We start from the raw sequence: 111,674 nt of genomic DNA on the forward strand, positions 1-111,674 counted from the left end.
TCACTTGGCTTAAAAGTGCATCTTGTTTTTTCCGCAGTGAAATTAAATAGGCCACCAGTAAAAAACTAAAGCCAACCACCAGAATTAAAAGTAGCCAAACCGTGATTTGGGCCCAAACTCCACTTAATTGACTCGCAAAAAAGGGCATTGCTAAAGCAACTAAGGTACCATAAGCGCTGCCAACGGCAACAACTGACCAGTCATGCTTAGTTAAATCGTTATATTGTCGATTAATGCTTTCATCATTCGTTGGTGCAGAGACGGGCAAACGTTTCACGCTGTACAAAAGACCTGCAGAAATCAGCCCTCCAACAACCAAAGAAATCGATAAAATTACAGCATTATCGTTTTGACTTTTCAACATGATTAAAGCCAAGACAACAGACAAAATAAAGGCAGGGATTAAATATTTAAAACCAAGCATTTTTCGATTTTTAGTCTGAGTTAGCTTAGTATCAACCAAAATAGGAGTTACTGGTAATTGCCACCCTTTTTTTGCTTTCAGTTGCGCCACTTGACGAATATAAAAAATCTCGGTCCCATAAAAAGCCCCCATGGGAATAAGCAGTAACAGCCAAAATAAAGTCATTAAAAAAGATTCATACTGTGTCAAAAACATCGTAAAATTCAATAGACTAAAAATCCCTGCAATCTGCCATAAACGCAACCGATACTTTTTGGTTAAAGCCTTGACTTCTGGTTTTTCCAAGACTTCTTTTGGCAATGTATTTTCCAAAATAACATTTTTGTGGGGTTTAGCTGCGAGTCCCAATGAAAAAGCCATAATGACATTCACAAAAATAAGTACCCCAATTAAAATCACAACAAGCATTTTTCATTCCTTCTTTCTATTAAGCAGATAAAGCTAGTCTTTTTTTTCCTCTAGTTCTGGAAAATTCGACCAGATATCAGCAACAAACGTTTGTAATTCCACTTCTTTTAGTTGGTGAATTTTGGCTTCTGCTAATAGCTGTGCCAATCGTTTTTTTAAGTCTGTTTTGTCTGCCTCTTGGTAAGCTTGCGGCAAAGTCACAACGGAGCCTTTTCTGCGGTCGGTAATTAAATAGCCCGCTTCTTTTAATTGATTGTACGATTTTGAAATCGTCATCGTATTAACGCCTAATTCGTCTGCCAATTGTCGTACCGTTGGCAAACTTTCACCGATTGCAAGTTCGCCAGTTGCGATCCCCATAATTATTTGCTCGCTTAATTGCTGGTAAATTGGAATTTCAGAACGTGTGTTAATCTCTAATAACATGCCCTCACCCCTTTGTATTATAAATTATAATACAAACGATACAAATTCGCAATAATAAAAGCGCACCTTAGTAACAATCACTAAGATACGCTTTTTGAAGAGTATTAAAAGGCTTGATTGACATTTTCAAGCATGATTTTAACAGACTCTAAACCTGAACCTGCCAGATACCAAACGCTTGGATCTAAACTAATGACCTTTTGATTTTTGCCAGCATCTGTTTGTTTCACTAATTCATTAGCGGCAACGTTATTTTGACTATCATCCCCACCAATTGCCTTCGTGCGATCTACGACAAAGATAATTGCAGGATTTTTTTCCAATACATATTCATAAGAAACATTTTGTCCATGGGTTGAAGCTTTGATTTTATCATCAGCTTCTTTAAAGCCAAAGGTATCATGGACAATGCCAAAACGAGAACCTTTACCATAAGCTGAGATACTGCCTTCATTTGCTAATAATACCAACGCCTTTCCACTAGTAGAGGCTTTTTTATGTGTGGCATCAATTTTTTCTTGTAACAAAGCAATTTCTTTTTTCGCTTTTGCTTCTTTATCGAAGATTTTAGCAATGGCGTTTACTTGTTTTTGAATCGAGCCCCACGTATCGTTATTATCCGTTGAAAAGAAAATCGTGGGCGCAATTTTTTCTAAATCTTTTTGAAAATCTTGTTGCCGCCCTGAAATAATAATTAAGTCGGGCTTTAATGCGTTAATTTTCTCCAGGTCTGGTTCTTTAATCCCACCAGCAGATTCAACTTTTTTATAGTCTTGTAAGAAATCAGGCAAGCTATCTGTTGCAGCACCCACTACTTTATCGCCAACACCTAAAACATTCATCGTATCTAAAGCACTATTGTCAAAGACGACTACTTTTTTTGGCGCTTTGGGCACGGTTATTTTGCCATTAGCATCTTGAATTGTCACTTCACTCTTATCTTTTGCAGCCGTTGACTCTTTTGTATCGGCACTACTATTATTACTACATCCTGCTAATACCAATATCACCGTTGCTATCACCATTAAAACTGTTTTTTTCATCATATCCTCCCAAAAAAAGTTATTGATAAGCGGTTAACCGCTAATATCTGTTGCGTCAAAATACATGCAGACTCGTTTTCCCATCAACTCACAAACCCGTACTTCCATTTCATAAAGCTCACCTAAAACTTCAGAAGTAATGACTTCTGCGGCTGTCCCTATCTTGAATAACGCACCATCTTTCAAGGCGACGATGGTATCGGCAAAAGCGGCAGCAAAATTAATATCGTGAATAACTAAGAAAATCGTTTTATTTGTTTCTTTTACTAATTTTTTTAAAAGGCGCATCATCTGATTAGCATGGTTCATATCTAAATTGTTTAATGGCTCATCTAATAAAATATATTCTGTATCTTGTGCTAAAATCATGGCGATATAGGCTCTTTGTAATTGCCCGCCAGATAAATTTTGCAACTCAGCTGCCGCGAGATCTGTCAAAGACATGGCAGCAATGGCCGCAGATACAATTTTTTTATCTGCTTCATTTAAACGACCACGACTATACGGAAAGCGACCAAACGCGACTAATTCGGCTACTGTTAAGCGTGCTTGAAGTTGATTATTCTGCTTTAAAATGGCCAGTCGTTTGGCTAATTCTTTGGAATGCCATGTTCTGATTTCACCATTATCAATAAAAAGTTCTCCGCTAAATTCACCTTGCAGGCGGCTCATAATACTTAACAAGGTACTTTTGCCGGCACCATTGGGACCAATAAAGGCAACGAGCTCACCTTTAGGAAGTTGGAGTTCGATTTTATCTAGGACAATTTTTTGTTGATACACTTTACTTACTTCTTTAACTTCAATCATGCCTTTTTCCTTTCCAAAATAATTTTAATGATAAAAAATAATCCCCCAATAAATTGGATTAAAATGCTGATTGTCGTTTTTAAGCCAAATACTTGTTCTAATAAAAATTGGCCGCCAACTAAAAAGATTACCGCAATTAAACTGGCTCCTACAAAAAGCTGGCGATGGTTTTCCTTAGGGAAGACTTCATAGCTAATGGTTGCAATCACAAAACCTAAAAAGATTGTGGGACCTACTAAAGCCGTAGCAATTCCAGTAGCGGCAGCAATCAAAAATAGCAATAACTTTTGTAAAAAAGCAACCGAAATCCCTAAATTGACAGCTAGATCGACTCCTAAGTGCAAGGCATCTAACTCAGGGGTAAAATACCAGAAAAAACCAACAATGATCAGCAATAATCCTGCGCTGATAACTAAATGATGGCTTGAAACATTACTAAAACTAGCAAAAAGCCGTCCTTGCAATAAATCATATTCATTTGGATCCATTAAAACCTGCAAAAAAGTACTAATACTTGAAAATAAACTTGAGGCAACCATCCCCACTAGTAAGAGAGTAAATAAGTCTTTTCCTGATTTTCCTAGAAAAAAAATAATAAAAACAACACTGAGTCCTGCCATTAAGATAATGTTCAATAAAAACAATCCCGTTGACTTTTCTGCCAAGAGATTCACACCACCTAGTAGAAAAAACAAGCCTGTTTGCACCAGTACATATAACTGATCAATTCCCAAGATACCAGGGGTTAAAAACTTATTTTGCGTCAATGTTTGAAAAGTAATCGTGCTAACTGTGGTTAAAATCGCAACTAAGATGAAGGCTAAAAGCTTCTTTCCTCGCAATTCCAAGGCAAAAGACCAATTTCCATATGTCCCATAACTTAGATATAGTCCTACTAAAAGGCAGGCTAAAAGCGTTAGCAATAGAACTTTTATCCCATAAATTTTCATGCAAATTTGCGCCTCCTTATAATTAACGTTAGAAAAATAATGCCACCAATCACCCCGACGACAACACTAACCGGCAACTCGTAGGGGGCAATTAGCACGCGGGCCAATAAATCGCAAATTAATAAGAAGTTTGCACCGAAAATGGCAGTAAAAGCCAAGGAGTGATTCAAATGATCTCCGAAATACCACGTCACAAGATTTGGCACGACTATCCCTAAAAAAGGGATACTGCCGACCATGATTAAAACAACACTCGAGCCTAATGCGACTAAGCCCAAGACACAAAACTGCATTAATTTAACATTCACGCCTAAATTTTGCGCCAAATCATCACCTAAACTTAACACCATAATTTGTTGTAACAACAAAAAAATAATGATAAACACCGGGATCGTTAAATAAATCAAACGATAATCTTCTTTCATAATTGTCGCAAAATTTCCTTGTAACCAAGAAGACATATTTTGCACCAACTGAAATTGATAGCCAAAAAAATTGGCAAGTGCACCAATCACATTACCAAACATCATGCCTATTAATGGAACGATTAATGGGTTATTTTTTGGCAATAGCCGGGTCAAAAATAGGAAAGCTAAAACACCAATGTAGCTAAAAATAAAAGCAACAAAGGAACGTTGCCAGATACTACTGTTGGGCATAAATAACATGACTAGTAAGATTCCAAAACGAGCTGAGTCCATCATGCCAATCGAACTCGTAGAAACAAAACGATTTTGTAATACCTTTTGTATCACAAGACCACAAACACTTAGCATACTTCCCGCTAAAACAATACTGACAGTCCGAGGTAAACGCGTTTCTTCTAAAAGAAGCCATTGGCTCTTTGTTCCAGCTATCAAACCAGTAAGGTGCATTTCTCCCACACCAATAAAAATTGAAAACAGACATAAAATGACAAGTAAAAAGATTCCTATTTTTTTCACATGCACAATCCTAACCATCTAATTGATAATGATTCTCACTCGCAATTAACTATACGCAATTATCTTCAAAATGACAATAGAAAATTGATGTTTTTTTATCGTTTTTTTCAACCTTTTATTTTTCTCTTTCAAATCTTTTACGTTGGTACCGATAAAAAACATGCTATACTTACGCCAGAACATATTTTATTGAAGGTGAAAATTATGCAGCGTCAACAAGTACTGATGGGTCAACTGATGGATTTAACGAATGAATTAGTTTGGCTCAATCGACCAGAAATGCAAAGTGCCTTAGAAGGGTATAAACTAAACGAAATTGAGTTGCTTGAAAAAATCGGATTACTCACTCATCCCAACGTAACCAAGTTAGCCAATGCTACTTATATGACCCGCGGTGCCATTAGTAAACTAACTAAAAAACTAATGGAAAAAGAGTTAATCACCAGTTATCAATTACCTGAAAATAAAAAAGAAATCTATTTTCGTTTAACAACTCAAGGAGAACACATTAACCAAACCCACCAAATGCTACATCAGCGCTTTGCCAATCGTGATAAAGAAGTTTTTACGAATATGACCGATGAAGAATTTGACACTGTTTTTCGTTTTATCGGCCGCTACCGTGAACACTTGAAAAAATTGCCAAAATCCCGCTAATCCCCTAGCCTTACTCTAATCAATAATTTGTAAAAGCCACACACGTGAAAGTAAATCATGCGTGTGGCTTTTTTGTTGACAAAGAAACATAAAAGTTTTACACTCGTTTTTGTTAACAAAGAAACAAAATTACATTGGAGGAAATTTCGATGAACCACTCTTATTCAAATAAACATGCATTAATTTTTGGTTTTATTTCAGTCTTTTTAACCGGACTAGGCCTAACGATTGTAAATCCAGTCTTACCATTTTTAGTCGCACCTTATGTTAAGGTTAGTCAACAAGCAAGCGTTGTAACATGTTTAGCCGCAGCTTATGCAACCGCGCTGTTTTTAGCAGCGCCGATTTTAGGTGCATTAAGTGATCACTTTGGTAGACGCCCGATTTTGATTATCAGTTTAATTGGGGCTACCATTGGTTATAGTATTTTTGGTGTCGGTGGCTCGTTATGGCTATTGTTCTTAGGACGCATCATTGACGGCATTACCGGCGGTGAAATCGCAGCGATTTTCGCTTACTTTGCCGATATTACGCCCTTTGAAAAACGAACACAATATTTTGGCTGGATTAGCGCCATTGTAGGTATTGGTACCGCACTAGGACCAGTTATCGGCGGCTTGTTAGCTAATTTTGGTAACAGCACCCCATTTTTTGTTGGGGCCGCAATTAGCTTATTGAATGCAGCTTATGGTTTCTTTTTTATGCCTGAAAGCTTGTCACAAGAAAGAAGAAGTCAAAACATTTCTTTTCAAAAATTGAATCCTTTAAAGCAATTGCTTACCATTTTAAAGTTACCCATCATTAATCGCCTTTTATTTACCGCCTTTTTACTTTGGTTACCTAATGGCGGCTTGCAGGCAATTTTTTCACAATTTTCAATCGATACTTTTGCTTGGAAGCCGACAATTATCGGTCTGATGTTCTCGCTGATCGGTATTTTAGATATTCTATCTCAAACCTTTATTATGCCTTTACTTTTGAAACATTTTTCCGATCGAAAAATTATCTCCTTGGGTATGATAGCATAAATTTTCGGCTATCTCTTTATTGGTAGCGCCTATCTTACCCATCAAGCAATCATTTTTGTTTTAGGGATGATAATTTTTAGTTTAGGCGATGCTATCTTTGGCCCTGCATTTAACGGCCTGCTGTCAAAATCTGCTGATGAAAATACCCAAGGACAAGTGCAAGGTGGTGCCCAAAGCATCCAAGCTTTGGCACGGATTATCGGCCCTATTGTTGCCGGGCAACTTTATCGCTTCAATCACTTTAGCCCTGCTGTTTTAGGCGTTGTCTTTATCTCTTGTGCGCTAATCTTTCTACGACAAATAAAAATACCGCTTCCTGTTAAATAAGAATTAGAAACACCTATAAGAAAAGCTGAGTATGAAGCCAGACAGAAATCAACTTCTTTAAAATGACTATTCGTGTAGAATTTTATACTTTTGCATAGAGACAAAAAAAGACCACAGACAAAACTGTCTGTGGTCTTAAACTAAGCAATGATTATTTGTTTTTCAAGTTGTAGAATGCGTTAACGCCTTTGTATTCAGCAACTTCGCCTAATTGGTTGTATTTAGCAATCCGGTCGGCTATACCTGATAATTTTTTCCACCATAAGGTTAAAAAGGTTAACGTTCTCAAAAACACAGAAAAATTTTATGTTAGAATTGAACAGAAAACTAACCTAAAAGATCTGTGTCCACTAAATCATCCTAACACCACTATTTAGTGTAATCGTCTGCGTCAGTAGACCATGATAATGTTTTATTTTCTTCTAGAGCATGAATTCGCGAGATTAAGCTAGAATGAATTTTTTGAAATGCGTCACTACCTAAGACTATTCTTAACGGAGGCGTATCGGTTTGTGTTAACGATACAATCTTGGTCGCCATTTTTTGGGGATCCCCTGCAATTGTTTTAAGATAAGAATCAATTTCTGTTTGACTTGCTCCAGTTAAGCCATTTTGCATGATATCCGTAATTTTTCCTGTTGGAGTATTATCATAGGCAGATAAACGATCGCCAAAAGCACCATTTCCACCAACAAAGTTAGTTCTTATACCGCCGGGATCCACAATTGTTACACGAATGTTGAAGGGAGCAACTTCTTGTGACAAAGCCTCAAAAGCTGCTTCAACAGCCCATTTTGAGGCACTATACATTCCCATTGCAGGTGTAGAATAATGGCCAGCCATACTTGATATTTGTATGATTTGTCCACCACCCTGTTTTCTAAAATGAGGAAGAAAAGCTTTTGCGGTTCTCAAAGAGCCAAAAAGATTGATTTCAAAAACGTCTTTCATTTGCCGCTCAGAAATTTCTTCGATAGCACCATACAAACCATATGCAGCATTGTTTAGTAAAACATCGATCTTTCCAAGATCATTAAATGCCGCGTTTACAGTACGCTTTACATCATCTTCATCGGATAAGTCTAATGAACTTTGCCAAAGCTGATCACCATATTGTTTTTTCAAGTCGTCAAAAGCACCCTCTTTTCTGGAAGTAACCGCAACCCTGTCACCATTTTCAAGTAATTGTTTAATTACAGCTGTTGCAAGCCCACCTGTAGCTCCAGTTATAAACCAAGTTTTCATAATAGAAATCACTCCAATATCAAATTGACGTTTCAATTGTAACGCCTTGTGATTTGTAGTATAGTTTTTGCTATTGAAATAAGCAATTCTTATACACAGCGATGTTACAGAACAGGAGGCTTTGTTATGTCCAATTCATATAATGAAGAGCAAAAGAAACTTACGAGAGATTCTATTTCTCAGGCTCTCATATTGCTCGCCAAAAATAAAGAGTACAACAAGATATCAGTTAGCGAGGTAGCGAATAAAGCTGGTGTTTCTAGAATGGCATTTTACAGAAATTATGATAGCTTAGAAGATGTTGTAAAATGTCAGATTAGGGAAATTAATAACACATATAGAAATAGTCTTACTGAAGAGGACGTTGATAATTTTAATTTGACACGAGTATATTTTGAAACTTTGCGGCAAGAACAGGATTTCTTTATCACAATATTTAAATCAACTTCGGCAATACTCATTCTATCTGAATTAGTTGAATTTCTAGAATCATTCTCTGAAAAATTGGTATGCAATATAGAATGTTCGCCAAAATACCGATCGTATAATATCAAGTTCCTTGCTGGTGGCTTATTTAATGTTATCAGAAGTTGGTGTAATGGCGGTATGATTGAGAGTGCTGACGAAATGGCTTTGCTGATTTGTGAACGTATTTCAAGTCATATTGTCGGTGTTAGTAGTTGATGGGATTTGTCATAACACTAACGATTTTCTTTTATTCAACTACAGCCTAACACGCATAGGGTTTTACTTGCGCAAATTTTCTTCAACGAAATGGCAAATAGCTTTTCCAGTCAACTAATGTTGAGATTAATCGTGCTTGCTTAATAGCCTTTTTTATATTTTTTAACTCATCTAGTTAAATACGCAGGTATGACTTAACTTGGCACCTTTTGTACTTAGCAACACGTGAAAACTGGCAGTACGCAAAAATTGGTATACTTAATATCCCCAAATAGCAAAAAAGCCTATGAGAAAATTCTCACAGGCTTTAAATTGCTTCAATTCACTAATTAATTAGCGATGATTATTTGTTTTTCAAGTTGTAGAATGCGTTAACGCCTTTGTATTCAGCAACTTCGCCTAATTGGTCTTCGATACGTAATAATTGGTTGTATTTAGCAATCCGGTCAGACGAACTTTTCTTTTATTTAAAGAAAATCATACCACATAAAGCTTTGTATATCAACATTCTTAAAAATAGATTGTTATGTACTACTAACTAGAATACATTTTGTAGTTAGCAATATTAAACTTTGATATGTTATTATTAAAATCACTAAATGGAGGTGCTTTTATGTTTGAAGAGCTTTTAACATTAGCTATTTTATCTGAGGTTGGTTTAATTGATTCATCATGTTATTTAGAAAAGTTAGATAGTTACTTTCTTAATGCTCCTGAAACCCCAATTCTATTAGACTTAGAATTTCTTTACAAAGATATAAACGGTGCTATTTACAAACTTTTTCCATTAACCCTAACTAATCAAATTGATTATCATCACTTTGGGAAAATACTTTTTCAAGAGATAGAAAAAATTTATCTAAATAATAATTTTACAATTAATGATTTTGGTCAAAAAATGTATTTAATTTGGAATTTATTCATACCTCATCCTTTAAGTGAAGAAGAACCCTTCTGGACTTTAAGTTATGCTGATGATTGCTTATCCTACGGCGATGAAAAACAAACAAGGGAACTTTATGAAAAAGCTTTTCAATATTATAGTTAATTTATTTGAGTCATGCTCCAAACTAATAATTTCCCTGTCAGTTCTACCAGCTTAGGATGATTTTCTAAAAACGATGTAAATTTGCTTAAGGCTCCACTTTTTTCTTTTTCAGTAGATTTGACTATTTCTACAATTTCAACCGCTTCTGCTTTCTCACTTTCAGAAAGTTTACTTAAATATTGCTCTATCTCATTCAACGTATTCCCATAATTATTATTCTGGATATTATTTGTACCTATTTGTGCTCCTGAAAAATCACCGCCATTAAAATTAAATACGGTACCTTTTGTTTCACTATTACTTTGTTCAAAATCATTTTCCATAATCTCAAACCCTTTCTTAGTAACTCTCATTCCATCTATTATAAAAAATGGTTCATCTGATGCATATTGTATTGACAATCCTTTTACTAGTTCCATAGAAATTGCTTCATTTGCTAAATCAAAATAATCTTTTTTCCTTACTCTATCGTTTGGAATTTCCAACTCATCATCATTATCTTCTACTCTTTCTAAAAAAATTTGCATCTGTTCATGGCTATTTTTAGCCGTCATTCTGATTGGCTTTTCTTCTTCTAGTAATTGTTTCAAAAATACTTCCCCTTTATTTGTCAAAAAAACACTAGCTCCATACACCATAGCACCTGACATATACTCTTCAACTTTAGCTCCATGAATATAACCTTGATTAATCAAATAGTTATAAAAATTACTTTCGACGGTGTTTAGTTCCATCTCTAAAGAATTTGGTGAATTATCTCTTATTAATATCAAAATATCTTTATACTCTGAATTGTTAGACAAAATAGTTTCCTCACTCTCTAAAAAATATAATTGTTTAATTTATTAAAAATTACTTTAATATAAGCGATTCACGATACTCCTCTGCATCCACATTTGCTCTAAAATCAATCGTTAGCTCTCCATATTCAGCTAATTTTTCCTCTATCTTAGAAATTGGTACCTTAAAAAACTCTTTACGATTATTCACTTTATTTATTCTATATGAATTAAAATACTGATGTAATTCTGTTTCTAGCTTATACGCATCATAACTAAATATCAGAGCATGAACATCAAATTTAAATGGAACTGATGCACTGCTTAACTCACTTATTCTTTCTAGTGGGTCAATTCTTCTAGTTACTCCAATTTTCACCACATCATCACCGAACGCTCCAATATTACTAATTATGTATACATAACCAGCTGATGCGTGTGCGGTTCTATAGTCTAACTCTTCCTTTTCTTCTTCTCTTTCTTTTACTTTCACACCTAAATCAATAATTTGTTGTTCAATTGAATCTCTTTCTTCATCAGAACTTGACTCACTTATCTTTTTCTTTAATTCATCAATTAAGTTTTGATAATGTTTAATATCCTTATCAATTACTTTCTTTTTACTTTGAATTTCTTTTTGTAATGCTTTTTCCTCTCTCTCACGTTCACGCTGTTCTTTTAATTCCTCTTTCTCATCTTGCTTCTTTCTTTCATATTCATAAGCTAAATATAATTCATTAAGCTTTAAATTTAAAAACTCATTAGTGATAGACAATTTAATTGATTTATTAAGCTTATTTAATTGCTCAAAAGATGTCTTGATTCTTTTTTCAATCGATTGAATATTATTATACTTAACCTTATTAATTGATGCTTCACACTCATTATTAAATGACCTTAAAATTTGCTTTATATTATCATTGGTCATTTTTCTTCCTTTTGCCTTACTTCCATCTACTGCCCAATTGTCAAAGTAATTAACTGCACTTTTATCTTTAATCATTTGCTTTTGAGTCGAGCGAATGCTAGTTAGTTTTTCTTTGTATCCTAGAGATGTCGCAAAATCATACTTAGGTACATATAACCCATATGACTCCATTAATAAATCGTCTTCTATTACAATTAATTTTGATTGCAATGTGTGAATATCACTTTGTTTCTGAATAAATTTTGTTTCTATTTCGCTATATTTAGATTGTTTTTTTACTATTTCACTCTCGAGTAGTTCTAAATTCTTTTGTTGTTTTAAAATCTCTTCATTTAATTCTAATGCTGTCATCTGTTCTACTGATAGTTTCTTATCCTTTAATTTAGATAAATCATTGTTTAATACTTCTATTTCCTTTTTATACTCGTTTACCTTCAAAAAGTCCAACAACCCCATACAAGCACCTCTCCAATTGTTTTTTCTTTCTATAAAATCAGAATTTTATTTATTTTAAATAAAAATTATCAATTAATATTTCGATTTCTAATTTTTAACGTACTATCCTTAAGTATTATTCCTTGTGTATATTCTTTTAGTATTAACTCAATTCTTTCCACATCATTTGATGTATTCAATGGACTGCTTAAAACTTCAAGGCTTGTTAATATTTCAGGGTTATAAGGAAAATCAATATAATTCTCAATAAAAGGAATATTCTTCATGTCTTCATTCATTAACTCAATTTGTTCTTCTAGAGTTAAATCTGATGATAGATATTTTCCTTGAGCATGATTTCTATAATATTCTTTTGGTAATCCCAGTATTCGAAATCTCCATTCTGACTGTCCTAACCACACAGTTCTTTTAAATTTCCCCAAAAAAGCAGTATCTATCGTGGTTTCTATTGCTTTTTTATTACAATTATCACAATCTCTATTGTGTTTTTTAAATACTGACATATTTATCAATGTTTCATCATCAGTATAAGTAACTGGAAATAAATCAGGTTCCCTCTTTATACTTCCAGTTACTGTTGGAGACATTTGTATATCATATTTTTCTTCCATCTCTTCAACAATATCTAAAGTTGTATTTCTGAAAATGGTGTCTGGAAGAGCAATTCTGACACCTGATTTATCTCCATTAGAATCTTCTGTATAAGTTCTCCACATTGTTACGTCTTCTTCATCTTTATTAGTCCAACATGAAACAAAACAAATTCTGCCTAGTTCATCAAAATCTTCAGTCATTGCCTCTTCAATATCATCAACTGCAACTAAACTTGAAAAACGAATGGTTTTATATTTTAATATACACTCTAATGTATCAATACTACAATAATGATATAACTTTTTCATTTCACAACCCACTTTCATTAATTTAAAACTTTCCATTTAAAAGATAATTTATCATCATCTTTCCCATGTGATTTAGACTCAATTCTTGTAAATTGAACGAGTAAACACTTACTAAATTGATTAATAATTACTGCTAATTCTCCTTTGCAAAAGTCTACTACTCTACTAGAAAAATCTATATCTTGTATTTTAATTTGTTTAATGTTTATTATCTCTTCAAAAGCTAAACTATTGCTATATCTTCCTATTTTAATTTCCCCAAAATCACTGTATATTCTTGCAGTAGAATTACTTGCTGATTGAAATTTAAGTTTAAACATACTTAAACCTTTACCTATAGTAAATTCTCCATTATTAAAGGATGGATTAATAGTTCTAAAACTTTCTAATTCAGAATCAAAATACTCTTTTTTTCGACTTTCATTCATCAAATCAACTTGTTCATTTAATTCAAAATTGCTAGGATATTTTATTAATCTATTCAACATTAATTCTTCTCTTTTTTTTTGTGACAACCCTCTGTTAGTAGTTCCTATTCGAATAAATGAAGTTCCAGAAGGAAAATAACAATCCTCTTTTACAGAATAGGGTAATTTGTCATTTGATTTTAAAATTTTAATAAAACCAAATAATTTTTCTTCAAATTCAATAGTACCTGTCCCGATTATTGGTCTTGGTGTAATATTATCAAAAATATTTTGATATTCATTATCATCTCTAAATTCGATTAATCCTCTCCTATACATTGAGCCATCAACAATTCCAAAAATAATAAACTTATCTTCACCTATAGCCTCTTCTGTATTTAACAGAGCAATTACATCTTTCACCAATTCCTTTTTACCATCATCACTATTTTTGTAATCAATTAATTTATAATCTAATTTTGAGCTTTCATTTCTTTTATTCTTAATAATATCTACGACAACTTCTTCAGTTTCAAAATTTTTCAAAACACTATCCTCATTCCCATTCTCAAATTTATAGCTCATCTCTAATCCTATAAATCGTATTCCTAGCGACATCAAGTTCTTTAGAAATCTGAGTTATAGGTACATCTTTCTCCAACATCTCAACAATCTTCTCATACGTTACACGTTTTTGTTTATCAGTTGAATCAGCACTATAAGCCAAAGGACGACCTTTATATTTACCTTTTTCTTTCGCTAACTCAATGCCCTGTCTTTGCCTTTCACGTATCTGTTTACGCTCATTTTCAGCTGTATACTTAAACAATTCAATGATTAGATTATTTAGTAGCCTTCTCAAGTTATCGTCCTGTATACCATTCAGAGACGGCAGATTAAGGATTTCAAGTGTTGCGCCTTTATCTTGTATCTGGTTCATAATATTAGTTATCTCTTTATTATTGCGCCCTAGTCTATCTAATTCGCTTACAACGATTATATCATTTTCTCTAATAAAATTTAATAACTCTTGTAATTTTGGGCGATTATTATCTTTACCACTTAATTTATCTGAAAATATCTTTTTTACTTCTGCCTTCTCTAACAACTCAAATTGTCTTTCTAAGTTTTGTTCTCTTGATGAAACTCTTGCATATCCAATTCTTGTCATGGTAATCCTCCTATTATGATTTATATATAATGAACATGTATATTGAACACCTTAAAATCATTATATATCAATGACTACTCATTGTATAGTTTAGGTGTACTCAAAAAGAACATTTACAAATAAAAAAATACCTATGAAATCAATAAAATATCTCTTTCATAGGATTCTTTAATTTATATTCATTTGAGTAAATATGTTGAATTACTTAATTTGCAGTTTATGCTTTTCCATCAATCTAGTACGGTATTCCCTAACTGTAATTAAAAGTCCTTGTACATTTTTTCTTTCGTCACTAAAAAGTACAGCTTCCAATTTATAAGATAGTTTTATTAAATCAACTAGTTCTTTCTTTAGTTTTCTTTGGTTTGCAATACCATACATACTACCACCAACTAACACAGCTGGGAATGCTACTAATGATGCAATACTCACTATGCCCCCAACAGCTCCTCCCAATCCAAACGTTGCCAATGTAGTCATGATACTTGCTCCGCTCATACCTGAAAATGCCGTAAAAACTGCCCCTACTCCTAAGGCAGAAGTTCCAACAGCGCCCATAATTCCAGATAATTCAGGTGGAAATCCCTGAGAGAAGTTTAATTCTTTAGTATTTTCTGCTAGAAAAGAACACTCAAATACCAATAACTTAAATTCATCATTTTTTCTTTTTCTATACATCTTTACTCCTCCTCCAATAAAGTACTTGTCTTACTATTAAGATAGCATTTTGCCTTTTTTAAAAGCAAATTTTTGTAGCTTTTCAGCTAAATGTAACATAATATCTTATTATTATTACTATGCTCTTAATGAGAGCTTTACTCGAATTAAGAACATGATACAACTCAACTGATTATCAAAGCAATTAACAACCTTTGCTAAAATGCAATCATTCAATTAATATTCATAACAATTCACTTTCAAATACTTACATTCCATTTACGTCTAAAATAATACTTTTTTATCAATATAACTTCATAGAAAGAATCTTACCTGAGCTCAATATTGACCACTAATGTTTATAGAAAAAGTAACATTATAACTCAAAGTATCATAATTCAACTATGTTTTATAGCTGATACTTTACGTATATTATTCCTAATTATAAAGGTAGGCTCAGTCGTATATTGCTTAGAAATACTTCTTTGTTTAAGTATAATTTTTATTTTTCAGCTAAACGTTACATAATATCTTATTATTATTACTATGCTCTTTATGAGAGTCTTACTCGAATTAAAGACATAGAAAAGTTCATCAAACTATTGCTAAAGATACCAATAAACAATACATAGTGAGCCAATTTAACATTTCCAAAATTTTCTGAATAACCCAATTTGGATATTTGAAAATTAAAAAATATTGTTCTATTTTATATGATGAATTAGTTCACTTCTTTGCGACTGCTCTTCTTTTTATCATTGTCACAGCTTTCCTAAATATAATTTTTATGCTTAACGATTAATTTTCCGTTAAACGTAACATAATATCTTATTATTATTAATCATTAGTTGTAGTTTCTTTTATCTTTTACTACAACTAATGATAACAATATCTAGAGTTACAGGAATCACAATACCAGTAGATAGATACAACTGAAATTTAGCACTACTGCTTTTTCATTTTATACAGTTTTGCTAATCCTAAATCATAAAATTGACTTTTAGTTAATATTTCTTTCGCTTCTTTAATAGTAAGTAACTCAACAATATAATCTTTTAAATCATATTTACCTATTTCATTCAAATCTAGCACAATAAATTCATCTCCATCCTCTTGAGCAATACTAACTCTATATTTATTTGCCTTTTTTTTATATGTACCTTCAGATTTTTCATTTCTACTAACCACTTCTAGAAAACCCATTTCTTCTAAATTTAATAAGTACTGAAGTAATCTCCCTCTACTTCCAGTATTTCCCATTTTTGTCATTGTACTATATGGCATATAAAATACTCCATTTTGACTTGCATATCTTTTGGATTGAATTAATGTACTTAATGCTAGCTTTTTTAAGTGTAAACTTTTTCCATTTGTACTAATATTTAATACTTCTTTTAACTCATCTTTATAAATTTTTATTTCTTTTGATGTTTGACCCCATATATAGTTTTTGTTATACGTATTTTTTACAATTCTTTTTAACTCTTTTAGAGCATAATCTTGTGTTGTAGATTTATCTATCATATCTCTGTAATATTTAAATGTATTTTCTAATACATCGGTCAATATCTTCAATGTATCCTCAATATCATGTCCCTGTTCTTTTAAAAATATTGAAGCCTTAAAACAAAAGTTATGACGACTGTTAGGATATAATAAATGCTTATCCTTTAAAACTAATAAAATAGCTTTTGTTTCACTTTCAATATCGATTTTGTAGTTAATGTTATTAATAATCTTCTTAGATTCAATTTTTTCATCTTCATTCAAAAATTGAACTTGATTTATCTTTTTAGAGTCTGGTAATATCTCGATTTCAAAATAATCTTTACTCATTGGTTCAATTGATAAAAAGTATTTTTCAGAATCTGTTTTTTTTCTCAATGTTTGGTTGTCTACAAAATGACAATATTTGTTAGTTTGCTTATGAATAGATAGAGGTAACTTCAATCCTACTGTATGTAAAGGTCTAAGTTCAATTTCAACCTCCTCTGACAATTTACCTAAGTTATTAAGAACATCATAATAAAAATGTTCCATTTTATTTGATTCAATAAACTCATCAAGAAAAATTTCTACATGGTACCCTTTTTTTCCACTAAAGCTTACATGTATATCATCTAAAGAAATATTGTAATCATGATTCAACAATACTACCAAGGCTTTAGTTGTATGTCTTGATAATTCCAATTCAGGAGAATCAACATCAAAACAGATAAATTTACAAAAAACTTGTCCAGCAAAAATCCCAATCGTTTGTTTTTGTCTAACATGAGCCAAAATTTGATAATCGTGCAGAGCCCATGTTGGTCTATAGTATTTAGCTGTGGACTCTCCTTTGTTATAGTACATTTTTATATAACTTTTTCGATAACCTATATATAGATTTTTTATTTGTTCAAGTAATTGTTCCTCACGCTTAGTGATTTTTTCTTTATTTTTTCCCATTATACTCAGTTCCCCTTTTCAAAATATCTGAAAAGAGAACTACATAATGTTAAGTTTTATGTTTTTATTTCATGTTTTTTCATAGTTCTTCTTTTTTATTATTATTCATTACAAAATCTAAATATCAAACGTATTAAATTACCTTCTTCACCCTCAATACACTTCCCCCTTTCTAAACAATAAAAAAGCAACACAAAATAAGCGCTCGATAAAATGTTTGATGTCCTCGAGCTAAAACTTACGTTTGTGTTGCTTTAATGTTTTAGTTTGTTTTGATTAAATGTTATGTTTTCGGATGCGCATTTTAACACACCTCTTTCAGTTATACAAGTATTATATCACATTTTACTGAAAATTTCAATGTGGGGGTAGTACAAGTTGTTCTTTCACTTTATTATTTATACGTTTATCAAAACTTTATTCTAGAAAAGGTAAAACAAAAAACACTCCAAAGCTTACTTTGAAGTGTTAAAAGGACGGTTCTTATAAAATTGATATTTATTTGTCATATAAGAACGTGTATACACGATACTAATTCACTTAAGGTACTTTATACCGTTTATACTCGTATTTTGTATTTCTTGTATAGTTGAGAGACTAAAGGTATATACCTTTAGTCAGTTTCTTCGTTTTCTAAAACCAATTCAATTCTTCCAAACAAATTCAATATCTCTTTATACTTATTTTTGAAAAATTCACTACCTCTATCTATACCTTTTGAATTACTAAATACTGATATATCATAATAAGGATTTTCCATATCATTCATTTTAAATCTTAAACTAATTTCTTTAACAACATTTGTAGAATTTGATTTAGCTGTGCTCCCACCAATTATTGCTCCTACACCACCAGTTAAAGCTCCCCCAACTAGTGACCTTCCAATCATACTTGAATTTGAAACTTTATTCGTTACTTGATTATCTTCGATAATTTGAACATCAATTACATTATTTAAATCAATCAACTGTACTTTAGAATGATATGTGCCATCTGTAAAAATTGTAGTGCCTGTTTCTATACCAGCTTGAAATACAATTCTTTTATTAATATCTATGCCTATTTTCATGTTATTACTTTCAATAAAATACGATTCAGCATCAATATTTAATTCATCTAGTTTTTTATCTGTTTTTACTTGTTCTTCATTTCCCTGTTTTCCTTTCTCATAAAGTACCCAAATCAATAAAGACACTAATCCTATAAGTAACCAAACATACATTTTTGTTTCTCCATCCATATAACTTTCCTCTTTTCTGTATTTTAAATTAGTTGAGAGCTAAATGTGGTACTAGCATTCCCACAAATCAAACCTCTCTTTTTTGGTAATAAGGTACACCCCTAATAAATCAAACTAACTCCTTTCACTACTTAATTTCACTATTACTAACACTGTATTAGACTGTGTCTAAAACGAACGAATTAGATAATAATGAAATATATAGAAAAAGAACCTTACAAAATAACCAAAAGGTTGATTTCATAAGATTCTTAGTGAGTCAGTTTTGTATAATTTAATTCCTGTCAAAAACGTTCGTTTCTGATTATCATTATACGATACTTACTAAAAGTTTATCAACCTTTGTTATTTTTTTGTTGATGTGTTCTAAGTATTCTATAGATGCTACTTTCACTTATATCAAGTTTAAGAGCTATCTCATTCACTGTAAAAGCTTGTTTTTGATGCATTTCTAGCACTTTAACTTTGGTTAAATGATTTAGTCTAGGTCTTCCACCTTTGTTCTCAGACATTGCTAGAGCTTGTTTTGTACGTTCTGAGATAAGAGAGGCTTCCATCTCTGCAACTGCTGAAAGGATTGTAAAAATAAGTTTTCCTGTCGCTGTTGCTGTATCAATTCCTTCTGTAATGATATTGAGATGAATTTTTCTCTCTTCTAACTGACTAATGAGATTAACTAATTGTTTAGTGCTCCGACCTAATCTATCAAGTTTATAGACTATGAGTGTATCTCCTTCTTCTAAAATATCTAGAGCCTTGTTTAATTGCTCTCTATTCTCCTTGCGACCACTGACTTGTTCAATGAACCAATGTGTTGGATGATAGGCTTTAAGGGCTTCTTTCTGAACTTCTATACCTAGTGTTTGCTTGCCTGTTGATGTTCTGATGTATGCTACTTTCTTCATTGCTGACTCCTTCTACTTGTTTAATAGTTTCATCCTCGAATGTTAGTAATAGTACTAACAATATTACATCACTACCTAACCTAAAGCTTATTTTCTTCAATTAGTCTTGTTAATGGTGTGATACCTTTAACATCTGTTAATATCTCTTCATTCGTTAAACTATTAAGATATGTTTGAGTTGTTTTAATGTTTGAATGTCCTAGCAATCTACTTATGGTGTAAAGATTTACACCACTCTTTAATAGTTTTTGAGCATAGTAATGTCTCAATGAATGACAAGATTTTCTCTGAACTTCATCACGAACACCAACATGATAACTTGCTTCATTGACAATTTTTTCTAGTAAAACATTGTTTTTGAGCTGTTGACCACTTTTAGTCACAAATAGATAATCATCGATTTCTCTATATCTTCTGAGATTATTAAAATAACCTTTCTTTGTTCGATTATACTTTTTTAGTGAATAGGACAAGTAAGGACTAATAGGAACTATCCTTTCTTTTCTTCCTTTGCCAAAAAATTTAATATAAGTATCAAACATGTTCTCATTTTTAAGTTCCCTAACTTCTTGAGCACGTAAACCACAATCAGCAAATATCTCAATAATTACTTTGTTACGTTGAGAGATGAAATCTTTATTCTTTCCATAATAATTAATCATACTGGATACTTCGCTGTCATTAAACGTATTAAGTAAAGCCCTTTCTGTTTTTAGATAAGAAATATCTTCAACAATATTCTTCTCAATATACTCCTCCTTTACCATATACTTAAAGAATAATTTAAGAGTTTTAATCAACTGATTAATGTAAGTAGCCTTTTTCGTTTCCTGTAAATCTAAAACATACTTTTTAATATGAACCTTCTTAACTTTTAAAAGCTTTGACTCATCAAACTCTGACTCCATGTAATTAACAAAAATTGAAATCTGATAATCATACGTTGTAATTGTACGCTTTGATAAATTTCTAATACGACAATCCAATAAAAATTCATCTAAAATTTCTCGAAGTAACACAAAAAAACACCACCTTTCTTTATAAATTAATAAAAGAAAAGTCGTGTCTAGTATTGCTAACTTGATGCTGTTTGTACTTTGCAATACGTGAAATTCTACAGTATTGAAAAATTGGTATACCTTAACAAACAATCTCATTCGACAAAAAAAGACCCTTCAAAAGAAGAGTCTTAATTACGTCCGAACAGTTTTAATTCCTATTAGAATAAGCTTTATTTAAACTTTTAATTATTTGTTTTTTAAGTTGTAGAATGAAGCTAGACCTTTGTATTCAGCTACTTCACCTAATTGGTCTTCAATACGTAATAATTGGTTGTATTTAGCGATACGGTCAGTACGTGAAAGAGAACCAGTTTTGATTTGGCCAGCGTTTGTTGCAACAGCGATATCAGAGATTGTTGAATCTTCTGTTTCACCAGAACGGTGAGAAACAACTGCTGTGTAACCAGCTTCTTTAGCCATTTCAATAGCGTTAAATGTTTCTGTTAATGTACCGATTTGGTTAACTTTAATTAGGATTGAGTTACCAACGTTACGTTCGATACCTTCAGATAATTTTTCAGTGTTTGTAACGAACAAGTCGTCACCAACTAATTGAACTTTGTCGCCTAGTTCAGCTGTTAATTTTTCCCAGCCTTCCCAGTCGTTTTCGTCCATACCATCTTCAATAGTGATGATGAATGGATATTTTTCAACTAATTCTTTCAAGTATTCTACTTGTTCTTCTGAAGTACGTTTTGCTCCGCCTTCACCTTCGAATTTAGCATAGTCATATACGCCGTTTTCGTAGAATTCAGAAGCTGCACAGTCAAAACCTAAACGTACATCGTCGCCGATTTTGTAGCCAGCTTTTTCAACTGCTTTAACGATTGTTTCAACAGCATCTTCAGTACCTTCAAAACGAGGTGCAAAACCACCTTCGTCACCGACTGAAGTTTCTAAGCCGCGTTCAGATAAGATAGATTTCAATGCGTGGAATACTTCAGCACCCATACGCAAGCCTTCTTTAAATGTAGGTGCACCTACAGGTAAGATCATGAATTCTTGGAATGCGATTGGCGCATCTGAGTGAGAACCACCATTGATGATGTTCATCATAGGAGTTGGCAACACTTTAGTATTGAAACCGCCTAAGTAGTGGTATAAAGGTACTTCCAAGTAATCAGCAGCTGCACGAGCTACAGCGATTGAAACGCCTAAGATTGCGTTGGCACCTAATTTACCTTTATTAGGAGTTCCGTCTAATTCGATCATTGCTTTGTCGATAGCCATTTGGTCACGAACATCGTAGCCAATGATAGCTTCTGCAATAATGTTGTTTACGTTGTCTACGGCTTTTTGAACGCCTTTGCCGCCATAACGAGATTTGTCACCATCGCGTAATTCAACGGCTTCGTATTCACCAGTTGAAGCGCCTGAAGGAACCATACCGCGACCAAAAGCACCTGATTCTGTGTATACTTCTACTTCGATTGTTGGGTTACCACGTGAATCAAGGACTTCGCGTGCGTAAACATCAGTAATAATTGACATGTTTGTCTCTCTCCTTTGATTTGTATTTCAAAAGGGTTAAAACCCTTCATCCACAATTTTAGTGAATTTTATGCATTTCTGCAAATTAAAACTCATTTTTTTAATGTTGTTGTTAGATTATTTAACTGCATCTAATAAGGCTAAGAATGAATCCGCTTGTAAGCTTGCGCCGCCGACTAATGCGCCGTCAACGTTTTCTTTGGCCATGTATTCTGCAATGTTTTCAGGTTTAACTGAACCGCCGTATTGGATACGTACTTTATCAGCAACTTCTGAACCGTATAATTTAGCAACTGTTTGACGTACAACACCACAGATTTCGTCTGCAATGTTAGCATCAGCAGATTTACCAGTACCGATTGCCCAGATTGGTTCATAAGCAATTACCATACTTGAAACTTGTTCAGCAGATAAATCAGCTAAACCAGCAGTGATTTGACCTTCGATCCATTCAGCAGTTTTGCCTGCTTCGTAAGTTTCCAAAGTTTCACCACAGCACAAGATTGGTGTCATACCGTTGGCAAAAATTGCTTTTGCTTTTTTGTTAATTTCTGCGTCTGTTTCGTGGAAATATTCGCGACGTTCTGAGTGACCAATGATCACATATTGTACGCCAAGGTCTGCGATCGCAGCTGGTGAGTTTTCACCAGTGTAGGCTCCTTCGTTTTCCCAGAAACAGTTTTGAGCAGATAATTGTACTTCAGAATCTTTCAAGCTCCAAGCTAATGGTGCTAAGAATAAAGCAGGTGAACCGATCACAGAATCTACCAAATCTTTTGAAGGAACCGCAGTTTTCACTGCTTCTGCAAAGCTTTGTGCTTCTGATAAGGTTTTGTTCATTTTCCAGTTTCCGGCGATAATTGGTTTACGCATTTTGTGCAACTCCTCTTTTAAAAATTCACTCGTAAAATTAGCTCAAAAGGTTCCCCTTTCAAGACCATTTCAACTTTAAATTATTTGTCGTTAATAGCAGCTAAACCTGGTAATGTTTTACCTTCTAATAATTCTAGAGAGGCACCACCACCAGTTGAAATGTGCGTGAATTTGTCAGCAAAGCCTAATTGTTCAGCTGCTGCTGCAGAATCACCACCACCGATGATTGTTGTTGCATCTTCAAGGTTAGCAATTGCTTCACAAACACCAATTGTACCATTAGCAAAGTTAGACATTTCAAACACACCCATAGGTCCGTTCCAAACAACAGTTTTTGCTCCAGCTAATGTTTCAGCAAATAAAGCAATAGATGCAGGGCCGATATCTAAAGCCATAACATCGCCTTTTATTTCGCCTTCAACAGTTTCAGTTGGCACATCATTTGAAAATTCTGCGGCACAAATATTGTCGATTGGTAAAACTAATTTGTCGCCAGCTTTTTCGATTAAGCTTTTTGCTAATTCGATTTTGTCTGTTTCAACTAATGATTTACCAATTGCCATACCTTTAGCTGCGTAGAAAGTATATGTCATACCGCCGCCGATTAAAATCTTGTCCGCTTTTGGAATCAAGTTTTCAATCACACCGATTTTATCAGACACTTTAGCGCCACCTAAGATAGCGATCATTGGACGTTTAGGATTTTCAACAGCTTCACCGATGAATTTGATTTCTTTTTCCATTAAGAAACCAGCAACAGTTGGGATACCTGTTGAAGCAATACCAACGTTAGAAGCATGGGCACGGTGAGCAGTACCAAATGCATCGTTTACGAATACATCGCCTAAAGATGCCCAGTATTTGCCCAATTCAGCGTCATTACCGCTTTCCTTTTTACCGTCGATATCTTCAAAACGTGTGTTTTCAAATACTAAAACATCGCCGTCTTGCATATTTGCAATGGCGTCTTCTAATTCTTTACCACGAGTTTCAGGTACGAAAGTTACTTCTTTACCTAATAATTCGCCCAAGCGTTTTGCAACGGGTGCTAAAGATTTGCCAGCTTTATCTTCTTGTGTTTTCACACGACCTAAGTGTGAGAACAAGATTGCTTTGCCGCCGTTGTCGATTACATATTTGATAGTTGGTAAAGCAGCTTTGATACGTGTATCATCACCAATTACACCATCTTTTAACGGCACGTTAAAGTCAACACGGACTAAAACTTTTTTATCTTTTAATTGAATGTCTTCGATTGTTTTTTTAGCCATCTGTATGTTTGCCTCCTAAATTTATCTCATAAAAAAAGCGGAGAAGCGCGTCGCTTCCCCGCTTTAAAAGTACTACATTAGATTACGCGTAAGCGAATCTTATAATTTAGCGAAGTATTCTAAAGTACGAACTAATTGAGCAGTGTAAGACATTTCATTGTCGTACCAAGCAACAGTTTTAACTAATTGTTTGTCGCCAACTGTCATTACTTTAGTTTGAGTTTCGTCAAATAATGAACCGAAAGTCATACCAACGATGTCAGAAGAGACGATTGGGTCAGCAGTGTAACCAAATGATTCGTCTGAAGCTTCTTTCATTGCTGCATTTACTTCGTCAGCAGTAACTTTAGTATCTAAAACAGTTACTAATTCTGTTAATGAACCAGTTGGAACTGGAACACGTTGAGCAGCACCGTCTAATTTGCCGTTCAATTCAGGAATTACTAAGCCGATAGCTTTAGCAGCACCAGTTGTGTTAGGTACGATGTTAGCTGCAGCCGCACGCGCACGACGGAAGTCGCCTTTAGGGTGTGGAGCATCTAATGTGTTTTGGTCACCAGTGTAAGCATGGATAGTTGTCATCAAGCCTTCGATGATACCAAATTTGTCTTGTAAAGTTTTAGCCATAGGAGCTAAGCAGTTAGTAGTACAAGAAGCACCAGAAATAACTGTTTCGTCACCTGTAAGTGTTTCATGGTTAGTGTTGTAAACGATTGTTGGTACATCGTTACCACCAGGAGCTGAGATAACTACACGTTTAGCACCAGCTTTTAAGTGTAATTCAGCTTTTTCTTTAGAAGTGAAGAAACCAGTACATTCTAATACGATTTCTACACCTAGTTCGCCCCATGGTAATTCTTCAGGGTTACGGTTAGCTAAAACTTTAACTTCTTTACCGTTAACGTTGAAAGAACCATCGTGAACTTCAACTGTACCGTTGAAACGTCCTTGAGTTGTATCGTATTTTAGCAAGTGTGCAAGCATGTTCGCATCTGTTAAGTCGTTGATTGCAACAACTTCAATTCCGTCTACGTCTTGGATGCGGCGGAATGCCAAACGGCCGATACGTCCAAATCCATTAATACCTACTTTAACTGTCATATTGCGATTTCCTCCTTATGAAAATCAGGTTTTTTATTTTAAAGGGTTACCCCTTTTAAAATCTCATTTGCAGCAGCTTCATCAGTTAGAAGCCACGTTTGTTTTGGTGCATTTTGCATATACGCATTAATTGCTTTAGCTTTAGTTTTGCCACCGGCAACAGCTAAAATAATTGGCACCTTTTGTAAATCTTTTAATTGTAAACCAATCCGTGGCACTTTATAGACCACTTTACCAGTTTCATCAAAGAAATAACCAAATGATTCAGCGACTGCATTGGCTTGTTTTAGCATCAAGATTTCATTTTCACTCATCTTGCGTCTAGCCGCCATATGCAAAGCACGCCCAATACTATGAATAACACAGTCAGCATGGCTTATCAAGTTTAACACCTCAAGGATTGAGGGTTCCTTCATAAGGGAACGATACGTGTCAGAACTTAATTGTTCTGGGACATAAAGTGCCCGATGTTCACCATTTGACCTCATTGCCATCATAGCAGAAACTGAGTTGGCTTGTACAGTCAGAGCCTCTCCAATACCACCTCTGGCCGGTACAAAAAGGTTATGTCGTTCATCACTTTCAAGGTTTGTCAGACATTCGGCAACTTGGGCCATTGTTGTCCCACCCATTACCGCGATGACGTTCTTGCCTTCAGGTAAAAGTAAATCTAACGATTCATTTAAACTCTCACCAAAGTTTTTCACGACTTTTTCTTGTCGGTCACTATCACCAGCAGATATTACACAGCGGGCAATGCCAAAATGATTGGCCAACTGTTTTTCTAATTGATGCATGCCAAAAAGTTGATCCATTACTTTGCCTAAATCGGTAAAAACTTTTTCACCCGTTTTAGTTAAGCTCATACCACTTTTTGAGACATCAATTAAAGCTAATCGTTTTAATAAATCCGTTTCGGTACGTAAAATCCGTTCGGTCATATTCAAACTATCTGCTAAGTTTCGGCGACCAATAGGCTGCATCCAGTAAATATTTCGCAAGATTTTATAACGCTCTTGCAAAACATGCAGGATATCAGGAGCAACTGCTTCAATCAATTTTAAGTCATCAAGCATGATTACTCTCCTTTTTTGACAATGGACGGTTTATGTCCATCGTAGACCTATTTCGACCCATCGAGACCAAAAAAAATTTACTGCAGGTCAAATTCCTTTAACCTTACGGAAGTAATAGTACCATTTTCCATTCTATTGTGCAACTAAAAAGCTAAGAAAAATACTTCTGAAAACTGTGCTATTACGTTAAATCGCTTTACTAATTACTCTAACGCCAAGTGATAAATTGCACAACGAAAACAAAAGCCTTTATTTCTAATTGATCCTTTATTTGCGTAAGGGAAAAATTAAATTATCACTTTTGAAGCATTCATTTCCAACAAAAATCGTGTTAAAATAGCTCAGTAGCTGTTTGATAGCGTTTTTTCACCGCAATAAAAAAAGACACCTTCTTAGCTAGAAGATGTCTTAACGCGCTCTAAGGGAATCGAACCCCTGTCTCAAGAACCGGAATCTTACGTGATATCCACTACACTAAGAGCGCCGAACATATGTTAGTTTAGCTAATAATCAGAATAAAATCAAGAGGAAAATACATGAAATTTCAACAAAGTTTTTCACAAAAGCAAAAACAATCGCAAAAGCTTGCTATGACACAGTCATTGCAACAATCAATTCAAGTTTTGCAATTTTCAATTGATGAATTAGCTGAATTTGTCGAAACAAAAGCAATGGAAAATCCTTTAATCGAAGTATCAGAAGCTAATTACGCCTTAAGCTATTCCAAGCCCCGTTCTTCCAGTGGCGAAGAATTGAACTACTTAAGCCAAATTCCGGATGATCGTATTTCGTTGTTTGAATATCTCATCGACCAAGTTCACTTGAATTATCGCGATACGTTTTTACGTGACATTGTTTTATTTTTAATTGAATATATTGATTTAAACGGTTTTTTAACAATTGATTTAGATGAAGTTGTTACAAAAATGCAGGCCACAAAGATACAAGTTTTAGACGCTTTAACTTTAATTCAGCAATTGGACCCTGCTGGGGTTGGTGCCCGTAACTTACAAGAATGTCTCATGCTGCAAACTGAAAGAGATGATTTAGCGCCTAATTTGGCTTATCTTATCTTAGAAGAACATTTTGAGGACTTGGTAAATCGCAAATGGCCTGAACTAGCGAAAAAGTTAGCTATTCCAGTTAGCGAAGTACAAACAGTCTTCGACTATATTCAAACGCTAACCCCTACGCCAGGAGCAAGTTTTGGCACCACCGATGGCTTATACATTATCCCGGATTTGACAGTCAAAATAAGTGACGGAAAGAAAATTAAAATCACCAGCAACCGGCGGGGCATGCCAGAAATGCACTTCCAGCAAAGCTACTTTGATCAAATGGCAAAAAAAGCCGATGACGAGACCAAAAAATATCTAAATGAGAAAAAACAAGATTTTGAATCCCTGCAAAAAATGGTACAACAACGTGGTGATACAATTTTACGCGTGGGACAAGCAATTATCGCCCACCAACAAGAATTCTTCTTAGATGAAAGCCGACCGATTAAACCTTTGATTTTAAAAGATATCGCAGAAGAGCTGGAAATTCATGAGTCCACCGTCAGCCGGGCGGTCAATGGAAAATACTTGGAAACAGATTTTGGAATATTTGAATTAAAGCACTTCTTCAGTCAAAAAGTCGGGATTCAAAATGATAGTGGCGAAGATTTGTCGACTGATAACGTCAAAGTCCGTCTTCAAGCCCTCGTTGAAGAAGAAGACAAAGGTAAACCACACTCTGATCAAAAATTAGTCGACTTACTAAAAGCAGAAGGAATTACTATTTCCCGCCGCACGGTTGCCAAATATCGCGACGCCTTAAAAATCCCAAGCTCCAGCAAGCGAAAACGCTTTGACTCATAACACTATCTTTTATAGAAAAATTACAAGAAATAATAGAGAAAATCCCCAATCAGAATCGATTGGGGATTTTCTCTATTATTTACTTTTTATCAACTTTTTTTCCGTTCTGGGCTCACCCATGTGCCACTACCATAGCCTAAAATTGTCTTGAAGGCGGGAATTAGCGTTGTTAAGATGGTGAGGGCATTCATCATCCAATAAAGCAACATGTAAAATGGAGCAAAGACGAAATAGCGTAATTTATGACCGCGATCGTCTAAAATTAGTGCCGAACCCAATTGCAAAAAGCCGGCAATCATCTGAAAATTAACAAAGATAAAGGCCATTGCAAACATATGAAAAATTCGTTCATAATTTTGCGTTACAAGAAAATAAATCAATGTCACAATAAAAATGAAACTTGAAAACCAAAAGAAAAGCGACCACAAAATACTTAGGGTTTGGTCAATAAACATAACGAGCTGATTAAAGTGTTTGATTGGATGTAAGGCAACTTTAGGAAAATTGGTCAACCAAACTTCCGTGCCGCCTTTAGCCCAACGTTTGCGTTGCCGATAAAGCATTTTTAAAGTATCTGGGACCATCATGTAAAACATAATATCTGGAGCAAAAACCGGTAACCATCCTAAGAGCTGTTCATCCCAAGCAATGCTTATATCTTCAGTGGCGCGATCTTGGCGAAACAAACCCGCATCAAGTAGCGCCGTTTTACGATACATGGTATTGGCTCCACTAAAAGCATACATGGTATTTAGCGTTCCTTGTTGGCTCCGCTTAATGACACCGACAATACTAGAAAACTCAACCGTCTGGGCCTTTTCAATAATTTTTGAGCGATTTAAAACATCCATATTCCCAGTTACTGCCCCGATATTGGTTTCACCGGACTCCATAAAATAATTCATATACTTAGTTAAAGCATCTGGTTCTGGGATTGTATCTGCATCATTACTTAAAATATATTCACCTTGTGCAAAAGCAAAGCCAACATTAAAAGCATGGGCTTTTCCTTTGTTTTTTTCAATTGTGATAACCCGCAAGCGCGCTTCTTTACGAGCCAACTCGGCCAGAATTTGTGGGGTATCATCGGTGGAACCATCATTTACTACTAACACTTCATAGTTTTCATAAGATAATTGATGCAATAAATAAGCCAGTGTTTTTTCAATTACTGCCTCTTCATTATGTGCAGGCACCATGATCGTAATAAAGGGCTGCTCTTCTTTTTTAATTTCTTTAAACTTTTTAATTTGATATTTAAATAAAAAGCGATAGCAGATAACCCCAATAAACCACATAAAAGCCCCTAAAATAGGATAAGTAAATAAAACAAACAAAATAACGTTCAAAACAATATCTAAAAATTCATGACCAGTCTGAATAATGTTCACTTACTGTTCTCCTTTTTAAAGACAGCTTGTAACTCTGCTTTTGAAATATTTTTTTCTTCCGGCACAGAATACGTTTTTATATTTATACGCTTGTCACTGGGACCAAATCGCGCCGTATAAAAATCATCCAATTCGTGCCGTTTTTTTAACATATCATCAAAATCGTACGTAAAATTTTTACTATAATTTTCTTTTATTTCGCGATTACTTCGTAGTGTCATGATCACAGTGAAAACCGTTGCCCCAATAAAAAAGAAGACAAAAGCTTTTAATAAGAAGAAGTAAGTATCGATTCCTTCTTGATAACTCCAAACGGCTTTTACTTTAACATGATTGCGCAACAAAGTAGAAGTGAGCGTCCAGTAAATGGGTATAATTACGCCCAACCAGGCGAGAATAGTTAAAATAATCGTACGTAGTTTTAACCAGAGATGGCCTTTTTCAAAAAATTTGTCTTCATAAACAGTTTCTTGTTTTTTCTTATCCTCTAATTCGTTGTTGGTGGTGTCTTTTTTATTTTCCATATGCCCCTCCTTTTTTTTAGTATTTCGTATTTAACCAAGATTTGCAAATTAAACGATTTTTTTCACAAGCACTAAAAAAAGGCGTAAAGACACTAAACTAAAAAAACGAGGATGAAAGTCATCTGACCTTCACCCTCGCATTTTTTAATTTTATTCGTCTTCATCTTCGTCATCAAAGTCGTCTAAATCATCATCGTCATCGTCGATAATGGTTAAGTCTTCTTCGATATTTCCGGGTACTTCTTCTTCGTCATCAGAATTATCATCGGCGCCAATTTCTTGTAAGTCGCTGTTATATGCAGAGATTTCTTCATCATCGTCATCATCGTCATCGTCGTACAATTCTTTGTCGTCTTCATCTTCTGGATCGGCATCTTCTGGATCGTCATCGTTGTAATCGATGGCATCCTCATCATCGTTAATAAAGGCATTAACCTTTTTACGTTTACGTTTACGAGGTGTGTCTTCTTCGTCTTCATCAAGCCCATGAGACAATTCTTCATCAATTGAGTCAATGGCATACCATGAACGCAATCCCCAACGGTTTTCACCTAATGAGATAAAGCTGCCGTCAATGTTTAAGTCGGTATAAAATTGTGCCAATGAATCACGAATCTCGCTATCTGATTTACCCAAATACGTTTGGATTTGGTTTACTAAATCCGAAAAATCCATTACGTCGCCACGTTGCTCTAAAATCGCATGGGCCACTTCAATCATGGACAACTCGTTTTTGTTTGCCCCTTCAAATACTGTAATTTCCAAAATAGGACACGTCCTTTCGCAGTCTACGCTTTATCATACAAAAATGTACTGAAAAAATCAATTTATTTCGCAAAATTATGCTGTGAAATCTAAGCTGATCTGATATTCCCCTACTCGTTCATCGGCCATATACAAATCATAGTCAATAAAAATTGTGCCAGACATCGGGCGATCTTTCAAGCTAACATGAAGATTACGCGTAAACGTCCCAAAATACATCACCCCATAAGGTGTTGTGTAGCTGGTTTCTAATTTTTTCTTATAGTCAAATTTTAGCCGTAATCGCATTTCTCCAGATCGCGTTAATTGCACGGTTCCATCTGGCATAATTTTAATAATAACAGGAATTTCTTCGCCACTTTCTTGCACTTCTTGATAACGAATGTACAGCTTATCACCAATGGTTACCAGCTGACCTGGTAAATCAAAAGTAAATTCTTGTATTTCTTCATGTTGTTTGACTTTGGTTTTCAAATGAATGGAAACTGGTACGCCATTTTTTAAATCCATTTTTATATCCTCCACTTCACACTATCCTCACAAAAAGTGCTGCTTACTTTAAGCAGGCTTTTCATCTTTAGTTTCATTCTTCACAGTTTTACCCTTTTTGTCAAACATTGCGTCTATTTCAAGGCCTTCCGTTATTTTTTCAGAGCTTTTTCGTATATAATGAAGGAAACGTGATTTAGAAATGCTTAACAAAAAAGCGCCCGGGGTAAGACGATTATCCAAATTAGACTTACCTGTAACAAAAAAGCGTTATTTAGGAGTTAGACGATGAATTTAAGTTTAGATCAAACCATTTATCCCAATCAGCAGGCGCTATTGCCTTTTGCCTTAACTGACGTCTTAATTGAACATGTCAGTCAAACAAAACAGCCCCTATTGCATTTTTGGCAATTGGAAAAGACCATGATTTTAGGTATGAAAGATACGCGGGTACCTCATTTAAAAGCTGGCGTTACAACGCTACAGCAGGCTGGTTATCCACCGGTTGTCCGCAGCGCTGGTGGTTTAGGCGTCATTAGTGACCCTGCTATTTTAAATATTTCCCTTATTATTCCCCGCGATATGCAGACGACCGATTCTGCTTATGAGAAGATGTTCCAACTAACACAGCACGCTTTTCCTGAGCTTTTGATTACCACTGGGGAAGTTTTTGATTCTTATTGCCCGGGGACTTACGACTTAAGTTGCGCGGGTAAAAAAATTGCCGGTATCGCCCAACGAAAAATTAAAGACGGTATCGCCATTATGATGTATCTCAGTGTTAGTGGCCCGCAAAAAGAGCGTGGGCAAGTGGTTAAAGATTTTTATCGTGCAAGTTTAGCAGAGAAGTTTGGACAAGACGGATATCCGCCGGTAAATCCTGACAGCATGACGACTGTCGGTTCCGTAATGAAAAATAATTTAACGATTGAGCAAACAAAAACACGCTTTTTAAATGCTTTTTCACAACTTACCAAAGAAGAAATCACTCAAGTTGATAGTCAGAATTGGTTGCGTGCAACAAAAAAAAGAACTGACTATACAGAAAAGCTAAGCCGTATGATTACCCGTAATGAAATTCTTGCTTCCTTATAAATCAATTTTTCCAAAGAGTGGGCAGACTCAAACAATTTTGCCAAATCAAACAAAGGAGTAAATCGATGATGACCTTATATAAAGATCAAAAATTACCAATTGAAAAAGTATTTAGAGATCCCGTTCATAATTATATTCACGTCCAACATCAAGTAGTTTTGGATTTAATCAACTCAAAAGAAGTACAGCGCCTAAGACGCGTGAAACAATTGGGGACGTCTTCTTTTACCTTCCACGGGGCAGAGCATAGCCGCTTTTCCCATTCATTAGGTGTTTACGAGATCACCCGCCGCATCTGCGATATCTTTGAACGAAATTTTTCTGTTGCTAAAATTGGTGCTGGCGGCTGGGATGATACTGAACGCTTGGTCGCTTTATGTGCGGCACTGCTTCACGATGTGGGCCACGGTCCTTTTTCCCACACCTTTGAACATATTTTCCACACAGATCATGAAAAGATCACTGTCGAAATTATCACTTCGCCAGAAACTGAGGTTTACCAAATTTTGAATAAGGTTGCGCCTGGTTTTCCAGAAAAAGTCGCCAGTGTCATTACCCATGATTATCCCAATCCGCAGGTGGTACAAATGATTTCAAGTCAAATTGACGCCGATCGAATGGATTATTTATTACGAGATGCTTATTTTACCGGCACCGAATACGGCACTTTTGATTTAACCCGCATCTTACGGGTCATTCGCCCTTATGAAGGGGGGATTGCCTTTGCTATGAATGGGATGCACGCGGTCGAAGACTATATCGTCAGTCGCTATCAAATGTATGTTCAAGTTTATTTCCACCAAGTTTCCCGGAGTATGGAAGTTTTGTTGGAACACTTATTAAATCGGGCCCACGAATTATATAATGAAAATTCCGATGTATTTCAGCAACATTCCCAGTTGTTGATTCCTTTTTTAAAAGAAGACTTTACACTAGCAGATTATTTAAAATTAGACGATGGCGTTTTAATTACCTATTTTATTCAATGGGTTGACGAAGATGATGCTATTTTAAGTGATTTAGCCAATCGCTGGTTATCTAGAAAACCATTAAAATCAGCAAAATTCAAAGAAGGTCAACAAGACTTAATCACAAAACTATGCAAGCTGGTGGAAGAAGTCGGGTATAATCCGAAATACTATACTGCGATTAATTCCAGCTATGACTTACCTTATGACTTTTATCGACCAAAATCAGGGGTCCACCGCACGCAAATTGAATTGCAACAAAATGACGGTACTCTGGTAGAACTTTCAAAAGTAAGCCAATTAGTCGCAGCACTCGCTGGACAAAAAACTGGCGATCACCGCTATTATTTCCCTAAAGAAATGGTAGATCGCTCCTTGCAAAATAATTACGATCTTTTTAGCGATACGTATGCAGCATTTGCCCGCCATATCAAAAATGGCGAATTAGTCGAATAGTAAGACCAAACTTGTCTCCCTTTTCTCTCACCACTAGAAAAGGGAGCTTTCTTTTAGTAGAATAGAAAGCGGATCTTGCCACTTTTTGGCAATTTAAGCAGCTGAAAGAATACAGCTATTTGTTTAGGAGGAATTTTTTTCATGAGTATTAAACTAGTCGCTATTGATATTGACGGCACCTTGTTAAACAGCGCAGGACAATTAACAACCGGTGTGAAAGCCGCTTTACAAAGCGCAAAGAAAAAAGGGGTACGAATCGTTTTATGCACTGGCCGTCCTTTACCAGGGGTAAAAGAATACTTGAATACGTTAGATTTATTAAGTGCTGACGATTATGTCATTACTTATAATGGTTCATTGGTGCAAAATGTTGCCACCCAACATACCGTCTTTTCTGCCAGCCTAACGAAAAACGATTACTTAAAAGTAAATTATATGGCACAAAAACTCGGGCTTCATTTTCACGTATCTGGTGTGGATGCAATTTTTACAGCTAATCGTGATATTAGTCCCTACACCGTTCACGAATCAACATTGGTGCACATGCCAATTAAATACCGCACTTCCGATGAGATGGTAAAAAATGAGTACGACATGATTAAAATGATGATGATTGATGAACCAGAAATTTTAGATCACGCCATTACCCAACTTCCCCTTGATTTTAAAGAACAATACAATATTGTCAAAAGTGCCCCTTTTTACTTGGAAATCTTACACAAAGGCGCTAATAAGGGAATTGCACTTGCGAAACTGGCAGAACATTTAAACATTCAACAAGCAGAAGTTATGGCTATTGGCGACAATGAAAATGATATGGCCATGTTAGAGTATGCTGGTGTCGGTGTGGCGATGCAAAATGCCGTCGATAAAACGAAAGCCGTTGCCGATTACATCACCACGGCTTCAAACGATGAAGATGGCGTCAAAGAAGCAATCGAAAAATTCAGCTAGACAAAAAAAAAGTGCCCAAACAAGTCCTGATAACTTGTCTGGCGCTGTTTTTTTATAAAGTAAATATGAATCTCACCTAAGAAAAAAAGTGATTTGCCCGCTTTAGCACATTTAGATCTTATGGCTCATACCTGCCCGATTCCTTCAGCTTTTCTAGCTGTCTGGCTTTTCTTTATCTATTTGCGAAACTGGGCTTCATACAATGCGCGGTAAGCTCCGCCTTTAGCCATTAATTCTTCATGGCTACCTTGTTGTAAGATACCAGCTGGACTGACTACCACAATTCTAGTTGCGTGTTTTATTGACGCTAGGCGATGGGCAATGATTAAAGTTGTCCGCCCTTTTGAAAGTGAGTTTAAAGACTCTTGAATGACTTGTTCGGTTTCTGTATCTAATGCTGATGTTGCTTCATCTAAAATCAAAATGGGTGGATTTTTTAAAAACATCCGGGCAATCGCTACCCGTTGTTTTTGACCACCAGATAATTTGACGCCCCGCTCCCCAATTTGCGTCTCAATTCCTTCAGGCATCTGGGCTAAAACACTATCCAAATGGGCCAATTTCGCTGCTGTCATAATCTCCTTGTCGCTTGCGTCCAAACGCCCGTAAGCGATATTTTCTTTAATGCTGCCAGGAAATAAGAAAACATCTTGTTGCACAATGCCAATTTGACTTCGCAATGAACTCAAAGTCATATCCCGAACGTCTATCCCATCAATTTTTACCGCCCCTTCTGTTACATCGTAAAAGCGAGGTAACAAGTTACAAAGCGTCGTTTTGCCTGAACCGCTTTGGCCAACAAAAGCAACTGTTTCCCCTGGCTTAATTGTCAAATTAATGTGATCTAAAACCTTGCTTGCTTCTGCGTAAGAAAAAGAAACATCCTGGTATAAAATGTCGCCTTTTAAATCCTTAACGACCCTAGCATTTTTTGAATCCACAATGCTTGGCTTTTTATCCAATTCTTCTGTCAGGCGCTTAAACCCTGCAATTCCTTTGGGATAACTTTCAATCATCGTATTCACTTTTTCAATGGGTCTGACAAAGACATTTGCCAGTAAAATGAAACCGACAAATTGCCCATTGGTTAGCTGCCCTTGAATCACATAATAGGACCCAAAAATTAAAGTAAATAAATTAATTAAACGGATTAACAAATAATTATAGGCTGAACTAACAGCCATTACCCGATAAAATAAGATTTTTGATTGCCGATAAGCTTCACTTAAACCGCCAAAGCGTGCTGCTTCAAAATCCTCGTTGCCAAAAGATTGCGTAACGCGAATACCACTAACAGAAGCCTCCACCCCAGCGTTAAATTCACCAAGATTTTCGTAAATGCGCGTGTTGACTTTCGTCATTTTTTTATTGAAGAAAACCAAAGCGATTGTAATGAGGGGCAATAAAGCAAAAGTTGCGATTGCTAATTTTACATGGGTGTGTAGCATCAGTAAAAACGAGCCTGCCAATGTCATAATCGTAATAAAAATATCTTCTGGACCATGATGGGCCACTTCAGAGATTTCAAATAAATCTGTCGTCAGCCGACTTATCAATTTCCCTGTCTTTTGATTGTCATAATACGCGTAAGGCTGACTTTGAAGGTGGGCAAATAATTCACGCCGCATATCTGTTTCAATATTGACCCCTAACTTATGACCAAAAAAGACAACAATATACTGCAAAATCGTATTCAAAATATAAAATAAAAATAAGGTCAAACAAGCCAACAAAATAATTCGAAATTCTTTTTGCGGCATAATTTTATCGATCACTTCATTGACGGCTACCGGAAAAGCCAACTCCAGTAACCCGGCTAAAACTGCACAACTAAAGTCCAAAATAAACAGTTTTTTATACGGACGATAATAACTAAAAAAACGTTTCAACATCTTTTTCTCCTTTTATTCCTAAAAATTCTTGCAACTTAAATTGTTGCTACCCTTTTTCTTGTAACAATTCAGACGGTAAAAATTTACACTGTCAAAAGACAACTCCATCTATTATACCGAAAATTCCAATAAAAACACAATTCCCCCAGCTAAACAAACATCTATTTGAAAAACACAAGTAAAAAAAGCTTACGAAATCTGTATTTTCCTGCGAGAAAAATTATATTTTTATTACAGATAAAAAAACAGACCTCAGTCAGTCGGAAAAAACTGCTAAAGCCTGTTTCTTTTTTTAATTAATTAGATTTTTTCATCCACTTTTGGACTGCCCAGCGATGACTGCCGCGCTTTAATAAAAGCATCGCTTCATCTGCTGTTACCCAAGCCAGGTTATTGGTTTTTTCTGTCGGCTCAGCGACTTTCTCCCAACTGTCGACAACGTAAAAATAACCGGGATGATAAAAATATGTATCGCGATGACTGGAATAAAAATATTCTACCGCTTCCCCTAAATACGCTCCAACTGTCACTTCAAAGCCAAGCTCTTCTAACATTTCGCGATTTATCGCTTCCACGTGGTTTTCTGTTCCTTCAATTTCGCCGCCAGGTAAAAAATAGGCGCCATTTGGGGCTTGTACCAAAATTACTTCTTGTCCTTCATTACGACTCACTACCACATAAGCGCCATAACGCGCTTTATAAGGCTTATCTGACTCCTTTTTCCCAAACACTGGTTCCATTTTGTAACCTCCACTTTTCATTTCATTCATTTTACCCAAATGCAGATACTTTCACAAGTTAAAGCGTATTTCTTATCACAGCTAAAGGCCTATGATAAGATATCTTTATCAAGGAGAAAGGACTGATTTTTTATGAAAATGGCCCATACATGTGTACGTGTCAAAGATTTAGAGGCATCTTTAGCCTTTTATAAAGGAGCTTTTGGCTTTGTTGAAAAAAGCCGCCGCGACTTCCCCGAAAATAAATTTACCTTAGTATACTTGAGCTTACCTGGGGATGATTATGAATTAGAATTGACCTATAATTATGATCACGCTGCTTATGATTTAGGTGATGGCTATGGCCACATCGCCATTGCAGTAAGCGACTTAGAAGCATTACATGAAAAACAAAAAAATGATAATTATAATGTAACCGACTTAAAAGGATTACCTGGTACTGCACCTTCTTATTACTTTGTTGTTGACCCTGACGGTTACAAAATCGAAGTTATTCGTGAAAAATAAGGATAAATAAATAAAAAAACTGTGCTAAAAGCGCAAAGAAAATAAAAGAAAAGCTACTACTGACTTTTTTTGTGTTTTACTTTGACATTGCTTTTAGTAACAGTTTTTTTAAATAAAGGACGTGGAAAAATGAAACCTGTTATTGGCATCGCCGCAAATGAACAGACCATGATAGACACTGATAGTCACTGGATTAGCTACACGCCAAAAAACTTTGTCACTGGTGTTCAAAATGCTGGCGGCTTACCTTTATTGTTGCCCATCGGCACAATTTATGATGCAAAAAGCTACATACAAAAAATCGATAAATTACTTTTAGCCGGTGGCCAAGACGTATCCCCAGAAAGCTACGGTGCATTACCTCACCAAAAATTAGGTGCGACCAATCACAGACGCGATCTCTTTGAAATGGCGCTGGTAAAAGAAGCAGTCAAGGCCGGCAAACCTGTTATCGGCGTATGTCGTGGGATGCAGTTATTAAATGTCGCCTTTGGTGGGACCTTACTACAAGATTTAAGCTTAGCCAAAGAACCTCTCTTAAAACACGTACAGGTACCAACACCATTTGAACTTCCCACCCATCCTGTTGAAATTAATATGAACAGTCGTTTAGCTGAATTTTTACCGCAAAATTATCAAGTTAATTCCTTTCATCATCAGGTAATCGACGAATTAGCAGCAGAATTTGTCGTAACTGCAACGGCACCTGATGGAGTCATTGAAGGAATTGAAAGTGTCAAATCCCCGGTCATGGGTGTCCAGTGGCATCCAGAGTTGGCTTATTTCACCATCGAAAAAGAACGCGCATTTTTTGAGTATTTTGTTAATAAATTCGCCTAAAAAAAGGTGAATGAAATCCTTTTAAATAAAAAGCAGCTTATCTAATTTGTCCGCTAACTTAAGTGTTAACGAGCTAAATAGTAAGCTGCTTTTTAATTTGCCTCAACTTTAGAAGAAAAAGTAGGGGTGAGGCTATTTATTAATTCTCAACTCTATTCACTTATCCGGTGTGATAATTACCTAAATTTCTTACTTCTTTTCTGCTTTCATCATACTTAAAGATTGTTTCAAGGCTGCAATAACGCCGTTTTCGTTGTAAACCAAGACATTTGATTTGTACAAACCCGATGAAATCAGCATAAGAAAAACAGTAAAGACGGCTAAAATCACGACAGAAACAATCGCACTGGAAATGCTGGCTGTATCATTAGCCAGACGAACTGGCATTGCAAATGATGAAAAGAAAGGAATATAGGAACAAATTTTCAGCGCGATATTTTGTGGATCAAACATTCCGACAAATAAGGCTAAAAAGTAAGCTCCCATGGATAAATAAGTGACTGGGATAATCGCTTTTGAAGTATCTTCTGCCTTGTTGACCAAAGAACCACACAATGCCGCTAAAACGGCGTACAACAAAATCCCTAAGATTACAAAGATCGCTGAAAAAATCAAAAATGGACCAAAGAGAGATTCCAAAGATGCATCACCTAAAAATTGTCTGACGATGTCCATATCTTTGAATTTTTGATACCCAAAAATAATCATAAGCCCATAAATTAACAATTGTGTTAAAGCAACCAATAAGACCCCGGTTAATTTCCCATAAAAATGAGTTTGGGCTTTGGTACTTGATAAAATCACTTCCATAATTCGCGTTCCTTTTTCAGAAGCGATTTCTTGGGCAATAATACTAGAATACGTCACGACAAAGATAAACAAGATAATGGCCGAAACATTGGTTACAATCATCTGCAAACTGCTATGATCGTCTTCTGAGGTCATTGTACCAGACTTATCAAAGGAAACTTTTTGCGTTGTTAATTGGGCTGTTTGACTCAATGTGCCCACCTCTTGGGCTGATAGTCCCATCTTTTTGGCCCGCACATTTGACTGCATTTGTGTCAATAGCTGTTGAATCATCAGCTGTGTTGTTTGTCCTAAGGAAGATTCGGTAAAGATTTCGCCTGAAAAACTGTCTCCTTTATTTGTTAAAACCAAAAAGGCATCCAGCTTTTCTTTTGCCAAGTCTTTTTCCGCTGCTTTTTTTGACGGGATGACTTTAAAATCATAATCTTTATGATCCAATTGGGTAAAAGCTTGTCCCAAAGCGGCATCATCTGAGTAGACGCCAATGGTATTGACATCGGAACTGCCAGCTAATTGGCCGGTAAAGTAATAAAATGCGCCCATTAAAAATGGTGCCAAAATTAAAATTAAGAAACTAACTGATTTAACATTTTTCTTATAGACATCTTTAGCAATCACCCAAAACTTACTCATGATTGTCACCTGCTTTCCATTTGAAAATCTCCTCTAGGGTTGGCGGTTGTTGATTAAACATTGGAATATAGCCGTTTTGAGTCGCTCGCATAAAGATTTCTTTGCCTGCATCTGGATTGGATAATGTGATGGCTAAACTTTTGTCTTCTTGGACTACGACCTCTTTTACGCCTTCAATGGCTTGAACGTCAGCTTGTGACAAGGAGGACTCCAAAAACAGTTTACTCCGTCCAAAAGATTCTCTGATTTCCCGCACTTTTCCGTTTAAAACTGTTTCACCATTTTTCAACATAATCAAATGATCACAAATCTTCTCAACGTTATCCATATTATGACTTGAAAAGATGACACACGCACCTTTTTGGCGTAACTCGATGATGCCATTTTTTAATAACTCAGCATTCACTGGATCCAGCCCGCTGAAAGGCTCGTCCAAAATAACCAATTTTGGTTCGTGAATTAAGGTTGCAATTAACTGTACTTTTTGTTGATTTCCTTTTGACAAAGATTTGACTTTATCGGTTTTCTTTCCCTTCACTTCAAACTTTTCCATCCATTTGTCAATTTCAGGAACAATATCTTTGCGTTTTTTCCCTCTTAACTCCGCAAAGTAAATCAATTGCTCTTCAATGGTGACCTTGGGATAAAGTCCTCGTTCTTCTGGCAGATAACCAATAATGTCATAATCTTTACTACTAATTTTTTCACCATTCCATAAAATTTCACCTTCATCAGGAGTTAAAAAATCCAAAATCAAGCGAAAAGTGGTTGTTTTACCAGCCCCATTTTGCCCAATTAACCCCATAATCGTACCGTCTTGTATTTCAAAGGATAAATCTTTTACTGCGGTATAATCCCCGAAACTTTTTTTCAAATTTTTAACCGTTAGCATTTTTTCACTCCTCGTTTTTTTGGTCTAAATAAAGCCAGCTACGGGCAGAATTTATAATAATAAAGCCAGTGATCCCCCAAGAATTGCACCTAAGATCATTAGCACCACTGTATCTCGCACAATATTTTGCTTTTTGGCAAATTTTTCTGGTTTATTGTAGTATTTGGTTCTTTTTTGATAGAGCAGTTTTATCGTTCCCATACTCATCAATAAAACTACTGGAAAAGCGATCGCCACAAGCGTGACGGCAAAATATATTATCGGCCAATTATCAAAGCTGCCCCCAAAGAAAAAATTGCCTGCTAAGTAAAAAAGAACGCCCAAAAGTGTGACCCACAACGATTGCAAAAATTGCTGACGCCATTCTTGTCTGATACGAGTTTGATAACTTTTTTCATCGGTAAAAATAGCAGCAGGACAATTACTGACAAAATAACAGTAACGTTTCATAAAAGTTGTGACGTGTTGCCAACCACTATGTTCGTATAAGGCAATATATTCTGCGTAATCTTCTTTTGACCCCGTAAAATAATCCACACTATAGGTAAGGTTTTGTGGCATCCCTTTTTGAAAAACCAGTATGCCCAAGCTATTCATTTTGACAAAATGCCAGCCTTCTTCAGCTTGTTTATTCAAACGTAACATCTCTTTTTCAGGATAAAAAGCTACCCCAAGACTTACTAAATACTTTTTGTCCCCAATTCGCATTTTTTACCTCCCAACTTGTCAAACCGGTTGTAAAAATCGGCGCTATAGCACCTTTAAGCTGAATTTATTTAGCTTATTTCCCGATTTTTTGCCAATAACGCTGCCCCTGCTTCATAAAAAAGACGCCGGCGTTCAATATCTTGTTCCAAAGCTTTTCGACCTTTTGTAGTAATCTGATAAACTTTCTTACGATCAGAATTTTCTTGTAACGTGATGTAATCGGCTTTTTGTAGTTTTTTCAAATTCGTATACATGCTGGCTGGACCAATTTCCATGTAGCCATTAGTTATTTCACTGATTTCTTTCATAATGGCATAGCCATGTTGGGGTTTTAGCAATACGAGCAAAATCGCGTAAACACTATCTGACAAGGCCTCATCCATTCCTGCTCCTCCTCTATATTACAAGTTGATATATCGCTTAGTGATATAGTACGCTAGTCAAGAACCGCTGTCAATTATAAAAAAATTGTATCCCTTCTTTCATTTTTATCCTAAATCTTAACTCGTGTTTTTCTGAAGCTTGAGTAGGCCTAACTTTCTAGCTAGAATTTGTGTTGCCTTGTCATCACTTATCTTAGCGACTTCTTGTATTTGCTGACAGGCAATATATAAAAGAAGAAATTGGCGTTGATAACTGCGGTATGCATGCAATAAAAAAAGCCACTTTTCATTTTTAAAGAATAAACGTAATTTGTAAAAGTAATAAGCCAGATAATGATTCCACGTCTTTTTTTCATAAATAGCATCAACTTCTTTTTGATAAAGGGTAACATCCAGTGGTGCAATCTTCACAAATAATTTATGGCAAACTTCAATAAAATGCAGATGCCCTAAAAAAACTTTGACATCGCCTTCTTTTTTTAGAAAAGCTTTTAAGCGTCGCGCTGTTGTCGCAGGTTTAAAGTAACCCAATTGGTTAGGACTCACGATTAGATACATTTTTTTACCTCCTTTATTTAACAACGAAAAAAAAACGGTACATGTCAAAAAAACAGTACACGCTAAAAAAAATCACCGTTTTAAAAGCTTTTATGAAAATTGCGGCAAAATTAACGTAAGTACTTTTTTGTCTTTAAGCTGAATTATGCTTGTGAAAATTTATCCGTCCTTTTGAGTTAAATAATTAAAAAAATTCGGCATAAAAGTCACCCCACGACTCTTACCCCGAATTTTTTTTATTTTTGTTTTATCTCTATCAAATTGCTTCTTCAACTAATTGTTGCCGTTTTTTGTGATTTCCTTTTTTATGGGCATCCCATTTTTCAACTTTTAAAGGTTGATTAAATTCTGCCAATTCTTGCTGTAATTGACGCAATTGATTCATCTTGCTAATTACTTGTTCAATTTGCTCTGGTAGACCATGGCTCCGTGTGGCAAAAGCTGTTAATTTTTCATCAACAAAATCAACAAACTCGTTTTGATCTGTTTGCTGATTAGCAACTTGTTGTGCAATTTGGATCTGCCAATCACTTAGCTGGCTTAATTCATTTTTCACTAATTCTTCAACACGCTTTACTTCATGCAACATTAATTCAGTATGCTCCTGCAGCTCAAGTTTAAAATGATCGTATAACTCACCACGCGCCTCTTTTTCCCCTGCAAGTAAGCGGCGACTGTCATCAATCGTTTCAATACTCAGCTGATTCATCGAATGATAATGTTGTGCCAATTGTTTTTCTTGTTTATCGGCAAATTCTTCTTGTTCACGTTGCAATTTCGTAATGCGTTTTCTTTGCCCCAGTGTAATCCACAAAACCATAACTAAAACGATAATCCCCAAGCTGGCTATAAATAAAACCACTGTTTGTCCCTCAATTCCCATAATAACCTCCAATATTATTCAAAATATTCACAAAATATAAAATATTATAACTAATGTATTTTAATTTTACCAGTTAATTGTGCATTTTCTCACGAAGTTATTGAAAAAAAAGTTACTTTTTCAGATTAACCAGCTAAATATAGCCGCTTTTTGTGTGTGACAGTAAAATGCTACTGCATCTCTAGGCAACAAAAAAGTCACCCCTACAAGCAAAGCATTAAAAATTTGCTTACTTGCAGGGAGTGATCTCCACTTTTACTTGATTATTCTTTTGGCTTTGTCTCAGCAGCCAAAGCACTTTGAATGGTTTTGGCTACAGCTTCGGGAATACCAATTGCGCGAATTTCGTCGATAGAAGCATTTTGAATATTTTTTAGAGATTTGAACTCTTTTAACAATGCTTTTTTGCGCTTTGGTCCCAAGCCAGCAATATCATCTAACTTAGAAGCAAAACTCGTTTTACTTCTAAGTTGGCGGTGAAAAGTAATGGCAAAGCGATGAACTTCGTCTTGTATGCGTTGGAGCAAGAAAAACTCAGGTGAATTGCGAGCTAACGGTACCACTTCTAAGTCCTGACCAAAGAGCATCTCGCTGGTTTTATGTTTGTCATTTTTGGCAAGACCGGCAATCGGAATATCTAAACCTAATTGATTATCCAAAACTTCCCGGGCAGCATCCACTTGCCCTTTACCACCATCAATAATGATTAAATCAGGAAAAGGCAAATTCTCTTTTAAGACACGCGCATAACGGCGATAAATGACTTCCCGCATGGAAGCATAATCATCTGGACCGGTTACAGTTTTAATCTTGTATTTACGGTATTCATTTTTGGCTGGTTTACCGTCAATGAAAACCACCATGGCAGACACTGCGTTAGTCCCCATAATATTGGAGTTATCAAAAGCTTCAATCCGCACTGGCGTTGGAATTTGCATCGCATTGCCTAAACTTTCGATTGCACCGATTGTCCGCTCTTCTTTACGCTCAATTAAATCAAATTTTTCTTTTAAAGCAACTCCAGCATTTTTATTTGCCAATGCTACTAGTTTCTTTTTCTCTCCCCGTTTAGGTTGTAAAACTTTCGTCTGTAACAATGCTTCAACCGATGCTAAATCTATATCATCAGGGATTAAAACTTCTTTTGGAATAAAGTGTTCATTTTCTTGATAGAATTGCCCGACATACGTTAAAAAGTCGTCTTGTGCATCATTATAGAAAGGAAAAATTGAAACATCTCGTTCAATTAGTTTTCCCTGACGGACAAAAAAGACCTGAACACACATCCAGCCTTTATCAATTGCATAACCAAAAACATCACGATCCATAAAATCAGTTTGTGTCATTTTTTGTTTCGTCATCACGGTATCAATGGCTTTAATTTGATCTCGTAATTCTGCGGCCTTTTCAAATTCTAAATTTGCTGCGGCCTCTTCCATTTCCGTTGCGATATTAGCGCGAATTTCTGTATGACCTCCACTTAAAAAGCGTTTAATTTCGGCTACCATTTCTTCATAAACTTTTGTTGGTACATCAAAAACGCAAGGAGCTAAGCATTGTCCCATGTGATAATACAGACACACTTCTTTTGGTAAAACTTTACATTTACGCAATGGAAAAAGTCGGTCTAAAAGTTTTTTGGTTTCATTTGCCGCACCAACATCAGGATACGGGCCAAAATACAAAGCTTTATCCTTTAAGACTTTCCGGGTAATGAGTAACCGCGGGTAAGCTTCATTGGTAATTTTGATAAAGGGATACGTTTTATCATCTTTTAGCATGATATTATATTTGGGATCATTTTTTTTAATTAAATTAATCTCCAACAACAATGCTTCAATATTGGATTCGGTGACGATATATTCAAAATCTTCAATTTCAGATACAAGCCGTTCTGTCTTTGTATCATGACTGCCGGTAAAATAAGAGCGGACACGATTTTTTAAAATTTTGGCTTTTCCGACATAAATAATCGTACCATTTTTATCTTTCATCAGATAACAGCCAGGCTGATCGGGTAAGAGTGCTAATTTATTTTTAATCCGTTCATTCACGCGTAATTTCACCCACTTCATTTTTATCAACTTTCTTAAAATACCTACCAATTATAACATGGGCGTCAACGAAAATAAAAATTGGCGCATCTGCCACAGCCCAATAAAAACACCACAATCCTTTTTTTAAATTCTAGTAAAGCTAACTTTATTTTTAGAACCATGCTAAACAAGAATTGCTCATATAAATTGTTCACCTGCAAAAAATAAAAAAGATTTAGGAAAAGACACGATGCCTCTGCCTAAATCTTTTTTCTAATAATAAATTTTAACCGGTGTATTTCCCGGAATATTGTAATAAAACCACTTGGCATCTGCCACAGACATCCGAATACAGCCATGGGAAGCTCTGCGCCCCAATTTCATCCCTTCAATATGATTAAAGGCACTCGTAGTACCAGGATAGGCAATCGGAACCGTATGGAACAAGTAGACGCCGTGTTGATGGTAAGAGCGGTAAAAGGCACCACCCGACCCTGCATACCAAAAAGATGAGCCCCGTTCGGCTTGAATTTTAAAATTACCATATGGTGTACTTAAATTATTCGGCCATAACCCTAAGCCTGTTGAACAAAGCATGGTATAGATCGTCTTAGAACCCGAACGAATATATACGCGCTGTTTTTTTACCGAAACTTGAATATTTAAGTTTTTGACCTTTAAAGAAGGATACTTGCCGCCGGTGGTATACATGTAATAGCGATTATGAACATTGGTCGTCTCACTTGCTTTTAGCCACCCCAAAGCCCCCCCAGGAAGTGTCACACAATAATATGTCCCGCCACTTGTTTTCGCTTCTTTTATCGCCTGCACCATATAGCCTTTATACGTTTTCTTTGCTGATTTTTTACTGCTATTAGGATCAGCTTGACTATAAAAATTCCCCGAATTAGCGTTCATGCGCACGTAGCGGTTAATATTTTTAGTACTATAAATCGTATGGGGATTACCGGTAAAGCCCGCATTTAAATAACCAATCCACGTGTTCCCATTGTAAATAGAGTAATACCAGGCCCCATTAAAATGACGATACTTACATTTTACAGTATAAACTTTACCGTAATATTTAGCGGCACTGTCTTTTTTCTGCCAATTAAAGTTACGCCAAAAAGTTGCAGTTTTGGAAGTAATTTTTACTTTACGATTTTCTTTTTGGGCAATTCCCCCTGCATTATTGGCTTGTTTTGCCGCATTGGCATTCAAATAGCCCGCCCATTTATCCTTATTGTCACTTAAGCTGTAATATGTTGCCCCATTGTAATGACGATACATTCCTTTGGCAAGATACGTTTTTGTTAGCATAGCAGCTGTAGTACTTCTTTTTTTCCAGCCAAAACTACTCCACGTCGTGTAATTTTTATTGGTGATCGTCACATAGCGATTCAAGCTTTGGTACACACCTTGACTACCAGCTGCTAATTTAATATCTTTTGCTTCTATATACCCTACCCAGCTATCTTTGTTGTTCTTATTTTCATAAACTGTATAGTAGGTTTTGCCATTAAAATGCTGATAATAACCTTTAATTTTGACCGTTTTACCATAATAGGAGGTTGTATTGCCGCGAACACTATTAAAGTAAAAATTATTCCAGCGTATTTTACCTTTTTGCATAAAGGTGCCATAACTGCTTTTGGCATAATATTTTCCTCCAGGGCTAGTATTTAGATCTACCCCACTGCCTTTTGCAACAAAGCCTAAAAATTGATTTTGATTGTTGTATAAAGCGTAGTACTCTTTTTTGTTAACGGTGTAAATCTCGCGATATTGTAATGTTTTACCGTTAAAATTTTGATTTTTAGCTGCGGTGAAGACGTCTGGTTGAACGCTTAAATTTTTAGTAGTTACAGCAACATAGCCTGTTTTTGTCACATAGCTACCATTGTGCAGCGACAACGTAGTTTCAGGCACCCAACCAAGTTCAGAATTATTCCCATCTGCTTGGACAATTTGGATCATTTCCCGATTTTCACTGGTTTTTGCGCGATTTGTTACTCGGTATACATTCCCCTGATAAGCAGCCAAGCTTTCCTTTTTTACAAACTGATTTTGAGAATCTAATTGATAGAAAAATTCATCTCCTGCTTTAATTTTGGCATATGTTTTTAAACTTTCTTTCTTGCCTACCAAAGTTTCAAGCACGTCAGCCTGTTTGATTTGAAGCGTATCTGCTGTCGTGGTAGTTTCTGTTGTATTTTCAAAAGTTTCGGTGGTTTGGCTCTGTGTTGCTTGTGTTGTTGAAGTTTGCGTTGTTTGTGTTGCGCTGGAAGTTGTCGCATTCGTCGCTGTTGTTGATTGACTTAACTCACTTTCCCCATTAGCAGAACTCGTATCTGCTTGTGTTTGTGTAGCAGCTGAACTTGACTCACTCGTTTGCGGTGTAGCTGTCTGCCCCCAAGCATTCAGCGGCAATGAAGTCGTTAAAATGCTTGCAACCAACAATACTTTAACCCATTTGTTTTTTTTCATTGTCTACTCCTTTATATTTAATTTTCCTTTTATCTTTACAAATCAATTATAACCGCCAGTTAAGGAAAACAGAAGTGAGAACCTGTCAGAAAAATAAATTTCCACTATTTTTTTAGCCAAAAGCAGATGCCATAAAGCTACTAAATTTTTCTTTTTACAAATAAAGAACGTTTTCTAACTAACCATATCTGACCATAAATCAGATGATTCTAAAAATATGAGAAAGCATTTTTCAATCCTTCAATTTATGACTGTAAGACCTTTTGTTACATACGTAAAACTGCTGTAAGTAGCCACTAATGCTTTTTGTACTTGCTTTACTTTTGTTAATAGACTTCTAAGAGACAGTCTTTTAGCTCCAACTGTTGCACACTTTGCAGGGATTTTTATTGTTTTGATGCGACTATGATCTACACAAAGAGGAGGTGTGACAAAAATCTTGTCACACCCCCCTTTTTTGTAAATGATGTTTTAGCGTAGCCTCATTTAGAATTTATCTCTTTATTTGGTTACCAAATCAAGTGGTGAGTCGATTTTTTCATCCACTTTTTTACCAGCAAAGTGATCATATGCAGCTTGCAAGGCTAATTTTCCCATCTCTTCTGGTTTTTGAGCAATTGTGGCACTCATTTTACCATCTTTAATCGCTTTTAAGCCGTCTACTGTTCCATCAAAGCCAACAATGATAAAGTCTTTTCCCTTACTACTTGCTGCTTCTGAAGCACCTAATGCCATTTCGTCATTTTGTGCAAAGACACCTTGCAAGTCAGAGTGGGCTTGTAAAATGTTTTCCATCACTGTCAATCCTTTAGCACGGTCAAAGTTAGCAGATTGTTTGTCAGCTACATTTAATTTTCCTTTAGCGTAATCATCAAAACCTTTACCCCGTTCCCGTGTGGCAGAAGCCCCTGGTACGCCTTCTAGTTCTGCTACTTTTGCATTTTCACCTAATTTTTCAATGATAAATTGGGCTGCCATTTTACCGCCTTCTTCGTTATTTGAAGCAACAGTCGTTAATAATTTACCTCCATCACTGCTACGGTCAATCGCAATTACAGGAATGTTGGCACTATTAGCAGATTCCACAGCTGGCACAATTGCTGAAGAGTCGACCGGATTAACTAAAATAACATCAACTTTTTGTTGAATTAAATCATCAATGTCGTTACTTTGTTTTGCTGTATCATCTTGGGCATCGACTACTTTAATTGTGGTTTTATTTTCATCAGCCAGTTTTTGAACTCCGTCACGTAATGAAACAAAGAAGGGATTATTTAACGTGGAAACAGAAACTCCGACAGTTAACTCAGCCGGTTTTTTGTCATCTGTTTTACCTTCAGAACTACTTGAGCCGCCCTCTAGACCAGTTGCGCCACATCCTGCTAACATTAGTACACTTGCTGCGAATACGAAAAATTTTTTCATTATTTCTTCCTCCTCATATGAGTGAATTTCTTTTAAAGGATTAAGCTTTTTGCTCACTCCTAAAAACCATTTTTTCCATTGTGTGTTGCTTTTTTAAGGGCTTACATTTTTTAGTTATCTGGGTTTATTTCTTTTTACGATCAAGTAAAACCGCAATCACAATTACGATCCCTTTGACAATCTGTTGATAAAAACTAGAAACACCTAATAGGTTCAACCCGTTGTTCAAAGTACCGATAATCAAAGCCCCGACTAAAGTACCAAAAATACGTCCTTTCCCCCCTGAAAGACTAGTTCCGCCTAAAACTACAGACGCAATTGCATCCATTTCATATGACTGACCAGCTGTCGGTTGGGCAGAATTTAAACGTGAGGTGATAATCATCCCACTAATTGAAGCCATTAAACCGGATAGCGAATAAATCAAAATTTTGATTTTATCGATTTTGACCCCCGCAACAAAAGCCGCTTTTTCATTGCCACCGATAGCATAAGTCTTACGACCAAAAGCCGTTTTGTGCAAAAGAACAAAAAGAACAATAAACATAATAAACAGTAAAACTACTGGAAAAGGAATGCCAAATAAATAGCCCCGACCTAAAAAGCTAAAGAAAAAGCTATCCCCTAAACCGGTAATAGGATTCCCTTTTGTATAAACAAGTGTTGCACCGCGATAAATCGTCATTGTTGCCAAAGTAGCAATAAAAGGTGCCATACTTCCCTTTGAAATTAATAACCCATTAATAGCTCCTAAAATCGCTCCGGTTAAAAGCCCAAGTAAAACGGCTAAAGGTGCACTCATACCATTGGCGATAAAACCGGCTGTTAATGCACTGGATAAAGCGAGTGTTGAGCCCACTGACAAATCAATTCCACCAGTCAAAATGACAAATGTCATTCCAAAAGCAATAAAACCATTGGCAGCAACCTGCCGTAATAAGTTCAACAGATTGTTGGGATTTAAGAATTCACGATTCATAACAGAAACGACAATGACCAAGACAATAAGCGCAAGTAATGGTCCTAATTTTGCAATAATACCTGCTGCATCAAAATTACTTTTTTTAGCGACGTTCTTTTTATTCTCCATTTTTATTTTCCTCCTGTTGCATAAGTCATAATTTTTTCCTGGTCAAAATCTACTTTTTGCAATTCACCATTAATCCTGCCCTCGTGAACGACCAAGATTCTGTCGCTTATTCCCATTACTTCTGGCAAGTCACTGGAAACGACGATAATTGCTACCCCGCGATCTGCTAATTCATTGATCAATTGGTAAATTTCACGTTTAGCACCCACGTCTACTCCACGGGTCGGTTCATCTAAAATCAATACTTTTGGTCCAGCACCGATCCATTTGGCTAAAACAACTTTTTGTTGATTTCCCCCAGACAGATCACCAACGATATCATCCTCAGATTGCACCTTAATTAGAAGTCGTTTAATTAATAGTTCGGCAAATTCTGCTTCTGTTTTTTTATCTATCAAGCCATTTTTTACAAAGCCGTCAATGGAAGGCAGACTAATATTATCTAACACAGAGAAGTCCAAGACTAAGCCTTCTGATTTTCTATCTTCTGTTAAAAAGCCAATACCATTTTGAATAGATTTAGCCGGGGACTCGATTTTTTTTGACTCACCTTCAATCGTGATAGTTCCTTCTTCCAAAGGATCTAAACCGAAAATTCCCCGCATAATTTCTGTACGACCAGCCCCCATTAAACCTGAGAAACCTACAATTTCACCACTTCTAACGTTAAAGGAAACATCTTTGAAAACCCCATTTGCACCGGTTAAGTGCGCTGCTGTAAAGACGACTTCTCCGATGATAGCCGTTTTTTGAGGATAATAATCTGAAATTTCGCGTCCCACCATTTTGCGAACTACTTCATTGACGTCTGTCTCACTGGTTTTTGTCGTATCAATGGAAAGACCATCTCGCATCACGGTGATTTCATCACTGATTTGGAAAATCTCTTCCATTCGGTGGGAAATATAAACGATTGCGACATCTTGTGCTTTTAATTGGTAAATAATTTTGAATAAGGCTTTGATTTCCGTATCAGAAAGGGCGGCGGTAGGTTCATCCATAATCAAAATTTTTGCATCGGTCATTAAAGATTTGGTGATTTCAATCATTTGCTGTTGCCCGACTGATAGCTCATCTAATTCTTTATCTAAATCAAGTGAAATTCCTAGCTGAGCAAAATGGTGCAAGGCGATTTCTCGCATTTTCTTTGTATCCAATAAACCAAAAGGGGTCTTTAGTTCGTTGTTCAAAAATAGGTTTTCCAATACGGTCATTTGTGGCCAAGAATTCATTTCTTGATGAATAAAACTAATCCCAAACTCTTCGGCTTCTTTAGGACTCGAAAATGTCTTTTCTTGTCCATCAATTAAAATCGTTCCAGAATCTTTTTTATGCAAACCGGTCAAGATATTCATTAGCGTTGATTTTCCTGCACCATTTTCACCCATCAAGGCGTGAATTTCACCGCTTTTTATTTCAATACTGACATCCCGTAAAACCTGATTTGTGCCAAAAGACTTTGAAATGTTTTTCATTTCAACGTACATGTTATTCCCTCCTTAAAAGATGACAGCAGACTGTAAAATAATGTTGGAATAAGGCGTTACTTCACCAGTACGAATAACGGCTTTACTATTTTGCGTTTGCTTTTTAAATTCTGTGTGAGAAACATAGACAATTTTCACCCCTTTAGGTAGCGCTTTCAAAACTGCTTGTAATTGTTGGGCATTTTGCGTTTTAATTTCCTCTGCTAAAACGACCTTTTCAATTGCCATATCTGAAAGCACCGCCAACAATACATCGTTAAAACTCGGTAGCCCAAACTTTAAAGCTAAGTCAATTTTTGCTACACCATGGGGTACCGGCAGTCCGGCATCCCCAATAGTAATTTGATCTGTGTGACCTAAATCAGCTAAAACTTTTGTAATCTCGCTATTTAAAATGCCATGTTTTTTCATATTGAGGTTGCTCCTTCATCTTTTCTAGTGTCGGCATACCACCCTGGGCACCAAAGCCTTGGACAGAAATTGCAGCAGCCAAATTGGCAAAACGCAAAGCTTCTGACATCTTCAAGCCATATAGTAATGCAGTGGCCATCGCAGCGTTAAACGTATCTCCTGCCCCTGTTGTATCAACTGGTTGCACTTCAAAAGCCGGTACAATTTCTTCTTTTTTACCATCGTGATAAATTGCCCCCATCGCCCCGAGGGTAATCACTAACTTATTGGGATATTTTGCTAATACCTGTGAGCGACTTTGATCAGGAAAAATAATTGCCGATTCGTGCTCATTAGGAGTTAAATAAGTTATCTTTTCAAGATAGTCTTTTGCAAGGGGGCGGGCTGGTGCAGGATTTAACAAAGTTTTAATGCCATGTTCCCAACAAAAATCAATAATTGCTTCATTTGTTGCTTGGGGAATTTCATTTTGTAAGATAACTAAGTCACTATTTAACAACTGCGATGCGAATTTCTCAATATTACTAGGCTTTACCTCGTTGTTAGCAGCAGGAATGACAATAATGCTATTATCATGATCGTATAATACGATATGGGCAGAACCGCTTTCAGCATGTGTAACCCGTTCCACACAACTTACATCAACCCCATTTTCTACTAAATTATTTAAAATTGCTGTACCAAAATCATCACTGCCAACTGCACCGACCATCGCCACTTCCACACCCAAACGACTGGCAGCTACTGCTTGATTGGCACCTTTACCGCCAAATGCAGTCGCAAATTTTTCACCAAAAACAGTCTCGCCTTGATCAGGCTTAATGTTTGTAGTAACCACAAAATCTGTCGACATACTTCCTACAACCGTAATTTTCATTGTGCTTCCTTCTTTCGTAAAGTATCCCGTTTGACTAAACGAGTTGGTAAGACTAATTTTTTTTGCATCACTTTTTGTCCGTTCATTAACTGATACAACATCTCAGCACCTTTATATCCCATTTCATAAGCCGGCTGATGAATCGTCGTTAGCGGCGGTACCACCAAATTACTAATTGGAATATCATCGTAGCCGATTACTTGTAGGGCATCGGGCACTTTGATATTCCGGCGGTAAGCCTCTTGAATAAGCGCAATCGCATGAATATCGCTAGGAGCAATCACAGTATCAACTTGAGGAAATTGTTCAAACACCGCTTGTGCTGTAATAATTGCATCTTCCAATAAAAAAGAAGCAGAGTTCACGATATAATAATTACTCTTTTGTTGATTTAAAACACTCAAAACTCCTTGTAGTCGTTCTTGGGAGCGATCAATTTCTTTAGGACCAGAGATGACGATAATTTCTTTTGTCTTTCTTTTTAAAACCGTTGTAGCTGCTAAAGCACCGCCAGCCACGTCATCGGCGTGAATGGAATACTCTGAATCCTTGCCTACACGGTCTAAAAACACTAGGGGATGAACACTGTCATAAAAAGCATAGTCGTTATCTACAGCAGATAATACACCAGCCACGTTATTTTGATTAAAGGCGTGTAAATAATCATTAGCGCGTTCAGGATTTTCTTGGACATTGCCTAAAATAACTTGATAACCTTTTGCCTGCAAAAAATCTTCGACACCTTTTGCCAATAATGGGAAAAAAGGATTAGAAATATCCGGTAATAATAATCCCACCAATTTTGATTTTTTTTGATAGAGAGAGCGTGCCACTTCATTGGGACGAAAATCCAAATCTTTTATGGCATTATCAATTTTTTTACGAGACTCTTCACTAACATAACCACTCCCGTTGATTGCTCTTGAAACTGTTGCGACGGATAATCCTGCTAATTTTGCGACATCACGAATCGTTGCCATTTGTTCACCATCTTCCTTATGTAACCGTTTACACACATAATATAAACGATTTGTATTAAAAATGCAACCAGTTAATCTAATTTTTTTATGGATAAATGAAAAATAGTTAATTGACACCATTATCTGCCAGAAAAAGAACTTCATTACACTTTAAATTTTACGGCCAGCTATCTGATTGGTACAAATTTATTTTTCTACTTCCCGACCAACTAAAAAAGGCTTCGCAAACTCGCTCAGCTTTTGAGCAATAAGACTAAAATTTTGTTCTGTCGCTCCTCAGACTTAACAAAATTTTCGCTTATTGCCGATAAAGCTAGTTTGTGAATCCGGACATCGCTAGCGCTTTTAATTTAACGTTTTTAGATGTGAAAATTTTATACTCCCTTAAGAATTAAAAAAAGATTGGGATAAACGCCAAGCTGGCTTTTGTCCCAATCTTAAATAATAAAACTGAATTTTACAAATGTGATGCGATTAATTGTTCTAATTGGTCTTTTGTATGCACACCAATTACTTTATCCACAACTTCGCCGTCTTTTTTTAGTAACAAAGTTGGAATACTCATTACGCCAAATTGCGCTGGTGTTTCAGGATTTTCATCCACGTCCATTTTAACGATTTTTAACTCGTCTTCATCATGGCTAGCTGCTAATTGATCTAAAATTGGCGCTTGCATGCGACACGGACCACACCAAGTTGCCCAAAAGTCGATTAAAACTAACCCTTCATCTGTTTCACTTGCAAATGTTGCATCTGTAATTGCTTTTGACATATTATTCCCTCCGATTTTGCGTTGCGCATTTTCTCAACTGAATTTCCCCAAAGGATAACCTTAAATAAGATGTATTATCTCTCTAAAAAAGAGTATAGCACTGAAAAGTTAGGGATGATAATTTTTTGCTTACAATTGGTAAGTGGAAAAAATAGCTTTTGAAAAAGTGCGCTACACTGCATTCTTTCACATTTTTTTGAATTGAATTAATTTAAAAGTTATTTAAACTTTACTACAGTCGCACCATTTCCACCTTGATTTGGCGGTGCAAATTCAAAGCTTTTGACACTGCGATGATTTTTCAAATAATCTGTGATACCTTGCCGCAATGCGCCTGTACCTTTACCATGAACAATGGTTACTTGCGGATAGCCCGCTAAAATGGCCGCATCTAAATACTGATCCACTTCATTTAATGCTTCTTCATACCGCTTACCTCTTAAATCAAGTTGGGTTGCGACATGACTACTGTTATCAGAACGGACAGTGCTAACAACACGTTGCACCGGCTCTTTTACAGGTGCGACACTTTGCAGTTCACTTTCAGGTAAGGTCATCTTCAAAATTCCCAACTGAACTTGCCAATTGTGATCGCTCATTTTTTTGATCAAGATTCCCCTTTGACCATATGAAGCAACCAGCACCTCGTTGCCAGCTTTTAATTTTTTAGCTTGCTTGGCTTTTTGTAAGACTTTATTTTTCTTCAAATGATTATCTTCTGTTTGATGCAAATTATCTAGTTTACTGCGGGCATCAATTAACTCATGTTCTTTAACTGCCCCTTGACCTGCAGCCAATTGTTTTTTACGCAAATCAGAAATAATCACTTCTGCTTCTTCTTTAGCCTCATCAACGATTTCGTTGGCTTGTTTTTTGGCTTTGGCTAATTCTTTTTCCCGCTCTTCAAAGAAATAACTATAGGCCTCTTTTAATTCTTGTTGTAATTTAGCAGCTTCATCCACGTAATGCCGTACTTCTAGATATTCTGTTTCTGTCATTTTACGACGATTTTCTAAATCGGCAATCATTTCATTTAAATCTTGACTTTCCCCATCCATAATTTGTTTAGCTGCCGCAATAACTTGCGCATCTAGACCAAGGCGTTTTGATATTTCAAAAGCATTACTACGCCCGGGCACGCCAATTAACAAACGATAGGTGGGACTCAATGTATCAACATCAAATTCCATACTCGCATTAATCGTATTGCTCCGATTGTAGCCATAAACTTTTAATTCTGGATAATGGGTAGTCGCCATGACATAAGCAGATTTTGCGCCTAATGCATCTAGAATGGCAATGGCTAGCGCAGCGCCTTCTTGCGGATCTGTCCCTGCTCCTAATTCATCAAATAAAACTAAACTGTCTTTGTCTACTTTGGCTAAAATTGAAACGATATTGGTCATGTGAGAAGAAAAAGTAGACAGACTTTGCTCAATGGATTGTTCATCACCAATATCTGCAAATATCTCATGGAAAATTCCCATTTGACTGTCTTCTGCAGCGGGAATTGGTAACCCCGACTGCCCCATTAATTGCAACAACCCTAACGTTTTTAAGGTAATTGTTTTCCCACCAGTATTCGGACCCGTGATCACAACGGCTTGGAAGTCTTTACCGATCATAATATCGTTGGCAACGACAATATCTTGATTGATTAACGGGTGACGCGCTTGTTTGAAAAAGACATGATTTTCTGAACTAATGGTTGGCACGACTGCTTTTAACTCTTTTGCAAATCGCGCTTTCGCATTCATTAAGTCAAATTTACCTAGGACAAAAGCATTGTGAAGAATCTCTTTTTGATAAGGAACCAACTCAGCTGAAAGTTCAGCTAAAATACGTTCAATCTCTTGTCGTTCATTGATTTGGTGTTGCCGTAAACGGTTGTTTGATTCAACAATTTGTTTTGGCTCAATAAAAAGCGTTTGACCAGAAGAACTTTGGTCGTGAACAACACCGCCAAAAACACCGCGGTATTCTTGTTTAACGGGAATTACATAACGATCATTTCGCATCGTAATAATCGTGTCACTTAAATAGCGGGCATTATTTCCACGTAAAATCCCATCCAACTGTTCTCGAATCGTTCGTTCACTTCGCCGAATGTTATTGCGGATAATTTTTAATTCTGGTGAAGCTTCATCGGTGACATAGCCATCTTCGTCAATTGCACTTTGCAAGCGTCGTGTTAGTTCTGGCATCGTTTCTAATTGGTCATTCCAATCATAAAGACGCAAAAACTCAATTTCACTATCGGCTAAATCGGCGATAAATTTTTTGACCTGTCCGGTTGTGGATAAAACCCGCGCAATTTGCGCTAATTCACTACCATTTAAGTCTGCTCCAATTTCAATTCGCTTCATTTGCGGCCGAATATTTTCAATCTTAGGAATGGGTATTCCACCGCGTAAACGCTGGACTTTTAATCCATCTGCCGTTTCATTTAACCAACTATTGATAACCGTTTCATCAGTACTTGGGGTTAAATTTCCTAACTCTTCTTCCCCTTGTGCTGTTTGGAGGTATTGTGCCACCATTTGTTTCACAGAAGAAAACTCTAAGGTTTCATAGATACGTTTGTTCATTTCTTTCACCTACCTGTTAAAATGTGAAAAAAACAGGCCAGTTCAGCTGCTGCCAAACACTGCCCTGTTTTTTAAGCAAGAATACTTGTCACCCACAGATTTTTAAAAAGCCAAGACAAGATAACGGAATGTTCCACAATCATGCGGGCGGAAAAGTGATCTCGAAATATATTTTGAATTGTTGCTAAAGGAATCATCGCTAACACAAAAAGTACAAAGAAAATCACAACATAAGCTGTTAGGACATTCAACAAGCCGCCTAATACCCAATCGTAATTTTCTAATAAACGCTTAAAACGCAAATTGTTTAAAAAGACGGCAATTAAACTTGTAACTAGCCAACCAATAAACATGACTACCAAAAATGCAACTGCTGCATAATACGCCTTATCCAAATCCAAAGACTGCGTTTGGCTATAAAAAACCATTTTGGAATCTGGGGTAACAGAAGGATATGGAATGTATAGTTCCAATTTTTTTGCTAGGCCTTGGTAACTAAAACACGCCACAGCAAAAGATAAAAAATATCCTAGCGTGTATACTAATTGTAATGGCGTTCCACGGCGACCTCCAATATAAAACGCAATCACAAGTATCAGGATAATCAATAATCCAACCATCTGTTAGTCCTTTCTGTCTAGTGACGTCTTTTGTTTAATTTGTTCTTTTCTAGCTTCGTTTAAAATTTGTTGGGCGTGAACATGGTTTTTGATTTTAACATCTGTTTGCCCTTGTTCCGCCAAATATTTTCGCGCTTCGCTTTCAATTGCCTCAATTCGTTTGACGCGATTTTCCAATTCGACAATTCGAACTGTCTTCTCCCGTAGTTCTTGCACCTCTTTTTGCAGCCGCAATACTTCTGCTTGTTTGTCTACTTGGTCTGAGACTGCATTGACTGCTAATAAAATCGCAGCTTGTTCATCATTAATCTGGGGTGAAATCATCTTTATCTCACTTAGCTGTTCGTTCACAAGCTTTGTGACCAGATTCATATGCTGTGAACTCTTATTTCCAATAATCGTATAACTACGATTAGCGATCACAGCTTTATAGCGTTTGCGTTCCGCTACCATGCTCTGTCTTCCCTTCTTCATAACTTTCAGAAAACCAACTGCATTATTATAGCACTTTTACCACTAAAAGTTTTAGCGTCAAACTCCTGTATATTATAGGGTAAAAACGGTAAAATTTCCACGATTAGTTAAAATTCTCCTGTTTACCCTCTGCTTTTTTATATCTATGTTAAAATCTAATAGCAAATACAACATAAAAAAGGACGTTTTGATGAATACAATTGTTTTAAAATTAAGTAAAATTCAACTTGATCAGTTAAAAGCGCATTATGCGCCCTTTACTGTTCCCACTAAAACTCCCTATACCTTATTTGTTGCCAAAAAAAGTGGTGTCACAATCACCGGCTATACATCTGGTAAAGTAATGTTTCAAGGTACTAACGCTCAAAGTGAGGCTAGTAAATGGGATAACAAAAATGCGACAGTCGCAAGTAATACAAGTAAAAAAAATACCAGCACCTCTAATGGAAAAAATAATTTACCTACTGGTGGACTGCCAAAAGATTTTGCCAAAAAAAGTATCATCGGTAGTGATGAAGTAGGCAATGGCAGTTATTTTGGTCCTTTAGTAGTCTGTGCCGTTTATGCAGCAAGTGAAAATCTAGCATACTTAAAAGAAATTGGCGTCAAAGACTCCAAAATGTTAACTGATAAAGAAATTCGGCAACTAGCGCCTAAAATTGAAGCAGTCGTTCCTTTTCAAAAATTAATTGTCACACCAAAAAAGTATAACGAAATCCAACCAAAGTATAACGCTGTACGCATGAAAGTCGCGTTACACAATCAAGCAATTTACTTACTCCAGCAAAAAATTGCGCCTGTTAAAGAAGAAGGAATCTTAATTGATCAATTCACCTCAGAAGCAAATTATCGCAAATATTTGCAGCAGGAAAAAAATCAAGTTACTAAAAATCTCTATTTTGTAACAAAAGGGGAACAATATCATCTGGCTGTCGCCGCTGCCTCTATTTTATGCCGGGCTAGTTTTTTAGCAGAGCTAGATGCGGCTTCAATGAAATTAGGTTTTGTTGTACCCTCAGGGGCTGGTAGTAAGTCTGATCAAGTGGCAGCAAAAATATTACAGCAAGGCGGCATCACGCTGTTAGCACAATACGCTAAACTGCATTTTGCCAATACGCAAAAAGCGCAAAAATTAGCACGCTATTAATACGCGAAAATAATACCCGAAAAATTCACTTCCCTTGCCACCTCAATAAAAACAACAGGGCGCACTTAGGAGTAGGAATTTTTCGGGTAGTTTAGTTACAACGTATAAAACTAGGATTTCGGACCTTTGAAAAGTTTGGAAAAATCACCTTTTTGGGTTTGAAACTTATAAAAAATATGGAACAGACCACAGGCAACCATCAACATGCCATAGTAAAAATTTCCCTGCCAAACAGCAAACGTATTTAACGTTGCAATCAGGGCTAAAATAATAACATAGCAAACAAGGACACGAAGCATAACTCCTTTAGGTTGAATTTTATTGAAATAGGCTTCCCAAGCGCTCTGATCCATGTTGCTGACTTTACTTTTGATTTGCAAATACAACAACCAAACGCCAGTACTTAAGAACAACGCACTGTAAATTCCAACCAAAATCATGACAAATAAACTTAAAATATCACTGACCATTTTAAACTTCCAATCTATAAAATATCCATTTCCAACAGCTAAAAATGTCTGCTACGATTTTAACACAGGGATTTAGAATGTCAAAAATTGTCCATTATGTTGATAATTGGGCCGCTTGCATCTGGTACATTTGATAATAAATTCCCTCTTGTTTCACTAACGTATCATGACTGCCGCGCTCCACAATTCTCCCTTGATCTAAAACTAAAATCTCATCTGCTTCTTTAATAGTAGAAAGTCGATGGGCAATAATAAAAGTCGTCCGTCCTTTTTGCAGTACTTCCATTGCTTTTTGAATAATTGCTTCTGTCTGGGTATCGACATGACTTGTCGCCTCATCTAAGATTAAAATTTTCGGATTAAATACCAAAGCCCTGGCAAAACTGATCAACTGTCTTTCACCACTGGAAAAGGCCTGCCCTTTTTCTACTACCAAATGGTGAATACCATCTGGATATCGAGCAATTAAGTCCTGGGCTCCAACTTGTTTTAAAGCCGCTAAAACCATTTCATCACTAATACTTTTATCCCCCATATGAATATTACTGGCAATCGTGCCACTAAATAAATAGGGGTCTTGCATGACTATCGCCATAAAACGCCGCAACGATTGGCGACTATAGTCGGCAATTTTTTTACCGTCAATCAAAATACCACCACTATCTGGTTCATAAAAGCGAAAAAGTAAATTTAAAATACTAGATTTGCCCGAACCAGTATGACCAACTAATGCGACAGTTTCCCCGGGTGCTGCTGTAAAATCAATATGATGCAATACCCGTTGTGTTTTCGTATACCCAAAAGATACGTCTTTAAATGCCACTGCACCTTTTTTGATTTGAATCTCATTTTCTTCTTGGCTTTCTATTTTTTCATCGGCCAATTCAAAAATTCTTGTACCGGCCGCAAGGGATTGCTGTACACCTGCTACGGTTTGTACCATACCTTCAATGGGATCAAACAAGCGATTAATATAATCGATAAAAGCATATAAAAGCCCCGCGGAAATTGCCAACTGGCCATTTAAAAAGAAACTAGCCAGCGTTGTGATCACGAGTAAAATCGTTATATTTCGTAAAAAAGTACCCAACCCCCAAGCCGCACCTGCATCGAGTAGGAGCGCTTTTTTACCGACGTTAAACCATTTCGTAACTGTTTGACGAAACTCTTTTAACAGCTGCTTTTCTTTTTGGAAAGCTTGAATCACAGCCACGCCTTGAACAAATTCATTTAATTGACCACTGATTTGGGAAATATATTCTCGCATCGCCAAATTATATTTCGCTGCTTTTTTTGTGTAAAAGTGCTGCCACAATACTAAAACTGGCAATAAAGTTAAAAGTGCTGCCCCCAAACGGCTGTCCAATAAGAAAATCGCAATGTAGACGCCAATAATTTGAATAACATTACTTAAAAGATTACTAATAACACTCACATAAAAACTTGAACGCAAAACTTCGGTATCGTTAGTAATACGGGCCACGATCTTTCCTGCTGGTAATGTATCAAAATAGGCAACCGGCAGTTGGTGTAGCCGAGAAAATAGTTGATCCCGCATTTTCTTGACAATTTGATTGGCCATTTTTCGCAACTGTAAAATACTTACATAACGAAAAAGCGAACCTACAATATTTAACAATAAATAAAAAGCTAATAATTGAATTAATAACATGACCGGCAAATTCCCAGTGTCAAAGGCCGGTGTCATAACATTATCGATCATTCTTTTGGCAATTAAAGGCGAGATTAACTCCAAGCCTGAAGCTAGAATTAATAATAATACGCTAACGCCAAAGATTAATTTGTGGGCTTTTAAATAGCTTAAAAGCCGCTTAATTGTTTTAAACATTTTTTTACTCCTTAACAAACAACTTGAGACAAAATCCCCCCTGAGGGTTTTTTATTTTTCTTGCAACTGTTGATGATAGTATTGTTCTTGGTACCAGCCAGCTGTTTTAATCAATTCCTGGTGCGTCCCTTTTTGAATGATGTTGCCATCTTCTAAGACAATAATTTGATCAGCAGACGTAATAGCTGACAAACGATGGGTGACAATAATGGAAGTGCGATTTTTTTGGAGAAGTTTGAGCTGGTTAATAATCGCCTGCTCCGTTTTGGCATCCACGGCTGAAAGCGCATCATCTAACAACAAAACCTCACTGTGGCGCAAAAAGGCCCGGGCCAAAGATAACCGCTGCTTTTGCCCGCCAGATAATGAAACACCTTTTTCTCCAATCAGTGTCTCCAATTGTAACGGCATTTTTTCAACATCTTGGGCTAATGATGCACTAGCTAAAGCTTGCCATAATTCCTCTTGTGTCGCATCTTCTTTACCAAAAAGTAAATTTTCTTTGATCGTCCGGGAAAACAACGTATGCTCTTGAGGAACTTCGGCAAATTGCTTTCTAACAGCTGCTGTATCAAAAGCTGTTAAAGGCACATTGTTTAATTGCGGAACTTGATCTGAATATGGGTAGCGATGGAGCAACTGTCGCAGCAAGGTAGTTTTGCCACTACCAGTTTTTCCCACAATCCCAACAATTTGACCTTTTTTTATCGTGAGATCAATATGCTGTAAAACTTTATTAGAACTAGAGGGATAGGAAAAATCATAATTTTCAAAAGTGATTTTTGCAACTGCTGGCAGCATTTTGGTTCCGGCTTGTTCCAAATCATCTTGTGTTTGCAAAACTTCATTGATTCGTCGCCAAGATGCTGCCCCTTGTTGCATCACATTTACCAGATCTCCAGCAGAAATCATGGGCCAAACAATCATGGTTAAATACACTTGAAAAGAAACCATGGCACCAACTGTGATTTGCTGTTTTTGAACCATGAAGGCCCCAACACCAAAACTTGTGACAAAACTAATGGCTAAGATAATCGTAATCAAAGGACCAAAGCGAGAATCTAGTTCTGAAACGCGATTGTTTTTTTCTTTAACGACTGTCGTTTTCGCTTCAAAAGCTTGGCGCGTTTCTTCTTCTAAGCCAAAAGCCCGCACCACGCGAATGCCATCGATGATTTCTAACACTTCACTATTCAAATCAGAAACCGCATTTTGAGCTTCCGTAAAAAGACGATCGACCTTTGAACCCCATTTAAAAATATAATAGGCTAAAATCGGCATCGGCAATAACGCAATTATGGTTAAAACTGCTGAGACTGTCGTTGCCATCATCAATAAAATAAAGCCCAAAAATAAACTCGTATTCATAAATACCATTAACCCATAACCAACAGTCATCCCCATCACTTGAACATCATCACTAGAACGAGTCATTAAATCGCCCGTGCGAAAACGTTCATAAAACGGTGCCCCCATTTTTAGAAAATGCGCCATCAATTGCTCCCGCAAACTTTTTTGCAAATCATAAGACCCGATAAACAAGCGATAGGTCCAAGTAAAGTCCGCCAAATAGCACATGATAATCGTTAACGCAAAGAGTCCACCGTATTGCAGCAATAACGCAAATGTCAGTGTCTTTTGGATAATGGCATCAATAAACAAGCGAATAATATAAGTTGGTACAACAGCTAACGCGCTGTTAATAATCATAAAGAACAAAACGACAGCGTAACGCTTTTTATGTTCTTTAATATATGTGAATAAATGCTTTAAAACGTATTTCATAATAACCTCCAAAATAAAAGAAATCCTTGCCTGTTTTTATTATAAAAGCTAGGTAAAATCTTCTGGCAAGATATAGCTTTTATCATTTTTGCGCGCAAAAAAGACTCTACCCGAGTATAAAACCCAAGGCAGAGTCTGACTGTTAATTCAGCATACTATTGCACTAATTGGAAATATCATACGGGAGTAAGGAAATATTTGCGATGAATGAATGGAATTTTAGTTCGTTTAATGTAATCATCATGCTTCCTCCTTCCCAATTTTTTTGTAAACGTTACCCAAAGGATAACAGGTTACAAAAAAATGCACAAGTATTTTTTTCATAATTATTTAAATATATGCATTTTTCTGTACATTTAATCATCCTTTTACAGTAATCTTGAATAGCCAAAAAAAACTATCCCCTCACTACCTTTTGGCTTAGGCTATCGTGCCAAAACGTTTTTCAAAATATTTTTCCAAATGATGTTGGCAAAAGCCAATCAAAATACATAATCCCCAATAAATTAAAGCGACTAAAATATACATCGACATATAATCAAATGTCCGACCGCCAACAATTTTGGCCTTTTGAAAAATATCAGGAATCGTAATCATGGCTGCCAGTGAAGTTCCTTTAACTAAATCCATTGCCACATTTCCTAAAGCCGGCACGGATAAGCGAAAAGCTTGCGGCAAAATAATAAGTCGGATCGTCTGCCAAAAATTCAAGCCAGTAGCGTAAGCTGCATCCCATTGTCCATGCTCTACTCCTGTAATAGCGCCACGATAAATTTCGCCGATAAAAGCACTGCTGGTTAGGCTAAAGCAGATAATCGCAGCCGTTAGCGCCGGCAGTTGATATGGCAACCCAAAATAAAGTAAGAATAACAAAACCAGAGCTGGGACTCCCCGTAAAAAGGAGATATAAAAACGAATTAGGTTGCGTAATATCTTACTAGGTAAAAAAGACAAAACTGTAAGAATTATCCCAATTATATTTCCCAATAAAAAAGTAATCAAACTAATCCCTAACGTGTAACTTAAGCCTTGCAACACAAAAGGTAATGATGCAAGCATCAAGCCAAAATCAAGCTTTGGAATATACATTAGTCTGGTGACACCGTTTCTTTAATTTCTTGTTTTGGTTTAACTGAAACGTCAGTTTGAAAATAAGTTTCAGAGATTTTTTTCAACGAGCCGTCTTTTTGCATAGCTTTTAGCGTCTCATCAACTTTTTCTTTTAAAGCCTTGTGCTCTTTAACAAACAAAAAGCCTGTATGGTTAGCGTTAAAATACACGTCCTCTAAAATTTTAACAGGAATAGCCGGTAATGCTGCAACGGACATTTTTTGTAAATAATAATCATTTAAGATAACATCAGTGCGTCCATTGGCAACGTCGGTTAGATACTGATCGTTTGTCGCATTATCATAAGTTACAGGTGTTGCCCCATATTTTTCCGCAATTTTCATATAGCTTGTATTCGGTTCACCGGCGGCTTTTTTTCCTTTTAAATCAGCTAGTGAATGGATACCAGAATCATCACTTTTTCGGACAATCATGCTATCAAAAGAATATTTAATAGGCACTGATAAGGAAAATTTCTTAGCCCGCTCTTTTGATAAACCAAAGTCATTAGCTGCAAGATCTGCCTCACCGCGATTAATTGAAGAAATTTGACCGTCCACATTGTATTCCTTAAAAGTAACTTTGACGCCCAAACGTTTGGCGACTTCTTTGGCCACGTCCACATCATAACCATTTAATTCATTTTTATCGTTATAGTATGAAGAAGGAAATAACGTACCCGAAGTTGCAACGGTCAAGTTTTTTTCCTTTTCTACTTTAGTCCAACTATCATCTTTTGTTGCTGCTTTTGTATCACTATTTCCATTACCACAGGCGGCTAAAACCATCCCGCTTACTGCAATAACTGCTAATGTTGCCCATTTTTTCATCGTCTTCCCCCTGTAATGCTTATTATTTATTAATCCTAGTTTTTATTCACTAGGTTAAATACAAAGATTTACCTGCGAATGCTTTTTATTCCCCAAAGCTAGCAGCAACAATATGTTTGGTCTTGTCCAATTTAATCTTGATACGCTTTTGGTAAATGAAATTTTTTATTTACTTCAAAAATAGTGCCAATTTGAAAAAGTAGATCTTCTCGACCCTTAGCTGCCATAAATTGAATTCCTAAAGGTAGCCCTTCAGCAGTAAGATAAGTCGGCAAACTAATTGCCGGTTCCCCAGTTAAGTTAGCCAATTGGGTAAAGGGCGAAAGAGCCAAGCTTTTTTCAAACATTTCATACACAAGTGCGTCTGCTTGTGCCTCAGACAAATTTTCAGCTTGCGCTAATTTAGCAAAAATTGCTTCACTTTGTAGGCTTGCATCAATTTTCGGTGCTGGGTATGCAGTTGTCGGTGTTAAAAATAAATCGTATTGTGTAAATAATTCCTCCATGACAAAGGCTGCACGATCCCAATTTTGTAAAGTTGCCACATATTTTGCCGCCGAGGTCTTCAATCCTGCTTGGTAAATTCCCCAAGTCATTAACTCCATGTCCTCTTTTGTGACGTTACGCCCAATTCCTTGTTGTATTTCAGCAAACATTGCCGCTGTTTCAGCACCATTCATTTTGTAATAATCTAAAATCAGTTGTTTGCCATCAAGTGGATAAGTGATTTCTGTGACTTCATGTCCAGCTTGCTGTAAAAATTCAACCGCATCCATTACGGCTTTTTTTGCTTCTTTTGAAACATCACTTTTAACTGGTGAGGTTGTGGTATAGGCAACCTTCAATTTATTTTTAGTTGGTTTATCTTCCCACTCTAGTTTTGGTGCTTGATAAGGGGCTGCCGGATGTTGCCCTCGCATAGCGTAGAAGAGTTTTTCTGTATCCCGCATGGAAACGGTTAATGCAAAATTGATTGCTGCTCCTTGCCAGTCACGCCAAGAATCTGGGCCGGTCGGAATCGTGCCACGGGTTGGCTTTAAGCCAATCAATCCGCTAAAAGAAGCCGGAATGCGAATCGAACCACCGCCATCACTTGCCGCTGCCAAAGGAAAAATCCCTGCGGCAACAGCTGCCGCTGCCCCACCGCTTGAACCACCAGGAGAATAGGCTAAATTCCACGGGTTACGTGTTGGACCGTAAAGTGTCGGATCGGTAATATTTTTAAACCCAAATTCTGGTGCGTTCGTTTGACCAAAAGGTGTCAGACCACTTGCAGCTAAAGATTTCACAAAATTATTTGTGTGGCTAGCTTTGGCATCTTTAAAAATTCGTGAAGCCGAGGTTTGTGCCCAGCCTGCCTTATTTTGTCCTAAAATTTTTAGTGGTACAGGCAAACCACCAAATACACCATCTTTATTGTGTTCATATTCTTTTTTGGCTGCGATAACATCAAAATCACTAACAAAAGCGTTTAATTTACTTTCTGCCGCTGCTTTTTTGGTTATCTCGGTTAAAAGCGTCTCAATCGAAATATTCCCGGCCTTTAATGCCTCCGCGTAATACGTTGCATCCTTCACGTTTATCCCTCCTGAACTTTTGCTGTTTTATTATGCCTACTTAGCTAAAGCAAGCGCTATCCTTCTTTTGTATTATTACCATACCTACTAAAATAGTACAACTAATATATATTGTAACATTCAAAACAAGTCTTTTATTTACTGACTAATCTCAACTGATACTTTTTTATTTCCCAAATCAATAGAACAGTAAATAATCCTGTTACAAAATTATCCAGCAATTTTTTACTTACGACCAAAAGGATAATTTTGGAAGCTGTCCATTAAAAAAAACTTGCAAACTTCTTCAACGCGTCAGTAATAAACGGTTTTTCAAATCTCTTGAAATTTTACCTTTGCTTAAATAAACTCTTATGAAAGCCAGACAACACGAAAGCAGTCAAATCAATATTTTTCCTTTTAAAAATTTACACCGTATTCACAAAAACGCTCATTATCTGCAATTTTTTTACACCATTGTAATCAAAATAAAGGTAGATTTTTATAAGCTATGGTACGCTAGGGTTGAAAAGGACAATTATAACGAGGTGAATACAATGAACAAACTCCGCTTTCGGATCCATTTAGAATTCGGCGTCATTTTGTTAATGGCATTAGACTTACTCCAAAATTTAATTCTATACAATTACGTGGATCGCCAGACTTTTTATTACGCAAATATTCTGGTCTTCTTAGGTATTGTTTTTGGCATGATGGGGACCTCCCTTTTTGTCGTGATTGTTTCGCTGATGATGATTGCCATTGGTAGCTTTACTCTCTACTTTTTTCCAATTGTCATGATTGATTGGTTGAAAATCTATTTTATTTTTATCGTTCCTGCCTTCACTGTTTTGGGTTATTTCATTAAGACGGATATTTTCTTACGCAAACAAGTAATAAGCAGTAGAAAAGACATGGCGACGTATTTAAAAAATACCGATGCCTTAACCCAACTTGGAACCCTCACAAAGTTCAATGAATCCTACCAACGTTTTGTAGAAACTATTGAACTACGGCCAAAACTAGATCGCTGTTTGGCAGTTTCTCTTTTTTATATTGATTATTTAGACCAATACCGCTATCAAAGTGAAACCAAGACCAATGAGTTAATTAAAATACTGGCGGACGATTTAGAAACCATTCGTTTACCAGAAGAACAACTTTTTTATGTTGGGGATGGAGCATTTGTCGTTTTAACACCTTTAGTTGGTACAGAAAATATCGATCAGTTAAGAGAATTGACGCAAATTACCAAAACGCAGCTGTCTTTAATTCCATTTGACGGCAACCAAGATATTACCTTGCGTTCTGGTTTAATTGTCTTAGAACGTGATAGTCAGCTAACTGCTGAACAAGTTTTAAGTCGCCTAAATCGTCAAGCCGAGACCGATTTATCTGAAGAATACATTGTTTAAGGAGGATCAATATGCTGACAATTTTTTATTGGCTGGCAATTGTCGTCACCATTTTATTTTTCATTGCAACAATCTTGCTATTTATCAGTGCATTAATTATCCAATCGCGGGTTTGGAAATATTTCAAAAGGAGGAACTTGCGTGGCTAGAGGTTTAATGATTTTTACAATTGTTTCCATCTGGGTTTCAGTCTTTTTCTCACTTTTAACGATTTATGGCGCAGTGACTTTTTTACTAAAAAATTTGAAACCACCTAAACGTAAATTAGATCCACTTGTAGAGTATCCCCTTATTACGATAGTCGTTCCAGCCCACAATGAAGAAATCGTCATTAAAGATACTGTGCGAGCAATATTGAATTTGAACTATCCAAAAGAACAAATGGAAATCTTAGTCTTTGCGGATAATTGTACAGACAATACCTATGAAGAGGCCCGTAGCGTAACGAGATTACCCCAGTATGCAGACTTTAATATTGAAATTATCCAACGCAGGGGAAAAGGAGGAAAAGCAGGTGTATTAAATGACGCCTTAGCAAGAGCCAAAGGTGACTGGCTGTGCGTCTATGACGCAGATGCAATGCCAGAACGCAACGCCCTTTATTTTCTCGTAAAAAAAGGGATTGAAGATCCCCAAAATTACGCTGCCGTTTTTGGTCGCAATAAAACACGAAATTATAAACAAAATTTTTTAACCCGCTATATTAATTTAGAAGTTGTGACATCTCAGCGCATTCAACATACAGGATTGTGGCAACTTTTTAAAATCGGTCATATCCCTGGCACCAATTTTATTATCCAAAAAAATTACGCCAGAGAAATTGGCGGCTGGGATAACGGAGCCTTGACAGAAGATACCGCGTTATCATTTCGAATTATGGAAAAGGGAAAATTAATTGCCTTAGCACCCCAGGCAGAAGCTTTTCAGCAAGAACCTGAGACAATCGGCGTTTACTATCGCCAAAGAAAACGTTGGGCCAAGGGAAATTATGAGGTCATCACGGGCAACTTGAAGCATCTTTTTGACAAAAGCAACTGGCGCATCAAATGGGAAGTCTTTTATTACATCAATACATTCTTTTGGTTTAACTGTGCCATTGTTATCTCTTCTGGGATTTTCCTTATCAATCTGGTAACGATGTTATTGAATTTCATTGGTTTTACCTTGCAAATGCCCTTTACTTTTGGTGGTGGCAATCGCCAAATAGCTGCTATTTTATTAGTAAATTGGGCGATGATGTTTGCCATTTATTTACTGCAAATCAATATTGCTTTAGTTAGTCAGTACGGCCAAGCAACTACAGAAAACTTTTTGTACTCGGTTGCTTCTTATTTCACTTATTCCCAATTGTTTTTAGGCGTTTCAATTGCGGCTTTCTTTTCTTTAGTATTAGACCGCATTTTTAAACGTGATGGTACAAAATGGTATAAAACACAGCGTTTCAACGATTAATCTTTGTTAAATATTTGAAGGTGGAGGTTTGCGATGAAGAAAAAACCCTTAGTATTGTGGGGCATAGCAGCAATTTTGCTGGTATCTTATGTCGCAATTTTATTTATGGCGATTAAAGACAACCGTGCCCATATCCAACAAAAAATGTATGATGATTGGCGCGAACACTATCTAGTATCTTCCAAACAAGGAGATATAGTGAATACAGCTGCTAAAGGTAAAACGGCCCTGTCAGAAGCGCAAGGCTATGGCATGGTGATTGTAACCTTAGCCGCAGAAAAAGGTTTTGCCAAAGAAGCAGATTTTGAAAAATTATATCGCTACTACACTCATTACCAAATCAGCGAAAAAAAGCCCCTGATGCAGTGGCGGCAAGCGGAAACAAAAAAAGGTTGGGTTTCAGATAGTAAACACAATGCAACCGATGGTGATTTAGACATTGCCTATAGTCTGCTTATGGCCAGCAAGTTATGGCCCAATAGTAAACATGACTATAAAACAGCTGCCCAAAACTTATTACAGGCGATTAAAGCATACAATTATAATCCCCATACCGGCTTTCTAACTGTCGGAGATTGGGCAACTGTCGATGAAAAAGCCAGCCAAATTTTACGTCCTTCTGACATTATGCCGGGGTATTTTGATGCCTTTTATAAATTTACTGGCGATCGTTTTTGGCAACAGTTAAATGACCGCGGGATTGAATTATTGCAACAATTATCGGCGCAACACAAAACCGGTCTTATGCCAGACTTTGCCTGGATCAAAGATAACCGTGTGATCGCTGCTAAAGCAAACGAAGTTAATAACAAATATGACGGCGATTATTCCGCTAACGCTTGTCGCATTCCTTTGCGTTTAGCGCAATCTAATGATAAACGCCTGGCACCTATCTTAAGTAAAATGTTACGCTTTTTTGAAAAAGAGAATATGGTCTTTGCTGGCTACAATTTAAAGGGCAAAGCATTAGTAGATTACCAAAATCAAAGCTTTTCTGCCCCCGTTTTAGTCGGCGCTTATCACGAAGATCCTTATAGTGGTTTAGTTACCTCACAAAAATGGGTCATCCAAGAGCCAATTCACGGTCAAAATTATTACGACGAAACGCTGAAAGTCCTTTCCGTTTTAGAAATGTATAAAAATCTCGACGTAAAATAAAAGCTGTATAAACGCGATCAGCTGAGCTGACTTACAGTAAAAGTAAAGATAATGAATTCCCTTGCGCCACTGATAGCCAGCTAGGATTTAACGAAATTACGCGCAAATAAAAAAATCCCGTACCTACAAACAAAGACGAAATTTCGTCATAACTGTTGTAGCGACGGGATTTTTAGTTATTTCTTATTAGCAGATTGCAAAGCTTTAAACAATGTATTGAACTGCCCCTTAAAGGACATCACTTGTTCAAAAATATCTTCACCATCATTCAACATTTTTACCGTTACCCAGCCCAAAGACTCAGTGATGGCCATTGCGACTACGGCGTTGACTGCACCGCCTCCGATTGTGCCGACAACGGGAATAAATTTCAAAATATTTCCGACTGCACTGCGGCCAAAACTAACGACCACCAGCTCCTTTGTCATGCTTTTTCCTATTCCTTCTGACCAAGATTGGCCAAAAATTTTATGAAGTCGCGCCATCATGACTAACTGCACTGGCACTAATAAAAAAGCATCCGAAAATGGAATTGGCGACAAACCAATAATCGCCGCACTCAATGAAGCCATATGAATGATTCCATGGGATTTTTTTTGGGTTGTTTCATCCACACCCTTTAAAAACGGATCAAAAACACTGTCAAAGCGACTGCGGGTGGTCGCTAACAAAGATTCTGCCTTTACTTTGGTGCTATCAAATGTCTTCATGATAATCGCCGCAGCAGAATTTGGTAATTTTTTTACGACATCACCAAAAAAAGATTGAAATGCAGCATCATCAACTTCAGTGTCAGCTAGAACAATTTTTTCTTCCAAATCTTCCTTCTTTTTTACTTCAGCGCCATTTTGACGGCGGCGTGGAAATTTCACCATAATCGTCCCCTTCTCATTCTTTATTTCCGGCATTTCTTACCAAAAGGTAAATTACATTAGCTACTACTTTCAAAATATACTTTTTGCCTGTTTTAAACAACTATTACGTTTTTAACGTAATTAAGTTTACTTTTTAATTACGCAGCTCTAACTGTTGTGCAATATTTGCCGGAAAAGAACTCTGCAAAATTTGGACAATTTCGTGGGGGTTTTTCTTTGGATATTGTAGCAGCCACGTTTTGATACAACCCAATGCACCACTGACAAAATAAGAAAAGTAAAGCTCCAAATCCGCTTGGTTTTTCGTACCAAAGACAGCTGCAAAACGGGCAATAGAAGAAGGTTTGATCTCTTCTAGTAACAAATTGAAATTTTGTTCTTTAGTTTGATTTAATAAAATAATTGTCGCCAACTGTCTGTTTTCCACAAAAATCGCCAAGAGATTTTCCAACCATGTATTAAAGTCTGGCTGTTTGGCATTTAAACGCTGCAAAACATCGCTAAAAAATTCTGTTTCAATCTGGTGCATCAAATCACTGGGATCTGTGTAATATTTATAAAAGGTCCCACGATTTATATCAGCGGCTTTTGCGATTTCGGTAATCGTAATAACACTTAATTCCTTATTTTGTAAGAGTTGTAAAAATTCCTGTTGAATGATTTTTTTCGTCATTTGACTACGGCGATTATTATTGGTACCAACCATAATTTCCTCCTTTTTCTAAACAAATAAATGGCAGTTTGTCTATTTAATAACAAGCAAAAAAAGATTGCTGATTGTTTTGTTTCCAAACTCCTCGTATACTGACATAGTATCATTAATTAAACAAGTTGTTCAATTAAAGGAGAAAACAGCCATGAGCTTTTTAGAAGTAAAAAATGAATCGAAGCGCTACAAAATGGGAGATTCAACCATTACCGCCAATGATTCCCTCAGTTTTTCCGTTGAAAAAGGCGAGCTTGCCATTATTCTTGGTCCTAGTGGTGCAGGAAAATCTACTGTGTTAAATATTTTAGGCGGCATGGATACTCCAGATGAAGGAGAAATTTTCGTCGCTGGTAATGACATTGCCAAATATAACGACAAACAGCTTACAGCCTATCGCCGGACAGATGTGGGCTTTGTTTTCCAATTTTATAACTTAGTTCCTAATTTAACAGCCAAAGAAAATGTCGAGCTTGCAACAGAAGTTTCTAAAAAAGCACTTGATCCTATTCAAACTTTGGAAAATGTCGGCTTGCAAAACCGCCTCAATAACTTTCCGTCACAATTATCCGGCGGTGAACAGCAGCGGGTCTCCATCGCCCGTGCCCTTGCAAAAAATCCTAAATTACTCCTCTGTGATGAACCGACGGGCGCTTTGGATTTTGAAACAGGAAAACAAGTCTTAAAACTTTTACAAAACGCGAGTCGCAAAAATGGCAATACCGTTTTAATCATCACCCACAACTCTGCGTTAGCACCAATTGGCGACCGCGTGATTCGCATTAATGACGCGAAGGTACGCTCAGTTGAAATAAACGAAAATCCAATTTCAATTGACGAAATAGTTTGGTAGGTGGCTGGTAAAATGAAAAATAAAACCTATTTAAAGGCTACATTTCGTGAAATAACAAAATCTAAAGGGCGTTTTATCGCCATTATTTTGATTATCTTTTTAGGGACGCTACTTTACGTGGGCATTAAAACGACACAACCAGTTTTAGATCACTCCGCTGACGTTTATTTAAAAGAACGCAAACTTTCGGATCTGCAAGTCGTCTCAACAGGCGGCATTACAAACGCTGATAAGGATGTCTTAGACGATATCACCGGACTTTCAATCGAGAGTGGCTATCAATTCTTTTATGCGGATGCAAAGAAAAATGAAGTCATCCAGGTCTTTTCTTATGATCAAGAAAATGACCAAAATCACTTAGAGCTCACAAGCGGCGTTCTGCCTAAAAAAGATAATGAAATTCTCTTAGATCACTTGGCAAAAAAAGAAGGTTATAAAATTGGCGATACGTACACGATCAACGACCATGAGCAACTAAAAAGCACACAATTTAAAATCGTTGGTTTTGTGACCTCGCCTCTTTTTATCAGTGAAGTAGAACGGGGCTATGCCAATGTTGGCAATGGCAGTGTTTCTTATTTTGCTTATTTGCCAAAAAAACTTTTTAAAGCAGAAGTAGAAGCGGTCATGTATCTTAGCTTTGCCAATGTAAAAAAATACGAAACCTACAGTAATGCTTACAAAGAACAAATGGCAAAAAATACCGCGCTCATTGAAGACAAACTTTCTCAGCGTCCAAATGCACGCTTAAAAGAAATTCAAGCAGACGCAACAGAAAAACTTCGTCTCCAAAAAGAAAAAATTGCCACTGGTAAAAAAGAATTAGAAAAAGCGCAAGAGCAACTACAACAAGCAAAAGATAAACTCGCCTTACAAGCAGCGCAAATCAGCTTGTTACCCGAACCACAAAAAACAGCCGCACAACAAGAATTAACAACAGCACAAAAGCAGCTAGCAACCAATGAAGCGACTTTGAAAAAAAATCAGTCAGAGTTAGCAACTGGAACAGCAGAAATAAAAAAAACAGAAGCTACAATCAAAAATATGAAGGAAATTGTTTATCGCTATAATGATCGCTTTGACAATGTTGGTTTCCAAGAATTTGGTAGCCTGTCTGACCGTATCGCCGCAATCGCAGACGTCTTCCCAGTCTTTTTCTTTTTCATTGCAGCCTTAATTACCTTTACCACCATGACGCGGATGGTCGAAGAAAATCGCCGTGAAATCGGGACATTAAAAGCACTAGGCTATACAAAGGCAGAAATAGCGAAAAAATATGTCATCTACTCCTTACTCGCCGCCAGTATTGGGCTAGTTTTAGGCGTTGTCAGCGGTACGAATTTCTTGCCCCGGATTATCTTTTATTTAATGAGCGACCGCTATTCCTTCAATAAAGCTTATGTCTTTTACGACTGGGACCCTATTTTAAAAGCGATTATCGCCTTTTTACTCGCTACTTTAGGTTCAGCTCTCATCGTTTTAACCAAAGAATTACGGGAAAAACCAGCTCAACTCTTACAGCCAAAAGCACCAAAGCCCGGCAAACGGATTTTTTTAGAATACATTACACCCCTTTGGTCACGTTCAAGCTTTAATCAAAAAGTTAGCTATCGCAATTTATTTCGCTATAAAGCCCGTATGTTAATGGCAATTATCGGCATTGCCGGTTGCACCGGCTTAATATTAGCCGGCTTTGGTTTAAAAGACTCCTTGTCTTCGGTTGCTGCAAAACAATTTGGTCCAATCATTGCTTACCAAGGAATTGTCAGCCTAGAAGATGATTTACCCGCAGCAGATACTACAGCGATCACCAATGCACTAAAAAACGATGAACAAGTCACAAGTTTTATGGCTAGTCACAATGAGACCGTCGAAATACGCAAAAATAATCAGGCAACACAAAGTCTCACATTAATGGTGCCAACCGCAGCAAAAGAATTTGAAGATTATTTACACCTTCATAGTAAAGACAATAAAGTAATTTCGCTGACAAATACTGGTGCTGTCATCACCCAAAAAATGGCAGAGTTTTATGACATCAAAAAAGGCGATACCCTTTATATTTACGATAGCAAGCAACAGAAACAGCAAATCAAAATCGCCGGCATCGCCCAAAACTATCTTGGTAGCTTTTTGTACATGACACGTCCTTACTATGAGAAAGTTACCAACCAAAAATTTTCAGCCAATAGTTTATTGCTTAAAACCAACAAGATGACGACAAAAGAAGAAGATAATCTTGCCCAAGTATTATTAGATACTAAAAAAGTCGTCAACACGACTTTTATTTCCAAACAAATTGAAACGCAAAATCAGTCCATCTCCAATTTAAATGCAATCGTCTGGATTTTAGTGACACTTTCGGGATTACTGGCATTTGTCGTCTTGTATAATCTGACCAATATCAATATTTCCGAACGGGTACGAGAACTTTCCACCATTAAAGTATTAGGCTTTTTTGACAAGGAAGTAACTATGTATATCATTCGAGAGAATATCATCTTCACTATTTTGGGAATTATTGCAGGCTTTGGTGTCGGCAGGGTTTTAACCCACTTTATCTTAGATAAAGCCTCGATGGAAAATATGGTCTTTCCTTTGGTTATCAAACCCGCAGCCTATCTTTATTCTGGTGGTCTAACCATTATCTTTACCTTAATCGTCATGCTTGTAACTCACTTCAAACTAAAACATATCAATATGATTGATGCCTTGAAGTCAAATGAATAGAAAAAACTAACTTAAAACAAATTATTTTTCTAACTTAAAAACCCTTATTTTACAAACAGGAAGCTTGCTAAACGTAATACGCAAGCACCTGCTTTGCCAAAATAAGGGTTTTATTTTAAACACTATTTCAATTTTATGAATCATTGTTATTCATTCTTTACCATAGAGAGGTTTTTTAATTTCCAAATTATAAGCACTATCAAACAAATTATAATTCCCAAACTAACAATTTGATATGAGGCAACCTCATTTGTTTGCGGGTAACTACCTGAAGACACTTTAGAAACCAAAGTTCCTTCTTTTTCCTTAAAGGTCGCATCAACTTGATAAATTGCTTCTTCTGAAGAATCAGAAGTCCTCCCTAGCCAGCCATTTACTTCAATTTGATTATCCATAGGCTTTCTCCAGTATGGCTATTACCAAGCAACAGCGTCAAATTTTAGGGTCATGGTGTATTTTGGCTGCACTTGGGTAGTAGCAGTTGCAGTACCAGTATATTTGAATGTCGCCACATTCGAACTTGCATCTACTTCGTCAGCCAACGCCATACGGCCATCTTTATTTGCTAAATCAATCAGAGGTGTAGAAGTTGTAAAGTCAGTGGAAGTATTTGATGTCGCAATGTTTGATATAGGTTGCTTCCCTTCAACTTGTAAGTTTAAGGAATAGCTGCTTGGTAATGTTAGGCTAGTATTAGTATCATCATTTTCAAATCTTTCTAGCGATACTGACACAGGTCGCCCCGAATTATTTGTAATCTTATAATCTGGTGACTTAATCACTGGGTCCTTAGCAGTATTATAAAAAATCGTTTTTGTCGGTACTGTCACGTTAATCCAGTTATCATCACCTTCAGTAATAGTTGCACCAGGATCTGTATTATCTGCCCCTAAAGTTCCATTTACTTCAATTTCGGCTGAATTTTCACCATCAATAGTTTGCTGCGAATCAGCTTCAGTTCCATCTTGTGCAAACGCCGGCATTGCTACTCCTAATACACAGCTACTTAACAGCAGTCCTGCAATCACTTTCTTTTTCATATGCTCGTGCTCCTTTTTCATTTTTTATTAGTTCACCATTAAGGTTAATCCCGATGCGACTTGTCCTTGCTTTTCTTTTGTTTCTGGATCATATAAGCTAAATGTTGCGGTTGCTTTATGAACGCCTTTTGTCAATTTTTTTTCTAATTTAGCTTGCTTAATCTCCTCTCCGGGATTGATAGCGCCAGAAGTATAGATTAAGTCCTTACCATCATCCAAGCGTACTTCCACGTTAACAGGATAAGCATTCTTAGGCGGATTTTGAATAAACAACTCACTCATAGCAGTTTTTTCATTGACCGTAGCCTCAGATGCAATGACCATATTAAAATTACTAGCATCTACTGCAGCCTGGGCGTATTTCGCCATCTCCTCTTCTGAAATTTTCTGCGCGTCCTTACCATCAGGAAGAAAATCACCACTGACAATAGAAACAGGAACTTCATCTTTGTGCGTAAAATAGCGATAGGTAATTATTCCACCAATAGCTACAAGCAATAAAAGCAAAAGCCATAAGATACGTTTCTTTGATTTATTTTCTTGTTTTGTTTCCATTTTTCCATCTCCTCCTATTGCGCTGAAATCGTAAAGGTAAAGTTGTAGGCGACTTTTTTAACTTCTGAAACCGGGCCAGAATAATTTCCGATGAGATAAACTTCCGCTTGATTCTTATCTGTCTCCCAGAATGGTTCTAGTAGTATGGCTTTGCTATCTTCAGAAATTGGCCCCTCAGTGAGTGGTCCCCAAACTAACGGATTATTTGTTTCATCTGTATAATTTGTCGCTAGGTTTAGCAACAATTTGTAAGTATCTGTTGGAGACAAGGTGGTTGCTAGAGTAACATCTGAATCTGACTCAGCCGTAGGAGCAACTTCCGTCAAATCTACTGCAATCGAAATGTTACTATTATTGGTAAACGTATATTCACCTGCGTTTTCTTCCTTGCCAAATTCAGTGGTAGGACTTTTGAATATCATATTTACAGGAATATTTGTGTTGATTACTTTTGTAAGATTCACAGTCGTTTCTACCCAAAGGCTGCTGGAAGAGATACCGCCAATGGCATTACCTGTTACTTTGGCATACAAGTGATAGATCCCACCTTCTATATTATTGAAAGTAGTGTTTGTCTCAGGTGTGCTTTCATCAGGATTCACACTAATTTTATTTATAGAGGCGTCTTCTAATTGAAATTTTTCGTCTATAGCTGATTGAGAGATACTGTCGGTAATTGGATTTGATGCATCATAAAGCTGATTTTTAGTTAGCATATAATCGACTGAAGAAAGAGTGCGGTCGTTTGGCGTATAACCGGTTATATCTACATCGATTCTGCTTTCACTATTAGAAGTGGAAGGTTCTCCTTCAACACCGGAAAGAAAGAGGTCTTGTTCATAAATGATACTCCGTGCATTAGCAGGGGAAGTATTAGATATTTCAGCAGACGTAAGTATGTTACCTTGGAAAACATTAGTAGTATTAGCTGAATCTAAACAGTTGACTGAGTATGAAGTCCCTAAGTCTTGGTCAGTCCGATAGAAGGTAGCTTTCCCACTTGCAACGACATTTCTGTTATCTGTTTGTTGAATTAAAATATAATCTGGTTGATCACAATTAAAATCAGTCATTGATTTCAAATCAATAGCGGTTGATGAAGATACTAACTCTGTACGGGAGTTCTTACCAAGATTAAAGGTGATTTTGTTATTGTTAACATTAATATAGTTAGAACTTCCACCACCATCACCTTCATATTTTTCATATCTAAAAAAGCCATTTTCTTCCACATTCAATACGCAAGGATTACCAGAATAAAAAAGCCCATTTTTGCTGGATCTTGTTCTTAAAGAGGCATTCTTTTCAATAGTTACAACCATTCGATTTTTATCGGCATCGTCAAATCGTCCATAAAAAAGAACGTCATTTTGTATAGTATCGTTATCAACAAAGGTATTTGAGCCAGCAGAAAAATCAACAATATTAAAACCTTCTACAAATTCACCACCGTACGTACCAGCGTGACTTACAAAGGAGTTGTTTCCTTTGAAAGTTAAGGAAATTCCTCCAGTATTGGCATAAAAAGGTTGGGATCCATTAGTTAGCTCATATTGAATATTTTCAACTGTTAAAGAAGAACCAGCAGTATTCATTCGCATAATTCCCCAGTAGTCTCCATATGGATTATCTAAACTTCCATAATTCATATTTTTTATAGTTATATCTACAGCTTTGTCAACTTGAAAATGTGAAGTACCAAATCCAGCAGTTTCAGTATAAAGTATTGAATAATGATTATCAGGATCAGCGGGATCCTTTTCGAAGTCTTTAATGCCGTTAATAACGGTGCTTTTTGACAATGTAGTTGTTTTATCTGTGTATTCGATATCTGCTGTCAGTTGAATATAAAAAGGGCCTTGATTGTCAGCAGGCATTTTATTAATAGCGTCAATTGCGCTTTGCAACTCAGCAAACGTCGCAACCAAATAAGGATTTCCTTCACTTCCGTCTTCCACAGCGTCAGCTGTCGCAGCAAAAGTTGTAACTTTTTTAGTTTTCTCTAGAGATGTATCAGGGGTGGTACTGTCTGATTTTGTTGTTGCCTCTGTTGTGGATTCAATTGTCGTTGTTGCGTTTGTCCCATTTGTGTTTGAGAAATTTGTTTCCTTCAGAATATCGGCTGAATTAAAAGTACTTTCTTGACTGGCTGTACTCTCTAAAAGTTCTGAAGTTGCGTTGGTTGGCTCAGAAACAGCAACATTTACTGGACCATTTATAAAGACAAATGTACTAATCAAAGAAGCCGACAACAGTACAATAAAAGCATTTTTCATAATTCACCAACTTCCCATTAAATTTTCTTGTTTTTTTTCAATAATTATAAAGCCGATTACTTTTTATTAATTACACTTATTATTTTATCTAGATTCGCAAAAAAAATAAAACATTTTGAATAAAGCGCTTTTATATTTTAGTACGATTTCTGAAAAATATTCACAAAACAAAAATTTATCTTCCCTTAATTTTTAATATAAAATAAAATTTATGAAAAAAACTTTATTCGCAAAATTTTTGATGATTCAAAAAATAGTCAGTCAATATTCAAGGAAAAACTTCTTAAAGTTAACGCAAAATAGATTTCGTTTTATACGCCGTGATAATTATTTTTAAAATCGTTATTTAAAGATAAAAATAATAAAATGATTAGTTTGATAGGAAACTCTCCCACTAGCTTATTGCTGCTACGCCTTACGCTAAGATTGCGGTTTAGCTTCAAAAAAACTATTATGCAGGTGTAATATAACCTTCCCTGTTGGACAAAAAATTAAATCCATTCACAAAAAATCCATTCACAAAAAGAGCAGTGCAAGAAATCTTGCACTGCCTGTATCGTTTTTTCTATTCAGAGGAAAAGTTAATTAAGCCCTTTGATAGCTTCAAAAACTGAGACATCGCCAGAAACAACTTCAAATTCTTTTCCGATAGTTGCGTCATTTTCCAGTGTTGCCAGAATCACGGTTGCCACATCTTCTCTTGGAATCGTATTTTTTTCAAGTTCTCCTGTTAGATTGTCTGCTAATTTAATTTTGCCAGTTCCAACTTCATTGGTTAAAGAACCTGGATGAATAATCGTCCAGTTTAGATTGGTACGATGTTTCAACCATTCATCGGCATAATTTTTGGCAATTGTGTAAACGGTCAAAGAAGAGTTTTCCTTAATTTCTCGGGTAATTTCTTTACGCCCTGTTTTAAAGGTACTAACCATGACAAATCGTTTAACGCCAGCAATTTCAGCTGCTGTCATAATTTTTATTGCGCCGTCCAAATCGATCATAATCGTTTTATCTAAGCCCTTGCCACCTGCTCCAGCACTGAAAACAACAGCATCCACATCTTTCATGGCAGCTGCAAACTCTTCGATAGAATTATTGACGATATCCAATAGTACTGTTTCAATTTTCCGTTCACTAAAAAATGGAATTTGTTCTTCATTGCGAATGACTGCTTTTTCTTGCAGCAAAGGATGTTCTTTGATCTGATTGGTAAAATGTCTTGCCACTTTCCCATTTGCACCTACTACTAAAATTTTCATCTTACTTCCTTCTTTCTTGCGTTTACAAACAGTTTGATAACAGCTTTAGCTAGAATTCAAAAATTACTGTTACCTCTTTCTACCTTCTTTTTTATTATAGCAATTTAACCTGTAAATTCCTTTTCATTAGACTTTAAGCAAATTAAATGAAAGATTTTTACTAGAAAGATACGATCTTATCCGCACTTCCAGATAAAAACACAGCTTAGCCAAAGCGTTTACGAAACTGAAATGGCGTCAGCGTATATTTCGCTTTAAAACTCGTTATAAAGTAACTAACATTGTTAAAGCCTGCTGCAAAACAAATCTCGACTACATCCTGTTGGGTCTCTAACAGCATTTTTTTCGCCTGATTTAGGCGATAGTCGATTACGTAATTGATTGGTGAAAGATGGGTATAGTTGTTAAACAAGTTGGTACACTTTTTCTTACTTATTGGAATTGTCTGTGCAATAGCTTGCACTGTAATTGGTTCTTGAAAATTTTTATGAACATAATCCAGCAATTGATAAATAATCGTCTCTTCCTCCTGATTCGTCAGATACTGGTTTTTATCGATATTATTTAGACTACTAATCAACAACTCATAGACATCCAGATAATTAATATCATTTACATTCTTTTTAAGGCTATTCAGAATTTCTAAATTTCGCGTAGTTATAGCTAAGAATCGATAGGAAAAAGAAGATCTCTTGCTATATTCCGCAATACTTTTCTGGTAAATTTCTTTATTGATAAAATATGGAGAAAAATCAATGCAGCTATATTCTACTTTTGATGTAGCTGGGATTGCTCCATGTATTTTAGAAGTATTAATGAGAATGCCTTCGTTTTGGTGAAGTAAAAATTCTTTTCCATCGACGCTATACAGCAATGTTCCTGAATAGACCCAAACCAATTGAAATTCCTCATGCCAGTGTAAAGTTATCGCATCGTGCCTTTCCTTTATCAAGGTCCGCTGATAAATGGCAAGTGGAATATTTTGGGTTACATGCTGTGTCGCTTCTTTTTTATTATCATCAACTTGAAAATACATACTAGCTCCTTTATACCCAATACTGTTATTATCGTCCTCAAAACTGTTAGAAAACAAAGTAAATAAACATTATACTGATATACTAACAGATATTAAAAAAGGAGTGACGGACCATTTTAAAAAATCAAAAAACGATTGGGATTCTTTATGCTAGTATTGCGGCCGCATTATGGGCTATCTCAGGAATATCTGGTCAAATTCTATTTAACCAGTTTCATTTTTCCGCAACTTGGCTTGTCTCAACACGAATGTTACTTGCAGGTTTTCTTTTACTTATGATCGCTCGGATTAAAAATAAAGATGCACTGACTTGGCCTTTTAAACACCGGACTGATTTTATTTCAATACTCTCATTTTCACTTTTAGGAATGTATCTGGTGCAATTCACTTATTTCAAAACTATCGAGCTCAGTAGCGCTTCTTTTGCGACAATTGTTCAATATATCGGTCCGGTTTTCGTCATTTTCTATACAGCATTGCAGACGAAAATGCTACCGGCGAAAAAAACAATTTATCTCATCTTACTTGCTTTGTTGGGCGTCACACTAATTGCCGCCAAAGGAAAGCTAGCAAATTTAATCGCCTCACCAGCGGCCTTTCTTTGGGGAATTGGCTCGGCTATTTCATTAGCCTTTTATTCCATTCAACCGCGCCGGCTACTTGCAGAACACGGAAGCATCGCAGTTGTTGGTTGGGGAATGCTTTTAGGCGGTATCGCCGCCAACATCATCCACCCGATTTGGAAAGTTGACGGAATGGTCACGTTAACTTCTGTCCTTCAAATTTTTATTGTCATTATTTTTGGTACTGCCTGTTCATTTTTAATCTATCTATCCAGTTTGCGCTACATCTCTTCAGCTTTAGCAAGTGTTTTGACCGCTTTTGAACCTATACTTGCCACAGTCTTCTCAATTTTTATCTTTCAGCTACGATTTTCTTTACCTGAATTTATTGGATTTCTACTTGTGTTAGGCGCGATTTTATTTTTACAAAAAACACTATAATTTTTTTATAACTAAAAGAACCTTTCAATCACTAGTCAAACGTATTCAAGCTCGTATTCAATTCAAAACACAAAAAAGCTGAACCCTTATCTACCAAGGGTTCAGCTAGTATTTAAAGCTTATTCTTCTTCTTCAGCCATGAAGTTAAGTTCATTAAAGATAATTGAAGATAGTTGAAATTTCAACGATTTTTGAAAAGAGCTAATCATTTTATTGATGCTCATTCATCTTGATCGGCTTTCTAATCGGCTTCAAAAACGTATTCAAGTTGCGTGGCGTGCTTTTGATGAGGAAAAAATATCACCTAGCAACCCATTTCAAGGGTATTTTTACGGAAACATAATCAAAAATTAGTCCTTGTTCAGTAATACTTTTATTTAATTGAACTTGTCAAATATTATTGTAAATTATAGTAAATATTTTAGAGTTAATCCAATACCTGTAAAAATCTATCGAGTTCTATATATATATATAGAATTTCTTTTGCGTATTGCTCATTATTAGACGGATTATACCTATTGGCTATTTCTCTTACCCAACATTCTTCATATTCGTAGCTTTCTATTTCGATAAACATATTTTTAAGAATATCTATTCCTTTAGCAATGCTTTCTTTATCATCTAAAGTATATTTCGATTGTACTTGCATTATTCCCGTAGAATATCTTCCCGAAGAAAATTTTGATACTACAAACTCTACTAGCCTATAGAATTTAGGGCGACTAAAATTTTCATATATGATAAAAGAATAAACCAAGAGAATAAATTTTCTCGTTATTTCCTTATCTATTTTGAATTCCTCACCAATGTTGCTTAATATATAAGAATTGTACTTATCAAAAAAATAAGAATACCTATTTCTTATGTATTTTTCTCTTCGTGAAGTAACATCTCTATCTTTAAAAACTGTAACTAAACTATTTTTGAAAATGTCGTACAAAAAAAGAATTAGCAAAAGCACTATTTCATTTTTAAAATCATCAATAGGGATCATTATTGAAATACCAGACCGAATAAATTTATCAAAGACTATATAAGTTCCTAATAAAGTTAAGGTCACTAAGGTAAATTCATATCTAAAGTTCAAAAGTGATTTTCTTTGTAAAATAAAAAAAATCACAAAATATCTGATTAATAGATATCCAATTACAACAAAATACAAATTATTTACATAGGGTTTGGCAATATTCATTTCATTTAACAAAAGAATATATATATTGGAAATAAAAATATTGTAGATAATATTTATTCCTGAAGTTGTTTTGTCCTCGCTAAAAGAAAAAGTATCATATTTTTGCTTTAACAGCGCTAAATTAGAAATAGGAACTCCGAGTATTTGCATAATAACAAAGAGCACCAGACTATTCATTATGATAAAAATCATTTTCATCCACCCTTAAAAGTACATAAATTTTGAATCGCATATTATATGGTATGTAACATGAAAGTATACCCTAACGTTGCACACCCTATTTACTATTATACCAGTATTCATTCATAATACATAAGGGTGTAACATTAAGAATTCTATTCAAAAGACTACAAGTAGTCACCTTTAAATGCGAGTATTTTTTTTATCCAATCCTTGTGCAACCTTGTCGTTACCCCTTGTATATCCCCGTACCTCGGATGTTTCGGAATATCAAAAATATACTCAAATTCCTGATCTTCATCAGTCTCCCACTCATGATTCAACGGTTCATGCCACTCTATAAACTTTGACCATAAAATGTTTTTCCTATAAAACTCAATAGGAATTTCAAAACAGTAAAAATTGTATTTGCTAAAATCTGTAAAATTATCTTTACGAGCATACTTTAAATGACAGGTATCTCGCCATACCCAAATTAAATCTCGATCCAATGGTAACTGGATTCGTTTCATATACTCTTCTTCAAGCCAACAAAGTGCACCAATTGCATTCAGATTATCAAAAAAGACAGATAACTCAGCGTGATATTTCCTTGGAAAAATAAATCCTTCTGAATCAACAGATTGTAAAAAATCTACTGGTTGAATCGTGTAAACTTTCATTTATTCGCCACCTTTTTGACTACTTGTAGTCGTTTACCGATTTGAAATTTGCATACTTTTTCATTCAATTGAACCCAGCATTAATTGTACATGAGTCTTCTTCACTGACGGATAATATCAGGATATACTAATACTATTCTGAACAGCGAAAGGAGATAGCAAAATGAGCAAAGTCGATGAATATATCAAAAAGAAATCCAAAAAAAGTAAAGAATGGCAAAAAACATTTGAGTTAGAATATAAGAAACTTTCAGATAGCCTCAAAAAGGACACTTATAATCTAAATAAACCAAGTAAAGCAGATAACCAATAAAGATTGCTCTGCCATATTTAACATTGCTTCACGAATCAGTAATCGTTGACTACAAGTAGTCATTGAAGCAAATCTTCATGAGACACCTATAGAATATCCCTAATAGTCCTGAATTGATTCAGCTTAATATGTTACCGGCCACCTTCAATCTTAACCAAGGCTTCTCTTGTCATAGCGATTTTACTGAGCTGTAGTTCTCGCACCAGTTCTGTCTGTCCCATTCCCTTTTCTAATCGGAGTCGTCTGATATTGCTACCGATTACATTTTCTTTATCTATTAACTTTTCTTCCTTCAAGAATAGCACACCTTTTGGACTAAAATTAGTCCTTTTTCTTATAATCGTCTAACTAACATAAACCAAAGAAAAACCATAGAGAAGCTAGTAGAACTTCTAAATTTCTAACAGAACGTATTCAATTCAAAACACAAAAAAGCTGAACCCTTATCCACCAAGGGTTCAGCTAGTATTTAAAGCTTATTCTTCTTCAGCCATGAAAGTATTGAAGACTTCTTCAATCATATCCCATTCAGCTTCAGTTTCGATTTGTTCCAATTCGCCTTCTGTGCCATCTTCATTTTCGATGTAGGCATAGGCTTGTAATTCAACGTCATCGTCTTCTGATGCACCTGCTGGGTACAATAAAACGTAATTGCGTTTGAATTCTTCTTGTCCATCAATTGTTAATAAAATTTCGTAAAGCGTTTCGTTACCTTGATCGTCGACTAACGTAATGTGTTCGTGTCCTTCGTGATCATGGTTGTGGTCGTGGTTATGTTCAGTCATCTGCTTTCCTCTTTCCTATAAAGGCGACTTTGTATCGCTGCGATCTAAATAATTTTGCAAAATCATCACGGCGGCTAACTTATCGATAACCTTTTTCCGTTTTGCCCGTGATGTATTGGCTTGTTCTACAAGCATCCGCTCAGCTTGAACGGTGGTTAGGCGTTCATCTTGATAAAAAACTGGCAAGTGAAATAACTCTTCTAATTTTTTACCATAAGCTTGTGATGCTTCGGCTCGTGGACCAATCGTATTGTTCATGTTTTTTGGTAAGCCCACAACAAATTGCGTTACTTCGTATTGGGTTACTAACTCTTTGATGCGATCAAATCCAAATTCGCCATTGGCTTCATCGATGCGGATAATTTCTACCCCTTGTGCAGTCCAACCAAGTAAATCACTGACTGCAACACCAACAGTTTTTGAACCGACATCTAATCCCATTATCCGCATTACAGGCTAATCCCATGATTGCCAAGGTAATAACGAATTAAGACCTCTAAAATCTCGTCTCTTTCATGACGGCGGATTAAATTACGGGCATCACGATAACGAGGTATATAGGCCGGGTCGCCGGAAAGTAAATAACCTACGATTTGGTTGATTGGGTTGTAGCCCTTTTCTTCCAAAGCGCGATAAACAATGGCCAACGTTTCACTTACTTCTTTTTTGCGACTATCGTCAAAATCAAAACGTACTGTTTCATCTGTAAAACCCACAGTTAACACCTCTTTCTTCTAACTATTGCTACATTTCATTTTACTAAAACTTGTCTGAAACTACAAACAAAGCGTCTACATTTCCTACTCTAACAAAGGAATATGTTTTTTTTATGAAATCTGTTTCTTATTTTAACATTTTTTTCGCTAAAAAAGTGGTTAAAATGAGCGATACACGTATTGATTTTTAGGGGCTGTGATTGTACTTGTTTTCATCGTCTGTACCACTGGTAATTCCCGTTTTAAAGGTTGATAAAAATTACTCTGAATAACCCCTTCGATATGCACCCATTGGTCGTTTTTAAAAGACGATCCCGCTGGTAAATGAATACGTAGACCAAAAACTCCAGAATCGGCAACACAGTGAATAATCCCAAAACGAAAAACAAAATCGTCTTCTTTTTGATCTTGTTTGGCATGATAAATAAAACCGTCAAAACTAATTTTGCGCCCAATAAACTCACTTGGGTAATTATAAATCAGTTCCATTATTTCTAGGTAGTTTTCTTCTGTAACGGCTAATGTACCAGATTTATCATACTTTTTCATTAATTTATCCATTTGTTTTTGGTATTCAGTTTTATTGTAGTACATGCTTGTATTAGGCTGTAGATATTGGGTCTGCATTTGTGGATCTCCCACAGACTCTTTACTAATCGGAAATTGGAATCCTTTAGCCTGAACAATCGTGGTATCTAAACTGACCACTGGAAAAAAAGTCCCGACAATCACCGGTAGTGCTAATAAAATATAGGCGATTACGCGTTGATGTCTTTTTTTCAGACCGTGCTCGTGTTCTATCCCCTCTTCATGACTATGTTCTACGGAGTCTTCTTTTTTACCGTCAGCTTTCACCCACAATACCAATTGCACCACCGCCAAGACAAAAGATAAAATCATGGACAAAATAGCCAAATAACTGTAGTGAACATTAATAAACTGATTGAGTTTACCAGAAACTTGTAAATACATCATCAACTCAAAATAACCAGCTAAAATTAAAAAGCGAATCATAAGGACACCACCAATGCATAGCCTGTTACACAGACAACAATAATTGCGACTAAACTCGCGATAAAGCGACCGCTAAAATAGCGTTTCATCATTAAAAGATTTTTAATATCCACCATCGGACCAAAGACCAAAAAGCCGACAACTGGCCCTGTACCAAACAAGCTTAATAAAGAAGAACCAATAAAAGCATCCGCTTCTGAACAAAGAGACATCGCTAAAGCTAAAAACAGCATCACAACGACTGCTAAAATTTTATTTGAACCTAAGGTCAACATAACCCCAGTTGGTAAATACGTTTGCATCGCAGCGGCAATTAGACCACCAATCATTAAGTAACGGCCAGTATCAAAAAATTCATCTACGCTATGTTCTAATACATGACCTACCTGCTGGATAAATGTTTTCTTCGTTTGATTATGAACACTTTTTTCATGATGATGGCTATGACTGACATTTGCCACAGCTTGTTGCAAGTTCGCGTCTTTAATAATGCTTTGTTGGTTAAAATAAGCCAACCAAACGCCAATCACCATGGCAACAATTAAACTGCCGATCACGCGTAAAAATGCATACCGCATCGAATTTCCAAAGGCAATAAAAGTAGAAAAAATGACAATTGGATTAATAATCGGTGCTGTTAGCATAAAAGCAAAGGCTGTGTGATTGGGCACTCCTTTTTTAACAAACTGATTGACTATCGGCACAATCCCGCATTCACAAGAAGGAAAGAAAAAGCCCAAACCACACCCTACTGCAATTGCGGCCAATTTATTTTGTGGCAATAGGCGCTGGACCCTTTCAGGTGTTAAAAAAACGTAAAGTGCACCGGAAATAATACAGCCTAATAAAACAAAAGGTAAAGCTTCAATCACAATTGATAAAAAAATCATACTCATTTGTAAGATTGAATCAGGTAAATGACTAAACATTAAAAGACTCCTTTAGCTATTTCAATATGTAAATTTGTTGTTTCAGCAAAAAGAAAAACCCTTCATATAGGGGTCAATGCAGAAAATAAATTTTTTAGCTTGTTTTTTCGTCGCTTTAATATACGCTTTTTCGTAAAATCTCACAAGTCTGTCGCAAAAAAATTAAGCTTTCATTTACCTTTTCAAATGAAAAACAGCTGATTTGACTTTTATTGACCAAAATCTTACATTAAAGATGAAAACAACGAAAAGTAGGTGAGTGAATGATCCAAATTACAGATTTTAACAGCGGATTACAACAATTAAACCAAGAAAAATTAGCGATTGCCTATATCTCCCAGCCTGGCTGTAGCGTTTGCGTGGCGGTAAAACCGCAACTAGAAGCTCGTTTTGCCAAAGATGTCCCAATTTACCATTTTGATGGGAGTAAATTTCCTGAAGTTGCCGGTCATTTTCAAGCTTTGACAGCACCTCTAGTCGTTTTATTAAGTCATGGCAAAGAATTAACCCGTTCAGCTCGTTTCATCGATTACCCTGCCTTGACAAAAATCATCGCAGAATTTTCTGATGAAAAACCTGATTACGCTGAACTTTTTCGCTAATAACTTTATAAACTCCCTTAGTTTCTGCGTAATCAGAGGCTATTTAAAATTTTTAGCCTTTCCTGCTAATCAAAAAAAGAAAGACCTAAGCAGATGTAGCGTCACTAAAAAGTTTAACTTTTTAATGATGCTATCCCTACTTGGTCTTTCTTTTTTATTTTTCGTCTTGTGAATGTAAGAAATAAATCAATGTTTGTAATTCATTAGTTAAGTCAACGTTTTGAATTAAGACGCTCTTAGGTGCGCTAAGACGAGCTGGAGTAAAATTCAAAATACCTTTGATTCCAGCCGCAACAAGTTCATCTACGATTCCTTGTGCAAATTCTGCTGGTACCGTCAAAATGGCGATATCAATTTCTTGAATTTTTATTTGCTCGACCATGTCCCGCATTGCATAAACAGGAACCCCGTCAATGATGCGACCAGTAATTTCTTCATCTGCGTCAAAAGCTGCGCTAACGCGGATACTATTACTTTGGTGGAATTTATATTTTAATAGGGCTGTCCCTAAATTACCAACACCGACTAAAGCAACGTTAGTCATATGATCTTCGTTTAATGTTTTAGCAAAGAAATTCATCAATGCCTCCACATCATAACCATAACCTCTTTTGCCAAGCTCACCAAAATACGAAAAGTCGCGACGAATAGTGGCACTATCGACTTGTACGGCTTCGCTAAGTTCAGTTGAAGAAACCTTTTGTTTTCCAGCATTATTTAAAATCCGCAAATAGCGGTAGTATAAGGGCAAACGCTTTGCTGTTGCCTTAGGGATATGATGATCTTTCAACGTGTACGCCTCCATTTGTGAATTTTTCACGTAATTTACTGACAAATCATAACAGGACGTACCAGCAAATGCAATTTCTCTGCTCACAAATTTGTGAATTTTTATTTTTGCTTTCTCCTGTAATATACACTAGTAGGAAAATTATGATAGACTACAACTGATACGCTGAATTTTTTTGCTAATTTTTTTAGCTTTATTTTAAAATTTGTGAAAAAACAGTCAGATGACATATTTCATTCAAAGGAAGATTATCCATGATATTATTACAAGCAAATCAAATTGCCCGCCTTTTTGGCGCAGAAGTCTTATTTCGCAATATTCATTTAGAGATTGCTACAAAAGCACGCATTGGACTGGTGGGGCGTAATGGGGCCGGCAAATCCACTCTATTAAAAATCATCGCCGGCATTGAAGCCCCCGATGAAGGAACAATCGCTAAAAATAAAACTGCAACCTTAGGCTATCTAGCCCAAGATACCGGCTTAACTTCTGAGGCAACAATTTGGGATGAAATGCTGACCGCTTTTGAAAAGGTCCGACAAATGGAACAGCGGATGCGAACTTTAGAAGTCAAAATTTCAGAAAGCAATCCCAGTGGCAGTGATTATGAAAGTACCTTAAAAGAGTACGATAAATTACAACACGATTTTGCTGATAGTAACGGCTACGGTTATGAAAATGAAATCCGCTCTGTTTTACACGGTTTTCAATTTGATGAAAGCTTTTATCAGCAAAAAATTAACAACCTTTCCGGTGGCCAAAAAACGCGACTGGCTTTAGCCCGCATGCTTTTGCAAAAACCAGATATTTTAATATTAGATGAACCTACTAACCACTTAGATATAGAAACGTTAAGCTGGCTAGAAAACTATTTACAAAACTATAGCGGTGCCTTACTGATTGTTTCTCACGACCGTTACTTTTTAGATAAAGTAACCAATGAAATTTACGAGTTGAGTCGTCATAAAATGACCCACTACAAAGGCAATTACAGTCGCTATTTGGATTTAAAAGCCGCACAATTAGCCAGTGAGTGGAAAGCCTATGAAAAGCAACAACAAGAAATTAATAAGCTAGAAGATTTTGTTGCGCGAAATTTAGTCCGCGCCTCGACAACCAAAAGAGCCCAAAGTCGCCGCAAACAACTGGAAAAAATGGAACGGCTAGATCGACCTCAAGGTGCAGAAAAATCAGCACATTTTCTTTTCCATATTGATAAAGTGTCTGGTAATGTCGTTTTACAATTAAACGATGGGGCAATTGGCTACAGCCCCACTGATATTTTAGCCCAACCTGTGGACTTAGATATTCGCCGACAAGACGCCATTGCTTTAGTCGGACCAAACGGCATCGGCAAGTCTACGTTATTAAAATCCTTAATCGGACAGCTTCCGTTTATCCGCGGTGAAGCCCAATTAGGGGCGAATGTTTCCATTGGCTATTACGATCAAGGCCAAGCAGACTTAAACAGCAATAAAACGATTCTACAAGAATTATGGGATGAACATCCTACTACCCCAGAATTAGAAATTCGCAATGTCTTAGGGAGCTTCTTGTTTTCTGGTGAAGATGTGGATAAGCCAATTAATTTATTAAGTGGTGGTGAAAAGGCACGTGTCGCATTAGCAAAACTGGCAATGGATGAAGAAAACTTTTTGATCTTAGATGAACCTACTAACCACTTGGATATTGATAACAAAGAGGTCTTAGAAAATGCCTTGATCGACTACGAAGGAACTTTGCTTTTTGTTTCCCATGACCGTTACTTCATCAACCGAATCGCCACCAAAGTCATCGAGCTGTCCCCAGAAGGCAGTCGGTTATTTTTAGGTGATTACGATTATTATCTTGAAAAGAAAAAAGAAGAAGAAGAAATTGCCGCCCTACTCGCTGCGGAAAACAATGACACACCCGTTGTTATCTCCGCTGGTAAAGAAAACTTCCAAAAAAGTAAAGAACAACAAAAACTTCTCCGCAGCCTACAACGTAAAGTAGGCGATGTGGAACAAAAGATGAGTGAGACAGACGAAATAATCGACCAACTAGAAGCCGAAATGGTAAAACCAGAAATTTTAGCTGATCATCTGCAACTACAAGAATTAAATGAAAAATTAGAGGTTGCCCGTAGTAAACAAAACGAGCTGTTAGAAAAATGGGAAGAATTAAGCCTGGAATTAGAAGAATACGAATAAAAGGTTGCCACTAAACGTGATCAGCTTTTTAAAAATAAGAACAAAATTGTTGGAAATCGTTCTTCAAATGTTTTGAAAACTTGTCTTAAAGTAATTTATTCATGTGAAAATTTTATACTTTCTGCCCATAAAAAATGTCTAGCGCAAAAGTCAACCTGACAATTGCGCTAGACATTTTTAATTTACGGCATAATAGGCTCTAATTTTATCGCGTTTGTATTCTTTGATTATTTTTAGCGCCCGTTTACGGGTTTTAATATTGGGGCTTTTCAGCCTGCGATAGGCACTCGCCAAATCTGTTTTTTCCATCATCTTCCTCCTTATTTTTTTTAGCTTAAAAAAACTTAATTTGCTGTCTATTTCACTTCTGTAAATATCACTTTTTGACGTAACTGAGGTGAATATTTTTTTAGCGTTAAGCGTTCGGGGCTGTTACGTTTATTTTTACTCGTTAGATATAAACGTTCTTTTGTTATCGGCGACTCTAAGATAATATTTTGACGCATTTTTTAACCTCCTAGCGCTCTTCTAGATACATTTGTAGCTGCAAAGTTTCATCATAGTCAAAAACGTTGGCAGCTAACGCTTGTAACAATTCATTTTTAAAATCCAAAGTTATTTCCCAAAAACCATCAATTTGTTGGAATAAGTCTGCATCATAGTTTATAAAAATAGGATACAAAGCTAAGAAATCCTCAAAACTCAAATCTTTTTCTTCGTAAAAATCTTTAATCATGCCATTTTCCAACGCACTTTCAGTTGGCATGCCAGTTTGGGTAATCAAGCCAGCAGCCACCATATCTTTATAAATTTGACTTTTTTCAAGTAGAATCCCGTTTTTTTCCTGTTGATAATTAAAGCAGTCTTCCACTAAAGGCGGATAAATAATTTGCAAACTTCTCCCTCCTTTATTTTTCCTCTGCCACATTGCGCCCTTTGTAATATCCTTTTAAAGAAACACGATGAGAACGTCTGTAATCTCCCGTAGCAGCATCAAAAGAAATTTCTGGTCGTTTCAAATTTTGATGGGTTCGTCTAAGCCGTTTTTTCATTTTTGATGTTTTTCGTGCAGGTACTGCCATTTTTCATTCCTCCAAATCACGTGTTTATTTCTTACCAGCTAGCCTTTTTCACGCCCGGAATTAACCCTTTGTGGGCTAATTGGCGGAAATTGATACGGGACATCCCAAATTTACGCATATACGCCCGGGGACGACCATCGATTTGATCGCGGAATTTCAAGCGATTGGGATTGGAGTCTTTTGGTAGTTTGGCTAAAGCAACATAGTCTTTTGCTGCTTTTAATTCCCTACGTTGCACGGCGTATTTCTCAATTAAAGCTTCTTGTCTTTTCGCTTTTGCAATTTTTGATTTTTTTGCCATTTGTCTTACCTCTTTTCGTTTTTCATTATATAAATCGTAATCGTTTCGTTTTGAACTCCATTACATTACCAACTTAAAAAAAATTTGTCAACACTTAAATAACATGAGTTTCAATTCAGATGAATCACCTATCATCTTTTGTACTGACTAAGTCGCTCATTTTATTTGAAAGTATCTTTTTTTAATGACGCTTTCAAACGACTGATAAAATTTAAGGTTTGGTAAATCAGACCCATGACCGATATCTTTTTTTAGAATTTTGCTTTAGAGTAAACCCAGTATGAATCAAAAGCGAGGTGTTTTCATGGCAAAAAAGAAATCCCGCCAACCCCAAATAATTTTTATCGGTTTTTGCATGCTTATTTTAGGTGTAATTTGGCTTTTTTTTATAAACCCTACGCAGGATACTCCATTACAAAGTGCAAGCATTAGTCAAGAGGAGTATAGTCAACAAGCCAATCATACTTTAAAAGGAAATCAGATCCCCACACCTTTGATTTTACAGACAGACGAACGTTGGGCTAATGATACCTATGGTAGTGGCGATAACAATACACTAGCCCAAAACGGCTGTGCAATTTTATCTTTGACAATGGTGCTTTCTTATTTTGAAGGAAAAGAAGCCGTCCCCCAAGATATTTTAAATTGGGCCCAAAATAATTATTTTGTTGCCGGACAAGGAACTGCTTGGCAAATTTTTAGTGATTTTGCTCATCACTACCAACTGCAATATCATGATTTAGGTACTGATTTTCAAAGTGTGCAACACTACTTGAGGCAAAAAATCCCCGTTGTCGTCTCTGTCAAACCGGGTCGTTTTACCGATGTGGGACATATTATGGTACTTGGAGCAGAGGCAGACAATCAAATTTTAGTTTTAGACCCTAATGATACGCCCGCAAAAGCAACTTACAAAGAATTATTTCATCCCCAAGATTTAACAAATGAGGCTGTCCATTATTGGACTTTCACCAAAAGCTAGGCTTTTCTTACTGTCTTAATGAGTATAAAAAATAGCCACTAGCAGTTTAATTAACTTGCTAGCGGCTATTTTTTTAGAGCTTTTATTTTTTTAACATTTTTTCAATCCGATCTAATTGATTCTGTAATAAAATGATTTCCTTTTTCAACTCAGCTAATTCACTATCCTCTTCCACTTGTCGCATGGCTTCGTTTTTATGGCTGAAATAAGAGGTGATTGTTGAGGTCAAGATCCCGATAAAACCAATCCCTAATAGCATCAGAACTGCGGCAATCAATTTACCAGCATCAGTCGTAGGGGCAATGTCTCCATACCCAACTGTGGTAACTGTAACAATTGCATACCACAAAGCGTCTGCAAAAGAGCGATTTTCTGCAATAGAGAATAGTCCGGCTCCAATCACAATAATCCCTAAACTAATATAAAGGACATAAATAAAACCATTGGTATATAAAATACTGCGCTTATTGCGCGACAGCTTCCCAAATAGTCCGATAATTCGGGCAATACGATTAATACGGGCAATTTTGCCAAAATGCGCAAGTCCTAGTACTCCAAAAATGAAATTAAGGGGCAAAATCGCAATCAAATCAAAAATATTCTTTTTGAAAAAAGTTTTTTTAGCTGGATCAACAAGCAAACGCCCACAATAATCAATGGTAAATAAAATCCAAATCAAATAATCAACAACACGAAACGGATTTTCATTAATATTAATGACAGATGCAAAATCTAACAGCATCAAAATAATCCAAATAATGGATAAGGTTAAATTTAAAACGTGATATTCATGATTATACTCGTTCAATTTCTTTTGTAACTTTTTGAGCATTTCATCACCTCTTGTCTTTTCTATTCTAGCCATCGTTTTACTTTCTCACAAGAATTTTGTCGCTTTTTTCCATAATTTTGAAAAGTTTCTTTGTAATCGTTTCCCATTCCTCTATACTAGAAAGTAAGAAAAGGCCGTTTTATTTCATATTTTGGTTATAAAATTTTGCTACACAGGATTCGTTTTGCTTTTTCGTAAGCCAAAAGTTCAAAAAATAAAGGAGTGATGTAGATGCGAATCGGAATTGCCAAAGAAATTAAAAATCATGAAAATCGGGTGGCACTACCCCCAAGTGGTGTCTTAGAGCTCGTGAAAGCTGGCCACACTGTCTTAGTAGAAAGCGAAGCTGGCTTGGGTTCTGGTATTGCTGATGTGGCGTATCAAAAAGTTGGCGCACTTTTGACCGATGCTGCCGAGGTTTGGAACTGCGACATGGTGATGAAAGTAAAAGAACCACAGCCAAGTGAGTATCAGTATTTTAGAGCAGGGCTAGTTTTATTTACTTACCTCCATTTAGCTGCCAATAAAGAATTAACACTTGAATTGATGAAAAGCGGTGTTACTGCGATTGCTTATGAGAATGTTCAATTAGCAGATGGTAGTCTACCACTACTTTCTCCGATGAGTGAAATTGCAGGTAGAATGGCCGCACAAATTGGGGCACAATATTTACAGCGAACATTTGGTGGTAAGGGAATTTTACTTGCGGGTGTTCCAGGTGTCCGCCAAGGTAATGTCGTCATTATTGGTGGTGGCGTTTCAGGATATAACGCGGCACGTTTAGCACTTGGTTTGGGAGCACGAGTGACGATTTTAGATGTAAATATCAATCGTTTAAAAGAATTGGATGATATTTTTAACGGACAAGTTCAAACTCTAATTTCCAATGAACTGAATATTCGTAATTCGTTAAAAACAGCTGATTTAGTCATCGGTGCTGTCTTACTTCCTGGTCACAAAGCTCCAGTTTTGGTGACAGAAGAAATGGTAGCCGCAATGCCCAATGAATCTGTTATCGTTGACATTGCCATTGATCAAGGCGGAATTTTTGCTACTGGTAGTAAAGTAACCACTCACAAAGATCCGACTTATATTGCGTCAGGCGTTATTCATTACGCTGTTGCCAACATGCCTGGAGCTGTACCTCAAACTTCAACTCATGCCCTAAGCAATGCTACATTGCCTTACGCAAAATTATTAGCAACAACTAATTTAGAAGATTTATTACAATATAACGATGCCTTATATCATGGGGTCAATACGTATAAAGGGCAATTAACCCTGCAGGCTGTTGCAGAAGATTTGGATTTACCCCATACAGAATTGTCCGCGCTAATTTAAAAAGGAAAGATTTGTTTTTTAGTTAATACGATTATTTATTAAAAAATGTTCTGTCAAAAAATAGCTAAAGAAAATAAAATGAGAAAAAAAGTAGTCAGCCTGCGGCGTCCAGCTATAAATAAAGTGATGTTCTTTTTTACCCAGTTGGGGCGCTTTTCCGGCGTCGTGGTGGTGATGATTGCATTGGCGCTGATCCCTGGATTCTGGTGGAAAGTAGTCCGGCCGGCGGGAATTGCCTTAACGATTAGCTGGTGGCTGGCATTTGCCATGAAGCGGGGAATGAAACGACCACGACCAGAGGGAAAGCGACTAACCGAGGAGACAGACCATAGCTTTCCCAGTTTCCACGCTACCTGTTCGGCGGCGCTATACCTCAGCTTAGCATTGGGCAGCTGGGCTCTTTATCCGCAACTAGCCTTCTTATTGGTTGCAGCAGCCGTGACAATCGCCGGGCTGATTGGATTTTCCCGTATCTATTTGGGCGTCCATTTTCTGACAGATGTTCTAGGAGGCTGGCTCTTTGGTAGCGGAGTTACCCTATTAGTGTGGGCAGTACTGGCACATGTGTAGAAGATGCGCCAAAAAAATTACAACAGCTTTTTTATAAGCTATTTTTTTTCGATGTTTATGGTGCTTTAGATCTATTTAGGCTATAGCGCTATTACCTTTTCAAAAATCCTTGTGCATTTTATTTGCGTTTTTAGTATAGTTTTTAGAAATACCGATAATGAGTTATTATCCCAGTAAATTTTAAAGCACCATAAAAAACGACCTTTGTAAGGTTAGTCTAAGAACTAAACTTTACAAAGGTCGTTTTCTTACTTTTATTTTCCTTATCCACCAATTTGACTCATGTGTCGCCAAGTAGGTTGTCGCTCTTTTACTTTTTCTTGTTCATCTAATGCCATTTGATGATTTTCTGGCTTATCGTTTAAAGCCGTAACCACAGCTGCTTCAAAAGCCGCCGCGTCATCTAGTTTGTTACGCAAATTAATTTCATCTGCCCAATAAAGGCAAGATTTTAAACAACCATCTGCTGTAACTCGCAGGCGATTGCAACTTTCACAAAATTGACAACTTACAGGGTGGATTAAACCAAAAGATCCCTTTGCGCCTTTAATTTGATAATTCTCTGAAGGGCCATTACCGGACAATGTCATTTTTTCATATGCCCAACCTTCAGTCTGACAAATTGTAAAGACTTCTTTTACCCCGGCATAGCCTTGCGTCCAATTCTTTTTTTGACTGGCAATTGGCATAAATTCAATAAAGCGTACATTAACCGGCTGAGTTATCGTATAACGCAAAAAATCCCTCAATTCCGTTTGATTCTGTCCATTTATGACAACTGTATTTAGTTTAATAGCTTTAAAGCCTTGCTGACTAGCAGCATCAATTCCTGCAAGCACTTTTTCTAATTTGCCACCCCGCGTCATCTGGTGATACTTTTTAGCATCAAAAGTATCTAAACTGATATTTAACCGATCAACCCCTGCTTTTTTTAAATCAGCAGCCATTCTTGGTAAAGCCAGCCCATTTGTCGTCACTGATAAATCTTCAATCTCGTCAATTGCCTTAATTCCTGCCGCAATTTCCAGTATATCTTTGCGTAATAAAGGCTCGCCACCCGTTAAACGCACTTTTTTGATGCCCATTTTGGCGAAGTGTTTTACTAAAGTAATAATTTCAGTAGCGCTTAAAACTTTTTCGTGGGGAAAAAATGGTAGCCCTTCTTCTGGCATACAGTACACACAACGTAAATTACAGCGGTCCGTAATCGAAAGACGTAAATAATCATGCTGGCGGCCAAAACGATCCTGTAAAGTTTTTTCTTGTTTTTTTATAAGCATTGCATTTGTCATGTTAACCTCCACTTACAGGTGGAATTAACGCTACTTCATCTGTCTTAGTCAAAGAGATTGTTTCATCTTGCACAAAATTTTGATTTACTGCCACACTACAAGTTTCAATTTCAGCAGCATAATTCGGGTAAGTCTTGGCTACAATTGCCAATAAATCTTCTTTTTTTATTTCTGTTGGTAGTGCTACGCTAATTTCCGGCGCAATCGCTTCAGCCAAATAAGCAAATAATTTAATGGGTATCATTGGCTTAAACCTCCCCAGCGGACTTTATCTGTATCGTATTCTTTTTTCCAAATTGGAACATTTCTTTTCAAATGATCAATTAAATATTCACAGCCTACAAAAGCATCTTTACGATGGGGACAAGCCACCCCGATAAATACCGCTTCTTCGCCAATTTTCAATTCTCCTAAACGGTGAACCAAAACGACTTTTGCGCCTTTTGCTTCGACTTTAGTCGCTAAATTTAAAAGTTCTTTTTCTGCCATTTCTTCATAGGCTGTATAGCCGATCCCTTTTGTTTGGATTGCACCGGTCCACTCGCGAATGACACCCGCAAAAGTAACGATGCCACCATATCGGGGATCTTTTAATTGATTATAATAAAAGGCAACATCAATTGGTTCTGTCTGTAATTTAACAAGCGCCATAACGTTTCCTCGCTTTCTAATTTGTGAGATACTGAACGTATTGTAATGCTTTTCGATAAAAAAAGAAATAAGTGCACTCCCCAATTCCCTTTTTTTTATTCTTATGTTATGTTAACGTGAGAATTTTTGTCTTTTTAGCTACTACTATCGCTATTTTTTAAGGAGGTTGTCATGGAACGATACGATCGTCAAATCCGAGTCAAAAAAATTGGCCCCTGCGGTCAAGAAAAAATTGCCCAAGTCCACGTTTTAATCGTTGGCTGCGGAGCACTTGGCAGTTATACAGCAGAACAGCTGCTGCGCATGGGGATTAAAAAAATGACTTTACTGGATTTTGACTATGTGGAGTTAAGTAATTTACAACGGCAAACCCTTTTTACCGAAGCTGATGCCACAAATAACGTTGCCAAAGTCGAAGCTGCAAAAAATGCTTTAAGTAAAATTGATAGCAGCGCGAAGATTTTTGCTTATAAAGAAAGTTTCAGCGATTACATTTTGCAAGAAGAAAGTTGCCCTGATTTAATCTTAGATTGCTCTGACAACTATCAGGTTCGTGAAGAAATCAATAACTATTGTCACTACTATAAAATTCCTTTTGTTTTTGCTGCGCTGGCGGCCACAAGTGGACAGGTGATGGCTATAAATCCTGTCGATGCCCCTTGTTTAGGTTGTGCATTGCCACAATTAGACGCTCTTATTCAAAAAGATTGTGATTTATTAGGCGTCATAACACCTTTAGTGCCAATGATTAGTAGTTACCAGGTCAGTCTGGCTTTAAAAATCATCACAAATCCAAAAGAAGTTATCTGGGATGAAATGCTTTATATCGATGCTTGGTCTTACCAGTTACAAAATTTTAAAGTAAAAAAACAAGCTCATTGTAAATACTGCCAAAAAACAGAATTAAAAAACGCTCCCCAAAATTTTATGATAAAAAAAATGTGCGGTCAAAATGTCTTTTCCACTCAAATACCCGCAGCTACTTTCTTTCTAATTGATCACTTTTGTCAAAAACAGCAGTTGCCATTAAAGAAAAATCCTTTAGCCGCTCGCTTTACTTGGGATGACTATGAGTTCACATTATTTCCCAATGGCCGTCTTCATTTTTATGGCTTTACCTCTAGCAAGTCGATTCAACCGTATTTAGACAATCTTGTAAAAGGAGCTTTAATTGCCCATGAAAGTTAATGTAAGTATCCTCACCGTTAGCGATACCCGTAGTCTGGCAGATGATTTTTCCGGTCAGCTGATTTTTGAATTGTTAACAAAAAAGAATTTCAATCCATCCCGACATATTATCGTTAAAGATGATTGCGCTGCAATTACCCATGGGGTCGGCTCACTGGTGGCTAATAGCGACGCAATTATTTTAAATGGCGGTACCGGTATCGCCAAACGTGATGTCACCTTTGAAGCCATCACACCACTTCTAGTGCAGGAAATACCGGGCTTTGGGGAATTATTTCGTTATCTTAGCTTTAAAGAAATTGGCAGCCACGCCCTTGCTTCTCGCGCTTTAGCGGGTTTTACCCAAGATGATACTTTGCTTTTTTGTTTACCTGGTTCCACGAAGGCTTGTCAGTTAGGCATGGAAAAACTCATCTTGCCAGAATTAGTCCATCTATTAAAAGAGCGCCGAAAATAAGTGCTACTCATTTTTTATGATGAATAAAAAACACCCCAAATGAACTGCAACTTGTACTTTTTACGTTGCATTGTTCATTTGGGATTATTTATTTCTTCTTTAAAAAACTAAGTGTTGCTTATTGCTTGGTGTAATGCCCACTTTTACCACCAATTTTTTCTACCAAGTGACAGTCAGTAATCACCATGCCCTTATCCATTGCTTTACACATGTCGTAAACTGTTAATGCTGTAATTTGACACGCCGTTAATGCTTCCATCTCTACACCTGTCTGCCCATTTACTTTGACTGTTGCCTGAATAGTCAACGTATCAACTTCATTATCGGTAAATAATATATCCACGCCACTTAGAAGTAGCAAATGACACATCGGAATTAATTCACTCGTTTTTTTTGCTGCCATAATACCTGCTACTTGGGCGACAGCTAACACATCCCCTTTTTTTACTTGGCCTGCTTTAATCCGTTGTAACGTCTCTTTGGTCATTTTTACTGTCGCTTGTGCCGTTGCCATCCGGTAATTTACCTTTTTGTCGGTGACATCTACCATTTTTGCCCGCTCTTGTTCATTGAAATGCGTTAATTCATTGTTCATTTGTCTTTGCTCCTGTTCTTTGACCCAGTTTTCAAACCAAGTCTGGCTTTTCTCCTTAGAGGTTAAATCTATTAATTTTGCACCTCTATTTTCAGGAAAAATCGTCCCCACATAATCAAAGGGACCAAATTTTGAAAAATCAGCAACTTCATCTTGTGGACGCAACAACAATAATTTGGGATATTTTTCCCATTTGAAACCCTCTATTAAAACCAAATCTGTTTGTGGTCGGACAAAATCATTGATTTCAGTCGCTAACAAAACTTTTTTTCAGGCTGACGTACTTCATGCCAAAAAAAACCACCGTCTTGCTGCATTCCTACTTGATCTGCTCCCGCCTCACTAAAGCGCGCCGTATCTGTACCTGCTACATCCATTGCCACACTATGATGGGTATGTTTAAACGCGGCTGTTTTTAAGCCTAACTGTTGACTTGCTTGAATGAAATTGATCATAGTTGTGGTCTTGCCACTTTTTTTCTTGCCAATTATTTGTAAGGTAAGCACCAAACTTCTACCTCCGTTCCTGCAGTTACAACTGTATCATGGGGAATTTTAAAAAAGCAGGTTGTCAAATGCAAGTTTCCTAAGGCGCTGGATTGATCGCTGCCGACTAATGAGACCACTTTGCCGGTCGCAGTTTCTTCCCACGTTCCCCGTAAATAACGATCAAAACTATTTGGCTTTTGATAATCATGCGCCAATTTCATCTTCGTAATTTTAATTTCAGTGGAATTTCCTTGCATATTTTGCAATAAACTCTCAAATAATAAATAAAAGCCAGTAAAACAGGCTCCTGGATTACCTGAAAGTGCCATGACTAGCGTTTTTTCATAGACAAACGCCGTAGTGGGACTACCTGGTCGCATGGCAAGTTTATTAAACAATAGTTGCCCACTTTCTTTGGCCGCAACTGCAAGGAAATCAAAATCCCCCACGGAAACACCACCGGTAGTCAAAATTAGATCGGCTTTTTTAGCTAAGTCGTCTAGCTTTTCTTCAAGACTTTTTATATCATCAGCAATTTGCCCACAATAGACGACTTTTCCACCATTTTCTTTTACTAAGGCTTCCAATAAAGGCCCATTCGAATTGTAAATTTTTCCAGCAACAGGCGCATCTTTTGGCTGTAACAATTCTGTCCCGGTCGCTAGAATTGCTACTTTTGGCCGCTTATAAACCAAGCAAGTCGCAAAACCAAAGGCTGACATCAAACTAATTGCCCCCGCATTAATGAGCGTTCCTTTTGTCAGTAAAACTGCCCCTTTTTCAAATTCTTCTCCAATTGGGGTTATATTATCATTACGGCTACCTGCTTTGATCACAACTTTTCCGTCAGCTAACATATGGGTGTTTTCCAGCATAATAACTTTTGCAACTTCATCAGGAACTTTTGCTCCGGTCATAATTCGGATCGTTTCTTTTGGCTGTAATTTTTTTTTCAGCTCAGATCCGGCTGGCACTTCAGCAGCAAGTGTTAAGGTAATCGGATAATCGCGATCATCTTCAGCTAAAATACCATAGCCATCATAACCCGAACGGCGAAAAGCCGGTTGTGGAAAAGGGGCTATTATATCTTGGGCTAAAATATATCCCAACGTTTCTTCGACTTGTTTTTCTTGTGTTATTTTTTTGGGTGCCACTGCTGCTAATCTTTCTTTTGCTTGTGCCAATGTAATAACATCTCGATTTAAATACATATCTTCACCTTCGCTTGCGTATTTTTTCACATATAGGGAACTCCCTAGCTGTTCTGACTTCTGCCCTATGATAAACTAACGAAGAGTTTTTGGCAAAGGGGGATTTTATGACAATTGGAATTATTTTGGCCGGTGGTCACTCCAGTCGTTTTGGTAGCGATAAGGCGTTATATTTTGATGCACTTTATAAAGAGTACTGGGTTTGTTTGGCCTATCAAAAACTTGCAGCACTGACAGATACTGTTTTTATTTGCGGCAATGCTAATAATCAGCAAGCGCTAAAAAACATATTGCCAAAATCTGCGATCGTGCTGACAGACTGTCTTCCATTTATTGACTGCGGCCCCTTAAGCGCACTTTATGCGGCGGCAAGTCAAAATCAGTGTGGGACTACCAGACAAGACTATTTGATCCTCGCCGTAGATTATCCTGATATTAGCCAAGATAGTTTGTCTGCGCTTCTTTCAAAACGTAATTGCTACTTACAAGATGCTAACCAGAAGAATCACTACACGGTAGCCCATTTGTCTTTTTGTAAAGATGACCTGACGTACTTTTTAACAAAAAGCCAACGAATGAAAAATTTTTTAGCTTATCTTTTAGCCATCCCAATTTTTGCCGATCAAAACGTGGTAAATCAAAATACATTATCGAAATGAGCGCTTAACATGAAAAAAATCGTCTTACTTGTCCCTTTATTTCTGCTAACGTTAGGTACTGCTGGCTGCACTAAAAAAGAAGCTGCCCAAACACCTTCTCCGCAACCAGAAGTGACCCTTCACTATTCAGCAGCAGCGAGCTTAAAAGATGCCTTAGGTGAAATTGAAAAAAATTACGAAAAGGCCAATCCCTCCATTCATTTAGATATTGATTATGGTGGTTCTGGTGCAATTCGTGAAAAAGTTGTCGCTGGCGCCCCCATTGATGGTGTTTTATTGGCAAGTAAAGCCGATACAGATAAATTAATTGAAGCTGGCAAATTGGAAGCTGAAAATAAGTTGTTAGAAAATACTTTGGTAATCGTCAAAAACAAACAAGACGATCGCAAGAAAGCTGATCTAGCAACTATTGTAGCTGATGTAAAAAAAATCGCCATCGGTAACCCAGAAACCGTTCCAGCTGGACAATATGCAAAACAAAGCTTGGAAAAAGCGGTCTTATATAATGCCGTCAAAGAGCACCTTGTTATGGCCAGTGATGTACGCCAGGTATTAGCCTATGTTGAAGCAGGCAATGCAGAGGTTGGTTTTGTCTACAAGACAGATGCCCTTACCAGTGATAAAGTTGCCGTTTTGGCAGATGTGGAAAATGATTTGCACGAAGATATTTTATACTATACTGGCGTTGTAAAAGACAGCAAAAATAAAGCGGCAGTCACAAAATTCAATACCTACTTAGGCAAATCAGAAAGTCAAACAGTTTTAGAAAAATATGGCTTTACTATGGCGCAATAAGAATAATATACCCTTACAATTGCGCGTAACTACGAGAAAAGGAGTTGAACTATTTGCTAAGCCCACTCCTGCATTCCCTGATTGTGGCGACAGTTGCGACAATTATCGCCTTTTTAATTGCATTACCCTTTGCCTATTGGGATGTTTATTATCCTTATCGCGGCAAAAAAATTGTCGAAATTATTTTTTTACTTCCCTTGGTCTTACCCCCAACGATTGTTGGATTTTATTTATTACAGTTATTTGGCCGTTATGGCGTTTTAGGCCAGTTATTGGAACAAGTTAATTTCTCATTAATTTTCACTTTACAAGGTGCCACTTTGGCTACTGTCATCGTGATTTTACCGTTAATATTTCAAGGATTAAAAGGAGCCTTTGCGGCCGTTCCTAAAAACTTGATTGCCGTTGCCAAAACGCTGTCAGCAAATCGGCGTGAAGTCTTGTGGCGCGTTATTTTGCCCAACTGTTGGCACAGCCTGGTTGCAAGTATTATCCTAGCTTTTTGCCGGGGCTTAGGAGAATTTGGCGCTAGTTTAATGGTCGCAGGTTTCATCGAAGGTAAAACAGATACCCTTGCTACCGCCATTTATTTTGCTGTCCAACAAGGAAATCAAAACTTAGCCTATACGTTAAGTTTTATTAACGTGGTTATCGGGATTATTTTACTGCTTTTCATTCAACTACTTACCTATTATCAAAAAAGGAGCTTTTAGATGAGTTTAAAACTACAAATTAAAACCCAACTAACTCCTAAAAATCTAACTTTTCATTATGATTTTTTTGCTCCGGTAACGGGACTTAGCGGTCCTTCCGGCGTGGGCAAAACAACTATTTTAAACGCCATTGCCGGGCTTATTACAGCCGATGATTGCAAACTTACGTTTAACGATGTAACGTGGGAAGATACCCGTAAAAACTTTTCATTACCCACCAATCAACGAAATTTAGCCTATGTGATGCAAGATGTAGCTTTATTTCCTAATTTAAATGTCACAGAGAATATTCTATTTAGTCAAAAAACAGCTGTGAAGAAAAAACAAACACCCCCTGCTAGTGACTACTTAAGCTTTTTATCTACCCGTTTGAATATCACAAGTCTTTTAAAGCAGCCCATCTACAAACTTTCCGGCGGACAAAAACAACGAGTTGCTTTGGCACGTGCCTTGTATAGTCGCCCCCAATTATTACTGTTAGATGAACCCTTTAATGGCTTAGATGATGAAATGAGGCAAGAGGCTATCACATTAACCAAAGAGCTTTTAGCAACTGAAAAAATCCCAGCCATTATCGTCAGCCACCATCGTGATGAATTAGAAGCCATGGCTGATGAAATTGTCCGGGTAAAATAAAACTTATCCTTGTATCCTATAAAAAAACTGTTATAGTAAAATTACCTTGGCAGGGGCGTTTATGCTCACAGACACAAAGAATCTTTCTTTGTGTCTTTTTTTTGCACTAATTGCCAGCAAGCGAATTTGTAAAGCCAGACATTGTTAAAACTACTACTATTCTAATTTTTTTGTAAATACTCACATTTTCTTTTACGATAAAAAAAGAGCTGGAGATTTATCACAGCTCTTATCATCTTTATTCTATTTATTCGACAACTTCAACTTCTTCAATACTTACTTTTGTAACAGGCTTTTTAACAGTTGCCAATACAAAATTGTGGGTAAAGTGATACACCACATACCCAATAACTAACGTGATCAAAAATAATTTTGCACCAAAAACTTGATTGAAAAAATTCCCTGGCGCTGTATGTCCCACATTGATTAAAAAACGTGCCGTATTCAATGTCGCAATTAAGCTGATGGCCATCGGGAAAGTTAGAGCAGCAAAGGTGCCATCAAATGGTCGATTCACAAAATTTGGCAGACTTTTTAAGATATATAAGAAAATCAAACAAATTAACGCATATAAAAACGTTACAAGCATCATGTTTGGTTGTGCCGTTAAGTTAAAATAGCTAACCAAACACAGGCTAGGTGGTGCTAAAAAGATAGTTTTCATTAATTCTGTTTGGCTTGCCATGCCCAATTTCAAAATACGGATAAACATGGCCGGCACCAAAATAGCAGAAATTACAAAACCATAGCCCAGTAAAGCTTTTAAAATAATCGGATTTCCATAAGCTGTTCCCACCACCACTGGGACTAAAATTCCCACGTAGGTAACAAACCAAGAAGGTAAAAATGTTTTAAGATTAAATTCTCTGATTACATTGCGCCAGGTGAAAAACAAAATATGAGCTGCGTGTACTACCACTGCCACATACCACATACCAATACCCAAAATTGGCAAGTAAGGATAGATATAACTGGATAAAATTGCCGTTAACATCATTACCGCAGCGTATAAACTGCCGGGGACAACTTGTGTATATTCTTTTTTAAAGGTATCAAAATGCAATACAATTTTGCTGATTGTTAAAACCCACACGATTAGTGCAAACCACATAACAAGATGGCGGATACCACTAAAACCAATGGCATTAAAAGCATTGGCTAATGTACATAAACCTACTGTGGTAGCCACCGCGCCTACCGGTAGTTTATCAGATCCTTGAATCATTTTTTTCATAACTTCACGCTCCTATTGGATTAATAAAAAACTATTTTCACGGAAAAATCCGCTGTGTTATTTGTTAAAAAGTGAGCAAGTAATGCTAGTAGCTTAAAGGTATGCTTACTACTTTTGAATGAAGCTGAAATCATGTGAAGTTTCCACATTCAAATTTCCATGATCTCAGCTTCATACTCTGATAGCATCAAACTAGAAGTATTCCGCTATTTAAAAATAACCTTATTTCTACCTAATCAGATGCTAGCTCTACACTTGTCATAGCCTTAAAGTACAATGTCCACCTAAATTTTTAATCTGTACAAAAACCAAATTCAAAGTTTTCCGTCATATTAAAGAAATCCGAATAATTAATGTCAAACACACACTTTTTTAATTTATCAATCCGAATTTGCTCTTTGACCAATTGCGTCAAAATACCGCTGTAAGATAGATCTCCTTGAATAACTGCTCCTGTAATAATTCCATCTTTATGAATAATTTTTTTATATTGACCAGGGCTTTCCCTTATTTCAACTTGGTAAGTATCATCCGCAGGAATTGGCGAGCCTAGGGACATGGTCTGGATTTTTAAGAAAGTCATAGTTGACTTACTGGCAAAAAAGTCTGTCAATACACGTTTTTGTCCCACCATATTACTTGCGGCAATAATTCCTTCTTTAACTGCTGCGGGCCAGATTGGATTTTTTCCGGATACATCACCGGCACCATAAACATTAGCAACATTTGTTTCCCCTAATGGATTAAACAACATGCCAAAACGATCCGTTTCAACGGGTGTACCTTCTAAAAATTGTACATTGGAACGAACACCTGTAGCGACAATCAATAGATCACAGGGAATTGTTGTCCCATCTGATAGGGCTAATTCTTTGACCTTGCCTGTTTCATCCATTAAAACTTCTTGAACGGCGGTATTATACCGTTGTTTCACGCCATATGCTGCAAAGGCATCCTGATATCTTTGCGAAGCTTTATGGTCCAATTGAATTGGTAATAAGCGATCACCGAACTCGACTAAAGTTAAATCCTTGCCGTAATGAAGCAGACCTTCGACTGCATCAATCCCAACAAGACCCGCCCCCATGACAACAATGTTCTCTACTTGTGGCAATTTTTCTTTAATAAAAATGGCGTCGTCTAAATTCCGCAGTCCAATTACATTAGCGGCGTCTTTAATATTTTTAACCGGTGGAAAAAATGTCGAAGCACCTGTTGCAAGTAAAACTTTATCGTACACAACTTTTTTACCATCAGATAAAGTTAATACTTGTGTACTTGTATCAATGGCAGTTAAGGAAACGCCTTTTAGCCAACGAATATTATTCTTTTCAATAAAATTGGCGTCAGTAAAATTCAATTGCGAAACATCTCGTGAACCTTCCAAATAGTGATGCAATATACAACGAAAGTGAATGGCTTCGTCTTTTGAAATCAACGTTAAATTATCATTTGGCGCTAGCTTAGCCAATGTTTTTAAAGCATTAATCCCAGCAGCAGAAGCACCAACTACAACGTATTCCATTATTTAACCTCCTCTAGTGTAATTGCCTGCATTGGACACTTTTCTACACATTGTGGTGTCTTGCTTGGATGATCCAAACACATATCACATTTCATAATAACCTTGTGCTGCAGTCGATCGGCTTTTAATACCCCATAAGGGCAAGCCATGACACACATATAACAACTCGCACATTTGTCTTTATCATATAAAACATATCCCGTTTCGTAATCTTTATACATTGCACCTGTCATGCAAGTATACACACATTCAGGTAAATCACAGTGGCGACAAAAAATGGGAGAATTCACCCCTTCATCACTGACGACAACGCGATTACGAGGATCTTCCCCGTTGTGAGCCACAGAACAAGCGGTGACACAAGTTAAACAGCTGATACATTTATTACGATCAATCTTGATTCGTTTCATTTTTTAAACAGACTCCTTTTCAACCTTGTCGATACGCACTGGCGTGGATTTATAAGACGGTTCTTTTGAATACGCGTCATAAACCGATGGCGTCAACCGATTGACTTCAATATAATGCATCGGGGCATACAATTCATTTTCATTTACAAATTGCGAAACAATAACTTCAAATTTTTCGCTGTGGCCATTCATAGAAGATACATAAACGATATCTTTATTTTTTACATTTAGATCGCTAGCTTTTTGCGGATGCATTAAAACATAAGCCATTCTTTCCACGGCATCTTGCACTTCTAAAATCTCACGGGTTCTCGTTTGCGTGTGCCACTGCCCAACCGTTCCACGCCCGGTATTTAAAAGTAATGGAAATTCATCACATAAAGCAACAGGGTTTTCAACTGGTGCTTCAAAGACAAAATTGGCCTTTTTCGTTGGCGTATAATATTGACCATCTTCATATAAACGGCGTTCATCTGGGGTATTACTTTTTTTATGTGCTGGTGTGTAGGGCCATTGCACTCCTTTAGAATTTTCTAATTCTGCGTAGGTCACACCGGTAAAATCACAGGGCATATTAGCCGAACATTTTGCCATTAAATTGAAAGCTTTCGCCGGCGTTTCCCAACCATGCAATAGATTTTCTGTCTCCATCCCCAAAGCTTGACCCATTTGATAAAAGACTTGATAATCTGTTTTTTCATTTTCACCTAAAGTTAAAGCCGGGCGCATTGGAGATAGTCTGCGCTCTGTATTAATTAGCGTACCTTCTTTTTTTGTTCCGGGTACGACTGGGAAATAAACATCCGCACTAGCTGAAGTTTTAGTGTCATCATAAATATCTTGAACGATTAATAATTCGTCGATTGTAAAATTA

114 protein-coding genes, 1 tRNA gene and 3 pseudogenes (1 of these 118 cut by a window edge) are annotated in these 111,674 nt (G+C 36.5%); 30 read left to right on the plus strand and 88 right to left on the minus strand.

What is annotated here, in order from left to right; genetic code table 11:
- The 6 genes from JZO76_RS12380 to JZO76_RS12405 all read right to left on the minus strand — a co-directional run.
- On the minus strand, nucleotides 1-832 hold the 5' portion of the coding sequence (locus tag JZO76_RS12380; RefSeq protein WP_206904974.1) for a PH domain-containing protein. Its footprint begins 560 nt before the window's first position; 832 of the gene's 1,392 nt are visible here — the first part of the coding sequence; the start codon lies at nucleotides 830-832; its stop codon lies off the left edge, out of view.
- Between the two features lie 33 nt (nucleotides 833-865).
- Nucleotides 866-1,258 (minus strand): GntR family transcriptional regulator, encoded by a 393-nt coding sequence (locus JZO76_RS12385; protein WP_206904975.1) that lies wholly within the window; start codon nucleotides 1,256-1,258, stop codon nucleotides 866-868.
- A gap of 104 nt (nucleotides 1,259-1,362) precedes the next feature.
- The gene (locus JZO76_RS12390; RefSeq protein WP_206904976.1) at nucleotides 1,363-2,301 is read right to left on the minus strand and encodes a siderophore ABC transporter substrate-binding protein; all 939 of its coding nucleotides are present in this window, start codon (nucleotides 2,299-2,301) and stop codon (nucleotides 1,363-1,365) included.
- Nucleotides 2,302-2,334: 33 nt separating this feature from the next.
- Entirely contained in the window at nucleotides 2,335-3,111 is a 777-nt protein-coding gene (locus tag JZO76_RS12395; RefSeq protein WP_206904986.1) for an iron ABC transporter ATP-binding protein, read from the minus strand.
- The gene (locus JZO76_RS12400; protein ID WP_206904988.1) at nucleotides 3,108-4,061 is read right to left on the minus strand and encodes an iron chelate uptake ABC transporter family permease subunit; all 954 of its coding nucleotides are present in this window, start codon (nucleotides 4,059-4,061) and stop codon (nucleotides 3,108-3,110) included. Before JZO76_RS12400 ends, JZO76_RS12395 begins: the two co-directional genes overlap by 4 nt.
- Nucleotides 4,058-5,005 (minus strand): iron chelate uptake ABC transporter family permease subunit, encoded by a 948-nt coding sequence (locus JZO76_RS12405; protein WP_206905003.1) that lies wholly within the window; start codon nucleotides 5,003-5,005, stop codon nucleotides 4,058-4,060. The genes JZO76_RS12400 and JZO76_RS12405 overlap by 4 nt, the downstream gene beginning before the upstream one ends.
- Nucleotides 5,006-5,209: 204 nt before the next feature.
- Here JZO76_RS12405 and JZO76_RS12410 point away from each other — a divergent pair, with 204 nt between their 5' ends.
- Together JZO76_RS12410 and JZO76_RS12415 are read left to right on the plus strand one after the other, a co-directional pair.
- Entirely contained in the window at nucleotides 5,210-5,662 is a 453-nt protein-coding gene (locus JZO76_RS12410; protein ID WP_206905015.1) for a MarR family transcriptional regulator, read from the plus strand.
- A gap of 149 nt (nucleotides 5,663-5,811) precedes the next feature.
- Nucleotides 5,812-7,017, plus strand: a pseudogene (locus JZO76_RS12415) (MFS transporter).
- A gap of 151 nt (nucleotides 7,018-7,168) precedes the next feature.
- On the opposite strand, the gene JZO76_RS12420 reads toward JZO76_RS12415, so the two are convergent.
- Nucleotides 7,169-7,306 (minus strand): hypothetical protein, encoded by a 138-nt coding sequence (locus JZO76_RS12420; RefSeq protein WP_206905377.1) that lies wholly within the window; start codon nucleotides 7,304-7,306, stop codon nucleotides 7,169-7,171.
- An 80-nt stretch (nucleotides 7,307-7,386) separates the two neighbouring features.
- Nucleotides 7,387-8,298, minus strand: coding sequence for an SDR family oxidoreductase (locus tag JZO76_RS12425; protein ID WP_206905019.1), 912 nt, complete (start codon nucleotides 8,296-8,298; stop codon nucleotides 7,387-7,389).
- A gap of 90 nt (nucleotides 8,299-8,388) precedes the next feature.
- On the opposite strand from JZO76_RS12425, the gene JZO76_RS12430 reads away from it, so the two are divergent.
- Nucleotides 8,389-8,946: a TetR/AcrR family transcriptional regulator gene (locus JZO76_RS12430; RefSeq protein ID WP_206905023.1), complete on the plus strand. Its 558-nt coding sequence runs from the start codon at nucleotides 8,389-8,391 to the stop codon at nucleotides 8,944-8,946.
- Between the two features lie 343 nt (nucleotides 8,947-9,289).
- Here JZO76_RS12430 and JZO76_RS12435 read toward each other — a convergent pair.
- A pseudogene (locus JZO76_RS12435) lies at nucleotides 9,290-9,403 on the minus strand (hypothetical protein); the annotation flags it as partial.
- Between the two features lie 156 nt (nucleotides 9,404-9,559).
- Here JZO76_RS12435 and JZO76_RS12440 point away from each other — a divergent pair.
- Complete coding sequence (locus tag JZO76_RS12440; protein WP_206905027.1) at nucleotides 9,560-9,994, plus strand: hypothetical protein; 435 nt, start codon at nucleotides 9,560-9,562, stop codon at nucleotides 9,992-9,994.
- Here JZO76_RS12440 and JZO76_RS12445 read toward each other — a convergent pair.
- The 16 genes from JZO76_RS12445 to JZO76_RS12520 form a co-directional block, all read right to left on the minus strand.
- Nucleotides 9,991-10,797: a hypothetical protein gene (locus JZO76_RS12445; RefSeq protein ID WP_206905029.1), complete on the minus strand. Its 807-nt coding sequence runs from the start codon at nucleotides 10,795-10,797 to the stop codon at nucleotides 9,991-9,993. The genes JZO76_RS12440 and JZO76_RS12445 overlap by 4 nt on opposite strands.
- A gap of 49 nt (nucleotides 10,798-10,846) precedes the next feature.
- Nucleotides 10,847-12,157, minus strand: a complete 1,311-nt coding sequence (locus tag JZO76_RS12450) for a DUF4041 domain-containing protein (protein ID WP_206905031.1) — start codon at nucleotides 12,155-12,157, stop codon at nucleotides 10,847-10,849.
- A gap of 68 nt (nucleotides 12,158-12,225) precedes the next feature.
- Nucleotides 12,226-13,059, minus strand: coding sequence for a DUF2971 domain-containing protein (locus tag JZO76_RS12455; protein WP_206905034.1), 834 nt, complete (start codon nucleotides 13,057-13,059; stop codon nucleotides 12,226-12,228).
- A 17-nt stretch (nucleotides 13,060-13,076) separates the two neighbouring features.
- Entirely contained in the window at nucleotides 13,077-14,012 is a 936-nt protein-coding gene (locus JZO76_RS12460; RefSeq protein WP_206905036.1) for an ATP-binding protein, read from the minus strand.
- 28 nt (nucleotides 14,013-14,040) lie between these two features.
- On the minus strand, nucleotides 14,041-14,637 hold the full coding sequence (locus JZO76_RS12465) for a recombinase family protein (RefSeq protein WP_206905037.1): 597 nt from the start codon (nucleotides 14,635-14,637) through the stop codon (nucleotides 14,041-14,043).
- A gap of 201 nt (nucleotides 14,638-14,838) precedes the next feature.
- Nucleotides 14,839-15,315, minus strand: a complete 477-nt coding sequence (locus tag JZO76_RS12470) for a hypothetical protein (RefSeq protein WP_206905038.1) — start codon at nucleotides 15,313-15,315, stop codon at nucleotides 14,839-14,841.
- Nucleotides 15,316-16,239: 924 nt separating this feature from the next.
- Nucleotides 16,240-17,742, minus strand: coding sequence for a TOTE conflict system archaeo-eukaryotic primase domain-containing protein (locus tag JZO76_RS12475; protein WP_206905039.1), 1,503 nt, complete (start codon nucleotides 17,740-17,742; stop codon nucleotides 16,240-16,242).
- A 613-nt stretch (nucleotides 17,743-18,355) separates the two neighbouring features.
- Nucleotides 18,356-18,982 carry a hypothetical protein gene (locus JZO76_RS12480; protein WP_206905040.1) on the minus strand — a complete coding sequence of 209 codons (627 nt, stop codon included), beginning with the start codon at nucleotides 18,980-18,982 and terminating at the stop codon, nucleotides 18,356-18,358.
- A 335-nt stretch (nucleotides 18,983-19,317) separates the two neighbouring features.
- Entirely contained in the window at nucleotides 19,318-19,887 is a 570-nt protein-coding gene (locus tag JZO76_RS12485; RefSeq protein WP_206905041.1) for a recombinase family protein, read from the minus strand.
- An 80-nt stretch (nucleotides 19,888-19,967) separates the two neighbouring features.
- A complete protein-coding gene (locus JZO76_RS12490) occupies nucleotides 19,968-20,906 on the minus strand; it encodes a tyrosine-type recombinase/integrase (RefSeq protein WP_206905053.1) in 939 nt (312 codons plus the stop codon).
- Nucleotides 20,907-21,134: 228 nt separating this feature from the next.
- Nucleotides 21,135-22,439 (minus strand): phosphopyruvate hydratase, encoded by a 1,305-nt coding sequence (gene eno, locus JZO76_RS12495; RefSeq protein ID WP_206905055.1) that lies wholly within the window; start codon nucleotides 22,437-22,439, stop codon nucleotides 21,135-21,137.
- A gap of 117 nt (nucleotides 22,440-22,556) precedes the next feature.
- A complete protein-coding gene (gene tpiA / locus JZO76_RS12500; protein ID WP_206905056.1) occupies nucleotides 22,557-23,312 on the minus strand; it encodes a triose-phosphate isomerase in 756 nt (251 codons plus the stop codon).
- An 80-nt stretch (nucleotides 23,313-23,392) separates the two neighbouring features.
- Nucleotides 23,393-24,583 carry a phosphoglycerate kinase gene (locus JZO76_RS12505; RefSeq protein ID WP_206905058.1) on the minus strand — a complete coding sequence of 397 codons (1,191 nt, stop codon included), beginning with the start codon at nucleotides 24,581-24,583 and terminating at the stop codon, nucleotides 23,393-23,395.
- Between the two features lie 99 nt (nucleotides 24,584-24,682).
- Nucleotides 24,683-25,684: a type I glyceraldehyde-3-phosphate dehydrogenase gene (gap, locus tag JZO76_RS12510; RefSeq protein WP_206905069.1), complete on the minus strand. Its 1,002-nt coding sequence runs from the start codon at nucleotides 25,682-25,684 to the stop codon at nucleotides 24,683-24,685.
- Nucleotides 25,685-25,722: 38 nt separating this feature from the next.
- Nucleotides 25,723-26,760: a sugar-binding transcriptional regulator gene (locus tag JZO76_RS12515; RefSeq protein WP_206905071.1), complete on the minus strand. Its 1,038-nt coding sequence runs from the start codon at nucleotides 26,758-26,760 to the stop codon at nucleotides 25,723-25,725.
- A 412-nt stretch (nucleotides 26,761-27,172) separates the two neighbouring features.
- Nucleotides 27,173-27,244 (minus strand) — tRNA-Arg (locus JZO76_RS12520).
- A gap of 52 nt (nucleotides 27,245-27,296) precedes the next feature.
- Here JZO76_RS12520 and rpoN point away from each other — a divergent pair.
- Complete coding sequence (gene rpoN / locus JZO76_RS12525; RefSeq protein WP_206905074.1) at nucleotides 27,297-28,622, plus strand: RNA polymerase factor sigma-54; 1,326 nt, start codon at nucleotides 27,297-27,299, stop codon at nucleotides 28,620-28,622.
- An 89-nt stretch (nucleotides 28,623-28,711) separates the two neighbouring features.
- Here rpoN and JZO76_RS12530 read toward each other — a convergent pair whose 3' ends face one another.
- The 4 genes from JZO76_RS12530 to JZO76_RS12545 form a co-directional block, all read right to left on the minus strand.
- Nucleotides 28,712-30,013, minus strand: a complete 1,302-nt coding sequence (locus JZO76_RS12530; RefSeq protein WP_206905078.1) for a glycosyltransferase — start codon at nucleotides 30,011-30,013, stop codon at nucleotides 28,712-28,714.
- Nucleotides 30,010-30,537, minus strand: coding sequence for a hypothetical protein (locus tag JZO76_RS12535; RefSeq protein ID WP_206905080.1), 528 nt, complete (start codon nucleotides 30,535-30,537; stop codon nucleotides 30,010-30,012). Before JZO76_RS12535 ends, JZO76_RS12530 begins: the two co-directional genes overlap by 4 nt.
- Nucleotides 30,538-30,687: 150 nt before the next feature.
- A complete protein-coding gene (gene rpoE / locus JZO76_RS12540) occupies nucleotides 30,688-31,302 on the minus strand; it encodes a DNA-directed RNA polymerase subunit delta (protein ID WP_206905082.1) in 615 nt (204 codons plus the stop codon).
- 75 nt (nucleotides 31,303-31,377) lie between these two features.
- Nucleotides 31,378-31,812 carry a DUF1934 domain-containing protein gene (locus JZO76_RS12545; RefSeq protein ID WP_206905085.1) on the minus strand — a complete coding sequence of 145 codons (435 nt, stop codon included), beginning with the start codon at nucleotides 31,810-31,812 and terminating at the stop codon, nucleotides 31,378-31,380.
- 267 nt (nucleotides 31,813-32,079) lie between these two features.
- Here JZO76_RS12545 and JZO76_RS12550 point away from each other — a divergent pair, with 267 nt between their 5' ends.
- From JZO76_RS12550 to yidA, 3 genes are all read left to right on the plus strand, one after another.
- Entirely contained in the window at nucleotides 32,080-32,886 is an 807-nt protein-coding gene (locus JZO76_RS12550; RefSeq protein WP_206905087.1) for a lipoate--protein ligase family protein, read from the plus strand.
- Nucleotides 32,887-32,951: 65 nt separating this feature from the next.
- Nucleotides 32,952-34,310: an HD domain-containing protein gene (locus tag JZO76_RS12555; RefSeq protein ID WP_277988653.1), complete on the plus strand. Its 1,359-nt coding sequence runs from the start codon at nucleotides 32,952-32,954 to the stop codon at nucleotides 34,308-34,310.
- A gap of 141 nt (nucleotides 34,311-34,451) precedes the next feature.
- Nucleotides 34,452-35,264 (plus strand): sugar-phosphatase, encoded by an 813-nt coding sequence (yidA, locus tag JZO76_RS12560; RefSeq protein ID WP_206905089.1) that lies wholly within the window; start codon nucleotides 34,452-34,454, stop codon nucleotides 35,262-35,264.
- A gap of 176 nt (nucleotides 35,265-35,440) precedes the next feature.
- Here the strand turns inward: yidA and JZO76_RS12565 are convergent, their stop codons facing one another.
- Together JZO76_RS12565 and JZO76_RS12570 are read right to left on the minus strand one after the other, a co-directional pair.
- Entirely contained in the window at nucleotides 35,441-37,156 is a 1,716-nt protein-coding gene (locus JZO76_RS12565; protein WP_206905091.1) for an ABC transporter ATP-binding protein, read from the minus strand.
- A gap of 296 nt (nucleotides 37,157-37,452) precedes the next feature.
- Nucleotides 37,453-37,896, minus strand: a complete 444-nt coding sequence (locus JZO76_RS12570; protein ID WP_206905093.1) for an NUDIX hydrolase — start codon at nucleotides 37,894-37,896, stop codon at nucleotides 37,453-37,455.
- Between the two features lie 132 nt (nucleotides 37,897-38,028).
- On the opposite strand from JZO76_RS12570, the gene gloA reads away from it, so the two are divergent.
- On the plus strand, nucleotides 38,029-38,403 hold the full coding sequence (gloA, locus tag JZO76_RS12575) for a lactoylglutathione lyase (RefSeq protein ID WP_206905105.1): 375 nt from the start codon (nucleotides 38,029-38,031) through the stop codon (nucleotides 38,401-38,403).
- Nucleotides 38,404-38,532: 129 nt separating this feature from the next.
- Nucleotides 38,533-39,243 (plus strand): gamma-glutamyl-gamma-aminobutyrate hydrolase family protein, encoded by a 711-nt coding sequence (locus JZO76_RS12580; protein ID WP_206905108.1) that lies wholly within the window; start codon nucleotides 38,533-38,535, stop codon nucleotides 39,241-39,243.
- A gap of 189 nt (nucleotides 39,244-39,432) precedes the next feature.
- Here the strand turns inward: JZO76_RS12580 and JZO76_RS12585 are convergent, their stop codons facing one another.
- The 18 genes from JZO76_RS12585 to JZO76_RS12670 all read right to left on the minus strand — a co-directional run bounded on the left by JZO76_RS12585 (nucleotide 39,433) and on the right by JZO76_RS12670 (nucleotide 59,336).
- Nucleotides 39,433-40,686, minus strand: coding sequence for an ABC transporter permease (locus tag JZO76_RS12585; RefSeq protein ID WP_206905111.1), 1,254 nt, complete (start codon nucleotides 40,684-40,686; stop codon nucleotides 39,433-39,435).
- Complete coding sequence (locus JZO76_RS12590; RefSeq protein ID WP_206905114.1) at nucleotides 40,679-41,578, minus strand: ABC transporter ATP-binding protein; 900 nt, start codon at nucleotides 41,576-41,578, stop codon at nucleotides 40,679-40,681. The genes JZO76_RS12585 and JZO76_RS12590 overlap by 8 nt, the downstream gene beginning before the upstream one ends.
- 51 nt (nucleotides 41,579-41,629) lie before the next feature.
- Nucleotides 41,630-42,286, minus strand: coding sequence for a DUF2812 domain-containing protein (locus tag JZO76_RS12595; protein ID WP_206905116.1), 657 nt, complete (start codon nucleotides 42,284-42,286; stop codon nucleotides 41,630-41,632).
- A 68-nt stretch (nucleotides 42,287-42,354) separates the two neighbouring features.
- Nucleotides 42,355-42,669 (minus strand): PadR family transcriptional regulator, encoded by a 315-nt coding sequence (locus tag JZO76_RS12600; protein WP_206905120.1) that lies wholly within the window; start codon nucleotides 42,667-42,669, stop codon nucleotides 42,355-42,357.
- A 117-nt stretch (nucleotides 42,670-42,786) separates the two neighbouring features.
- Nucleotides 42,787-43,227 (minus strand): hypothetical protein, encoded by a 441-nt coding sequence (locus tag JZO76_RS12605; protein WP_206905123.1) that lies wholly within the window; start codon nucleotides 43,225-43,227, stop codon nucleotides 42,787-42,789.
- 256 nt (nucleotides 43,228-43,483) lie between these two features.
- Nucleotides 43,484-44,110: a hypothetical protein gene (locus tag JZO76_RS12610; RefSeq protein ID WP_206905126.1), complete on the minus strand. Its 627-nt coding sequence runs from the start codon at nucleotides 44,108-44,110 to the stop codon at nucleotides 43,484-43,486.
- A gap of 263 nt (nucleotides 44,111-44,373) precedes the next feature.
- A complete protein-coding gene (uvrC, locus tag JZO76_RS12615; RefSeq protein ID WP_206905348.1) occupies nucleotides 44,374-46,164 on the minus strand; it encodes an excinuclease ABC subunit UvrC in 1,791 nt (596 codons plus the stop codon).
- A gap of 255 nt (nucleotides 46,165-46,419) precedes the next feature.
- On the minus strand, nucleotides 46,420-48,633 hold the full coding sequence (locus tag JZO76_RS12620; RefSeq protein ID WP_206905140.1) for a L,D-transpeptidase family protein: 2,214 nt from the start codon (nucleotides 48,631-48,633) through the stop codon (nucleotides 46,420-46,422).
- Nucleotides 48,634-49,134: 501 nt separating this feature from the next.
- A complete protein-coding gene (locus JZO76_RS12625; RefSeq protein ID WP_206905141.1) occupies nucleotides 49,135-50,058 on the minus strand; it encodes a D-ribose ABC transporter substrate-binding protein in 924 nt (307 codons plus the stop codon).
- A gap of 124 nt (nucleotides 50,059-50,182) precedes the next feature.
- Nucleotides 50,183-51,148, minus strand: a complete 966-nt coding sequence (locus JZO76_RS12630) for an ABC transporter permease (RefSeq protein WP_206905147.1) — start codon at nucleotides 51,146-51,148, stop codon at nucleotides 50,183-50,185.
- Nucleotides 51,149-51,150: 2 nt separating this feature from the next.
- Nucleotides 51,151-52,635, minus strand: coding sequence for a sugar ABC transporter ATP-binding protein (locus JZO76_RS12635; RefSeq protein ID WP_206905150.1), 1,485 nt, complete (start codon nucleotides 52,633-52,635; stop codon nucleotides 51,151-51,153).
- A gap of 12 nt (nucleotides 52,636-52,647) precedes the next feature.
- Nucleotides 52,648-53,046 carry a D-ribose pyranase gene (rbsD, locus tag JZO76_RS12640; RefSeq protein WP_206905159.1) on the minus strand — a complete coding sequence of 133 codons (399 nt, stop codon included), beginning with the start codon at nucleotides 53,044-53,046 and terminating at the stop codon, nucleotides 52,648-52,650.
- Nucleotides 53,021-53,923 (minus strand): ribokinase, encoded by a 903-nt coding sequence (gene rbsK, locus JZO76_RS12645; RefSeq protein ID WP_206905161.1) that lies wholly within the window; start codon nucleotides 53,921-53,923, stop codon nucleotides 53,021-53,023. The genes rbsD and rbsK overlap by 26 nt, the downstream gene beginning before the upstream one ends.
- Entirely contained in the window at nucleotides 53,920-54,939 is a 1,020-nt protein-coding gene (locus JZO76_RS12650) for a LacI family DNA-binding transcriptional regulator (RefSeq protein ID WP_230709232.1), read from the minus strand. Before JZO76_RS12650 ends, rbsK begins: the two co-directional genes overlap by 4 nt.
- A 421-nt stretch (nucleotides 54,940-55,360) precedes the next feature.
- Nucleotides 55,361-55,675, minus strand: coding sequence for a thioredoxin (trxA, locus tag JZO76_RS12655; RefSeq protein WP_206905164.1), 315 nt, complete (start codon nucleotides 55,673-55,675; stop codon nucleotides 55,361-55,363).
- A 218-nt stretch (nucleotides 55,676-55,893) separates the two neighbouring features.
- Nucleotides 55,894-58,263, minus strand: a complete 2,370-nt coding sequence (locus JZO76_RS12660; RefSeq protein WP_206905166.1) for an endonuclease MutS2 — start codon at nucleotides 58,261-58,263, stop codon at nucleotides 55,894-55,896.
- 71 nt (nucleotides 58,264-58,334) lie between these two features.
- Nucleotides 58,335-58,883 carry a CvpA family protein gene (locus tag JZO76_RS12665; RefSeq protein WP_206905169.1) on the minus strand — a complete coding sequence of 183 codons (549 nt, stop codon included), beginning with the start codon at nucleotides 58,881-58,883 and terminating at the stop codon, nucleotides 58,335-58,337.
- Between the two features lie 3 nt (nucleotides 58,884-58,886).
- Complete coding sequence (locus JZO76_RS12670; protein WP_206905364.1) at nucleotides 58,887-59,336, minus strand: cell division protein ZapA; 450 nt, start codon at nucleotides 59,334-59,336, stop codon at nucleotides 58,887-58,889.
- A gap of 211 nt (nucleotides 59,337-59,547) precedes the next feature.
- On the opposite strand from JZO76_RS12670, the gene rnhC reads away from it, so the two are divergent.
- Nucleotides 59,548-60,504, plus strand: a complete 957-nt coding sequence (gene rnhC / locus JZO76_RS12675) for a ribonuclease HIII (RefSeq protein ID WP_206905171.1) — start codon at nucleotides 59,548-59,550, stop codon at nucleotides 60,502-60,504.
- A gap of 110 nt (nucleotides 60,505-60,614) precedes the next feature.
- Here the strand turns inward: rnhC and JZO76_RS12680 are convergent, their stop codons facing one another.
- The 6 genes from JZO76_RS12680 to JZO76_RS12705 form a co-directional block, all read right to left on the minus strand.
- Complete coding sequence (locus tag JZO76_RS12680; protein WP_206905173.1) at nucleotides 60,615-60,974, minus strand: hypothetical protein; 360 nt, start codon at nucleotides 60,972-60,974, stop codon at nucleotides 60,615-60,617.
- Nucleotides 60,975-61,068: 94 nt separating this feature from the next.
- The gene (locus JZO76_RS12685; RefSeq protein ID WP_206905175.1) at nucleotides 61,069-62,823 is read right to left on the minus strand and encodes an ABC transporter ATP-binding protein; all 1,755 of its coding nucleotides are present in this window, start codon (nucleotides 62,821-62,823) and stop codon (nucleotides 61,069-61,071) included.
- 51 nt (nucleotides 62,824-62,874) lie between these two features.
- Nucleotides 62,875-64,608 (minus strand): ABC transporter ATP-binding protein, encoded by a 1,734-nt coding sequence (locus JZO76_RS12690; protein WP_206905177.1) that lies wholly within the window; start codon nucleotides 64,606-64,608, stop codon nucleotides 62,875-62,877.
- Nucleotides 64,609-65,028: 420 nt separating this feature from the next.
- Nucleotides 65,029-65,697 (minus strand): amino acid ABC transporter permease, encoded by a 669-nt coding sequence (locus tag JZO76_RS12695; RefSeq protein ID WP_206905179.1) that lies wholly within the window; start codon nucleotides 65,695-65,697, stop codon nucleotides 65,029-65,031.
- Complete coding sequence (locus JZO76_RS12700) at nucleotides 65,697-66,548, minus strand: transporter substrate-binding domain-containing protein (protein ID WP_206905181.1); 852 nt, start codon at nucleotides 66,546-66,548, stop codon at nucleotides 65,697-65,699. Before JZO76_RS12700 ends, JZO76_RS12695 begins: the two co-directional genes overlap by 1 nt.
- A 131-nt stretch (nucleotides 66,549-66,679) precedes the next feature.
- On the minus strand, nucleotides 66,680-68,125 hold the full coding sequence (locus JZO76_RS12705; protein ID WP_206905184.1) for an amidase: 1,446 nt from the start codon (nucleotides 68,123-68,125) through the stop codon (nucleotides 66,680-66,682).
- Nucleotides 68,126-68,661: 536 nt separating this feature from the next.
- On the opposite strand from JZO76_RS12705, the gene JZO76_RS12710 reads away from it, so the two are divergent.
- The 4 genes from JZO76_RS12710 to JZO76_RS12725 are packed head-to-tail and all read left to right on the plus strand — an operon-like array spanning nucleotide 68,662 to nucleotide 72,129.
- On the plus strand, nucleotides 68,662-69,519 hold the full coding sequence (locus JZO76_RS12710; RefSeq protein WP_206905187.1) for a hypothetical protein: 858 nt from the start codon (nucleotides 68,662-68,664) through the stop codon (nucleotides 69,517-69,519).
- Nucleotides 69,520-69,530: 11 nt separating this feature from the next.
- Nucleotides 69,531-69,668, plus strand: coding sequence for a hypothetical protein (locus JZO76_RS12715; protein WP_206905189.1), 138 nt, complete (start codon nucleotides 69,531-69,533; stop codon nucleotides 69,666-69,668).
- Entirely contained in the window at nucleotides 69,661-70,971 is a 1,311-nt protein-coding gene (locus tag JZO76_RS12720; protein WP_206905192.1) for a glycosyltransferase, read from the plus strand. The genes JZO76_RS12715 and JZO76_RS12720 overlap by 8 nt, the downstream gene beginning before the upstream one ends.
- Nucleotides 70,972-71,004: 33 nt before the next feature.
- Nucleotides 71,005-72,129, plus strand: a complete 1,125-nt coding sequence (locus JZO76_RS12725; protein WP_206905195.1) for a glycosyl hydrolase family 8 — start codon at nucleotides 71,005-71,007, stop codon at nucleotides 72,127-72,129.
- Nucleotides 72,130-72,305: 176 nt separating this feature from the next.
- Here JZO76_RS12725 and JZO76_RS12730 read toward each other — a convergent pair whose 3' ends face one another.
- Nucleotides 72,306-73,004, minus strand: coding sequence for a YcjF family protein (locus JZO76_RS12730; RefSeq protein WP_242595882.1), 699 nt, complete (start codon nucleotides 73,002-73,004; stop codon nucleotides 72,306-72,308).
- Nucleotides 73,005-73,137: 133 nt separating this feature from the next.
- A complete protein-coding gene (locus JZO76_RS12735; protein WP_206905201.1) occupies nucleotides 73,138-73,710 on the minus strand; it encodes a TetR/AcrR family transcriptional regulator in 573 nt (190 codons plus the stop codon).
- A 151-nt stretch (nucleotides 73,711-73,861) separates the two neighbouring features.
- Between JZO76_RS12735 and JZO76_RS12740 the strand changes: the two genes are divergently transcribed.
- A complete protein-coding gene (locus tag JZO76_RS12740) occupies nucleotides 73,862-74,563 on the plus strand; it encodes an ABC transporter ATP-binding protein (protein ID WP_206905204.1) in 702 nt (233 codons plus the stop codon).
- A gap of 12 nt (nucleotides 74,564-74,575) precedes the next feature.
- Nucleotides 74,576-77,293, plus strand: coding sequence for an FtsX-like permease family protein (locus tag JZO76_RS12745; protein ID WP_206905206.1), 2,718 nt, complete (start codon nucleotides 74,576-74,578; stop codon nucleotides 77,291-77,293).
- Between the two features lie 146 nt (nucleotides 77,294-77,439).
- Here JZO76_RS12745 and JZO76_RS12750 read toward each other — a convergent pair whose 3' ends face one another.
- The 6 genes from JZO76_RS12750 to JZO76_RS12775 all read right to left on the minus strand — a co-directional run bounded on the left by JZO76_RS12750 (nucleotide 77,440) and on the right by JZO76_RS12775 (nucleotide 83,459).
- A complete protein-coding gene (locus tag JZO76_RS12750) occupies nucleotides 77,440-77,688 on the minus strand; it encodes a hypothetical protein (protein ID WP_206905208.1) in 249 nt (82 codons plus the stop codon).
- Nucleotides 77,689-77,709: 21 nt separating this feature from the next.
- Nucleotides 77,710-78,354: a hypothetical protein gene (locus JZO76_RS12755; RefSeq protein ID WP_242595883.1), complete on the minus strand. Its 645-nt coding sequence runs from the start codon at nucleotides 78,352-78,354 to the stop codon at nucleotides 77,710-77,712.
- Nucleotides 78,355-78,360: 6 nt separating this feature from the next.
- A complete protein-coding gene (locus JZO76_RS12760; RefSeq protein ID WP_206905218.1) occupies nucleotides 78,361-78,888 on the minus strand; it encodes a hypothetical protein in 528 nt (175 codons plus the stop codon).
- A gap of 14 nt (nucleotides 78,889-78,902) precedes the next feature.
- Nucleotides 78,903-81,164: a hypothetical protein gene (locus JZO76_RS12765; protein WP_206905222.1), complete on the minus strand. Its 2,262-nt coding sequence runs from the start codon at nucleotides 81,162-81,164 to the stop codon at nucleotides 78,903-78,905.
- Nucleotides 81,165-81,745: 581 nt separating this feature from the next.
- Nucleotides 81,746-82,423, minus strand: a complete 678-nt coding sequence (locus JZO76_RS12770) for an SDR family oxidoreductase (protein WP_206905223.1) — start codon at nucleotides 82,421-82,423, stop codon at nucleotides 81,746-81,748.
- Between the two features lie 205 nt (nucleotides 82,424-82,628).
- On the minus strand, nucleotides 82,629-83,459 hold the full coding sequence (locus JZO76_RS12775; protein ID WP_206905225.1) for an AraC family transcriptional regulator: 831 nt from the start codon (nucleotides 83,457-83,459) through the stop codon (nucleotides 82,629-82,631).
- Nucleotides 83,460-83,572: 113 nt separating this feature from the next.
- Between JZO76_RS12775 and JZO76_RS12780 the strand changes: the two genes are divergently transcribed.
- The gene (locus tag JZO76_RS12780; protein ID WP_206905367.1) at nucleotides 83,573-84,463 is read left to right on the plus strand and encodes an EamA family transporter; all 891 of its coding nucleotides are present in this window, start codon (nucleotides 83,573-83,575) and stop codon (nucleotides 84,461-84,463) included.
- Between the two features lie 427 nt (nucleotides 84,464-84,890).
- Here JZO76_RS12780 and JZO76_RS12785 read toward each other — a convergent pair whose 3' ends face one another.
- Together JZO76_RS12785 and JZO76_RS12790 are read right to left on the minus strand one after the other, a co-directional pair.
- The gene (locus JZO76_RS12785; RefSeq protein WP_206905227.1) at nucleotides 84,891-85,847 is read right to left on the minus strand and encodes a hypothetical protein; all 957 of its coding nucleotides are present in this window, start codon (nucleotides 85,845-85,847) and stop codon (nucleotides 84,891-84,893) included.
- 155 nt (nucleotides 85,848-86,002) lie between these two features.
- Nucleotides 86,003-86,497, minus strand: coding sequence for a DUF3841 domain-containing protein (locus JZO76_RS12790; protein WP_206905230.1), 495 nt, complete (start codon nucleotides 86,495-86,497; stop codon nucleotides 86,003-86,005).
- Nucleotides 86,498-86,660: 163 nt separating this feature from the next.
- Between JZO76_RS12790 and JZO76_RS12795 the strand changes: the two genes are divergently transcribed.
- Nucleotides 86,661-86,810 (plus strand): hypothetical protein, encoded by a 150-nt coding sequence (locus tag JZO76_RS12795; protein ID WP_206905231.1) that lies wholly within the window; start codon nucleotides 86,661-86,663, stop codon nucleotides 86,808-86,810.
- An 86-nt stretch (nucleotides 86,811-86,896) separates the two neighbouring features.
- Here the strand turns inward: JZO76_RS12795 and JZO76_RS12800 are convergent.
- From JZO76_RS12800 to JZO76_RS12825, 6 genes and pseudogenes are all read right to left on the minus strand, one after another.
- A pseudogene (locus JZO76_RS12800) lies at nucleotides 86,897-87,115 on the minus strand (helix-turn-helix domain-containing protein).
- 171 nt (nucleotides 87,116-87,286) lie between these two features.
- Nucleotides 87,287-87,595, minus strand: coding sequence for a DUF1292 domain-containing protein (locus JZO76_RS12805; protein WP_206905234.1), 309 nt, complete (start codon nucleotides 87,593-87,595; stop codon nucleotides 87,287-87,289).
- Nucleotides 87,596-87,610: 15 nt separating this feature from the next.
- Entirely contained in the window at nucleotides 87,611-88,045 is a 435-nt protein-coding gene (gene ruvX, locus JZO76_RS12810; RefSeq protein ID WP_206905235.1) for a Holliday junction resolvase RuvX, read from the minus strand.
- A complete protein-coding gene (locus tag JZO76_RS12815) occupies nucleotides 88,045-88,311 on the minus strand; it encodes an IreB family regulatory phosphoprotein (RefSeq protein ID WP_016171403.1) in 267 nt (88 codons plus the stop codon). Before JZO76_RS12815 ends, ruvX begins: the two co-directional genes overlap by 1 nt.
- A gap of 159 nt (nucleotides 88,312-88,470) precedes the next feature.
- Entirely contained in the window at nucleotides 88,471-89,325 is an 855-nt protein-coding gene (locus JZO76_RS12820) for a TIGR03943 family putative permease subunit (RefSeq protein WP_206905237.1), read from the minus strand.
- Complete coding sequence (locus JZO76_RS12825) at nucleotides 89,322-90,254, minus strand: permease (protein WP_206905239.1); 933 nt, start codon at nucleotides 90,252-90,254, stop codon at nucleotides 89,322-89,324. The genes JZO76_RS12820 and JZO76_RS12825 overlap by 4 nt, the downstream gene beginning before the upstream one ends.
- Before the next feature lie 263 nt (nucleotides 90,255-90,517).
- Between JZO76_RS12825 and JZO76_RS12830 the strand changes: the two genes are divergently transcribed.
- Complete coding sequence (locus tag JZO76_RS12830) at nucleotides 90,518-90,856, plus strand: thioredoxin family protein (RefSeq protein WP_206905241.1); 339 nt, start codon at nucleotides 90,518-90,520, stop codon at nucleotides 90,854-90,856.
- Between the two features lie 154 nt (nucleotides 90,857-91,010).
- Here JZO76_RS12830 and JZO76_RS12835 read toward each other — a convergent pair whose 3' ends face one another.
- Nucleotides 91,011-91,646, minus strand: coding sequence for a redox-sensing transcriptional repressor Rex (locus JZO76_RS12835; RefSeq protein WP_206905243.1), 636 nt, complete (start codon nucleotides 91,644-91,646; stop codon nucleotides 91,011-91,013).
- Nucleotides 91,647-91,900: 254 nt separating this feature from the next.
- Between JZO76_RS12835 and JZO76_RS12840 the strand changes: the two genes are divergently transcribed.
- The gene (locus tag JZO76_RS12840) at nucleotides 91,901-93,838 is read left to right on the plus strand and encodes an ABC-F family ATP-binding cassette domain-containing protein (protein ID WP_206905245.1); all 1,938 of its coding nucleotides are present in this window, start codon (nucleotides 91,901-91,903) and stop codon (nucleotides 93,836-93,838) included.
- A gap of 177 nt (nucleotides 93,839-94,015) precedes the next feature.
- Here the strand turns inward: JZO76_RS12840 and JZO76_RS12845 are convergent, their stop codons facing one another.
- The 5 genes from JZO76_RS12845 to rpsN are packed head-to-tail and all read right to left on the minus strand — an operon-like array spanning nucleotide 94,016 to nucleotide 95,221.
- Complete coding sequence (locus tag JZO76_RS12845) at nucleotides 94,016-94,147, minus strand: putative metal homeostasis protein (protein WP_206905247.1); 132 nt, start codon at nucleotides 94,145-94,147, stop codon at nucleotides 94,016-94,018.
- 47 nt (nucleotides 94,148-94,194) lie between these two features.
- Nucleotides 94,195-94,344, minus strand: coding sequence for a 50S ribosomal protein L33 (rpmG, locus tag JZO76_RS12850; protein ID WP_206905249.1), 150 nt, complete (start codon nucleotides 94,342-94,344; stop codon nucleotides 94,195-94,197).
- A gap of 11 nt (nucleotides 94,345-94,355) precedes the next feature.
- Nucleotides 94,356-94,733: a hypothetical protein gene (locus JZO76_RS12855; protein WP_206905251.1), complete on the minus strand. Its 378-nt coding sequence runs from the start codon at nucleotides 94,731-94,733 to the stop codon at nucleotides 94,356-94,358.
- A 13-nt stretch (nucleotides 94,734-94,746) separates the two neighbouring features.
- Nucleotides 94,747-94,920 (minus strand): 50S ribosomal protein L32, encoded by a 174-nt coding sequence (gene rpmF / locus JZO76_RS12860; protein WP_206905253.1) that lies wholly within the window; start codon nucleotides 94,918-94,920, stop codon nucleotides 94,747-94,749.
- 31 nt (nucleotides 94,921-94,951) lie between these two features.
- Nucleotides 94,952-95,221, minus strand: coding sequence for a 30S ribosomal protein S14 (rpsN, locus tag JZO76_RS12865; protein ID WP_206905259.1), 270 nt, complete (start codon nucleotides 95,219-95,221; stop codon nucleotides 94,952-94,954).
- A gap of 280 nt (nucleotides 95,222-95,501) precedes the next feature.
- Here rpsN and JZO76_RS12870 point away from each other — a divergent pair, with 280 nt between their 5' ends.
- Nucleotides 95,502-96,203 carry a C39 family peptidase gene (locus JZO76_RS12870; RefSeq protein ID WP_242595884.1) on the plus strand — a complete coding sequence of 234 codons (702 nt, stop codon included), beginning with the start codon at nucleotides 95,502-95,504 and terminating at the stop codon, nucleotides 96,201-96,203.
- A gap of 82 nt (nucleotides 96,204-96,285) precedes the next feature.
- On the opposite strand, the gene JZO76_RS12875 is transcribed toward JZO76_RS12870, so the two are convergent.
- On the minus strand, nucleotides 96,286-97,068 hold the full coding sequence (locus JZO76_RS12875) for a potassium channel family protein (protein WP_242595885.1): 783 nt from the start codon (nucleotides 97,066-97,068) through the stop codon (nucleotides 96,286-96,288).
- 198 nt (nucleotides 97,069-97,266) lie between these two features.
- Here JZO76_RS12875 and ald point away from each other — a divergent pair, with 198 nt between their 5' ends.
- Entirely contained in the window at nucleotides 97,267-98,376 is a 1,110-nt protein-coding gene (gene ald, locus JZO76_RS12880; protein WP_206905260.1) for an alanine dehydrogenase, read from the plus strand.
- Between the two features lie 45 nt (nucleotides 98,377-98,421).
- Nucleotides 98,422-98,946, plus strand: a complete 525-nt coding sequence (locus tag JZO76_RS12885) for a phosphatase PAP2 family protein (RefSeq protein ID WP_206905262.1) — start codon at nucleotides 98,422-98,424, stop codon at nucleotides 98,944-98,946.
- 263 nt (nucleotides 98,947-99,209) lie between these two features.
- On the opposite strand, the gene moaA is transcribed toward JZO76_RS12885, so the two are convergent.
- From moaA to JZO76_RS12900, 3 genes are read right to left on the minus strand one after another with little or no spacing between them, the layout of a single operon-like run.
- Complete coding sequence (gene moaA, locus JZO76_RS12890; protein WP_230709299.1) at nucleotides 99,210-100,238, minus strand: GTP 3',8-cyclase MoaA; 1,029 nt, start codon at nucleotides 100,236-100,238, stop codon at nucleotides 99,210-99,212.
- 1 nt (nucleotide 100,239) lies between these two features.
- Nucleotides 100,240-100,482, minus strand: coding sequence for a MoaD/ThiS family protein (locus tag JZO76_RS12895; RefSeq protein WP_206905263.1), 243 nt, complete (start codon nucleotides 100,480-100,482; stop codon nucleotides 100,240-100,242).
- The gene (locus JZO76_RS12900) at nucleotides 100,479-100,889 is read right to left on the minus strand and encodes a molybdenum cofactor biosynthesis protein MoaE (protein ID WP_206905265.1); all 411 of its coding nucleotides are present in this window, start codon (nucleotides 100,887-100,889) and stop codon (nucleotides 100,479-100,481) included. Before JZO76_RS12900 ends, JZO76_RS12895 begins: the two co-directional genes overlap by 4 nt.
- 171 nt (nucleotides 100,890-101,060) lie before the next feature.
- Between JZO76_RS12900 and JZO76_RS12905 the strand changes: the two genes are divergently transcribed.
- Both JZO76_RS12905 and JZO76_RS12910 read left to right on the plus strand, forming a co-directional pair.
- A complete protein-coding gene (locus JZO76_RS12905) occupies nucleotides 101,061-102,077 on the plus strand; it encodes a HesA/MoeB/ThiF family protein (RefSeq protein ID WP_206905267.1) in 1,017 nt (338 codons plus the stop codon).
- Nucleotides 102,067-102,534: a MogA/MoaB family molybdenum cofactor biosynthesis protein gene (locus JZO76_RS12910; RefSeq protein WP_206905270.1), complete on the plus strand. Its 468-nt coding sequence runs from the start codon at nucleotides 102,067-102,069 to the stop codon at nucleotides 102,532-102,534. Before JZO76_RS12905 ends, JZO76_RS12910 begins: the two co-directional genes overlap by 11 nt.
- Nucleotides 102,535-102,652: 118 nt before the next feature.
- Here the strand turns inward: JZO76_RS12910 and moaC are convergent, their stop codons facing one another.
- From moaC to JZO76_RS12925, 3 genes are all read right to left on the minus strand, one after another.
- Nucleotides 102,653-103,129 (minus strand): cyclic pyranopterin monophosphate synthase MoaC, encoded by a 477-nt coding sequence (gene moaC / locus JZO76_RS12915; RefSeq protein WP_206905374.1) that lies wholly within the window; start codon nucleotides 103,127-103,129, stop codon nucleotides 102,653-102,655.
- 254 nt (nucleotides 103,130-103,383) lie between these two features.
- Entirely contained in the window at nucleotides 103,384-103,635 is a 252-nt protein-coding gene (locus JZO76_RS12920) for a molybdopterin-guanine dinucleotide biosynthesis protein MobB (RefSeq protein ID WP_206905277.1), read from the minus strand.
- Nucleotides 103,617-104,858: a molybdenum cofactor synthesis domain-containing protein gene (locus tag JZO76_RS12925; protein ID WP_206905280.1), complete on the minus strand. Its 1,242-nt coding sequence runs from the start codon at nucleotides 104,856-104,858 to the stop codon at nucleotides 103,617-103,619. The genes JZO76_RS12920 and JZO76_RS12925 overlap by 19 nt, the downstream gene beginning before the upstream one ends.
- 77 nt (nucleotides 104,859-104,935) lie before the next feature.
- Here JZO76_RS12925 and JZO76_RS12930 point away from each other — a divergent pair, with 77 nt between their 5' ends.
- From JZO76_RS12930 to JZO76_RS12945, 4 genes are read left to right on the plus strand one after another with little or no spacing between them, the layout of a single operon-like run.
- Nucleotides 104,936-105,487 carry an NTP transferase domain-containing protein gene (locus tag JZO76_RS12930; RefSeq protein ID WP_206905283.1) on the plus strand — a complete coding sequence of 184 codons (552 nt, stop codon included), beginning with the start codon at nucleotides 104,936-104,938 and terminating at the stop codon, nucleotides 105,485-105,487.
- Between the two features lie 9 nt (nucleotides 105,488-105,496).
- Nucleotides 105,497-106,282, plus strand: a complete 786-nt coding sequence (modA, locus tag JZO76_RS12935; protein WP_206905286.1) for a molybdate ABC transporter substrate-binding protein — start codon at nucleotides 105,497-105,499, stop codon at nucleotides 106,280-106,282.
- A gap of 53 nt (nucleotides 106,283-106,335) precedes the next feature.
- On the plus strand, nucleotides 106,336-106,995 hold the full coding sequence (gene modB, locus JZO76_RS12940) for a molybdate ABC transporter permease subunit (RefSeq protein WP_206905296.1): 660 nt from the start codon (nucleotides 106,336-106,338) through the stop codon (nucleotides 106,993-106,995).
- Nucleotides 106,996-107,631, plus strand: coding sequence for an ATP-binding cassette domain-containing protein (locus JZO76_RS12945; protein WP_206905308.1), 636 nt, complete (start codon nucleotides 106,996-106,998; stop codon nucleotides 107,629-107,631). It abuts the gene before it with no gap.
- A 247-nt stretch (nucleotides 107,632-107,878) separates the two neighbouring features.
- Here JZO76_RS12945 and JZO76_RS12950 read toward each other — a convergent pair whose 3' ends face one another.
- From JZO76_RS12950 to JZO76_RS12965, 4 genes are all read right to left on the minus strand, one after another.
- A complete protein-coding gene (locus tag JZO76_RS12950) occupies nucleotides 107,879-108,865 on the minus strand; it encodes a TDT family transporter (RefSeq protein WP_206905311.1) in 987 nt (328 codons plus the stop codon).
- Between the two features lie 292 nt (nucleotides 108,866-109,157).
- On the minus strand, nucleotides 109,158-110,390 hold the full coding sequence (locus tag JZO76_RS12955; RefSeq protein WP_206905313.1) for an NAD(P)/FAD-dependent oxidoreductase: 1,233 nt from the start codon (nucleotides 110,388-110,390) through the stop codon (nucleotides 109,158-109,160).
- Complete coding sequence (locus JZO76_RS12960; protein ID WP_206905375.1) at nucleotides 110,390-110,800, minus strand: 4Fe-4S dicluster domain-containing protein; 411 nt, start codon at nucleotides 110,798-110,800, stop codon at nucleotides 110,390-110,392. Before JZO76_RS12960 ends, JZO76_RS12955 begins: the two co-directional genes overlap by 1 nt.
- Nucleotides 110,801-110,803: 3 nt before the next feature.
- Nucleotides 110,804-111,674: molybdopterin oxidoreductase family protein (locus tag JZO76_RS12965; RefSeq protein WP_206905316.1), on the minus strand; the 871-nt coding region annotated here is incomplete at its 5' end.

Source organism: Candidatus Enterococcus myersii (assembly GCF_017316025.1).
GTDB lineage: Bacteria > Bacillota > Bacilli > Lactobacillales > Enterococcaceae > Enterococcus_C > Enterococcus_C montenegrensis.

Bases quoted from the DNA above. Each gene is read 5' to 3' on its own strand.
- JZO76_RS12385 (WP_206904975.1), bottom strand. From the start codon at position 1,258: ATGTTATTAGAGATTAACACACGTTCTGAAATTCCAATTTACCAGCAA.
- JZO76_RS12390 (WP_206904976.1), bottom strand. From the start codon at position 2,301: ATGAAAAAAACAGTTTTAATGGTGATAGCAACGGTGATATTGGTATTA.
- JZO76_RS12395 (WP_206904986.1), bottom strand. From the start codon at position 3,111: ATGATTGAAGTTAAAGAAGTAAGTAAAGTGTATCAACAAAAAATTGTC.
- JZO76_RS12400 (WP_206904988.1), bottom strand. From the start codon at position 4,061: ATGAAAATTTATGGGATAAAAGTTCTATTGCTAACGCTTTTAGCCTGC.
- JZO76_RS12410 (WP_206905015.1), top strand. From the start codon at position 5,210: ATGCAGCGTCAACAAGTACTGATGGGTCAACTGATGGATTTAACGAAT.
- JZO76_RS12430 (WP_206905023.1), top strand. From the start codon at position 8,389: ATGTCCAATTCATATAATGAAGAGCAAAAGAAACTTACGAGAGATTCT.
- JZO76_RS12440 (WP_206905027.1), top strand. From the start codon at position 9,560: ATGTTTGAAGAGCTTTTAACATTAGCTATTTTATCTGAGGTTGGTTTA.
- JZO76_RS12450 (WP_206905031.1), bottom strand. From the start codon at position 12,157: ATGGGGTTGTTGGACTTTTTGAAGGTAAACGAGTATAAAAAGGAAATA.
- JZO76_RS12455 (WP_206905034.1), bottom strand. From the start codon at position 13,059: ATGAAAAAGTTATATCATTATTGTAGTATTGATACATTAGAGTGTATA.
- JZO76_RS12465 (WP_206905037.1), bottom strand. From the start codon at position 14,637: ATGACAAGAATTGGATATGCAAGAGTTTCATCAAGAGAACAAAACTTA.
- JZO76_RS12470 (WP_206905038.1), bottom strand. From the start codon at position 15,315: ATGTATAGAAAAAGAAAAAATGATGAATTTAAGTTATTGGTATTTGAG.
- JZO76_RS12475 (WP_206905039.1), bottom strand. From the start codon at position 17,742: ATGGGAAAAAATAAAGAAAAAATCACTAAGCGTGAGGAACAATTACTT.
- JZO76_RS12480 (WP_206905040.1), bottom strand. From the start codon at position 18,982: ATGGATGGAGAAACAAAAATGTATGTTTGGTTACTTATAGGATTAGTG.
- JZO76_RS12485 (WP_206905041.1), bottom strand. From the start codon at position 19,887: ATGAAGAAAGTAGCATACATCAGAACATCAACAGGCAAGCAAACACTA.
- eno (WP_206905055.1), bottom strand. From the start codon at position 22,439: ATGTCAATTATTACTGATGTTTACGCACGCGAAGTCCTTGATTCACGT.
- tpiA (WP_206905056.1), bottom strand. From the start codon at position 23,312: ATGCGTAAACCAATTATCGCCGGAAACTGGAAAATGAACAAAACCTTA.
- JZO76_RS12505 (WP_206905058.1), bottom strand. From the start codon at position 24,583: ATGGCTAAAAAAACAATCGAAGACATTCAATTAAAAGATAAAAAAGTT.
- gap (WP_206905069.1), bottom strand. From the start codon at position 25,684: ATGACAGTTAAAGTAGGTATTAATGGATTTGGACGTATCGGCCGTTTG.
- JZO76_RS12515 (WP_206905071.1), bottom strand. From the start codon at position 26,760: ATGCTTGATGACTTAAAATTGATTGAAGCAGTTGCTCCTGATATCCTG.
- rpoN (WP_206905074.1), top strand. From the start codon at position 27,297: ATGAAATTTCAACAAAGTTTTTCACAAAAGCAAAAACAATCGCAAAAG.
- JZO76_RS12535 (WP_206905080.1), bottom strand. From the start codon at position 30,537: ATGGAAAATAAAAAAGACACCACCAACAACGAATTAGAGGATAAGAAA.
- JZO76_RS12545 (WP_206905085.1), bottom strand. From the start codon at position 31,812: ATGGATTTAAAAAATGGCGTACCAGTTTCCATTCATTTGAAAACCAAA.
- JZO76_RS12550 (WP_206905087.1), top strand. From the start codon at position 32,080: ATGAATTTAAGTTTAGATCAAACCATTTATCCCAATCAGCAGGCGCTA.
- JZO76_RS12555 (WP_277988653.1), top strand. From the start codon at position 32,952: ATGATGACCTTATATAAAGATCAAAAATTACCAATTGAAAAAGTATTT.
- yidA (WP_206905089.1), top strand. From the start codon at position 34,452: ATGAGTATTAAACTAGTCGCTATTGATATTGACGGCACCTTGTTAAAC.
- JZO76_RS12565 (WP_206905091.1), bottom strand. From the start codon at position 37,156: ATGTTGAAACGTTTTTTTAGTTATTATCGTCCGTATAAAAAACTGTTT.
- JZO76_RS12570 (WP_206905093.1), bottom strand. From the start codon at position 37,896: ATGGAACCAGTGTTTGGGAAAAAGGAGTCAGATAAGCCTTATAAAGCG.
- gloA (WP_206905105.1), top strand. From the start codon at position 38,029: ATGAAAATGGCCCATACATGTGTACGTGTCAAAGATTTAGAGGCATCT.
- JZO76_RS12580 (WP_206905108.1), top strand. From the start codon at position 38,533: ATGAAACCTGTTATTGGCATCGCCGCAAATGAACAGACCATGATAGAC.
- JZO76_RS12585 (WP_206905111.1), bottom strand. From the start codon at position 40,686: ATGAGTAAGTTTTGGGTGATTGCTAAAGATGTCTATAAGAAAAATGTT.
- JZO76_RS12590 (WP_206905114.1), bottom strand. From the start codon at position 41,578: ATGCTAACGGTTAAAAATTTGAAAAAAAGTTTCGGGGATTATACCGCA.
- JZO76_RS12595 (WP_206905116.1), bottom strand. From the start codon at position 42,286: ATGCGAATTGGGGACAAAAAGTATTTAGTAAGTCTTGGGGTAGCTTTT.
- JZO76_RS12600 (WP_206905120.1), bottom strand. From the start codon at position 42,669: ATGGATGAGGCCTTGTCAGATAGTGTTTACGCGATTTTGCTCGTATTG.
- JZO76_RS12605 (WP_206905123.1), bottom strand. From the start codon at position 43,227: ATGTATCTAATCGTGAGTCCTAACCAATTGGGTTACTTTAAACCTGCG.
- JZO76_RS12610 (WP_206905126.1), bottom strand. From the start codon at position 44,110: ATGGGAATTGAGGGACAAACAGTGGTTTTATTTATAGCCAGCTTGGGG.
- JZO76_RS12620 (WP_206905140.1), bottom strand. From the start codon at position 48,633: ATGAAAAAAAACAAATGGGTTAAAGTATTGTTGGTTGCAAGCATTTTA.
- JZO76_RS12625 (WP_206905141.1), bottom strand. From the start codon at position 50,058: ATGAAAAAATTTTTCGTATTCGCAGCAAGTGTACTAATGTTAGCAGGA.
- JZO76_RS12630 (WP_206905147.1), bottom strand. From the start codon at position 51,148: ATGGAGAATAAAAAGAACGTCGCTAAAAAAAGTAATTTTGATGCAGCA.
- JZO76_RS12635 (WP_206905150.1), bottom strand. From the start codon at position 52,635: ATGTACGTTGAAATGAAAAACATTTCAAAGTCTTTTGGCACAAATCAG.
- rbsD (WP_206905159.1), bottom strand. From the start codon at position 53,046: ATGAAAAAACATGGCATTTTAAATAGCGAGATTACAAAAGTTTTAGCT.
- rbsK (WP_206905161.1), bottom strand. From the start codon at position 53,923: ATGAAAATTACGGTTGTAGGAAGTATGTCGACAGATTTTGTGGTTACT.
- trxA (WP_206905164.1), bottom strand. From the start codon at position 55,675: ATGTCAAAAGCAATTACAGATGCAACATTTGCAAGTGAAACAGATGAA.
- JZO76_RS12660 (WP_206905166.1), bottom strand. From the start codon at position 58,263: ATGAACAAACGTATCTATGAAACCTTAGAGTTTTCTTCTGTGAAACAA.
- JZO76_RS12665 (WP_206905169.1), bottom strand. From the start codon at position 58,883: ATGGTTGGATTATTGATTATCCTGATACTTGTGATTGCGTTTTATATT.
- JZO76_RS12670 (WP_206905364.1), bottom strand. From the start codon at position 59,336: ATGGTAGCGGAACGCAAACGCTATAAAGCTGTGATCGCTAATCGTAGT.
- rnhC (WP_206905171.1), top strand. From the start codon at position 59,548: ATGAATACAATTGTTTTAAAATTAAGTAAAATTCAACTTGATCAGTTA.
- JZO76_RS12680 (WP_206905173.1), bottom strand. From the start codon at position 60,974: ATGGTCAGTGATATTTTAAGTTTATTTGTCATGATTTTGGTTGGAATT.
- JZO76_RS12685 (WP_206905175.1), bottom strand. From the start codon at position 62,823: ATGTTTAAAACAATTAAGCGGCTTTTAAGCTATTTAAAAGCCCACAAA.
- JZO76_RS12690 (WP_206905177.1), bottom strand. From the start codon at position 64,608: ATGAAATACGTTTTAAAGCATTTATTCACATATATTAAAGAACATAAA.
- JZO76_RS12695 (WP_206905179.1), bottom strand. From the start codon at position 65,697: ATGTATATTCCAAAGCTTGATTTTGGCTTGATGCTTGCATCATTACCT.
- JZO76_RS12700 (WP_206905181.1), bottom strand. From the start codon at position 66,548: ATGAAAAAATGGGCAACATTAGCAGTTATTGCAGTAAGCGGGATGGTT.
- JZO76_RS12710 (WP_206905187.1), top strand. From the start codon at position 68,662: ATGAACAAACTCCGCTTTCGGATCCATTTAGAATTCGGCGTCATTTTG.
- JZO76_RS12715 (WP_206905189.1), top strand. From the start codon at position 69,531: ATGCTGACAATTTTTTATTGGCTGGCAATTGTCGTCACCATTTTATTT.
- JZO76_RS12725 (WP_206905195.1), top strand. From the start codon at position 71,005: ATGAAGAAAAAACCCTTAGTATTGTGGGGCATAGCAGCAATTTTGCTG.
- JZO76_RS12730 (WP_242595882.1), bottom strand. From the start codon at position 73,004: ATGGTGAAATTTCCACGCCGCCGTCAAAATGGCGCTGAAGTAAAAAAG.
- JZO76_RS12735 (WP_206905201.1), bottom strand. From the start codon at position 73,710: ATGGTTGGTACCAATAATAATCGCCGTAGTCAAATGACGAAAAAAATC.
- JZO76_RS12740 (WP_206905204.1), top strand. From the start codon at position 73,862: ATGAGCTTTTTAGAAGTAAAAAATGAATCGAAGCGCTACAAAATGGGA.
- JZO76_RS12745 (WP_206905206.1), top strand. From the start codon at position 74,576: ATGAAAAATAAAACCTATTTAAAGGCTACATTTCGTGAAATAACAAAA.
- JZO76_RS12750 (WP_206905208.1), bottom strand. From the start codon at position 77,688: ATGGATAATCAAATTGAAGTAAATGGCTGGCTAGGGAGGACTTCTGAT.
- JZO76_RS12755 (WP_242595883.1), bottom strand. From the start codon at position 78,354: ATGAAAAAGGAGCACGAGCATATGAAAAAGAAAGTGATTGCAGGACTG.
- JZO76_RS12760 (WP_206905218.1), bottom strand. From the start codon at position 78,888: ATGGAAACAAAACAAGAAAATAAATCAAAGAAACGTATCTTATGGCTT.
- JZO76_RS12765 (WP_206905222.1), bottom strand. From the start codon at position 81,164: ATGAAAAATGCTTTTATTGTACTGTTGTCGGCTTCTTTGATTAGTACA.
- JZO76_RS12770 (WP_206905223.1), bottom strand. From the start codon at position 82,423: ATGAAAATTTTAGTAGTAGGTGCAAATGGGAAAGTGGCAAGACATTTT.
- JZO76_RS12775 (WP_206905225.1), bottom strand. From the start codon at position 83,459: ATGTATTTTCAAGTTGATGATAATAAAAAAGAAGCGACACAGCATGTA.
- JZO76_RS12785 (WP_206905227.1), bottom strand. From the start codon at position 85,847: ATGATTTTTATCATAATGAATAGTCTGGTGCTCTTTGTTATTATGCAA.
- JZO76_RS12790 (WP_206905230.1), bottom strand. From the start codon at position 86,497: ATGAAAGTTTACACGATTCAACCAGTAGATTTTTTACAATCTGTTGAT.
- JZO76_RS12795 (WP_206905231.1), top strand. From the start codon at position 86,661: ATGAGCAAAGTCGATGAATATATCAAAAAGAAATCCAAAAAAAGTAAA.
- JZO76_RS12805 (WP_206905234.1), bottom strand. From the start codon at position 87,595: ATGACTGAACATAACCACGACCACAACCATGATCACGAAGGACACGAA.
- ruvX (WP_206905235.1), bottom strand. From the start codon at position 88,045: ATGCGGATAATGGGATTAGATGTCGGTTCAAAAACTGTTGGTGTTGCA.
- JZO76_RS12820 (WP_206905237.1), bottom strand. From the start codon at position 89,325: ATGATTCGCTTTTTAATTTTAGCTGGTTATTTTGAGTTGATGATGTAT.
- JZO76_RS12825 (WP_206905239.1), bottom strand. From the start codon at position 90,254: ATGTTTAGTCATTTACCTGATTCAATCTTACAAATGAGTATGATTTTT.
- JZO76_RS12830 (WP_206905241.1), top strand. From the start codon at position 90,518: ATGATCCAAATTACAGATTTTAACAGCGGATTACAACAATTAAACCAA.
- JZO76_RS12840 (WP_206905245.1), top strand. From the start codon at position 91,901: ATGATATTATTACAAGCAAATCAAATTGCCCGCCTTTTTGGCGCAGAA.
- JZO76_RS12845 (WP_206905247.1), bottom strand. From the start codon at position 94,147: ATGGAAAAAACAGATTTGGCGAGTGCCTATCGCAGGCTGAAAAGCCCC.
- rpmG (WP_206905249.1), bottom strand. From the start codon at position 94,344: ATGCGTCAAAATATTATCTTAGAGTCGCCGATAACAAAAGAACGTTTA.
- rpmF (WP_206905253.1), bottom strand. From the start codon at position 94,920: ATGGCAGTACCTGCACGAAAAACATCAAAAATGAAAAAACGGCTTAGA.
- rpsN (WP_206905259.1), bottom strand. From the start codon at position 95,221: ATGGCAAAAAAATCAAAAATTGCAAAAGCGAAAAGACAAGAAGCTTTA.
- JZO76_RS12870 (WP_242595884.1), top strand. From the start codon at position 95,502: ATGAATCAAAAGCGAGGTGTTTTCATGGCAAAAAAGAAATCCCGCCAA.
- JZO76_RS12875 (WP_242595885.1), bottom strand. From the start codon at position 97,068: ATGGCTAGAATAGAAAAGACAAGAGGTGATGAAATGCTCAAAAAGTTA.
- ald (WP_206905260.1), top strand. From the start codon at position 97,267: ATGCGAATCGGAATTGCCAAAGAAATTAAAAATCATGAAAATCGGGTG.
- JZO76_RS12885 (WP_206905262.1), top strand. From the start codon at position 98,422: ATGTTCTGTCAAAAAATAGCTAAAGAAAATAAAATGAGAAAAAAAGTA.
- moaA (WP_230709299.1), bottom strand. From the start codon at position 100,238: ATGACAAATGCAATGCTTATAAAAAAACAAGAAAAAACTTTACAGGAT.
- JZO76_RS12895 (WP_206905263.1), bottom strand. From the start codon at position 100,482: ATGATACCCATTAAATTATTTGCTTATTTGGCTGAAGCGATTGCGCCG.
- JZO76_RS12900 (WP_206905265.1), bottom strand. From the start codon at position 100,889: ATGGCGCTTGTTAAATTACAGACAGAACCAATTGATGTTGCCTTTTAT.
- JZO76_RS12905 (WP_206905267.1), top strand. From the start codon at position 101,061: ATGGAACGATACGATCGTCAAATCCGAGTCAAAAAAATTGGCCCCTGC.
- JZO76_RS12910 (WP_206905270.1), top strand. From the start codon at position 102,067: ATGAAAGTTAATGTAAGTATCCTCACCGTTAGCGATACCCGTAGTCTG.
- moaC (WP_206905374.1), bottom strand. From the start codon at position 103,129: ATGAACAATGAATTAACGCATTTCAATGAACAAGAGCGGGCAAAAATG.
- JZO76_RS12930 (WP_206905283.1), top strand. From the start codon at position 104,936: ATGACAATTGGAATTATTTTGGCCGGTGGTCACTCCAGTCGTTTTGGT.
- modA (WP_206905286.1), top strand. From the start codon at position 105,497: ATGAAAAAAATCGTCTTACTTGTCCCTTTATTTCTGCTAACGTTAGGT.
- JZO76_RS12945 (WP_206905308.1), top strand. From the start codon at position 106,996: ATGAGTTTAAAACTACAAATTAAAACCCAACTAACTCCTAAAAATCTA.
- JZO76_RS12950 (WP_206905311.1), bottom strand. From the start codon at position 108,865: ATGAAAAAAATGATTCAAGGATCTGATAAACTACCGGTAGGCGCGGTG.
- JZO76_RS12955 (WP_206905313.1), bottom strand. From the start codon at position 110,390: ATGGAATACGTTGTAGTTGGTGCTTCTGCTGCTGGGATTAATGCTTTA.
- JZO76_RS12960 (WP_206905375.1), bottom strand. From the start codon at position 110,800: ATGAAACGAATCAAGATTGATCGTAATAAATGTATCAGCTGTTTAACT.